Origin of the sequence: Escherichia sp. MOD1-EC6300 (assembly GCF_002965045.1) — a bacterium.
GTDB lineage: Bacteria > Pseudomonadota > Gammaproteobacteria > Enterobacterales > Enterobacteriaceae > Escherichia > Escherichia coli_F.
Map to the genome: position 1 here is coordinate 1 of NZ_PTRH01000017.1, position 91,379 is coordinate 91,379.

Genomic DNA, 91,379 nt, shown 5'->3' on the forward strand with positions numbered 1-91,379 from the left:
CCCCGGCTGAACCCTGAACAATGCTACCGCCATACTGCGTCATGTCGCCCTGACGCGCCGCCGGTTTTCCGCTCATCGTAAAATCCTTTTAAAATAAATAAGAACCAGAAGCCTAGCGCCAGTCAACAACAGGAAATGATAATGAGTTAACACCCCGGAATTTTTCAGAATTTATAAAAGGCAAATTACAGGCACAAAAAAAGCGCCGTGCGGCGCTTTTTTCGGAAATCCGGTCTTATTTGCTGCCCGGGATGTTGAAACGCTTGTTGAAGCGGTCAACACGGCCACCGGTAGCAACATCACGCTGTTTGCCAGTGAAGAACGGGTGGCACTTGCTGCACACGTCGAGGTTCAGATCATGACCAACGGTGGAGCGGATTTTCATTACGTTACCGCAAGAGCAGCTAGCAGTAATTTCTTCGTATTTCGGGTGAATATCTTTTTTCATGGGAAAACCTCGGTTTAAGGCCGCGTCGCTCTTCCAGCCCTAACGCCAGACACCACGCGATGTTAAAAGTATAGCTTCAATACGATCATTTCGTACGAAGGCGCGAAATCATACAGAAATTAACCAGCGTATGCAAACTGATCCGCACTCTTCTACGGCAATGTGTATACTAACCCACCGAATTTCAAGTCAGGATGATGCTATGCCCGTTGCCCACGTTGCCTTGCCCGTTCCGCTTCCTCGTACCTTTGACTATCTGCTGCCAGAAGGCATGACGGTTAAAGCCGGGTGTCGCGTGCGCGTGCCGTTTGGCAAACAGCAGGAGCGCATCGGGGTTGTGGTGTCAGTTAGCGATGTCAGCGAGCTGCCGCTTAACGAGCTGAAAGCGGTAGTTGAAGTGCTGGACGTTGAGCCGGTATTTGCTCACTCCGTCTGGCGATTACTGCTATGGGCCGCGGATTACTATCATCATCCGATTGGCGATGTGCTGTTTCATGCCTTGCCGATTTTACTACGCCAGGGGCGGCCTGCGGCGAACGCGCCGATGTGGTACTGGTTTGCCACTGAACAAGGTCAGGCGGTGGATCTGAACAGCCTGAAACGCTCACCCAAGCAACAACAGGCGCTGGCAGCGTTACGGCAAGGCAAAATCTGGCGTGATCAGGTTGCCACGCTCGAATTTAATGATGCCGCGTTGCAGGCGCTGCGCAAAAAAGGTCTGTGTGATTTAGCAAGTGAAACACCAGAGTTTAGCGACTGGCGCACGAACTATGCCGTTTCTGGTGAACGGTTGCGATTGAATACCGAACAGGCCACCGCCGTTGGCGCAATTCATAGCGCGGCAGATACTTTTTCTGCCTGGCTGCTGGCGGGTGTTACCGGTTCCGGTAAAACGGAAGTCTATTTAAGCGTGCTGGAAAACGTGCTCGCTCAGGGCAAACAGGCGCTGGTGATGGTGCCGGAAATCGGCCTGACACCGCAAACTATTGCCCGTTTTCGTGAGCGGTTTAATGCGCCAGTGGAAGTTCTGCATTCCGGCCTGAACGACAGCGAGCGTCTTTCGGCGTGGTTGAAAGCGAAAAATGGTGAGGCGGCGATTGTGATCGGCACTCGCTCCGCACTGTTTACGCCGTTTAAAAATCTCGGTGTGATTGTCATTGATGAAGAGCACGACAGTTCCTATAAACAGCAGGAAGGCTGGCGCTACCATGCCCGCGACCTGGCGGTGTACCGTGCGCACAGCGAGCAAATCCCGATTATTCTTGGTTCCGCAACGCCCGCGCTGGAAACGTTGTGCAACGTGCAGCAGAAAAAATACCGCCTGCTGCGCCTGACCCGTCGGGCAGGCAATGCGCGCCCCGCAATTCAACATGTGCTGGATTTAAAAGGTCAGAAGGTGCAGGCGGGGCTGGCTCCGGCATTGATCACCCGAATGCGCCAACATTTACAGGCCGACAATCAGGTTATCCTCTTCCTTAACCGCCGGGGTTTTGCACCTGCCCTGCTGTGCCATGACTGCGGCTGGATAGCCGAATGCCCGCGTTGCGATCACTACTACACGCTACATCAGGCGCAACAGCATCTGCGCTGTCACCACTGTGACAGTCAGCGTCCGGTACCGCGCCAGTGCCCTTCCTGCGGCTCCACGCACCTGGTACCCGTGGGGCTGGGCACCGAACAGCTTGAGCAGACGCTCGCGCCCATGTTCCCTGGTGTGCCCATTTCTCGTATCGACCGCGATACCACCAGCCGCAAAGGCGCGCTGGAACAACAACTGGCGGAAGTGCATCGCGGCGGCGCGAGGATTTTGATCGGCACGCAAATGCTGGCGAAAGGTCACCACTTTCCGGATGTGACGCTGGTGGCGTTACTGGATGTGGACGGCGCGCTGTTTTCTGCCGATTTTCGTTCGGCGGAGCGTTTCGCCCAGCTTTACACCCAGGTCGCCGGTCGTGCAGGGCGTGCGGGTAAACAGGGCGAAGTGGTGCTGCAAACGCACCATCCGGAACATCCGCTATTGCAAACGTTGCTCTATAAAGGCTACGACGCTTTTGCCGAACAGGCGCTGGCTGAGCGGCGAATGATGCAACTGCCGCCATGGACCAGCCATGTGATTGTGCGTGCGGAAGATCATAACAATCAGCACGCGCCATTGTTCCTGCAACAACTGCGTAATCTCATCCTCTCCAGCCCGCTGGCAGACGAGAAACTCTGGGTTCTCGGCCCGGTTCCGGCGCTGGCCCCTAAACGTGGTGGCCGCTGGCGCTGGCAGATATTGTTGCAGCACCCTTCCCGCGTGCGCTTGCAACACATCATTAGTGGTACGCTGGCGCTCATCAATACAATACCGGATTCCCGTAAGGTGAAATGGGTGCTGGATGTCGATCCCATCGAGGGCTAATGCGCAAACGATGCGAGGCGGATCGAAAAATTCAATATTCATCACACTTTTCATGAAAATTCTGTAACCGTTTTCACGCGCTATCTGCTAAAAATGTTGCCGATGTGAAGTAAACATGGAAGTAGTACGCCTGCCGTGCCGGGCGAGGAGTGAGTGTGAAAGCGAAGAAGCAGGAAACTGCCGCGACCATGAAAGACGTTGCCCTGAAGGCAAAAGTCTCTACAGCGACCGTCTCCCGAGCATTAATGAATCCCGATAAAGTCTCCCAGGCCACCCGTAATCGGGTTGAAAAAGCGGCCCGGGAAGTAGGTTATTTGCCGCAGCCTATGGGGCGCAACGTCAAGCGTAATGAATCCCGTACCATTCTGGTGATTGTCCCGGATATCTGCGATCCCTTCTTTAGCGAAATTATTCGCGGTATCGAAGTTACGGCGGCAAATCACGGATATCTGGTGCTGATTGGCGACTGTGCGCATCAAAATCAGCAGGAAAAAACCTTTATCGATTTGATTATCACCAAGCAAATTGATGGCATGTTGCTGCTGGGTTCAAGGCTGCCGTTTGATGCCAGCATTGAGGAACAGCGTAATCTGCCGCCGATGGTGATGGCGAACGAATTTGCGCCGGAACTGGAGCTGCCTACAGTTCATATCGACAATTTGACCGCGGCATTTGATGCAGTAAATTATTTATATGAGCAAGGTCATAAACGGATTGGCTGTATAGCCGGTCCCGAAGAGATGCCGCTGTGTCACTACCGCCTGCAAGGCTACGTTCAGGCGCTGCGTCGCTGCGGCATTATGGTTGATCCGCAATACATCGCCCGGGGCGACTTCTCCTTTGAAGCCGGAAGCAACGCGATGCAACAGCTGCTTGCTCTTCCGCAACCGCCTACTGCTGTCTTCTGCCATAGCGATGTAATGGCGCTCGGCGCACTTTCTCAGGCAAAACGCCAGGGGCTGAAAGTCCCGGATGATCTGTCCATAATCGGTTTTGATAACATCGACCTGACGCAATTTTGTGATCCGCCGCTGACAACCATCGCGCAGCCGCGTTACGAAATCGGTCGGGAAGCTATGCTGTTATTGCTTGATCAAATGCAGGGGCAACACGTTGGCAGTGGCTCTCGTTTAATGGACTGCGAACTTATCATCCGGGGATCAACGCGCGCGTTACCTTAAAGTAAACCTTTAAGACTGCCGTGACTGGTCAAAGGCCCGCCGCTTAAGTAACATGGCGGGCTGACGAACGAATAAATACAGCGAAACGATAGTGGCACAACGAGATTATGTACGCCGCAGCCAACCGGCACCTTCGCGGCGAAAAAAAAGCACCTCACGGAAAAAGCAACGAAATCTGCCTGCGGTTTCTCCCGCAATGGTCGCTATTGCTGCCGCCGTTCTTGTGACCTTTATCGGTGGTCTGTACTTCATTACGCATCACAAGAAAGAAGAGTCCGAGACGCTGCAAAGCCAGAAAGTGACCGGAAACGGATTACCACCGAAACCAGAAGAACGCTGGCGCTACATTAAAGAGCTGGAAAGTCGCCAGCCGGGTGTGCGTGCACCAACAGAACCTTCTGCCGGTGGTGAAGTGAAAACGCCGGAGCAACTGACACCAGAACAACGTCAGCTTCTTGAACAAATGCAGGCTGATATGCGCCAGCAGCCAACGCAGCTGGTTGAAGTTCCGTGGAATGAACAGACGCCGGAACAGCGTCAGCAAACGCTTCAACGTCAGGCACAACAGCGTCAGATTCAGGCGGCTCAACAGCAGCAGCGTCAGGCTGAGCAGGCATATCAACAACCGCGTACCGCGCAAGCGCAGCAACCACCGCGCCAGACGCAGCAGACTCGCCAGGCGGCTCAGCAGCCGTACCAGGATCTCCTGCAAACGCCAGCACACACTGCCGCGGCGCAGCCGAAGTCACAGCAAGTCGCGCCTGTTAGCCGGGCCGCTGACGCGCCAAAACCGACGGCGGAGAAAAAAGACGAACGCCGCTGGATGGTGCAGTGCGGTTCGTTCAGAGGCGCGGAACAGGCAGAGACGGTACGTGCTCAGCTGGCGTTTGAAGGCTTTGACTCGAAAATTACCACCAACAATGGCTGGAATCGTGTGGTGATTGGCCCGATTAAAGGGAAAGAAAATGCCGACGGCACCCTGAATCGCCTGAAGATGGCGGGTCATACAAACTGTATTCGACTCGCTACCGGGGGTTGAAACCCTCAAAATCCCCCCCATCTATAATTGCATTATGCCCCGTACTTTTGTACGGGGTTTGTACTCTGTATTCGTAACCAAGGGGTCAGCTCGTGACAACTATAGTAAGCGTACGCCGTAACGGCCATGTGGTCATCGCTGGTGATGGTCAGGCCACGTTGGGCAATACCGTAATGAAAGGTAACGTGAAAAAGGTCCGCCGTCTGTACAACGACAAAGTCATCGCGGGCTTTGCGGGCGGTACTGCGGATGCTTTTACGCTGTTCGAACTGTTTGAACGTAAACTGGAAATGCATCAGGGCCATCTGGTCAAAGCCGCCGTTGAGCTGGCAAAAGACTGGCGTACCGATCGCATGTTACGCAAACTTGAAGCACTGCTGGCAGTCGCGGATGAAACCGCTTCACTGATCATCACCGGTAACGGTGACGTGGTGCAGCCAGAAAACGATCTTATTGCTATCGGCTCCGGCGGCCCTTACGCCCAGGCTGCGGCGCGCGCGCTGTTAGAAAACACTGAACTAAGCGCCCGTGAAATTGCTGAAAAGGCGTTGGATATTGCAGGCGACATTTGCATCTATACCAACCATTTCCACACCATCGAAGAATTAAGCTACAAAGCGTAAGGATCTCCCATGTCTGAAATGACCCCACGCGAAATCGTCAGCGAACTGGATAAACACATCATCGGCCAGGATAACGCCAAGCGTTCCGTGGCGATTGCACTGCGTAACCGCTGGCGTCGCATGCAGCTTAACGAAGAGCTGCGCCATGAAGTGACCCCGAAAAATATCCTGATGATCGGCCCGACCGGTGTCGGTAAAACTGAAATCGCTCGTCGTCTGGCTAAGCTGGCGAATGCGCCGTTCATTAAAGTTGAAGCGACCAAATTCACCGAAGTGGGCTATGTAGGTAAGGAAGTGGATTCTATTATCCGCGATCTGACCGATGCCGCCGTGAAAATGGTACGCGTCCAGGCTATTGAGAAAAACCGTTATCGCGCTGAAGAACTGGCAGAAGAACGTATTCTCGACGTGCTGATCCCACCGGCTAAAAACAACTGGGGACAGACCGAACAACAGCAGGAACCGTCCGCTGCTCGTCAGGCATTCCGCAAAAAACTGCGTGAAGGCCAGCTCGATGACAAAGAAATCGAGATCGATCTTGCCGCAGCACCGATGGGCGTTGAAATTATGGCGCCTCCGGGAATGGAAGAGATGACCAGCCAGCTGCAGTCCATGTTCCAGAACCTGGGTGGTCAGAAACAAAAAGCGCGTAAGCTGAAAATCAAAGACGCCATGAAGCTGCTGATTGAAGAAGAAGCGGCGAAACTGGTGAATCCGGAAGAGCTGAAGCAAGACGCTATCGACGCCGTTGAACAGCACGGGATCGTGTTTATCGACGAAATCGACAAAATCTGTAAGCGCGGCGAGTCTTCCGGTCCGGATGTTTCTCGTGAAGGTGTTCAGCGTGACCTGCTGCCGCTGGTAGAAGGTTGCACCGTTTCCACCAAACACGGGATGGTCAAAACTGACCACATTCTGTTTATCGCTTCTGGCGCGTTCCAGATTGCGAAACCGTCTGACCTGATCCCGGAACTGCAAGGTCGTCTGCCAATCCGCGTTGAACTGCAGGCACTGACCACCAGCGACTTCGAGCGTATTCTGACCGAGCCGAATGCCTCTATCACCGTGCAGTACAAAGCACTGATGGCAACTGAGGGCGTAAATATTGAGTTTACCGACTCCGGTATTAAGCGCATCGCGGAAGCAGCATGGCAGGTGAACGAATCTACCGAAAACATCGGTGCTCGTCGTTTACATACTGTTCTGGAGCGTTTAATGGAAGAGATTTCCTACGACGCCAGCGATTTAAGCGGTCAAACTATCACTATTGACGCAGATTATGTGAGCAAACATCTGGATGCGTTGGTGGCAGATGAAGATCTGAGCCGTTTTATCCTATAATCGCGTTCAATCATTTTCATCATTGTTTGATGGGGCTGAAAGGCCCCATTTTTATTGGCGCGTATTATGACTGAACAACAAATTAGCCGAACTCAGGCGTGGCTGGAAAGTTTACGACCTAAAACCCTTCCCCTCGCCTTTGCTGCAATTATCGTCGGGACGGCGCTGGCATGGTGGCAAGGTCACTTCGATCCGCTGGTCGCCCTGCTGGCACTGATTACCGCCGGACTGCTTCAAATTCTCTCTAACCTCGCTAATGATTACGGCGATGCAGTAAAAGGCAGCGATAAACCTGACCGCATTGGCCCGCTACGTGGCATGCAAAAAGGGGTCATTACCCAGCAAGAGATGAAACGGGCGCTCATTATTACCGTCGTGCTCATCTGTCTCTCCGGACTAGCACTGGTTGCAGTGGCGTGCCATACGCTGGCCGATTTTGTCGGTTTCCTGATTCTTGGCGGGTTGTCGATCATTGCCGCTATCACCTACACCGTGGGCAATCGTCCTTATGGTTATATCGGTCTGGGTGATATTTCCGTACTGGTTTTCTTTGGCTGGTTAAGCGTCATGGGCAGCTGGTATTTACAGGCTCATACGTTGATTCCGGCGTTGATCCTTCCGGCGACCGCATGCGGCCTGCTGGCAACGGCAGTACTGAACATTAATAACCTGCGTGATATCAATAGCGACCGCGAAAATGGCAAAAACACGCTGGTGGTGCGCTTAGGTGAAGTGAACGCGCGTCGTTATCATGCCTGCCTGCTGATGGGCTCTCTGGTGTGTCTGGCGCTGTTTAATCTCTTTTCACTGCATAGCCTGTGGGGCTGGCTGTTCCTGCTGGCGGCACCATTACTGGTGAAGCAAGCCCGTTATGTGATGCGGGAAATGGACCCGGTGGCGATGCGACCGATGCTGGAACGCACTGTCAAGGGAGCGTTACTGACTAACCTGCTGTTTGTTTTAGGGATATTCCTAAGCCAGTGGGCAGCATAACTGACAAATATCAATTAACAATTGATGATTTTGCCAACAGCCCACATAGCGCGATATACTGAAAATTCTCGCAGCAACTGAATGTTAAGCCTATGAAATACGATACTTCCGAGCTTTGTGACATCTATCAAGAAGATGTTAACGTCGTGGAACCGCTGTTCTCCAACTTTGGCGGACGGGCGTCGTTTGGCGGACAAATAATCACGGTAAAATGTTTCGAGGACAACGGGTTGCTGTACGATCTGCTCGAACAGAATGGCCGTGGTCGTGTTCTCGTCGTTGATGGCGGTGGTTCTGTTCGTCGCGCACTGGTCGATGCTGAGCTGGCGCGTCTGGCAGTACAAAATGAATGGGAAGGCCTGGTCATTTACGGCGCGGTGCGTCAGGTAGATGACCTGGAAGAGCTGGATATCGGCATCCAGGCGATGGCAGCAATTCCAGTCGGTGCCGCTGGCGAAGGCATTGGCGAAAGCGATGTCCGCGTTAATTTTGGCGGCGTCACCTTCTTCTCCGGTGACCATCTTTATGCCGACAATACCGGAATTATTCTTTCAGAAGATCCGCTGGATATTGAATAAGTACCTGCCATGCGTTAAAAGGGGAATTAAATTCCCCTTTTTTATATGCAAAATATTCATAAAGACTATCGTTTGTTTTTATTTAATTCATTTTAAATATCAATAGTTCACATCTGACAATATAAATTAATTATCGATAAATCATTTCATAAAAATATGCAGCATTAAAAATTAATGCTATATGGTAAATTAACTATTCTGGGAATAGGGATATGAATCATCGTTAGTAGCGAACGTATTATATAATAAGGGATTGATATGAGATACGTTATCTTATTAATACTATGGATAATAACTACTTTTCTTAGTCATCTTCAGCACAGCAACCTACTGTCTGGAGATCCTGGCATGGTTGGCGAGTATATCGGTTCAGTATTTCTGGGGCCGTTGTTACTTCCCGTGCTTGTGTCAGGTATTCTGTGCGCATTTATTAAAAAAAAACGTAACTTCGCCAGTTTTACTCGCGGGTGCTGTTGGGTATTGGGAATCCTGCTTTTATCCAAAGTCGGCAATACGTTTCGTATGTTTACCCCGTGGCAATATACCTTTGAGAATGCTGCGATAACCGTGACTATCCCGAACCGACACTGGAATACGGTTTCCATCAGTACTAATAAAACCATTGATATAAGAAGTGAGGATAATAGCGTCTTCATTTCTGCTTTCCGCCTGCCCGCAGGACGTAGCGCCGATGACCCGCTGGAAGCGTTAAAGAAGAAGCAGCGAGACAATCTCAAGGATCAATACAATGAGGAAGCCTTCCAGTTTCATGATTGTAATGCCAAACATTTCACCTGTAAGTATCAGGATGTGTTGATAAATTTTGATGGTCAGCAGAAAAGAACCATCAGTGTTTATCTTGAAGACACCCCCAGGGCTGTGGGGATCATTGCATTAATGGCGCCAGATACGGCAGATAAATATCGCCAACAGGCGATGGAGATTATGCTTTCCGCTAAAAATGCAGTGAAGTAAAAAATAAGGCGCCTTGCGGCGCCTCTGCGTGGAAGAGATTAAACCTCTTCCATGCGACCCAGCAGGGCCTGCAGACGTTCCTGCCAGCCGTTCTGCTGTTCTTTCAGATGGTTGTTCTCACGCTCCAGCTCTTCGCGCTGATGCTGGGCATTTTGAACTTCCTGCGACAGTGAGTTGTTTTTTTCTTTCAGCTCTTCGATTTCCATCTGCAACAGAGTGATGGTATCAATCGCCTGCTGTACTTTTGCTTCCAGTTTCTCAAACACTTCTAATGACATTGTCATACCTCTCCTGAATTGCAAGGCGTTGATGGATAAAAAATCCTCGTCCCGATTACCGGTGACGCCTTAATAAATACGAGCGCACTTTAGTTAGCTCCGATTGTATGAAGCCGCGCCATCGCTGTCCAGCGGCACGCCTTGCAGATTACGGTTTGCCACACTTTTCATCCTTCTCCTGGAGACATAATCCACGCAAATCGAAAATGTTAATAAATTTGTTGCGCGAATGATCTAACAAACATGCATCATGTACAATCAGATGGAATAAATGGCGCGATAACGCTCATTTTATGACGAAGCACACACATTTTAAGTTCGATATTTCTCGTTTTTGCTCGTTAACGATAAGTTTACAGCATGCCTACAAGCATCGTGGAGGTCCGTGACTTTCACGCATACAACAAACATTAACTCTTCAGGATCCGATTATGAGTCAAACATCAACCTTGAAAGGCCAGTGCATTGCTGAATTCCTCGGTACCGGGTTGTTGATTTTTTTCGGTGTGGGTTGCGTTGCAGCACTAAAAGTCGCTGGTGCGTCTTTTGGTCAGTGGGAAATCAGTGTCATTTGGGGACTGGGGGTGGCAATGGCCATCTACCTGACCGCAGGGGTTTCCGGCGCGCATCTTAACCCCGCTGTTACCATTGCATTGTGGCTGTTTGCCTGTTTCGACAAGCGCAAAGTTATTCCTTTTATCGTTTCACAAGTTGCCGGCGCTTTCTGCGCTGCGGCTTTAGTTTACGGGCTTTACTACAATTTATTTTTCGACTTCGAGCAGACTCATCACATTGTTCGCGGCAGCGTTGAAAGTGTTGATCTGGCTGGCACTTTCTCTACTTACCCGAATCCTCATATCAATTTTGTGCAGGCTTTCGCAGTTGAGATGGTGATTACCGCTATTCTGATGGGGCTGATCCTGGCGTTAACGGACGATGGCAACGGTGTACCACGCGGCCCTTTGGCTCCCTTGCTGATTGGTCTACTGATTGCGGTCATTGGCGCATCTATGGGCCCATTGACGGGCTTTGCCATGAACCCAGCGCGTGACTTCGGTCCGAAAGTCTTTGCCTGGCTGGCGGGCTGGGGCAATGTCGCCTTTACCGGCGGCAGAGACATTCCTTACTTCCTGGTGCCGCTTTTTGGCCCTATCGTTGGCGCGATTGTAGGTGCATTTGCCTATCGCAAACTGATTGGTCGCCATTTGCCTTGCGATATCTGTGTTGTGGAAGAAAAGGAGACCACAACTCCTTCAGAACAAAAAGCTTCGCTGTAATATGACTACGGGACAATTAAACATGACTGAAAAAAAATATATCGTTGCGCTCGACCAGGGCACCACCAGCTCCCGCGCGGTCGTAATGGATCACGATGCCAATATCATTAGCGTGTCACAGCGCGAATTTGAGCAAATCTACCCAAAACCAGGCTGGGTAGAACACGACCCAATGGAAATCTGGGCCACCCAAAGCTCCACGCTGGTAGAAGTGCTGGCGAAAGCCGATATCAGTTCCGATCAAATTGCAGCTATCGGTATTACGAATCAGCGTGAAACCACTATTGTCTGGGAAAAAGAAACCGGCAAGCCTATCTATAACGCCATTGTCTGGCAGTGCCGTCGTACCGCAGAAATCTGCGAGCATTTAAAACGTGACGGTTTAGAAGATTATATCCGCAGCAATACCGGTCTGGTGATTGACCCGTACTTCTCTGGCACCAAAGTGAAGTGGATCCTCGACCATGTGGAAGGCTCTCGCGAGCGTGCACGTCGTGGTGAATTGCTGTTTGGTACGGTTGATACGTGGCTTATCTGGAAAATGACTCAGGGCCGTGTCCATGTGACCGATTACACCAACGCCTCTCGTACCATGTTGTTCAACATCCATACCCTGGACTGGGACGACAAAATGCTGGAAGTGCTGGATATTCCGCGCGAGATGCTGCCAGAAGTGCGTCGTTCTTCCGAAGTGTACGGTCAGACTAACATTGGTGGTAAAGGCGGCACGCGTATTCCAATCTCCGGGATCGCCGGTGACCAGCAGGCGGCGCTGTTTGGTCAGTTGTGCGTGAAAGAAGGGATGGCGAAGAATACCTACGGCACTGGCTGCTTTATGCTGATGAACACCGGCGAGAAAGCGGTGAAATCAGAAAACGGCCTGCTGACCACCATCGCCTGTGGCCCAACTGGCGAAGTAAACTATGCGCTGGAAGGTGCGGTGTTTATGGCGGGCGCATCCATTCAGTGGCTGCGTGATGAGATGAAGCTGATTAATGACGCCTACGATTCCGAATATTTCGCCACCAAAGTACAAAATACCAACGGTGTGTATGTGGTTCCGGCGTTTACCGGGCTGGGTGCGCCGTACTGGGATCCGTATGCGCGCGGGGCGATTTTCGGTCTGACTCGTGGAGTGAACGCTAACCACATTATACGCGCGACGCTGGAGTCTATTGCTTATCAGACGCGTGACGTGCTGGAAGCGATGCAGGCCGATTCTGGTATTCGTCTGCACGCCCTGCGCGTGGATGGCGGCGCAGTGGCGAACAATTTCCTGATGCAGTTCCAGTCCGATATTCTCGGCACGCGCGTTGAGCGCCCGGAAGTGCGCGAAGTCACCGCATTGGGTGCGGCCTATCTTGCTGGTCTGGCGGTAGGCTTCTGGCAGAACCTCGACGAGCTGCAAGAGAAAGCGGTGATTGAGCGCGAGTTCCGTCCTGGCATCGAAACCACCGAGCGTAATTACCGTTACGCTGGCTGGAAAAAAGCGGTCAAACGCGCGATGGCGTGGGAAGAACACGACGAGTAATATCAGGCATCTGAACCAATTGCCTGATACTGATCGCCTGATGCGACGCTTACGCGTCTTATCAGGCCTACGAGCCGATGCCATTTTGTGTAGGCCGGATAAGGCGTTCACGCCGCATCCGGCATGTCGTAGACTCTGAAATCGTGCGGGGGCAACCCCCGCACACATCAATAATCCTGCCCTTCCCCTGTGCTACACTTCGCGCCATTCCTTACTGCTTAGAGTTTGCTATGAGACGAGAACTTGCCATCGAATTTTCCCGCGTCACCGAATCTGCGGCGCTGGCTGGCTACAAATGGTTAGGACGCGGCGATAAAAACACCGCGGACGGCGCGGCGGTTAACGCCATGCGTATTATGCTCAACCAGGTCAACATTGACGGCACCATCGTCATTGGTGAAGGTGAAATCGACGAAGCACCGATGCTCTACATTGGTGAAAAAGTCGGTACCGGTCGCGGTGATGCGGTAGATATTGCTGTTGATCCGATTGAAGGCACGCGCATGACGGCGATGGGCCAGGCTAACGCGCTGGCGGTGCTGGCAGTAGGCGATAAAGGCTGCTTCCTCAACGCGCCGGATATGTATATGGAAAAGCTGATCGTCGGGCCGGGAGCGAAAGGCGTCATTGACCTGAATCTGCCGCTGGCGGATAACCTGCGCAATGTTGCGGCGGCGCTCGGCAAACCGTTGAGCGAACTGACGGTAACGATTCTGGCAAAACCGCGCCACGATGCCGTTATCGCAGAAATGCAGCAACTCGGCGTGCGCGTATTTGCTATTCCGGATGGCGATGTGGCAGCCTCAATTCTCACCTGTATGCCAGACAGCGAAGTTGACGTGCTGTACGGTATTGGTGGCGCGCCGGAAGGCGTGGTTTCTGCGGCGGTGATCCGCGCATTAGATGGCGACATGAATGGTCGTCTGCTGGCACGTCATGACGTCAAAGGCGACAACGAAGAAAATCGCCGCATTGGCGAGCAGGAGCTGGCTCGCTGCAAAGCGATGGGCATCGAAGCGGGTAAAGTGTTGCGTCTGGGCGATATGGCGCGCAGCGACAACGTCATCTTTTCTGCCACTGGCATCACCAAAGGTGATCTGCTGGAAGGTATTAGCCGCAAAGGCAATATCGCCACCACCGAAACACTGCTGATCCGCGGTAAATCACGCACCATTCGTCGCATTCAATCCATCCACTATCTGGATCGTAAAGACCCGGAAATGCAGGTGCACATTCTCTGAGTGATTTGATCGATTGAGCCTTCCAGTCCTTCGGGACTGGAATTTTTTTGTTCGGAGAACGAAGATAAGGCAAGTCAATCAAAACAGGAGAAAAACATGGCTGATTGGGTAACAGGCAAAGTCACTAAAGTGCAGAACTGGACCGACGCCCTGTTTAGTCTCACCGTTCACGCTCCCGTGCTTCCATTTACTGCCGGGCAATTCACCAAACTAGGCCTTGAAATTGACGGCGAACGCGTCCAGCGTGCCTATTCCTACGTTAACTCTCCTGATAATCCCGATCTGGAGTTTTACCTGGTGACCGTCCCCGATGGAAAATTAAGCCCACGATTAGCGGCACTGAAACCGGGCGATGAAGTACAGGTGGTTAGCGAAGCAGCTGGCTTCTTTGTGCTGGATGAGGTCCCTGACTGCGAAACACTGTGGATGCTGGCAACCGGTACAGCGATTGGCCCTTATTTATCAATTCTGCAACTGGGCAAAGATTTAGATCGCTTCAAAAATCTGGTTCTGGTTCACGCCGCACGTTATGCCGCCGACTTAAGTTATCTGCCACTGATGCAAGAACTGGAAAAACGCTACGAAGGGAAACTGCGCATTCAGACGGTGGTCAGTCGGGAAACGGCGGCGGGTTCGCTCACCGGGCGAATACCGGCGTTAATTGAAAGTGGTGAACTGGAAAGTGAGGTGGGCTTGCCGATGGATAAAGAAACCAGCCATGTGATGCTGTGCGGCAATCCACAGATGGTTCGCGATACGCAACAGTTGCTAAAAGAAACCCGGCAGATGACGAAACATTTACGTCGTCGACCGGGCCATATGACAGCGGAGCATTACTGGTAAGCGGTTACTTATCGATAAACGGCACGATGAGCAGATCCGCTTTCAACTTATTGATCATCCCGCGGTATGCCGGCATCAAACGGTTGATAAATGAGTGGTGATGACCACAGACAAGGAGGTCGCACTGCTCTTGTTGCATAATATCCAGCAGTGTTTCCGGCATTTCCCCACGTTCAATACGCAGTTTTGTCTTCGGCCATTGAATATTTTTCGTCAGTTTATACAGCTTGTTATCCGACTTATTCTTCAACAATTGAAGAATATCCTCTGTTGCAGGGAAGTAGATACCCGGATACAACTCGCTTAAGCCATCATCAATATGAATTAACGTCAGGTGAGCGTCATTATGTCTGGCGAGCTCCAGGGCTTTATTCACCAGTAAGGCATCTTCTTCATTCCCGGAAATTGCCACGCCAATGTGTTTATAAGCCATGTTTAACTCCTTCTAAAGCAACTCCATCAAGCTAACGAACGCAGTGATAACTCAAAAATAATCATCTCGGCCTGGCATGAGAAGGTGAAGGCCGCATCAAGCTCAACTTGCCCCTCCAGATCCTTAATCTTATAGGCCACGCTGGCCCCTTCATCCGCAGAGGATGCAGCGGCGGCAAGCTCTTTCAGTTTAGTCATAAAGGACTCTGCTTCTTCGCGGGTGGCAAAAAAGCGCGAAAACTTACTGGTACAGTTGTCGTTATCAATCACCGTACCGATATCAATCGCACATCCTTTAGTACTGCATTTATCTACGACATCTTTCATAGGGCACCTCTGTATATTCGCCTCTCTGTCGATTACGACTTAAGAATAATGCGCCGTTAAGGGAAGAACAAACAAGTAATGATCTTATGGATTACCATTTTTTTTGATATTGCTTAAGGTGAAGAGATCAGAAGGATTTTCCGGGCATTGTCATTTTCAACGTGGAAATAACAAACCCGGAAAAAAATAGCAGTAAGAGATATATTAAAGGTTAATTACTTGATTTATTGTCGGCTTTATACTTCACATCCTGAGTATCTTTACCATATTTATTTTCGCCTTGTGTGCCAACAAACGCCCCAAGATCGATAAGCATCATCACCAGAATCAACGTCGGGACAAAACGCCCCACCGCCCATTGCCAGACACCAGGTAAAATCGCCCAGTTACCCGCCAGCAGCATCCACGCCACAATCATCAGAAATGCCCATGCGCCGGAACGCCCGCGATCATGCAAGCGCTTAACGGTTACTGCCGCTGTTGGCCAAAGCAAGCACACAAGGCAAAACGCCGCGGTCTGAATATCGAGTAAATTTTTACCCGCCAGTGAGAAAAGCACCAGCATGCCTGCGAACCACAGGCCTATCCAAATCCAGAAATCACGGCGTCCAATACGCCCTTTAAATGAAAATAACCATTGCTGTATGGTCATGTAAGTTCCTTGATGGTTGTCTTTTCCAGGATTCTACCCTTTTGACAAGGGCGACAGATATCGTTTTAATCGGAGCCAGTCATAACAAAAGGTACTGTCAATGAAGCCAGGGTGTACGCTGTTTTTTCTCTTATGTTCTGCATTAACCGTTACAACAGCGGCGCATGCACAAACACCAGATACGGCAACGACCGCGCCTTATCTGCTGGCTGGAGCCCCTACTTTCGATCTCTCCATCAGCCAGTTTCGAGAAGACTTTAACAGCCAGAACCCCAGCCTGCCACTGAACGAATTTCGTGCCATCGACAGCAGTCCCGACAAAGCCAATCTCACTCGTGCTGCAAGTAAAATTAATGAGAACTTGTATGCTTCTACAGCGCTGGAGCGCGGTACCTTAAAAATCAAAAGCATTCAAATGACCTGGCTACCCATCCAGGGGCCAGAGCAAAAAGCCGCGAAAGCGAAAGCTCAGGAATACATGGCAGCGGTGATCCGCACACTCACCCCATTAATGACCAAAACACAAAGCCAGAAAAAACTGCAGTCGCTACTAACGGCGGGGAAAAACAAACGTTATTACACCGAGACCGAAGGTGCACTGCGTTATGTTGTCGCGGACAACGGCGAAAAGGGGCTGACCTTCGCTGTTGAACCGATTAAGCTGGCGCTATCTGAATCGCTTGAAGGTTTGAATAAATGACAAAAAGCAAAGCCTTTGTGCCGATGAATCTCTATACTGTTTCACAGACCTGCTGCCCTGCGGGGCGGCCATCTTCCTTTATTCGCTTATAAGCGTGGAGAATTAAAATGCGACATCCTTTAGTGATGGGTAACTGGAAACTGAACGGCAGCCGCCACATGGTTCACGAGCTGGTTTCTAACCTGCGTAAAGAGCTGGCAGGTGTTGCTGGCTGTGCGGTTGCAATCGCACCACCGGAAATGTACATCGATATGGCGAAGCGCGAAGCTGAAGGCAGCCACATCATGCTGGGTGCGCAAAACGTGGACCTGAACCTGTCCGGCGCATTCACCGGTGAAACCTCTGCTGCTATGCTGAAAGACATCGGCGCACAGTACATCATCATCGGCCACTCTGAACGTCGTACTTACCACAAAGAGTCTGACGAACTGATCGCGAAAAAATTCGCGGTGCTGAAAGAGCAGGGTCTGACTCCGGTTCTGTGCATCGGTGAAACCGAAGCTGAAAACGAAGCGGGCAAAACTGAAGAAGTTTGTGCACGTCAGATCGACGCGGTACTGAAAACTCAGGGTGCTGCAGCATTCGAAGGTGCGGTAATCGCTTACGAACCAGTATGGGCAATCGGTACTGGCAAATCGGCAACTCCGGCGCAGGCACAGGCTGTTCACAAATTCATCCGTGACCACATCGCTAAAGTTGACGCTAACATCGCTGAACAAGTGATCATCCAGTACGGCGGCTCTGTAAACGCGTCTAACGCTGCAGAACTGTTTGCTCAGCCAGACATCGACGGCGCGCTGGTTGGCGGTGCTTCTCTGAAAGCTGACGCTTTCGCAGTGATCGTTAAAGCTGCAGAAGCGGCTAAACAGGCTTAAGTCTGACAGGTGCCGGATTTCATATCCGGCACTTACTTTCCTTAACTCCTCGCCTTAACGCAAAATCTCACACTGATGATCCTGGATTTCCTCGGCTGAAGCACGGTTCAGCGTCAGTAGATTTCGTTGTGTCGCCAGCAACACAAACGAATTATCACTCTGCCGCACCATCGCCAGCCCGTAGCTTCCCATATGTTCCCGCGCTTCAGGCACTTCTTCTGCAAGCATCATAAATGGGCTGCGTTGTACCAGTTCGCTTTCCGTTACCCGACGCGCCAGGTATTCATGCCCGTGCAAACCACCTGGCAGTGGCAACCAGCGGCTGCTGATGTTCGCCAGATTGTTATCCAGCTGTTCGCGCACATCAGGACGAATACAAGAGATATGAATATGAAAATGGTTTTGCGTACGCCCGGTGCGAGAGTTGATCGCCAAAGAAACCGCGCGATCGGGAACCGGCTGGCCGTATTTTTTGCTCATAAAATCACGCGCCTGCCAGGCCAACCAAAAGAAGTTCGGCGTTGAAGGATCGGTCAACAAAGGACTTTCAGTACCGTTAATACGATACGTTGGCATCAACAGATATTGCAGTGGGCCATTAAGATCTTTTAAAACCACGTATCCGGCATTAGGTTTGACTTCCGCACATGGCGAAGGATTTTGATTTTGCTGCTGATTGGGCAAACATTCCTCAAGGACAATCTTACGTAATGTATCCGACTCTTCACCGGTTAATTTCCAGTAACCAATACCGGCAGCCACAACGGCGATAACTATCATCACCAAAAAAAGAAGACCCGCTTTTTTCATCTTTTTTTCCCTGTACCTCAAAGAGATGCAAGGGTAACGCAAAATCGTGACAAATAAAAAACCCGGTCGCGAGAAACCACCGGGTTTGATAATTATCCTGTGGAAATCAGCGTTTGCTGATCTGATCGAACGTACCGCCGTTAGCAAAATGCTCTTTTTGCGCTTTCGTCCAGCCGCCGAACTCTTCATCAATGGTGAATAACTTCAATTTTGGAAACGCATTTTCGTACTTTTTCGCTACCTCAGCGTCGCGCGGACGGTAGTAGTTTTTCGCGGCAATTTCCTGACCTTCTGGCGAGTAGAGATATTTCAGGTAGGCTTCCGCCACCTCTTTAGTACCTTTTTTCTCAACCACTTTATCGACCACCGACACGGTTGGCTCTGCGAGGATAGACTCACTCGGCGTGACGATTTCGAATTTATCTTTCCCCAGTTCATTCGCTGCCAGCAGAGCTTCGTTTTCCCAGGCAATCAGTACATCGCCAATTCCGCGCTCGACAAAAGTGTTAGTGGAGCCGCGCGCGCCAGAATCCAGAACTTCGACGTTTTTATACAGTGCCCGAACAAAATCCTGCGCTTTTGCCTGATCGTTGTTGTTGTGGTGCAGCGCGTAGCCCCAGGCAGCCAGGTAGTTCCAGCGCGCGCCACCAGAGCTTTTCGGATTAGGCGTGATCACCGAAACACCCGGTTTAATCAGATCGTTCCAGTCATGGATCTGCTTCGGATTGCCCTTACGTACCAGGAAAACAATGGTGGAAGTGTACGGTGCGGAGTTATCCGGCAGACGTTTGATCCACTCTTTATCAATCCGCCCGCGTTCCGCAATTGCGTCCACGTCATAGGCCAGAGCCAGAGTGACAACATCAGCTTCAATACCATTGATTACCGACGTCGCTTGTTTGCCTGAACCACCGTGTGACTGACGAATCACCACGTTATCGCCAGTTTGCTGTTTCCAGTGGGCGCTGAATGCCTTGTTGTACTGTTCGTACAATTCGCGCGTTGGATCATATGAAACGTTAAGAAGCTGAATATCCTTTGCCATAACGCTGGTTGCCGCCAGCAAAAATGTTAACCCTACGCCCCACTTGTTCATCGCCCGACTCTCTTATGTTGTGTTGTGATGAGCAAAGCGTGCCAGAAGGTTAACCAAACATTAAAGAATAAAAAAAGATTGGCTATAACTTGCGGGTATATGTTGGGGGATTAAAAAGGCGGAAGAAATCCGCCTTAGATTGCTGACAAAGTGCGCTTTGTCCATGCCATATGCGGCGCGAACGCCTTATACGGCCTACAAAAGTTTGCAAATTCAATAAATTGCAGAATTCATGTAGGCCTGATAAGCGAAGCGCATCAGGCATTTTTGCTTCTGTCATCGGTTTCAGGCTAAAGGAATCTGCCTTTTTCCGAAATCATTAATACAGTTTTTTCGCGCAGTCCAGCCAGTCGCCTTTGAACGGACGCTTCATGTTTTCGATAGCGTCGATGATGTCGTGGTGAACCAGCTGTTCGTTCTGGATACCTACACAACGACCGCCGTAACCTGCCAGCAGCAGTTCAATGGCGTAAGCACCCATACGGGAAGCCAGAATACGGTCGTAAGGCACCGGAGAACCACCACGCTGAATGTGGCCCAACACAGTTGCACGGGTTTCACGACCAGTTTCTTTCTCGATGAAATGCGCCAGTTCGTCAACATCACACATGTGTTCGGTAATCGCCACAATGGCGTGTTTCTTACCTTTCGCGATACCCGCTTTGATTTCATTTACCAGGTCATCACGGCTGAATTCAACTTCCGGAACCACAACGAATTCACAACCACCGGCGATGGCCGCAGCCAGGGTCAGATCGCCACAGTAACGCCCCATCACTTCCACCACGGAAATACGCTGGTGAGAAGAAGAGGTGTCACGCAGGCGGTCGATCGCTTCTACAACGGTGCTCAGCGCAGTGAAGAAACCGATAGTGTAGTCAGTGCCTTTGATGTCGTTGTCGATAGTGCCCGGCAGGCCGATGCACGGGAAGCCCATTTCGGTCAGACGCATTGCACCCATGTAGGAACCGTCACCGCCGATAACCACCAGCGCGTCGATACCACGTTTTTTCAGGTTTTCGATAGCCACGGCGCGGATGTTCTCGTCGCGGAATTCCGGGAAACGCGCAGAACCGAGGAACGTACCGCCACGGTTGATCATGTCAGACACGCTGTAACGGTCTAGCTGTACCATACGGTCTTCATACAGACCCAGATAGCCGTCATAAATACCCATTACTTCCAGACCTTCTGTCAGCGCAGAACGAACAACCCCGCGAATTGCGGCGTTCATGCCTGGCGCATCACCGCCGCTTGTCAACACACCGATTTTCTTAATCATGACTACCTCTGAACTTTGGAATGCAAAATGAAATCTGTTGCCGGAAGTCTTCTTGCACATCGAAGTGATCCAACGAATGTGCAAATAGTATAACAATCACTTCCTGCTGAATTGATTCAGGTCAGGCCAAATGGCGGTATTTTATACACAAAATGCGGGTCTGGCTCTCTTTTATACTGATTATGAAAGCATAGACCGTTTACCCTCCCTGGGTACGACGGAACAGGGGTCCTGATGGATAATCACATCCGATCCCGGAAAACGCCGTAAAATAGCCTGCTCTACCTGATCCGCCACCATATGTGCCTGAACCAAAGGCAGAGAGTCTTCCATTTCCAAATGAATCTGAATAAAGCGGGTCGGCCCTGACTGCCGCGTGCGAAGATCGTGAGCGCCGCTAACACCCGGCCAGGAAATCACGATATCAATAATTTCTTGCCGTTCCTCATCAGGTAATGCGCGATCCAGTAATGACTGTACCGCCTCATATCCCATGCGTAACGCGCTATATAAAATATAGATGCCGATTCCCAATGCAAACAGAGCATCGGCGCGATGCCAGCCGTACCAGGACAACCCCAGCGCCAGCAGAATTGCGCCGTTCATCATAACATCAGACTGGTAATGTAGCATATCAGCCCGCACCGCCTGGCTTTGCGTCCGGCGCACCACCCACCGCTGAAACGAGACAAGGATAATCGTACAAATTAGCGCCACAATTGTCACGATAACCCCGACGCCTGGATCTGTCATCGGTGTTGGAGATACCAGATGTTGAATACCCGTCAAAAACAGGAATAGTGCCGAACCGGAGATAAACATACTTTGCGCCAGCGCCGCGAGGGACTCAGCTTTACCGTGACCAAACGAGTGATTATCGTCGGCAGGTTGCAGGGAATATCGCACCACCAGTAAATTCGTCAACGACGCGCCGATATCCACCAGCGAATCCACCAGCGCGGCGAGAATACTCACCGACCCGGTATACCACCATGCAAAAATTTTAATCAGCAATAACAGCGAAGCCATCGCCGTTGCAGCAATCGCCGCCCGACTGACCAGCCGTCCATAAGATTGATTCATAAATACTCCCGCTATCAACTGACGGTAGTATAACGGAAGCAAATCATCTGCAATGCATTAAGCAGTAGGCAAATTGAGGATAAAAAAAACCCCCACATCATGTGGGGGAAGACAGGGATGGTGTCTATGGCAAGGAAAACAGGGTTTACTACTGGGAACGTGAGTTGCTACTACTCAATAGCTTCAACGATGAACTTTTTTGCCATTGCGTCACGTCGCGCAACTGCTCCATTCGTTGTTGATGTTTCTCGTTTAAAACCGCTTGCTGCTCCGGCGTTAACAGGCGATACATTTGGTTGCGGACTTTTGCCATCTCAACCTGACGAGCAATTTGCTCATTCGCCATTTTTTCTGCCTGTGCGCGCACAGCGTTTTCATCAAAATTTTCTGCGGTGACAAGGCGATGCATTGTCTCCAGTTCGCTAACATTAACAGGAGGCTGTTCGTGCCGGGCCTGTTGCATAAGATCTCGCATCTGCTGACGCTGATGTTCGGTTAAACTTATGCCGTCGAACATATGGCTCTGCGTACTGCGCTGCGTAAGTTCTTCACCCGGATGCCAGTTATCGCCTGAACCGACTTCAGCAGCGTGGCTTAATGAACTGACTGCCAGCGTTGAGGCCATGACGGCAGCGGTAACTATGCGCATCATTTGCTCCCAAAATCTTTCTGTCGCGATTCAACGATAGAGAGTTTACGATTCAGGCTGCAAACATGCGTCAGGGGGTGTAAAACAACGTAAAGTCATGGATTAGCGACGTCTGATGACGTAATTTCTGCCTCGGAGGTATTTAAACAATGAATAAAATCCTGTTAGTTGATGATGACCGAGAGCTGACTTCCCTGTTAAAGGAGCTGCTCGAGATGGAAGGCTTCAACGTGATTGTTGCCCACGATGGGGAGCAGGCGCTTGATCTTCTGGACGACAGCATTGATTTACTTTTGCTTGATGTCATGATGCCGAAGAAAAATGGTATCGACACATTAAAAGCACTTCGCCAGACACACCAGACGCCTGTCATTATGTTGACGGCGCGCGGCAGTGAACTTGATCGCGTTCTCGGCCTTGAGCTGGGCGCAGATGACTATCTCCCGAAACCGTTTAATGATCGTGAGCTGGTGGCACGTATTCGCGCGATCCTGCGCCGTTCGCACTGGAGCGAGCAACAGCAAAACAACGACAACGGTTCACCGACACTGGAAGTTGATGCCTTAGTGCTGAATCCAGGCCGTCAGGAAGCCAGCTTCGACGGGCAAACGCTGGAGTTAACCGGCACTGAGTTTACCCTGCTCTATTTGCTGGCACAGCATCTGGGTCAGGTGGTTTCCCGTGAGCATTTAAGCCAGGAAGTGCTGGGCAAACGCCTGACGCCTTTCGACCGCGCTATCGATATGCACATTTCCAACCTGCGTCGTAAACTGCCGGATCGTAAAGATGGTCACCCGTGGTTTAAAACCTTGCGTGGTCGCGGCTATCTGATGGTTTCTGCTTCATGATAGGCAGCTTAACCGCGCGCATCTTCGCCATCTTCTGGCTGACGCTGGCGCTGGTGTTGATGTTGGTTTTGATGTTACCCAAGCTCGATTCACGCCAGATGACCGAGCTTCTGGATAGCGAACAGCGTCAGGGGCTGATGATTGAGCAGCATGTCGAAGCGGAACTGGCGAACGATCCGCCCAACGATTTAATGTGGTGGCGGCGTCTGTTCCGGGCGATTGATAAGTGGGCACCGCCAGGACAGCGTTTGTTATTGGTGACCACCGAGGGCCGCGTGATCGGCGCTGAACGCAGCGAAATGCAGATCATTCGTAACTTTATTGGTCAGGCCGATAACGCCGATCATCCGCAAAAGAAAAAGTATGGCCGCGTGGAACTGGTCGGTCCGTTCTCCGTGCGTGATGGCGAAGATAATTACCAACTGTATCTGATTCGTCCAGCCAGCAGTTCTCAATCCGATTTCATTAACTTACTGTTTGACCGCCCGCTATTACTGCTGATTGTCACCATGCTGGTCAGTACGCCGCTGCTGTTGTGGTTGGCCTGGAGTCTGGCAAAACCGGCGCGTAAGCTGAAAAACGCGGCCGATGAAGTTGCCCAGGGAAACTTACGCCAGCACCCGGAACTTGAAGCGGGGCCACAGGAATTCCTTGCCGCTGGTGCCAGTTTTAACCAGATGGTCACCGCGCTGGAGCGCATGATGACCTCTCAGCAGCGTCTGCTTTCTGATATCTCTCACGAACTGCGCACGCCACTGACGCGCCTGCAACTGGGTACGGCGTTATTGCGCCGTCGTAGTGGTGAAAGCAAGGAACTGGAGCGTATTGAAACCGAAGCCCAGCGTCTGGACAGCATGATCAACGACCTGTTGGTGATGTCACGTAATCAGCAGAAAAACGCGCTGGTGAGCGAGACATTGAAAGCTAACCAGTTGTGGGGTGAAGTGCTGGATAACGCGGCGTTCGAAGCGGAACAAATGGGCAAGTCGTTTACGGTTAACTTCCCGCCTGGGCCGTGGCCTCTGTATGGCAACCCGAACGCTCTGGAAAGTGCGCTGGAAAACATTGTTCGTAATGCTCTGCGTTATTCCCATACGAAGATTGAGGTGGGCTTTGCGGTAGATAAAGATGGTATCACCATTACGGTGGACGACGATGGTCCTGGCGTTAGCCCGGAAGATCGCGAGCAGATTTTCCGTCCGTTCTATCGCACCGATGAAGCGCGCGATCGTGAATCTGGCGGTACGGGCTTAGGGCTGGCGATTGTCGAAACAGCTATCCAGCAGCACCGTGGTTGGGTGAAGGCAGAAGACAGCCCGCTGGGCGGTTTGCGGCTGGTGATTTGGCTGCCGCTGTATAAGCGGAGTTAAACTCCGCATTTGTAGGCCAGATAAGGCGTTACGCCGCATCCGGCGTTTGAGCAGAATGCCTGATGCGACGCTGATAGCGTCTTATCAGGCCTACTCTCCGGGGGTTATTTTCCCCACAACCGCCGTGAAAAATCTTCGATTTTGCCGCTCAGTCGGCGTTTCTGCATCGTCCGCGTCCAGCTTTTCGATAACCCGGCAGCGGAGAGTAAACGGTGATACTGCTCGTCATCAAACGGCATATGCCATGCGATGGCAGCAGCCTCCTGCACGGTCAAATCGCTGACACGGGAAACCAACTCCAGCGGCGCATCAGCAGATACCAACCCTGGCGCAATCACGCTATACAACCACCCCACTTTACCCGTGTTTTGCATCAACTGCGCTATATCGTTGATATCAAAATGGTAATTGAGTTTATAGCAAGGGGAGCGTGGCTGGCTGACCTGAATTAATGCCTCTCCCCAGCGGAAAATATCGCCAATATAAACATTACTTTCCGTCAGACCGTCGGTTGAGAGATTTTCGCCAAACGCAGGCGCAACAAACAACTCCGCCTGTTCCGGAAATTCCCGCGCCCAGTAGAGATAGTGCTCACGAGGATAATGACACAGCGCTCTGTCTGGCCCGCCGTGAACCTTCTTCTCCGCCTGCTCGTCACCTTCCAGCCCCAGCTCCGTCAGCATCAACTCACCATCAACCTGGATTTTGGCAATTGCGCTGGGTTTGCCTTCGGGATAAGCCTGAATCTTGCCTGTGTATACATCAACCGGATATCGCATCTGTTCCCTCTCCACGAGAAATTTCCCCATTAGACCATATTTATTTTATGTCAGGCGTGCTGTTTTCGCGGTATGTATCCAGGCAGGAGCTCAATCGCAAACCGGACGAACGTTAGTTCATCCGGCTGTGGGGATTAAGGAAGCAGGTTTATTTTACCGTGCCTAAAATTTCGATTTTCGCCACTCTGGCTTTGACTTTACGTGACCAGATAGAGGTAAGAATTGGCACCAGAATCGAAGTCACAATGACCGCCGTCGCGACCAGCGAAGTTGCTGCCGGAGCCATCGGTTTAAACGCAGGCACCATTTCTGCAATCAGCACAGGTGTCGCTACCGCGGCCCCTGCGGAACTGGAAGCGGCAATTCCGGCAGTACCATCGCCACCGCCAATCAATTTATCGGCGATAATCAACGGAATACCGGTCACGATAATTACTGCCACACCCAACAGGATCCCCAGCAAACCTGTCTGGGCAATTACAGTCAAATCAATGGTATTGCCCAGCGCGAAGGCAAAGAATGGAATCAGCGTCTGCACCGCTTTGCTGAAAAATTCTCGTAATTCAGGGTCAAGGTTCCCAAGGGCAAAGCCCACCAGGAACGGTAATACTGCACCGACGAAAACATGCGGTTCAAACGAGGCAATCCCGGCAGTGCCCAGAATAATCATCGTCATGAGCGGCCCGGACTCCAATGACATCAACACAAATGCCCCAGCTTCTTCTTTCGTGCCGTACTGCTGCATGATGGAAGCGTAAAGTCCGCCGTTGGTCATATCCATCGCCGCCACCAGCGCCAACGTTGAAAGTCCGGCAAAAAATCCAACTTCAATACCATGTTCCGGAATAATGCGCGAGGCAATTGTCGCAACCACCCACGCGACGGCAATTTTTGTTACCACCAGCGTACCGGATTTACGCAATACCGTTCCCGTCGCGCTTAATTTTATTGACGCCCCCATGCAAAAAAACCACACCGCCAGAATGGGCACCGTACCGGTAATCATCCCGTTGGTGAATGATCCAAAATATTTCCCCGCCCCCGGCGAGAAGGTGTGGCACAGTGCGCCAAGGAATAGCGGGACGAGCATCATCCCCCCCGGGATTTTCTCAATCGAGCGTTTTATCTGCATTTCCATCACCTGTCGGCATATTTTTAAGGGCTGATGCGTAATTCCTCAACGGAGCATCAGTGTTGATGAAAACGAAGATAGACATTCATTTAATCAATAAAAGTGATCAAAACCACATCAATTGAAACACTGTTTTATTTTTATCGGATCATTGTTTTTATTTTGAAATTGATCACAAAAAAACCACCGCCGTTGGCGATGGTTCATTTTTTAAGCTGATATGCGGCGTAAACGCCTCATATCAGCAGGCGGCAAATGATTATTTTTTCGCCGCGAAACGTGCCGCTGCTTCATCCCAGTTCACCACGTTCCAGAACTCTTTGATGTAGTCAGGACGGCGGTTCTGGAATTTCAGGTAGTAAGCATGTTCCCACACATCCAGGCCCAGAATCGGGAAGCCGGAAGCGCCAGAAATAGCTTCGCCCATCAGCGGGGAGTCCTGGTTAGCAGTAGAAACCACCGCCAGTTTATCGCCTTTCAGCACCAGCCATGCCCAGCCGGAACCAAAGCGGGAAGCTGCCGCTTTTTCAAATTCTGCTTTGAAGTTATCTACGGAACCGAAATCACGTTCGATAGCCGCTTTCAGGTCACCCTGTAAGGTGGTGCCTTTTTTCAGACCTTTCCAGAACAGGCTGTGGTTAGCGTGACCGCCAGCGTTGTTGCGCAGTACGGTTTTCTTGTCTGCTGGCAGCTGGTCCAGTTTGGTGATCAGCTCTTCAACCGGCAGGTTGGCAAATTCTGGCAGGCTTTCCAGCGCCGCGTTGGCGTTGTTGACGTAGGTCTGATGGTGTTTGGTGTGGTGGATTTCCATGGTCTGCTTATCGAAGTGCGGTTCCAGGGCATCGTAAGCATACGGCAGGGATGGCAGGGTATAGCTCATATTCATCTCCAGTATTGTCGGGCGGCCGATTGTTAATGCCGCGTAAGCAGTTGGTTCATTATAGTTAATTAAATGATATTGAAAATGATTATCAATGCCGTACTTTTCGTAAGGGTATGGTTTTGCAGGAAAATGCCCGAGATGTGAAGCAAATCACCCACTTAATGCCGTGATTGCCAGTAAATCGACAACGGCGGCAACAGGCGAAAGGTTAATCGACAGCACGATTTTTACACTCATCTCGTCGGAGAAGTGACGCGACGAAAAATGATGAGGATAAGAAGATGAGTAACGCGATTACGATGGGGATATTTTGGCATTTGATCGGCGCGGCCAGTGCAGCCTGTTTTTACGCGCCGTTCAAAAAAGTAAAAAAATGGTCATGGGAAACCATGTGGTCAGTCGGTGGGATTGTTTCGTGGATTATTCTGCCGTGGGCCATCAGCGCCCTGTTACTACCGAATTTCTGGGCGTATTACAGCTCGTTTAGTCTCTCTACGCTGCTGCCTGTTTTTCTGTTCGGCGCTATGTGGGGGATCGGTAATATCAACTACGGCCTGACCATGCGTTATCTCGGCATGTCGATGGGAATTGGCATCGCCATTGGCATTACGTTGATTGTCGGTACGCTGATGACGCCAATTATCAACGGCAATTTCGATGTTCTGATTAATACCGAAGGCGGACGCATGACGTTGCTCGGCGTTCTGGTGGCGCTGATTGGCGTAGGGATTGTAACCCGCGCCGGGCAGTTGAAAGAGCGCAAGATGGGCATAAAAGCCGAAGAGTTCAACCTGAAAAAAGGGCTGGTGCTGGCGGTGATGTGCGGCATTTTCTCTGCCGGGATGTCCTTTGCGATGAACGCCGCAAAACCGATGCATGAAGCAGCTGCCGCACTGGGCGTCGATCCACTGTATGTCGCTCTGCCAAGCTATGTTGTCATCATGGGAGGCGGCGCGATCATCAACCTCGGTTTCTGCTTCATTCGTCTGGCAAAAGTGAAGGATTTGTCGCTAAAAGCCGACTTTTCGCTGGCAAAACCGCTGATCATTCACAACGTGTTACTCTCGGCACTGGGCGGTTTGATGTGGTATCTGCAATTCTTTTTCTATGCCTGGGGCCACGCCCGCATTCCGGCGCAGTATGACTACATCAGCTGGATGCTGCATATGAGCTTCTATGTATTGTGCGGCGGTATCGTCGGGCTGTTGCTGAAAGAGTGGAACAATGCAGGTCGCCGTCCGGTAACGGTGTTGAGCCTCGGTTGTGTGGTGATTATTGTCGCCGCCAACATCGTCGGCATGGGCATGGCGAATTAATCTTTCTGCGAATTGAGATGACGCCACTGGCTGGGCGTCATCCCGGTTTCCCGGGTAAACACCACCGAAAAATAGTTACTATCTTCAAAGCCACATTCGGTTGAAATATCACTGATTAACAGGCGGCTATGCTGGAGAAGATATTGCGCATGACACACTCTGACCTGCCGCAGATATTGATTGATGGTCATTCCAGTCTGCTGGCGAAATTGCTGACGCAAAACGCGCTCACTGCACGATGCCTCATCACAAAATTCATCCAGCGCAAAGGGACTTTTCAGGCTGGCCGCCAGCCGGGTAATCAGCTTATCCAGCAACGTTTCGCTGGATGTTGGCGGCAACGAATCACTGGTGTAACGATGGCGATTCAGCAACATCACCAACTGCCCGAACAGCAACTCTGCCATTTCGTTAGCAAACGGCACATGCTGACTACTTTCATGCTCAAGCTGACCGATAACCTGCCGCGCCTGTGCCATCCCCATGCTACCTAAGCGCCAGTGTGGTTGCCCTGCGCTGGCGCTAAATCCCGGAATCGCCCCCTGCCAGTCAAGATTCAGCTTCAGCCGCTCCGGGCAATAAATAATATTCTGCAAAACCAGATCGTTAACGGAAGCGTAGGAGTGTTTATCGTCAGCATGAATGTAAAAGAGATCGCCACGGGTAATGCGATAAGGGCGATCGTTGAGTACATGCAGACCATTACCGCGCCAGACAATTACCAGCTCACAAAAATCATGTGTATGTTCAGCAAAGACATCTTGCGGATAACGGTCAGCCACAGCGACTGCCTGCTGGTCGCTGGCAAAAAAATCATCTTTGAGAAGTTTTAACTGATGCGCCACCGTGGCTACCTCGGCCAGAGAACGAAGTTGATTATTCGCAATATGGCGTACAAATACGTTGAGAAGATTCGCGTTATTGCAGAAAGCCATCCCGTCCCTGGCGAATATCACGCGGTGACCAGTTAAACTCTCGGCGAAAAAGCGTCGAAAAGTGGTTACTGTCACTAAATCCGCAACGATAGGCGATGTCAGTAACGCTGGCCTCGCTGTGGCGTAGCAGATGTCGGGCTTTCATCAGTCGCAGGCGGTTCAGGTAACGCTGAGGCGTCAGTCCCGTTTTCTGCTTAAGCTGCCGATGTAGCGTACGCAGCGAAAGAGAAAATTGATCCGCCACGGCATCCCAATTTACCTCATCGGCAAAATGGTCCTCCAGCCAGGCCAGAAGCAAGTTGAGACGTGATGCGCTGTTTTCCAGGTTCTCCTGCAAACTGCTTTTACGCAGCAAGAGCAGTAATTGCATAAACAAGATCTCGCGACTGGCGGTCGAGGGTAAATCATTTTCCCCTTCCTGCTGTTCCATCTGTGCAACCAGCTGTCGCACCTGCTGCAACACGCTGTGGTTAACGCGCCAGTGAGACGGATACTGCCCATCCTGCTCTTGTGGCAGCAACTGATTCAGCCCGGCGAGAAACTGAAATCGATCCGGCGAGCGATACAGCACATTGGTCAGACACAGATTATCGGTATGTTCATACAGATGCCGATCATGATCGCGTACGAAACAGACAGTCCCACCGGTGATGGTATAGGGCTGCCCATTAAACACATGAATACCCGTGCCATGTTCGACAATCACAATTTCATGAAAATCATGATGATGTTCAGGAAAATCCGCCTGCGGGAGCCGGGGTTCTATCGCCACGGACGCGTTACCAGACGGAAAAAAATCCACACTATGTAATACGGTCATACTGGCCTCCTGATGTCGTCAACACGGCGAAATAGTAATCACGAGGTCAGGTTCTTACCTTAAATTTTCGACGGAAAACCACGTAAAAAACGTCGATTTTTCAAGATACAGCGTGAATTTTCAGGAAATGCGGTAAGCATCACATCACCACAATTCAGCAAATTGTGAACATCATCACGTTCATCTTTCCCTGGTTGCCAATGGCCCATTTTCCTGTCAGTAACGAGAAGGTCGCGAATTCAGGCGCTTTTTAGACTGGTCGTAATGAAATTCAGCAGGATCACATTATGACCTTTCGCAATTGTGTCGCCGTCGATCTCGGCGCATCCAGTGGGCGCGTGATGCTGGCGCGTTACGAGCGTGAATGCCGCAGCCTGACGCTGCGCGAAATCCATCGTTTTAACAATGGCCTGCATAGCCAGAACGGTTATGTCACCTGGGATGTGGATAGCCTGGAAAGTGCCATTCGCCTTGGATTAAACAAGGTGTGCGAGCAAGGGATTCGTATCGATAGCATTGGGATTGATACCTGGGGCGTGGACTTTGTGCTGCTCGACCTACAGGGTAAGCGTGTGGGTCTGCCCGTTGCTTATCGCGATAGCCGCACCCATGGTCTGATGACGCAGGCACAACAGCAACTCGGCAAACGCGATATTTATCAGCGTAGCGGCATACAATTTCTACCCTTCAATACGCTTTATCAGTTGCGTGCGCTGACGGAGCAACAACCTGAGCTTATTCCACACATTGCTCATGCTCTGCTGATGCCGGATTACTTCAGTTATCGCCTGACCGGCAAGATGAACTGGGAATATACCAACGCCACCACCACGCAACTGGTCAATATCAATAGCGACGACTGGGACGAGTCGCTACTGGCGTGGAGCGGTGCCAACAAAGCTTGGTTTGGTTGCCCGACGCATCCGGGTAATGTCATTGGGCACTGGATTTGCCCGCAGGGTAATGAGATTCCGGTGGTCGCCGTTGCCAGCCATGATACCGCCAGCGCGGTTATCGCCTCGCCGTTAAACGGTTCCCGCGCTGCGTATCTCTCTTCTGGCACCTGGTCATTGATGGGCTTCGAAAGCCAGACACCATTCACCAATGACACGGCGCTGGCAGCCAACATCACCAATGAAGGCGGGGCGGAAGGTCGCTATCGGGTGCTGAAAAATATTATGGGCTTATGGCTGCTTCAGCGGGTGCTTCAGGAGCGGAAAATCAACGATCTTCCGGCGCTTATCGCCGCGACACAGGCACTGCCGGCTTGCCGCTTCACCATCAATCCCAATGACGATCGCTTTATTAATCCTGACGAGATGTGCAGCGAAATTCAGGCTGCGTGTCGGGAAACGGCGCAACCAATCCCGGAAAGTGATGCTGAACTGGCGCGCTGTATTTTCGACAGTCTGGCGCTGCTGTATGCCGATGTGTTGCATGAGCTGGCGCAACTGCGCGGTGAAGATTTCTCACAACTGCATATTGTCGGCGGTGGCTGCCAGAACGCGCTGCTCAACCAGTTATGTGCTGATGCCTGCGGTATTCGGGTGATCGCCGGGCCTGTTGAAGCCTCGACGCTCGGCAATATCGGCATCCAGTTAATGACGCTGGATGAACTCAACAATGTGGATGATTTCCGTCAGGTCGTCAGCACCACCGCGAATCTGACCACCTTTACCCCTAATCCTGACAGTGAAATTGCCCACTATGTGGCGCAGATTCACTCTACACGACAGACAAAGGAGCTTTGCGCATGACCACTCAACTGGAACAGGCCTGGGAGCTGGCGAAACAGCGTTTCGCGGCGGTGGGGATTGATGTCGAGGAGGCGCTGCGCCAACTTGACCGTTTACCCGTTTCAATGCACTGCTGGCAAGGCGATGATGTTTCCGGTTTTGAAAACCCGGAAGGTTCGCTGACCGGTGGGATTCAGGCTACTGGCAATTATCCGGGCAAAGCGCGTAATGCCAGCGAGCTACGTGCCGATCTGGAACAAGCTATGCGGCTGATTCCGGGTCCGAAACGGCTTAATTTACATGCCATCTATCTGGAATCAGATACGCCAGTCGCGCGCGACCAAATCAAACCAGAGCACTTCAAAAACTGGGTTGAATGGGCGAAAACCAATCAGCTCGGTCTGGATTTTAACCCCTCCTGTTTTTCGCATCCGCTAAGCGCCGATGGCTTTACGCTTTCCCATGCCGACGACAACATTCGCCAGTTCTGGATTGATCACTGCAAAGCCAGCCGCCGTGTTTCAGCCTATTTTGGCGAGCAACTTGGCACACCGTCGGTGATGAACATCTGGATCCCGGATGGCATGAAAGATATCACCGTTGACCGTCTCGCCCCGCGCCAGCGTTTACTGGCAGCACTGGATGAAGTGATCAGCGAGAAGCTGGATCCTGCGCACCATATCGACGCCGTTGAGAGCAAATTGTTTGGTATTGGCGCGGAGAGCTACACGGTTGGCTCCAATGAGTTTTACATGGGGTATGCCACCAGCCGCCAGACGGCGCTGTGCCTGGATGCCGGACATTTCCACCCAACTGAAGTGATTTCCGACAAGATTTCCGCCGCCATGCTGTATGTGCCGCAGTTGCTGCTGCACGTCAGCCGTCCGGTTCGCTGGGACAGCGATCACGTAGTGCTACTGGATGATGAAACTCAGGCGATTGCCAGTGAGATTGTTCGTCACGATCTGTTCGACCGGGTACATATCGGTCTCGATTTCTTTGATGCCTCTATCAACCGCATTGCCGCATGGGTCATTGGTACGCGCAATATGAAAAAAGCCCTGCTACGTGCGTTGCTGGAACCTACCACTGAACTGCGCAAGCTGGAAGCAGCGGGCGATTACACCGCACGACTGGCACTGCTGGAAGAACAAAAATCGTTGCCGTGGCAGGCGGTGTGGGAAATGTATTGTCAGCGTCACGATACCCCAGCAGGTAGCGAATGGCTGGAGAGCGTGCGGGCTTATGAAAAAGAAATTTTGAGCCAGCGTGGGTAAACACTGCCGGATGCGGCGCGAGCGCCTTATCCGGCCTACGGGTCGTGCATCCGACAACACCGAATTTACAGGAACACAGAACATGCAAAACATTACCCAGTCCTGGTTTGTCCAGGGAATGATCAAAGCCACCACCGACGCCTGGCTGAAAGGCTGGGACGAGCGCAATGGTGGTAACCTGACGCTGCGCCTGGATGACGCCGATATCGCACCGTATCACGACAACTTTCATGCACAACCGCGCTATATCCCGCTCAGCCAGCCCATGCCTTTACTGGCAAATACACCGTTTATTGTCACCGGCTCCGGCAAATTCTTTCGTAACGTCCAGCTTGATCCTGCGGCTAACTTAGGCGTCGTAAAAGTCGACAGCGACGGCGCGGGCTACCACATTCTCTGGGGGCTAACTCACGAAGCCGTTCCAACCTCTGAACTTCCGGCTCACTTCCTTTCCCACTGCGAGCGCATTAAAGCCACCAACGGTAAAGATCGGGTGATCATGCACTGCCACGCCACCAACCTGATCGCCCTTACCTACGTACTGGAAAACGACACCGCGCTCTTCACTCGCCAGCTTTGGGAAGGCAGCACCGAGTGTCTGGTAGTGTTCCCGGATGGCGTCGGCATTTTGCCGTGGATGGTGCCCGGCACGGACGAAATCGGCCAGGCGACCGCACAGGAAATGCAAAAACATTCGCTGGTGTTGTGGCCCTTCCACGGCGTCTTCGGCAGCGGTCCGACACTGGATGAAACATTCGGTTTAATCGACACCGCAGAAAAATCAGCACAAGTATTAGTGAAGGTTTATTCGATGGGCGGCATGAAACAGACCATCAGTCGTGAAGAGCTGATAGCACTCGGCCAGCGTTTCGGCGTTACACCACTTGCCAGTGCGCTGGCGCTGTAAGGAGCAAATATGATCCGCAAAGCCTTTGTCATGCAGGTTAACCCCGACGCCCACGAAGAGTATCAGCGTCGGCATAATCCAATCTGGCCGGAACTGGAAGCAGTGTTGAAATCTCACGGTGCGCATAACTACGCCATTTACCTCGACAAAGCGCGTAATCTGCTGTTTGCCACGGTAGAGATTGAATCTGAAGAACGGTGGAATGCGGTAGCCAGTACTGATGTTTGCCAACGTTGGTGGAAGTATATGACCGACGTTATGCCAGCTAACCCGGATAACAGCCCAGTCAGTAGCGAGCTGCAAGAAGTGTTTTACCTGCCTTAATGAGTTGCGGTGCCGGAAAATATCCAGCACCGCGCCTTCATCAGAAGAAGTATTTAAAGCGAACGCGTGCGCCGTAACGGTCATCATTATCATCACCGTGTTTTTTATCACCGTCGCTATCCAGAATGGAGTAATAAGTACCAAGGTAAATATTAAAGTTCTCCATATCCATCACATTAGCGAACTGATAAGACGCATGAATGGTGTGAATGGTGTACGTCCCTTCATCATCAATCCAGCAGTCGTTATCACAAACTACACCGCTGAATTCATCAATCTTATTGTGCGCGTAGATATAACCCAGCTCGAAACGTTTCCACAGCGCGTTAATCCCGGCAGTGAAATCTTTCTCATTATTAGCATCTAAATAGGCGGTATTAAGATTAACCACGACGCCATTTTCCGGATCCGTTTTCAGGCCATTCCAGGTCATGCTCATACCATAGCCGGTACGATCGGACTGATCGACAAAATTACCCTTGCTATCGGTATAACCATAAGCATTATTTACTACGTTCGCTTCCATCGCTGCGGAAACGGTGAATTCTTCCGTCGGCGACCAGGCAATTACCGGACGCAGATAAGCAACATTTTTCTGCTGCTCCATATCGCGTCCATGATAATTACCGTCATTATATAAAGATGTTCCGTCTTCAAGTAACGTGTTTAATTCAAAATACCAGTTATCGAGTTGTTTGCTGACGAGGAAATTACCGCCAGCGTTAGAGCGCCCGCGGCCCTCTTTCATCATATAGATATAACCGCTGCCATCGTCATAAAGATCGTTCGCAGTATTACCGGAATGTTCAACAAAGGTATCCTGATTCAGCGGGAACATATCGTAGGCTTCAAAACGGCCTACTTTGACCTTCCAGTCGTTTTCTTTGCCAAAGAAGAATACCGCATCATCGATATTTACTGAACCGTGCATATCCCCCAGCGGTTGTGCGGAGAACCCGGCGAAATAACCATTATCCAGTTTTCGCATACCATCAAAACCTAACAGAATACGACCATTGAGATTCCACTGTTCATTAGTGGGATCGCTATTCACATCAGCGTTGGTCATTGCCAGCAGGCCATGATTACTTTCCGCATCCATATTAAATTCTACGTCGCCGTAGATTTTTAAATCGCCATAACCTGAAAGCAAAAGATTAGGTGAGGTGGCATTTTTCTTTGCAGATTCCGCCGTTGTCTGTCCATTTACCGGCGTATTGCCCTGGGCAGCCTTAATTTCGCGGATCTCAGCGGCTTGTTGTGTCTGCAGCTGTTTTACCTGCCCCTCTGCTTTTGCTGCCCGCATTTCTGCCGCTTCCAGGCGTTCTTCCAGCAATGCCATGCGTTGTTCCAGCGTTAAATGCTGTGTTTTTGCCATTCCGGTACTACATGCCAATAATAAACCGATGGCTAAAGATAATGTCGATTTTTTCATTATTTACGTTCCCTGAAATAAAGGAGACCCTACGCTTTCCAAAAGGAATACGTATATAGAGAAATATAAGGTGTGCACTTTCGAATTTTTAATCCAACTTCAGCAGGCCGATGGATAGTATCCCGCCACATAATATGAGTAAATCCGCTGATTTCCTGGAACGTGAGGAATATAACAATAGTGCCGTTTTTAACTAAATATCGTAAAATATTAGATATAATTCACGCTGACTCATAAGCCACAAATATAAATAGCCTTGCTGCAAAATATGTGCGGCAGTTAAACATTCACAACATCATTAAATAATGATTTCTTATTCACTGCATTTATTTTGCCCATCAATATGTGCCTTACACCGCAAAATTTATCCTTCACTCTGCCTTATATTGTCACGACTTCACGACATATCCGCGCTCATCACAAAACCGCCCCGCCGTTACAATTAACTATAATATTTTTTCATGGAGTCCAATAATGGCAGCCCTTACTGCAAGCTGTATTGACCTGAATATTCAGGGCAATGGCACTTATTCCGTTCTGAAGCAGTTGGCGACAATGGCGTTACAAAACGGTTTTATCACCGACTCACATCAATTCCTGCAAACCCTGCTGGTGCGCGAAAAAATGCACTCCACCGGTTTTGGTTCTGGTGTCGCCGTGCCGCACGGTAAAAGCGCCTGTGTTAAACAACCGTTCGTATTATTCGCTCGCAAAGCGCAGGCCATTGACTGGAAAGCCAGCGATGGCGAAGACGTCAATTGCTGGATCTGCCTCGGCGTGCCGCAAAGTGGCGAAGAGGATCAGGTCAAAATCATCGGCACGCTGTGTCGCAAAATTATCCACCAGGATTTTATCAACCAACTGCGACAAGGCGACGCCGTCCAGGTGCTTGCTTTGTTAAATCAAACCCTCAGCTCATAAGGACGTGGCGATGGAGTCATCCTTACGTATTGTCGCGATCACCAACTGCCCCGCCGGGATCGCTCACACCTACATGGTGGCGGAAGCCCTGGAACAGAAAGCCCGTTCTCTCGGTCATACCATTAAAGTTGAAACTCAAGGATCAAGCGGCGTCGAAAACCGCTTATCCAGCGAAGAGATTGCCGCTGCCGATTACGTGATTCTCGCTACCGGGCGTGGCCTGAGCGGTGATGATCGCGCGCGATTTGCCGGGAAAAAGGTTTATGAGATTGCCATCTCCCAGGCGCTGAAAAATATCGACCAGATTTTCAGTGAATTACCGACAAACTCACAACTTTTTGCCGCAGATAGCGGCGTGAAGCTCGGCAAACAGGAAGTGCAAAGTGGCAGCGTAATGAGCCATCTGATGGCGGGCGTCTCTGCGGCGCTGCCGTTTGTCATCGGTGGCGGTATCCTGGTGGCGCTTGCCAACATGCTGGTGCAGTTCGGTTTGCCGTATACCGATATGTCGAAAGGTGCGCCGTCGTTTACCTGGGTGGTTGAATCCATCGGTTATCTCGGTTTCACCTTTATGATCCCCATCATGGGCGCTTATATTGCCTCGTCGATAGCCGATAAACCCGCTTTCGCTCCGGCGTTTCTGGTTTGCTATCTGGCGAACGACAAAGCCATGCTCGGCACCCAGTCTGGCGCGGGCTTCCTCGGTGCGGTGGTGCTGGGGCTGGCGATTGGCTATTTCGTCTTCTGGTTCCGTAAAGTCCGTCTCGGCAAAGCGTTACAACCGCTGCTCGGTTCCATGCTTATCCCGTTCGTTACTCTGCTGGTTTTTGGCGTACTGACTTACTACGTTATCGGACCGGTGATGTCCGACCTCATGGGCGGGTTGCTGCACTTCCTGAACACCATTCCTCCGTCAATGAAGTTTGCGGCGGCGTTTCTGGTTGGTGCGATGCTGGCATTCGATATGGGCGGCCCCATCAACAAAACCGCCTGGTTCTTCTGCTTCTCTCTGCTGGAAAAACACATTTACGACTGGTACGCCATCGTCGGCGTTGTCGCGCTAATGCCGCCTGTCGCGGCGGGTCTTGCGACGTTCATTGCGCCCAAACTGTTTACTCAACAGGAAAAAGAAGCCGCCAGTAGCGCCATAGTGGTCGGTGCCACAGTCGCAACCGAACCGGCTATTCCTTACGCTCTGGCCGCTCCGTTACCGATGATTACCGCCAACACGCTGGCGGGCGGTATTACCGGCGTGCTGGTGATCGCTTTCGGAATCAAACGGCTGGCACCGGGTTTGGGTATCTTTGACCCGCTGATCGGCCTGATGTCGCCGGTAGGTTCATTTTATCTGGTGCTGGCGATTGGCCTCGCGCTGAACATTTCATTCATTATCGTCCTGAAAGGATTATGGTTACGCCGCAAAGCCAAAGCTGCGCAACAGGAGCTTGTCCATGAACATTGAGTTACTGCAACAGTTGTGCGAAGCCAGCGCCGTCAGCGGCGATGAACAGGAAGTTCGCGACATTCTGATAAACACGCTGGAACCCTGCGTGAATGAGATCACCTTCGATGGTCTGGGCAGCTTTGTTGCCCGTAAGGGGAATAAAGGTCCAAAAGTTGTTGTTGTCGGGCATATGGATGAAGTCGGCTTTATGGTCACCCACATCGATGAGAGCGGTTTTCTGCGCTTCACCACCATTGGCGGCTGGTGGAATCAGTCGATGCTCAACCACCGGGTAACCATACGCACACACAAGGGATTTAAAATCCCTGGTGTAATTGGCTCCGTCGCGCCACATGCGTTAACCGAAAAGCAAAAGCAACAACCGCTGTCATTTGATGAGATGTTCATTGATATTGGCGCAAACAGTCGCGAAGAAGCGGAAAAACGTGGCGTGGAAATTGGCGATTTTATTAGCCCGGAAGCCAATTTTGCCTGCTGGGGCGAAGATAAAGTGGTCGGCAAGGCGTTGGATAACCGCATCGGCTGCGCAATGATGGCTGAACTATTGCAGACGGTGAATAACCCCGAAATTACGCTTTATGGCGTTGGCAGTGTGGAAGAAGAAGTTGGGCTACGCGGGGCACAAACCTCGGCTGAACACATTAAACCGGATGTGGTGATCGTGCTGGATACCGCTGTCGCGGGCGATGTTCCAGGCATTGATAACATTAAATATCCGCTGAAACTGGGCAACGGGCCGGGGCTGATGCTGTTTGACAAGCGCTACTTCCCCAACCAGAAACTGGTAGCAGCGTTAAAAAGCTGTGCCACGCAGAATGATTTACCGCTGCAATTTTCCACTATGAAAACCGGTGCGACGGATGGCGGGCGCTACAACGTGATGGGCGGCGGACGTCCGGTTGTCGCGCTGTGCCTGCCAACGCGTTATCTGCACGCCAATAGCGGTATGATTTCAAAAGCCGATTACGATGCTCTGCTCACGTTGATAAGGGATTTTCTGACCACTTTAACCGCGGAGAAAGTCAACGCGTTTAGCCAGTTCCGTCAGGTGGATTAATGCTAAACGAACGCCAGTTAAAGATTGTCGATCTGCTGGAGCAACAGCCACGCACGCCTGGCGAGCTGGCGCAACAGACTGGCGTTTCTGGCAGGACCATCCTGCGTGATATTGACTATCTCAACTTTACCCTTAACGGCAAAGCCCGCATTTCCGCCAGTGGCAACGCGGGCTATCAGCTGGAAATCTTCGAGCGCCGCAGCTTTTTTCAGTTGCTGCAAAAGCACGATAACGACGATCGGCTGCTGGCGCTGTTATTACTGAATACCTTCACTCCCCGTGCGCAACTCGCCTCGGCGCTTAATTTGCCAGAAACGTGGGTAGCAGAGCGCCTGCCCCGCCTGAAACAGCGCTATGAACGCGGTTTTTGTCTCGCTAGTCGCCCTGGTTTGGGCCATTTCATTGATGAGACAGAAGAGAAACGCATTATTTTGCTGGCGAATCTTTTACGCAAAGATCCGTTTTTAATTCCGCTGTCGGGAGTAACACGAGACAATTTTCAACAATTAACCACCGCCTGCGAAAAGCAACGTCGCTGGCCGCTGATGCAAGGCGACTATCTCTCAAGCCTGATTCTGGCTATTTACGCGTTGCGTAATCAGCTTACTGACATATGGCCTGAATATCCCGGTAGCGAGATAAAACAGATCGTTGAATATAGCGGCCTGTTTCTTGGTGATAATGCTGTAAGAACGTTGACGGGGTTGATAGAAAAACAGCATCAACAGGCGCAGGTTATTTGTGTCGATAATGTGCTGGCATTGCTGCAAAGGGTGCCGGGCATTGCGTCATTGAATATTATTGATACGCAACTGGTTGAGAATATTACCGGGCATTTATTACGTTGCCTTGCCGCGCCGGTGTGGATTGGAGAGCACCGCCAAAGCAGCATGAATAACCTGAAAGCCGCCTGGCCTGCGGCCTTTGATATGAGTCTGCACTTTATTACGCTACTGCGTGAACAACTCGATATTCCCCTTTTCGACAGCGATCTGATTGGTTTGTATTTTGCCTGTGCGCTGGAACGGCATCAAAACGAACGCCAGCCGATCATTTTGCTCTCTGATCAAAACGCGATTGCCACTATTAATCAGCTCGCCATTGAGCGCGACGTCCTGAATTGTCGGGTGATTATTGCCCGCTGCTTTAGCGAACTGGTTGCCATTCGCGAAGAGATTGAGCCGTTATTGATCATTAATAACAGCCATTATTTACTGGATGACGCGGTCAATAATTGCATCATCGTAAAAAATATCATTACGGCTGCCGGTATCGAACAAATAAAACATTTTCTGGCGACGGCATTTATTCGCCAGCAACCGGAGCGTTTTTTTTCTGCCCCCGGAAGTTTTCATTATTCGAATGTACGTGGTGAAAGCTGGCAACATATTACCCGGCAAATATGTGCGCAATTAGTGACGCAACACCACATTACCGCCGATGAAGCACAACGGATCATCGCCCGCGAAAGCGAAGGCGAAAACCTGATTGTTAATCGTCTCGCCATCCCACATTGCTGGAGCGAACAGGAACGCCGTTTTCGTGGATTTTTTATTACCCTCGCCCAACCGGTTGAGGTGAATAACGAAGTAGTTAACCATGTGCTGATCGCCTGTGCCGCCGCCGATGCGCGTCATGAGCTAAAAATATTTAGCTATCTTGCCAGCGTATTGTGTCAGCATCCGGCAGAGGTTATTGCCGGGTTAACAGGATATGAGGCATTTATGGAGTTACTTCACAAGGGGTGAACTGTGTCGGATGCGCCGCATCCGACACTGCATTTATCACCAAAATCAAAAACATTTAACGCAGGCGATTATAGTCATCGACCATTTCGTTGTACTCGCGTAACGCTCGCGGAAATGAGTCGTCGACCATCCAGCTGGTGTTTGCATCCTGAAGTTGCTCTTTATCCCAGTCAGAGTACGGAACTTTATCTCTGACGCGGCGAACGTATTTTTTAGCCTCGAGTTGATACTGGTCTGCCGAATTAATGAACGAGAAATTCATACCGCCTTTATCCGCTTCTTTGGCCTGCGCCACCAGCGTTTCCAGTTCAGAGACTTTCTTCATTGCCGCATCAACATCAAACTTCTCTTGCGAAATCAGGTTATTAATTTGTTTCGCTGAAATCATGACTGCCAGGGAGTAGTAGTGGAATGTTTTTCCTTCTGTTTCTTCAATATTTTTCAGTTCCGCAAGCTGACGCTTATCGTTAATTTCCTGAATCGCCGCATGATAAGATTCTGCTACAGGTTCAAAGGCTTCAAGATTTTTTAAGAATGTCTGGTGCAGCGTTTTCCCTTTCGCAAACGCATCGTCTTTATAATTTTCCTGGGTGTAATATTTATCCATTTCGTTAATGGTATTACCCAACGCCACGGCAGCATCAATATAACTCACCGCCACGCCATCAATAGGTTGCAGCGCAGGCGTTAACGCCACAGCACTTTTTACGCCTTTTTCACACTCAGCGAGGTTGGATTCACTAATACCGTAGATACCATAAACAGTACGCTCTTCACCGGTAGGGCCCTGTTTAAAATCTTTCAGCCAGTCAGCATAACGCGCCAGACTGCTCTGTACCGGGATCTGTAACTTGTTGTAGCACTTGATATAGACATCCATTTTTTCGTCGAAAACCGCTTGTTCATCGACCACCGGTTGCGCAGGTGTTTCAGGTTTAGCTTCTGCTTTTGCAACGGGAGCTTCAGTAGGTTTCGCTTCAGGAGTTGGTGCGGCAGGTTGACTATTGGCGGGCGGGGGCGTTTCTGTTTCGGATTTTTTATCGTCACAACCCGTGAGACCGAGAGCCATTATGGCGACTATAATAGCGGAAGATAATAAATTCCTTTTCATTTAATTGCCTTATAAATAGATAAATAAGAGAGTGAATATAATAAATGAAAAAAGAAAATGTCACTACACGCGTTTTGTTTATAAATAAGTCGATAATATTCATAAAATGAATAAGTCCTGTAATTTAATTTCTAAATCACAGGACTTATTTTAATTAATTACTCAAACGCTGCGGATGGGTATAAACCGTTGCCCGACCCGGCTTACAAAAGCCCACCAGCGTCAAATTACAGCGCTCAGCCACTTCTACGGCAAGCGTGGTCGCGGCAGACACCGCAAACAAAATTTCTACGCCGCACATCGCTGACTTTTGCACCATTTCATAACTGGCACGACTGGAAACCAGCACCGCACCTTGCTGCCAGCTTTCCCCTTCTTGTGACCGGCGGCCTAACAGTTTATCCAGCGCCACATGGCGACCCACGTCTTCATGCCCGCCTACCAGTTCGCCAGATGGCAACATCCAGGCAGCGGCGTGAGTACAACCAGTCAGTTGCCCCACTGGCTGGAAATCATTGAGATGGCGTAATGCATCATCCAGTTTGTTGAGATCAAATGTCTGAGTGAACGGCAGCGGCTGCACCGGTTTACCGATGTCATTAAGTTGCTCCACGCCGCACACACCACATCCCGTACGTCCCGCCAGTGCCCGACGACGCTCCTTCAACCCCATAAAGCGGCGGCTGGAAAGCTCAATTTGCACTTCCAGACCATTACAGGAAGGAACGACATCCATACCGAAGATATCGCGCGGACTTTCGATAATCCCCTCGGAAAGCGAAAAACCGAGCGCAAAGTATTCAAGGTCTTTGGGCGACGCCATCATCACCACATGCGAAATGCCGTTGTAGACCAGCGCAACGGGAACCTCTTCCGCCACCTCATCTAACCGTGGGTGTTGTAAATCGTCACGCCGCCATAACTCAATTTGACGAACACCTGTGACATTTGTCACATTTTTGATTTCTTTTTGCTGTGTTTTTTTCACTTTCTATTAACCGGATAAGAACACACACACCAACATTATGGTATTCTGTTACAAACCCTTCCTGGATGGAGGGAAATTGAGCCAATTCTGGACCTTTGCGGCCCCTTCCGCAAAGAAAAATAACTCCCACTCCCTGCACACGCAGCAAGCGAATGTAAATGGGACGTGACAATGTCGAAACAAGGAGCAATCCATGCAGGTCAGCAGAAGGCAGTTCTTTAAGATCTGCGCTGGCGGTATGGCAGGCACCACGGCAGCGGCACTGGGTTTTGCACCCAGCGTAGCACTCGCGGAAACCCGGCAGTATAAACTGCTGCGCACCCGCGAAACCCGTAATACCTGCACCTATTGTTCCGTAGGCTGTGGGCTGTTGATGTACAGCCTCGGTGACGGAGCAAAAAACGCCAAAGCATCTATCTTCCATATCGAAGGTGACCCGGATCACCCGGTCAACCGCGGTGCACTTTGTCCGAAAGGCGCTGGCCTGGTGGATTTCATCCACTCCGAAAGCCGTCTGAAGTTTCCGGAATACCGTGCGCCAGGTTCTGATAAATGGCAGCAAATCAGTTGGGAAGAGGCGTTTGATCGCATTGCCAAACTGATGAAAGAAGACCGCGATGCTAACTACATTGCGCAAAACGCCGAAGGCGTGACTGTTAACCGCTGGCTCTCCACCGGGATGCTGTGTGCTTCCGCGTCGAGTAACGAAACCGGCTATTTAACGCAAAAATTCTCCCGCGCGCTGGGTATGCTCGCGGTCGACAACCAGGCGCGTGTCTGACACGGACCAACGGTAGCAAGTCTTGCTCCAACATTTGGTCGCGGTGCGATGACCAACCACTGGGTCGACATCAAGAACGCCAACCTCGTCGTGGTGATGGGCGGTAACGCCGCTGAAGCACACCCGGTCGGGTTCCGCTGGGCGATGGAAGCCAAAATTCACAACGGCGCGAAGCTGATTGTGATCGATCCTCGCTTTACGCGTACGGCGGCGGTGGCTGACTACTATGCCCCTATTCGTTCCGGTACTGACATTGCTTTCCTGTCAGGCGTATTGCTGTACCTGCTGAACAATGAAAAATTCAACCGCGAATACACCGAAGCCTATACCAACGCCAGCCTGATCGTGCGTGAGGATTACGGCTTTGAAGATGGCCTGTTCACCGGCTACGACGCAGAAAAACGCAAGTACGATAAATCCTCCTGGACTTACGAACTGGACGAAAACGGCTTCGCCAAACGCGATACCACGCTGCAACATCCGCGCTGCGTGTGGAACTTGCTGAAACAGCACGTTTCCCGTTATACGCCAGATGTGGTTGAAAACATCTGTGGTACGCCGAAAGACGCGTTCCTGAAAGTCTGCGAATACATCGCAGAGACCAGTGCTCACGATAAAACTGCCTCGTTCCTTTACGCGCTCGGCTGGACGCAACACTCCGTTGGTGCGCAGAACATTCGTACGATGGCGATGATCCAGCTACTGCTCGGCAATATGGGGATGGCAGGCGGCGGCGTTAACGCCCTGCGCGGTCACTCCAACATTCAGGGGCTGACGGACCTGGGGCTGCTGTCGCAGAGCCTGCCAGGTTACATGACGCTGCCAAGCGAGAAGCAGACCGATCTGCAAACCTACCTTGCCGCCAATACGCCGAAACCGCTGCTGGAAGGCCAGGTTAACTACTGGGGCAATTACCCGAAATTCTTCGTCTCCATGATGAAGGCCTTCTTTGGTGATAAAGCGACGGCAGAAAACAGCTGGGGCTTTGACTGGTTGCCGAAGTGGGATAAAGGCTACGACGTCCTGCAATACTTCGAGATGATGAAAGAGGGCAAGGTCAATGGCTATATCTGCCAGGGCTTTAACCCTGTTGCCTCATTCCCGAACAAAAACAAAGTGATCGGTTGTCTGTCGAAACTGAAGTTCCTCGTCACTATCGACCCGCTGAACACTGAAACCTCTAACTTCTGGCAGAACCACGGTGAGCTGAACGAAGTGGACTCGTCGAAGATCCAGACCGAAGTGTTCCGTCTGCCATCGACCTGCTTCGCGGAAGAGAACGGTTCAATCGTTAACTCCGGTCGCTGGTTGCAGTGGCACTGGAAAGGTGCGGACGCCCCGGGGATTGCGCTGACTGATGGCGAGATCCTCTCCGGTATCTTCCTGCGCTTGCGCAAGATGTACGCCGAACAGGGTGGCGCGAACCCGGACCAGGTGCTGAACATGACCTGGAACTACGCCATCCCGCATGAGCCGAAGTCGGAAGAAGTGGCGATGGAGAGCAACGGTAAGGCGCTGGCCGATATTACCGATCCGGCAACCGGGGCGGTTATCGTCAAGAAAGGCCAACAACTCAGCTCGTTCGCTCAACTGCGCGATGACGGCACCACCTCCTGTGGCTGCTGGATTTTCGCCGGTAGCTGGACGCCGGAAGGCAACCAGATGGCGCGCCGTGATAACGCCGATCCGTCTGGCCTCGGTAACACGCTGGGCTGGGCATGGGCATGGCCGCTTAACCGCCGCATTCTGTATAACCGCGCCTCCGCAGATCCGCAGGGTAACCCGTGGGATCCGAAGCGTCAGTTGCTGAAATGGGACGGCACCAAATGGACCGGCTGGGATATTCCGGACTACAGCGCAGCGCCTCCGGGCAGTGGCGTCGGGCCGTTTATCATGCAGCAGGAAGGCATGGGGCGTCTGTTTGCCCTCGATAAGATGGCGGAAGGTCCGTTCCCGGAACACTACGAGCCGTTTGAAACGCCGCTGGGAACTAACCCACTGCATCCAAACGTTATCTCGAACCCGGCTGCGCGAATCTTTAAAGACGATGCCGAAGCATTGGGTAAAGCCGATAAGTTCCCGTATGTCGGAACCACCTATCGTCTGACCGAGCACTTCCACTACTGGACCAAACACGCGCTGTTGAATGCGATTTTGCAGCCAGAGCAGTTTGTGGAAATCGGGGAGTCGCTGGCGAATAAACTTGGCATTGCCCAGGGCGATACCGTGAAAGTCTCCTCCAACCGTGGCTATATCAAAGCCAAAGCGGTGGTGACCAAACGTATTCGCACGCTGAAAGCGAACGGCAAAGATATCGATACCATCGGTATTCCGATTCACTGGGGCTATGAAGGTGTTGCGAAAAAAGGCTTTATTGCCAACACGTTAACGCCATTCGTCGGTGATGCGAACACGCAGACGCCGGAGTTTAAGTCCTTCCTTGTGAATGTGGAAAAGGTGTAACGGAGACGACATATGGCTTATCAATCTCAAGATATCATTCGTCGTTCCGCGACTAACGGTCTGACCCCCGCGCCTCAGGCGCGGGACTTCCAGGAAGAAGTGGCGAAACTCATCGACGTCACCACCTGTATCGGCTGTAAAGCCTGTCAGGTGGCGTGTTCAGAGTGGAACGACATTCGCGATACCGTCGGCAATAACATTGGGGTGTACGACAACCCCAATGATTTAAGCGCCAAATCGTGGACGGTGATGCGCTTCTCGGAAGTGGAGCAGAACGACAAACTGGAATGGCTGATCCGTAAAGACGGCTGTATGCACTGTTCCGATCCAGGCTGCCTGAAAGCGTGTCCGGCGGAAGGGGCAATTATTCAGTATGCCAACGGTATCGTCGACTTCCAGTCCGAGCAGTGCATTGGTTGCGGTTATTGCATTGCGGGCTGTCCGTTCGACATTCCGCGCCTCAACCCGGAAGACAACCGCGTTTATAAATGTACGCTGTGCGTTGACCGCGTGGTGGTTGGGCAAGAACCGGCCTGCGTGAAGACCTGCCCAACGGGCGCGATTCACTTCGGTACGAAAGAGTCGATGAAAACGCTGGCGAGCGAGCGCGTGGCGGAGCTGAAAACTCGCGGTTACGACAATGCGGGTCTGTACGATCCGGCAGGCGTGGGTGGTACACACGTTATGTACGTGCTGCACCATGCTGACAAGCCAAATCTGTATCATGGCTTGCCGGAGAACCCGGAAATCAGCGAAACCGTGAAATTCTGGAAAGGCATCTGGAAACCGCTCGCAGCTGTTGGCTTTGCGGCTACCTTCGCAGCCAGTATCTTCCACTACGTGGGTGTCGGTCCGAACCGTGCGGATGAGGAAGAGAATAATCTGCACGAAGAGAAAGACGAGGAGCGCAAATGAAACGACGTGACACCATCGTGCGCTACACCGCGCCGGAACGTATCAACCACTGGATCACCGCCTTCTGCTTCATCCTGGCGGCGGTGAGCGGGCTGGGCTTTTTGTTCCCTTCCTTCAACTGGTTGATGCAAATCATGGGCACACCGCAGCTGGCGCGCATTCTGCACCCGTTTGTCGGCGTGGTTATGTTTGCCTCGTTCATCATCATGTTTTTCCGTTACTGGCATCACAACCTAATCAATCGGGATGATATCTTTTGGGCGAAGAATATTCGTAAGATCGTCGTCAACGAGGAAGTAGGTGATACCGGGCGTTATAACTTCGGTCAGAAATGCGTTTTCTGGGCGGCGATTATTTTCCTGGTTCTGCTGCTGGTGAGCGGCGTGATTATCTGGCGTCCTTATTTTGCGCCTGCTTTCTCAATCCCGGTGATCCGATTCGCGTTAATGCTGCATTCATTTGCCGCAGTGGCGTTAATTGTGGTTATCATGGTGCATATCTACGCCGCCCTTTGGGTGAAAGGCACGATTACCGCCATGGTGGAAGGATGGGTTACTAGCGCATGGGCGAAGAAACATCACCCACGCTGGTACCGTGAGGTCCGCAAGACAACGGAAAAGAAAGCTGAATGAGTATTCGCATAATCCCGCAAGATGAGCTGGGTTCGAGCGAGAAACGTACGGCGGATATGATTCCGCCGTTATTGTTCCCTCGGCTCAAAAATTTATACAACCGCCGCGCCGAGCGTCTGCGCGAGCTGGCAGAAAATAATCCGCTGGGTGATTACCTGCGTTTTGCTGCGCTTATCGCCCACGCCCAGGAAGTGGTGCTGTACGACCATCCGCTGGAGATGGATCTGACCGCGCGCATTAAAGAAGCCAGCGCACAGGGCAAGCCACCGCTGGATATTCACGTTTTGCCGCGTGATAAGCACTGGCAAAAGCTGCTGATGGCAATGATTGCTGAGCTGAAACCTGAAATGAGCGGCCCCGCGCTGGCAGTGATTGAGAATCTGGAGAAGGCATCAAGCCAGGAGCTGGAAGATATGGCCAGCGCGCTGTTCGCCTCTGATTTCTCGTCCGTCAGCAGCGATAAAGCGCCGTTTATCTGGGCCGCACTGTCGCTCTACTGGGCGCAGATGGCCAATCTGATCCCCGGCAAAGCCCGCGCTGAATATGGCGAACAACGTCAATATTGCCCGGTTTGTGGTTCTATGCCGGTGTCCAGCATGGTGCAAATTGGCACCACTCAGGGGCTGCGTTATCTGCACTGCAACCTGTGTGAAACCGAATGGCACGTAGTGCGCGTAAAATGCAGCAATTGTGAACAGAGCGGCAAACTGCATTACTGGTCGCTGGATGACGAACAGGCCGCGATTAAAGCCGAAAGCTGCGATGACTGCGGCACTTACCTGAAGATTCTTTATCAGGAAAAAGAGCCGAAAGTTGAAGCCGTGGCAGATGACCTCGCCTCTCTGGTACTGGATGCGCGAATGGAGCAAGAAGGCTACGCCCGCAGTTCCATCAACCCGTTCCTGTTTCCGGGTGAAGGGGAGTAATCTCTGACGTTTTCCGGGTGGCGCAGGTCGCCCGGATTACAGCTCATAGGGTGTGACGATACCTGCTATTCCCGCAAAATCTCTCGTATTTTGCGAGGCGTTTTCCAGATACGATGTAACAATTGCAGTTATTATAAGTTCAAGTAAAACAACCTTGTATTAATACCAGAATAAGGACATCTGGTTTTTTATATTCAAGAATAAAAAATTTTTTGTCATTCCTTATGCTCCTTACACTGATCATCGACACCCACTGTCTCCCCCTTTTGCCTGCCTCCCTTTGCTTTACGCACCGGGAATTGCTGACGTTCCAGATATTGCTCTACCGCTTCGCGTAAAATTGCAGATCGTGAAACCTTACGCCAGCCCCTAAGCTTGTTCAGCCGTTTAATTGCCTCTTCTGATAAATGAAGAAAAACCGTATTCATCACCATTACCAATACCTTACATATATTACTCATTAATGTATGTGCGAAAATTACGCCGAAAAATCATTTAAAAAAAGCGGATTTTTGCATGCTGTTTTGTTTTTGCGAGACGTTTTCCAGAAATAATAAGAACGTTGCAGTTGTTTCATTTGTTAATCAAAAATGGTTTGGTTATCGCCCAGGATGAGATATGGGTGCTATAAATATATTATATTCAGGGATATTTATTTTTTGATTGGGTCTTCATTTGCATAATCTGAATGGTGTACCCGAAAAACGTCAGCATCCTAACAGCACCAGGATTTAAGGTGAAATTTAACATCCATCACAGACCGGTCAATGCTGCCACCAACCGGTCTTTACTTGCTCGTCGTTATAATTTTGTGGGTAACAGTTCGGGAAACAAGGAATTCCTTCCGGAACACCCCGGTATCATCCGATAGCATTGACGTCAATCATCAGCGCGACGGTGAGTTTTTTTAATCGAATCATAGGATGGTAACGTTAAGCACGATTACGGGTCATAGTAAAACTCCTGAGCAGGCGGCACTATGCCGCTTTCACAGGAGTTCTGAATGCTGGTGCTTTCTGTATGGCATAACCATGCCCCTCGCGGCTAAGTGCCTGCACACTTCTCTCTTTGTATGTCATTTTTGCAATGCATTGGCCGAATTCTGGTAATTCAAATGAGTTTTACTCTTCAGACTCCCATCCCTACGGTATACGAGTTAGATTCATGAATGAAATCGACATTTTTAAAAAACGAATCTTGTAAAACATCCGTGTTGATATTACCTTGCAACCCAACATTAAATTTGTTAGAGAGATGAAGAACTCGAATATCAAAAAGGTCTTTTAACATCATTAATTCTTCAGCTGTTAATGACTCGCAACTAAAATATCCCTGTTGATCAAAAAGGTTTTCAATTTCTCCACCATAGGCGAGGCGTTTTTCAATGAGTGTTTGCAACATCGAGTTGCCAAGAACAATGGATATCGTGCGATCTTTCGCAGATTTACACCCCATCACAACGGCAACATTCGTATCCCCCTCAGGGGTTTCATTTAACGCTGTTGCTAAAATGGTGGTCAAACACGCAAACGGTACTGTATTTCTTTCGTGGTTTAATTTATCTACCAATTCATTCCATTTATTAAAAACCGGCCGATATTTTGTTTGTACAGAATTACCCATGTGGTTAAATAATCCAGCCATACGATTTTTTATCATCTCGATATCCGGAGAGTCAGAAATACTTTGCGCATAATACGGGCCTGATGATGTTGCATACATTAAAGCAGCGCCCACACCTGTCACCATGATAGGTGCAACCACGGTTTTGGCAAAGGCGACGCTGCGATGACTATGCGCTTCACAGTCTAAAGGAATATATTCCACTGGCTGCGGTAAATCCTGGCATGCCTCCCTCATCATTGCGGTATGTTTTACAAACAACGGTTTTTCATTGCCAAAAAAAACTTTCTGCTTAATTGCACTAAGAAAACGCAAATCAAAAATGATTGTTTTTGGTTTATTATTTTTTGGCACATTTCCTATTATCCCGCTAAGAACCTTCCTTGCTGCATGGAGATTTTTTTGCACAGCACATAACACAATTGACGAAGCCTTCTCTACTTCGTTATTGATTTTAATTTTAAAATCTGCCCGATATACGTTGACGGGTAATGCAAGTATATCTGGCCCTACATCTTTGGCTGAGTATTTATTTGTGATCGACGGCCGTGAATCCACGAGAAAACTTAGCCGCAAATTATGCTCTATATTACCAGCTGTTTTTGTGTTGTGATTAAACATAGAGATGTCACCTCTCATTCTTTCACACATATCCTCAACTTTTTCACTTCGTTCTTGTGGCAATTTGGCTTTAACGTTAATTTGATGATTTTTACCGGTGCATTCCTTTACTACAAGAGGAACGTTATCTAAAGTGCCATATAGGCTAATAACGTCACCAGGGTTTTTATCATGTAAGTAAGTTTGATTAATACTCGAGGCATTCACAAAGAGGTCAATATTATAACTGTTTATAACTTCACCTACATCAAATGTGTAGTGCTTACTCTGGAGGCTGCCATCCTTATTTAATTGTATATCAATCAATATATCCCCTGACTTTGTCACCATATCTTTGCCATAAACCATTTGCATAGCCATTTCGAGGAGGTTTTTATCTAACTGATTGCGGGCGTTGAGTAAGCGACTACCAAATAATTTATATACTGTTCCCGTCATTGCCAGCGCTGCGCTTTCTGGTACTTTGCGTTTCCACAGTGAGGTTTCTCTATTTTTGAACAGGTCATATTCATTATTACTCGACAACCCGAGTTTCAGTTCGTTAACACAATCGCACAGTTGCTCCTCACCTTCCATTTTAAGGCAAAGTGAAAAATGATTTAATAGCGTTTGCTTCGGTGATTCATTACTCGTTAGTTGTTTTTCTAAATTAACAATAGAATAACTTTCTTGTTTAATGAGATTAATATTGGCAACCATTACAGCCTCCTTCCCACGGTTTAAGAGCAAACATGCCACATAATTATTTACAACATCCAGAAGCAGTAAATGAATGATACTGACAATGACGCCAGTCCATTATCTTTGCATAATGTTTGTTAGCTATAGATTTTAAAAATATTTATGAGAAAAGTATGGCACCAGAGGGGGTTTTGACTATCAAAAATCGCTCAAACCTGAACTAAGATGATGAATTAAGCATTATCGGCGATAATTGCCACTCGGCTCTACAAATAATATTTAAATGCTCCTGAACAGTGATGTAGCAAGACACGTATGGAGCCAACGAAGAATAAAAATTTATGGAGTTCTTATTCAATATAACCGGAATAGTCAGGGGCTGATGTAAATGACCTGAAAGAATGAGAGAGGCAGCACCGCCCCTCTCCATCAGCTACTCTTCTTCGTTCCCGCCCTCTTCATACGGGCCAAATGGCTTCGCGGGCAGAACGATATACGTGCCTTCAAACACCGCCCCCGGCGTCTCGTCGCCAAAGATTTCGACCTGCATCTGCACCCGTGCTTTACGTCCGCGCGCCAGACGGTCGAGATCGCCGCTTAAGGCACCGAGGTCGGCTACCGCGTGTGGTTTACCGCTGATTGGTTTGCTGTAACGGATATGCGCATCAGCGAGAATAATGGTTCCGCCGAGGTGGCGTTCGCGCAGCATTAGCCAGATAAGCCCCCAACCGGTGAGCGTAGCCAGCGAGAATAAACTCCCGGCAAACAGCGTGTGGTGCGGATTCTGATTGCCGGTTTCCGGCATGGTGGTGATAAATTTTTGCCCGGTATATTGCTGAATGCGCACGCCCATTTTTTCGCTTAGCGGGATATGTTCGTACCACGCCTGTTGCAGCTGCGCGCACCAGTCGCCGCGATGCAGAATGTCATCCAGAGTGGCGACAGGTTTTATCATCAAAAAATGGCGAATCGGCGTAGTGGTTGGCGTGGTGATTTCTCCCTGATTAACAAACCCCAGCTTGGCGAAAAACTCCACCGCGTCTTCGCGGGCGCTACAGGTCACGCGCTTAACACCTTCCTGACGCGCCACCGACTCCAGAGTCATCGCCATCAGCGTTCCTAACCCTTTGTCCTGCACGTCGGGATGAACGGCCATAAAGCGAATGGACGCTTCATTGTCGGCATTAATATACAGTCGGCCTACCGCCACCAGATTACCCTGCTCGTCGACGACCATCTGGTGATGCGCCATCGCATCCCACGCGTCGCGTTCCGAACCTTTCGGTTGATGCAGGGGCTTACGCAACATTTCCCAGCGAAACTGATAGTAACGCTCTAATTCTTCTTCTGTTTGTGGAACCCGAAGGTGATACATAGCGATACTCTCTCTTGTTTCCCGTGACAACCCTGGAAGCTGGCTCATACCTGCAACCAGAATGTTACGGGGCCATCATTGACCAGCGATACCTGCATATCCGCAGCGAAGCGTCCTGTTTGCGTGTTCATCTCTTGCTGACGGCAGCGTTCGACGAAATAGTCATATAACGCCTCTGCGCGATCCGGTGATGCGCCTTTGGAGAAACTTGGGCGCATCCCCCGTTCGGTATCTGCGGCGAGGGTAAACTGGGAAACCACCAGCACACTGCCGCCCGCCTGTTGCACGTTGAGATTCATCTTGCCTTCGGCATCGCTGAAGATGCGATAGCCAAGCACGCGCTCGCACAGACGGTTTGCTTTCTGTTCGTCGTCATCCTTTTCGACACCCAATAACACCAAAAGTCCCGCGCCAATTTCGCCCGTCACTTCTCCCTCCACGGTGACGCTGGCACGGGTTACGCGTTGAATTAATGCAATCATGGTTCGTCGTCTTCTTCTTGTTCAGCTGCTTGTTTTAGTTTGCGGTATTCCCCGAGAGTGACAGTAATTTCCGCGCCAAGCAAGACGATACACCATGTCCAGTAGACCCAGACAAAGAGAATGGGGATCACCGCCAGCACGCCGTAAATGAGCTGGTATGACGGGAACATGGTGATATAAAGCGCGAAACCTTTCTTTCCTGCTTCGAACAGGAGTGCGGCGACAAACGCACCGACAATCGCGTCGCGGTTAGGTACGCGAATGGTAGGAACAATGCTGTAGAGCAACCAAAAGGAGATCCACGACAACAACAGCGGAAAAATACGCAGCACATTGTCAATGACAGTATTGAGATCGCTTGCCCAACGCAGAGAGAGCAGATAGGAGCTGATCGCCAGACTGGCCCCTGCCAGCAGCGGCCCCAGCGTTAAAATCATCCAGTACACGGCAAACGAGTAAATTTTTGGTCGCGCTCGTTTACTGCGCCAGATGGTATTCAATGCGCTATCGATGGAGTACATCAGCAATAATGCTGTGACGATCAGCCCGCACGCCCCGACGGCGGTCATTTTGTTGGAATTGGCGACAAACTGTTCGATATATCGCTGGATAACATCGCCAGTAGCAGGCAGAAAGTTGGCAAAAATAAAGTGACGCAACTGAATGCTGACGTCCGAAAACATGGGAAACGCGGCGAAAAGCGCAAAAACAACGGCAACCAGCGGCACTAATGAGAGCAACGACACATAGGCAAGATTACCTGCCAGGGTTGTCATATTGTCCTCATCAATGCGTTGCCAGAGTAGTTTTAGCCAGGCCCATAGCGGACGGGTACGGTGCCTGGCTTTGTCCTGAATGTTTTTTAGCATAACACCTTCGCGAAATAGTCCGGGATGGTGGTTTTATCTTTCACCAGAATACTGGTAATACCTAGCTGATTTGCTCCTTCTATATTATCGGCGTTGTCATCGAAAAAGACCGTATCGCTGGCTGAAAAACCTTCCGCCTGCAAAACATGCTGGTAAATTCGTGCTTCAGGTTTGCGCATCCCCAGATCTTGCGACAGATAGATATGGTCAGCAGCATCACGAATTTCCGGGTATTCCTCCGGCCAGAAGGTGGTATGTAGGCGGTTAGTATTGGAAAGCACCACCACACGATGCCCCTGCTCACGCAGTTTATGCATGATGGCGATCACTTCCGGGCGCAGCGCGACAAACACCGCCTGCCAGCCGTGGGAAAACTGCTCATAGCTTAGCGGTAGAGCCATCTCATGACACAGCGCCTCTGCGAACGCTTCGTCGCTAATTTCCCCACGCTCATGCTGATGAAACGCCTCGCCCATGTGGAAACTCTTCTTAAGCGTAGCCAGGGGAACACGCGTTAAATCGCTCCAGGCTCCCAGCACACGGTTAAAGTCGATATCGACAATCACATTACCTAAATCAAAGATATAGAGCATTTTTGCCTCCTTTCGCGCCACAAGAAATTAACTGTAGCGGGAAAGGATGGGTTTGGCTATGTGGTCAGGTATGAAGCAAGGTCAACGGTCACAAAATTCTACGCGTCTTCCTGGGGAAGGATGATTTCAATTTGGCTGTCTTGTAAGCGTGATTTTAGCGCAGCGGGCGGCAGCTCGTCGGTAAAGAGCGCAGTGACCTGTGCCACGTTACCAATTTCAACCGCCGCCGAAGCATGATACTTAGTGTGATCGGCGACCAGCAGAATATTTCTCGCGTGCGCCATCATCGTTTTCACCACGTTAGCTTCGTTTACATCAAACTCCATCAACGCGCCATCGCTCTCAATCGCCCCAACGCTTGTTACCAGATAATCAGCCCGAAAATCGGCCACAAAGGAAGCCGCTGAAGGGCCAATGATCCCGCTATTATGAGAGCGCAACGTACCGCCGGGCACCATCACTTCAAAGCGCGGGTTGTGGTACAGAATATGCGCCACACGCAGGCTGTTCGTGATTATCCGCAAATGATTATGGTTAAGTAACGCCCGGGCGACATGTTCGACAGTCGTACCGATGGTGATAAATATTGTCGATCCATCAGGAATATAGTCTGCCACCGCTTCGGCAATCGCTTTTTTCTCTTCAGTTTGCGAAACCTCACGCTGTTCGAACGCCGTATTAACGACGCTGGAGGCCCGACCCGCGCCACCGTGATGGCGCGTGATCAGCCCTTGCTCGCTTAATTTACGAATATCCCGGCGGACCGTCTGCGTGGAAACATCCAGCAGATTTGCCAGCTCATCAATATTCATATACCCACGCTCGGCGATCAGCATGAGGAGTTGGTCGTGCCGCGGGTTACCGGTCAGTTCGGTAAGGCTCATGAAAATTCCTCGAAAAACCATCACCCTGGCATTTTATACAAAAAGTGACAAAAAAGATCGGGTTTGATCACAGTCAGGGATCCCGGCACGCCCACCGGGACGCGTGCATTTTAACGCCGCCACACCGCTGGCAAAGCGGACGGAATCCGCTAAATCTCCACCTGTTGCCAGCGCCACCGCCAATGCGCCGTGAAAAACATCGCCCGCACCGGTAGTATCTACCACATCAACTTTGAAAGCTGGCTGATGCTGTCGCCCGCCATTCTCCAGCCAGTCACAGCCTGCACTGCCCTGAGTAACATAGACATGTCCATTTGTGATCGTTTGTGCCTGTTTTAGGGCACTCGCCATCTCTTTCACGCCCGTTAGCCGCGCCAGACCCGGTTCTGAAAAAGCGGCATGATCGCTTAACGCCACCAGCTCACTGATATCCTGCGGCGTAATATCACCGTCCAGCACGGTCATCACGCCCACCTGCCGGGCCAGGGTGAAGGCTTTTTTCGCGCCGTCGTGCCAGCGTACATCTGCCAGCACCACGTCCCACTGAGAGAAATCAATTTCCTCCAACCACTCTGCGTCAGGCAGCAGGTCCGGGCTGGGATAGTTAATGATGATTCGCTCGCCTTTGGCATCCACCATGATGGCGGATTGCGAAGATTTCGCCTGGTTATACCGTTTGGTGTAACGGGTGTTAACGCCCCAGGATTCCAGCTCTGCCAGCAGGCTGTTGCCCGTGTCGTCGTCACCGACGCGACCAATAAAATCGACCTGCGCACCCAGTCTGGCCGCCGCAACTGCTGCTGTAGCCGCTGGCCCGCCGCCAACTTCCGTATAATTTTTTGCCACGTACTTACCGCTCTCCGTCGGCAACCCTTCCACGTAATAGATGCGATCCATCACGGTAATTCCTACACAAGCAACACGAATCATGGTCATTCCTTAAGCATTTTGGGATGCGTTCATTTTAATTTCACCAATTGTTTAAAAAGTGACGGCTGTCAATTTTTTGACGATAAATTACAAATACGATCAAAAACAGACAAGCAAGGCATGTCATAAATGACAAAAAGTGACATCACTGTATTCAGGAGAGGGTTATGGCAGCAATCGCGTTTATCGGTTTAGGACAAATGGGTTCGCCAATGGCGAGCAATTTATTGCAGCAAGGGCATCAACTTTGCGTCTTCGATGTGAATGCCGAAGCCGTACAGCATCTGGTAGACAAAGGGGCGACTCCCGCTGCTAACCCAGCGCAGGCCGCTAAAGGTGCCGAATTTATCATTACCATGTTGCCGAATGGCGATCTGGTGCGTCACGTGTTGTTCGGTGAAAACGGTGTCTGTGAGAGCTTATCTTCCGATGCGCTGGTCATTGATATGTCGACCATCCACCCGCTGCAAACCGATAAATTGATTGCTGATATGCAGGCCAGAGGCTTCAGCATGATGGATGTTCCGGTTGGCCGTACTTCCGCAAATGCCATTACCGGTACTCTGCTACTGCTGGCTGGCGGCACTGCTGAACAAGTTGAACGCGCCACGCCGATCCTGATGGCGATGGGCAGCGAGTTGATCAACGCGGGCGGTCCGGGCATGGGGATCCGCGTTAAGCTCATCAACAACTATATGAGTATCGCGCTCAATGCGCTTTCGGCAGAAGCTGCCGTTTTGTGCGAAGCCCTCAATCTTCCCTTCGATGTTGCCGTCAAGGTAATGAGCGGTACTGCCGCCGGTAAAGGCCACTTCACCACTTCCTGGCCGAACAAAGTCCTCAGCGGAGATCTTTCTCCCGCCTTCATGATCGATCTTGCCCATAAGGATCTTGGCATCGCCCTTGATGTCGCCAACCAGTTGCATGTGCCGATGCCACTGGGGGCCGCCTCACGGGAGGTTTATAGCCAGGCGCGCGCAGCGGGTCGCGGTCGCCAGGACTGGTCCGCCATTCTGGAGCAGGTCCGTGTCAGTGCCGGGATGACTGCCAAAGTAAAAATGTAACGACTGGATAAAGGAATAAATGAATGAATAAGTACACCATCAACGACATTACGCGCGCATCGGGCGGTTTTGCCATGCTGGCAGTCGATCAGCGCGAAGCCATGCGCATGATGTTTGCCGCGGCTGGCGCACCCGCTCCAGTAGCCGATAGCGTTTTAACTGATTTCAAAGTTAACGCCGCGAAGACGCTTTCACCTTATGCATCGGCGATTCTGGTAGATCAACAATTCTGCTACCGCCAGGTGGTTGAGCAAAACGCGATTGCCAAAAGTTGCGCCATGATTGTCGCCGCCGATGAGTTCATCCCTGGCAACGGTATTCCGGTAGATAGCGTAGTCATTGACCGCAAAATCAACCCGCTACAAATCAAACAAGACGGTGGCAAAGCCCTGAAACTACTGGTGCTGTGGCGTAGTGATGAAGATGCGCAGCAACGCCTGGATATGGTGAAAGAGTTCAACGAACTGTGCCACTCACACGGTCTGGTAAGCATTATTGAGCCAGTCGTCCGCCCACCGCGTCGTGGCGATAAATTCGATCGCGAACAAGCGATCATCGATGCCGCCAAAGAGCTGGGCGACAGTGGCGCTGACCTCTACAAAGTTGAAATGCCGCTTTACGGAAAAGGTCCGCAACAAGAGCTTCTCAGTGCTTCACAACGTCTGAATGACCATATCAATATGCCGTGGGTGATCCTCTCTTCCGGCGTTGACGAAAAACTGTTCCCGCGTGCCGTGCGCGTGGCGATGACGGCGGGCGCATCGGGCTTCCTGGCCGGTCGGGCCGTCTGGGCATCGGTGGTCGGTTTACCAGACAACGAACTGATGCTGCGTGACGTTTGCGCACCGAAATTACAACAACTTGGCGATATCGTCGACGAAATGATGGCTAAACGCCGTTAAGATGAGGATACAAAAATGAAATGGTTTAACACCTTAAGTCACAACCGTTGGCTGGAACAGGAAACCGATCGCATCTTTGATTTTGGTAAAAATTCCGTAGTACCGACTGGCTTTGGCTGGTTAGGCAATAAAGGGCAAATCAAAGAAGAGATGGGCACCCATCTGTGGATCACCGCCCGTATGTTGCACGTTTATTCCGTTGCTGCGGCGATGGGTCGACCTGGCGCTTACTCGTTGGTTGATCATGGTATCAAAGCCATGAACGGCGCACTGCGCGATAAAAAATATGGCGGCTGGTATGCCTGTGTCAATGACGAGGGCGTGGTGGATGCCTCCAAACAGGGCTATCAACATTTCTTTGCCCTGCTGGGTGCCGCCAGTGCTGTCACAACGGGTCACCCGGAAGCGCGTAAGCTGCTCGATTACACCATTGAAATTATCGAGAAATACTTCTGGAGCGAAGAAGAGCAGATGTGCCTGGAATCCTGGGACGAAGCCTTCAGCAAAACCGAAGAGTACCGCGGCGGCAATGCCAATATGCACGCGGTGGAAGCTTTCTTGATTGTTTATGACGTAACGCATGACAAAAAATGGCTGGATCGCGCGATTCGCGTGGCTTCCGTCATTATCCACGACGTCGCCAGAAATAATCATTATCGCGTTAACGAGCACTTCGATACCCAGTGGAATCCGCTGCCGGATTACAACAAAGATAACCCGGCGCACCGCTTCCGCGCATTCGGAGGCACGCCGGGCCACTGGATCGAATGGGGCCGTTTAATGCTGCATATCCACGCTGCCCTGGAAGCCCGTTGCGAACAACCTCCAGCATGGCTGCTAGAAGATGCCAAAGGTCTGTTCAACGCTACCGTGCGCGATGCCTGGGCGCCCGATGGTGCCGACGGGATTGTTTATACCGTTGACTGGGAAGGCAAACCGGTGGTCCGCGAACGTGTGCGTTGGCCTATCGTCGAAGCGATGGGTACGGCTTACGCGCTCTACACCGTTACCGGCGATCGCCAGTACGAAACCTGGTATCAGACATGGTGGGACTACTGCATTAAGTACCTGATGGACTATGAAAATGGTTCCTGGTGGCAGGAGCTGGATGCGGACAATAAGGTCACCACCAAAGTCTGGGACGGTAAACAGGATATTTATCACCTGCTGCATTGCCTGGTGATCCCGCGTATCCCGTTAGCGCCAGGCCTGGCTCCGGCAGTTGCGGCGGGTCTGCTGGACGTGAATGCCAAATAACTGACTGAAAACCCTAACCCTCTCCCCAAAGGGGAGAGGGGACCGCCCGGCGCAGTTTTTTGGTTTGACATCAGCCTCATGGGAGGCTGTATGCCGTTTTTTAATTAAGGTGCCTCGTATGCAAATCACCAACATGCATTGCAGTGGACAAACCGTTTCACTTGCCGCGGGGGATTATCACGCGACTATCGTGACGGTTGGTGCTGGTCTGGCTGAATTAACTTTTCAGGGTTGTCATTTAGTCATCCCGCACAAACCCGAAGAGATGCCGCTGGCGCATCTGGGTAAAGTGCTTATTCCGTGGCCGAACCGGATCGCCAACGGCTGTTACCGCTATCAGGGACAGGAATATCAGTTACCCATTAATGAACATAGTTCAAAAGCCGCTATTCACGGGCTGCTTGCCTGGCGAGACTGGCAAATTAGCGAATTAACCGCCACCAGCGTTACCCTGACAGCTTTTCTACCGCCCAGTTACGGCTATCCGTTTATGCTGGCTTCGCAGGTTGTTTATTCGCTCAATGCTCGCACGGGCCTTTCCGTTGAGATCGCAAGCCAGAATATTGGTACTGTGACCGCACCTTATGGTGTGGGTATTCATCCTTATTTAACCTGCAACTTAACATCTGTTGATGACTATCTTTTCCAGCTTCCGGCAGAACAGGTTTATGCCGTCGATGAGCACGCAAATCCGACAACGCTTCACCACGTTGATGAGCTGAATTTAAATTTCACGCGGGCGACAAAAATAGCCGCGACAAAAATAGACCATACCTTTAAAACCGCTAATGATCTGTGGGAAATGACCATTACCCATCCACAGCAGGCACTTTCGGTGAGTCTTTGTTCCGATCAACCCTGGGTGCAGGTTTATAGCGGCGAAAAATCACAGCGTCAGGGACTGGCAGTTGAACCTATGAGTTGCCCGCCTAACGCCTTTAATTCAGGTATCGACTTATTATTACTGGAACCAGGAAAAACGCACCGCCTGTTTTTTAATATTCACGGGCAGCACAATTAATTTTATTAAGAAAAGAACGGGATCATTGTTTAGGGTTGTATTTACACAACAGGAAATATTATGGACTTTTTTACGTTATTTTCGCCGGATGGGGCCATGGTGGAAACAAGCGTGGTATGTATCGTTATCGCGTTAATGTTTCTTTATACCTTTGTGGGGATATGCGCGGGATTTGGCGGTGGTTTAACCACCATGCCGCTCGTCACGTTAATGCTCCCCGTAAAAATGGCAACACCACTTTCGGTAATTGTCGGCACCGCAACCGCCTTGTACGCCACCTGGCTGTCACGTAAAGAAACGGATTGGCGATCGGCAATGGTACTGATTATTTTCTCGTTTCTGGGAATACCCGTCGGTTTATATGCGCTGTCGTATTTACCCGACCATTTTATGAAAGTGGGCTTAGGCGGATTCCTTATCCTTTACTCGTTTTACAGCATGTTTATTCCTCGCCTGCCGATTTATGACCGTAACTGGATCGCCGCACCTATCGGCGCAGTAGCTGGTGCATTAGGCGCGGCGTTCTCAACCAACGGGCCGCCGATGGTTATCTACGGGATGCTGCGTAACTTAGGTCCGGCGGCATTTCGCGGCACACTGAACGCCTTCTTCACCGCAAACAACATCGCGGTGATCGGCGGGCTGGCGACCAGCGGAATTTTGACTGTTTCTATCTTTAAACTGGTGCTGTTTTGTATTCCCACCATGATCCTCGGTTCACTGATTGGACAATATGTGCATAAACGCATTTCGGTCAAAGTGTTTCGTGTGATGGTCTTTTTATTGTTGATTGCCTCCGGTTCTATGTTGATAAAAGGTGCGTTGGGAATTCCCGCCGCTGCCGCACTTCTGCCTCCGTTTACCTTGTTAGTTATACTGCAACTGGCATTTGGTAAAAAAGTGGCTGCAATCCGCCGAGCTGAAGAAAGTAAATAATCACTTGCGCGGGTTTTAATTTATACCCGCACACATTCTTTGATTAATGAAACCTGTAATAACAGGATGGCATGAAATATTAGTTTTATACTCTATGGAGATTATTTATGGATACGCCACGCCCACAGTTATTAGATTTTCAATTTCATCAGAATAACGACAGTTTTACTCTACGTTTTCAAGACCGTCTTATTTTAATCCATAGCAAAGATAATCCTTGCTTATCGATTGGCTCAGGTATAGCGGATATCGATATGTTCCGCGGTAATTTCAGCATTAAAGATAAATTGCAGGAGAAGATTGCGCTCACCGACGCCATCGTCAGCCAGTCACCGGATGGCTGGTTAATCCATTTCAGCCGTGGTTCTGACATTAGCGCCACGCTGCGTATCTCTGCCGACGATCAGGGCCGTTTATTGCTGGAACTACAAAACGACAACCATCACCACAACCGCATCTGGCTGCGTCTTGCCGCACAACCAGAGGACCATATCTACGGCTGCGGCGAACAATTCTCCTACTTTGATCTGCGCGGCAAACCGTTCCCGCTATGGACCAGTGAACAAGGCGTTGGTCGCAACAAACAAACCTATGTCACCTGGCAGGCCGACTGCAAAGAGAACGCGGGCGGCGACTATTACTGGACTTTCTTCCCGCAGCCTACTTTTGTCAGCACGCAGAAGTATTACTGCCATGTTGATAACAGTTGCTATATGAACTTCGACTTTAGTGCCCCGGAATACCATGAACTGGCGCTGTGGGAAGACAAAGCAACGCTGCGTTTTGAATGTGCTGATACATACATCTCCCTGCTGGAAAAATTAACTGCCCTGCTGGGACGTCAGCCAGAACTGCCCGACTGGATTTATGACGGGGTAACGCTCGGCATTCAGGGTGGGACGGAAGTGTGTCAGAAGAAACTGGACACCATGCGTAACGCGGGCGTGAAGGTCAACGGCATCTGGGCGCAGGACTGGTCCGGGATCCGTATGACCTCTTTTGGCAAACGTGTGATGTGGAACTGGAAGTGGAACAGTGAAAACTACCCACAGTTAGATTCCCGCATCAAGCAATGGAAAGAAGAAGGCGTGCAGTTCCTCGCCTACATCAACCCGTATGTTGCCAGCGATAAAGATCTCTGCGAAGAAGCGGCGCAACATGGCTATCTGGCAAAAGATGCCTCTGGCGGTGACTATCTGGTGGAATTTGGGGAGTTTTACGGCGGCGTTGTCGATTTGACCAATCCTGAAGCCTATTCCTGGTTTAAAGAGGTCATCAAGAAAAACATGATCGAATTGGGCTGCGGCGGCTGGATGGCAGATTTTGGCGAATATTTGCCGACCGATACGTATCTGCATAACGGCGTTAGCGCCGAAATTATGCATAACGCCTGGCCCGCACTGTGGGCGAAATGTAACTACGAAGCCCTTGAAGAAACGGGCAAGCTTGGCGAGATCCTTTTCTTTATGCGCGCCGGTTCTACCGGTAGCCAGAAATACTCCACCATGATGTGGGCGGGCGACCAGAACGTCGACTGGAGTCTGGACGATGGCCTGGCGTCGGTTGTTCCGGCGGCGCTCTCGCTGGCGATGACCGGGCATGGCCTGCATCACAGTGACATTGGCGGTTACACCACCCTGTTTGAGATGAAGCGCAGCAAAGAGCTGCTGCTGCGCTGGTGCGATTTCAGCGCCTTCACGTCGATGATGCGCACCCACGAAGGCAACCGTCCGGGCGACAACTGGCAGTTTGACGGCGACGCGGAAACTATTGCCCATTTTGCCCGTATGACCACCGTCTTCACCACCCTGAAACCTTACCTGAAAGAGGCCGTCGCGCTGAATGCGAAGTCCGGCCTGCCGGTTATGCGCCCGCTGTTCCTGCATTACGAAGACGATGCGCAGACCTACACCCTGAAATATCAGTACCTGTTAGGCCGCGACATTCTGGTCGCTCCGGTGCATGAACAAGGCCGTAGCGACTGGACGCTCTATCTGCCGGAGGATAACTGGGTCCACGCCTGGACAGGTGAAGCGTTCCAGGGCGAGGAAGTTACCGTTAATGCGCCCATCGGTAAACCGCCGGTCTTTTATCGCGCCGATAGCGAATGGGCGGTACTGTTCGCGTCGTTAAAAAGCATCTAATCACGTCCGCCCGTGGGGAAACTCACGGGCAAAGGGAGAACAACGATGAGTCACATCACAACGGAAGATCCTGCTACTTTACGTCTGCCCTTTAAAGAGAAACTCTCTTACGGTATCGGAGATCTGGCCTCTAACATCCTGCTGGATATCGGCACGCTTTATCTTTTGAAGTTTTATACCGACGTTCTGGGGCTGCCCGGCACCTATGGCGGTATTATCTTTTTGATCTCGAAATTCTTTACCGCCTTTACCGACATGGGTACCGGCATCATGCTCGATTCCCGGCGTAAGATCGGTCCAAAAGGTAAGTTCCGTCCTTTTATTCTGTATGCGTCATTCCCGGTCACCTTACTGGCGATCGCCAACTTTGTCGGCACACCGTTTGATGTCACCGGTAAAACGGTGATGGCCACTATCCTGTTTATGCTCTACGGGCTGTTTTTCAGCATGATGAACTGCTCTTATGGCGCAATGGTCCCCGCTATTACCAAAAACCCCAACGAACGCGCATCACTGGCGGCATGGCGTCAGGGTGGCGCTACATTGGGCCTGCTGCTTTGTACGGTGGGATTCGTGCCGGTTATGAATCTTATCGAGGGTAATCAGCAACTTGGCTATATCTTCGCCGCCACGCTATTTTCACTGTTCGGCCTGCTGTTTATGTGGATCTGCTACTCGGGCGTGAAAGAGCGTTATGTCGAAACCCAACCTGCAAATCCGGCGCAAAAGCCAGGCTTGTTGCAATCTTTCCGTGCGATTGCCGGTAACCGCCCGCTGTTCATTTTGTGCATTGCTAACCTCTGTACCTTAGGGGCATTTAACGTCAAGCTCGCCATTCAGGTCTATTACACCCAGTACGTGCTTAACGATCCCATCCTGTTGTCATATATGGGATTTTTCAGCATGGGCTGTATTTTCATCGGCGTGTTCCTGATGCCTGGTGCAGTCAGACGTTTTGGTAAGAAGAAAGTCTATATCGGCGGTCTGCTGATCTGGGTGCTGGGCGATCTGCTCAACTATTTCTTCGGCGGCGGCTCGGTCAGCTTTGTGGCGTTCTCCTGCCTGGCGTTCTTCGGCTCAGCGTTTGTTAACAGCCTGAACTGGGCGCTGGTTTCTGACACCGTCGAGTACGGCGAGTGGCGCACCGGCGTTCGTTCGGAAGGTGCGGTCTACACCGGCTTCACCTTCTTTCGCAAAGTATCTCAGGCGCTGGCAGGTTTCTTCCCAGGCTGGATGCTGACGCAAATCGGCTATGTGCCAAACGTGGCGCAGGCTGACCATACCATCGAAGGTTTACGCCAGCTGATCTTCATCTACCCAAGCGCACTGGCGGTAGTCACCATTGTGGCGATGGGTTGCTTCTACAGTCTGAACGAGAAAATGTACGTCCGCATTGTTGAAGAAATAGAAGCCCGTAAACGCACGGCATAAATAATAAACAACGCCCTGCGGGGCGTTATAAGGAGTGATTATGTCTGACCATAATCCACTGACATTAAAACTGAATCTGCGGGAAAAAATCGCTTATGGCATGGGCGACGTCGGTTCGAATTTAATGCTTAGCATCGGCACTCTGTATCTCCTCAAATTTTATACCGATGAATTAGGGATGCCTGCTTACTATGGCGGGATTATCTTTCTGGTGGCGAAATTCTTTACCGCGTTTACCGATATGCTCACCGGATTTTTACTCGACTCGCGGAAAAATATTGGGCCTAAAGGCAAATTTCGTCCCTTTATTTTATATGCAGCGGTTCCGGCGGCGTTAATTGCAACGCTCCAGTTTATCGCCACCACCTTTAGTTTGCCGGTTAAAACGACGATTGCCACCGCGCTGTTTATGATGTTTGGACTTTCATACAGTCTGATGAACTGCTCGTATGGCGCGATGATCCCGGCCATTACCAAAAACCCCAATGAGCGCGCGCAGCTCGCAGCTTATCGACAAGGAGGAGCCACCATAGGGCTATTGATTTGTACCGTGGCGTTTATTCCGTTGCAGTCGCTATTTTCTGACCCCACCGTCGGTTACGCCTGCGCGGCACTGATGTTCTCCATTGGCGGCTTTATTTTTATGATGCTGTGCTACAGAGGCGTCAAAGAGCATTATGTGGACGCAACGCCAACCGGACATAAAGCCAGTATTCTCAAATCATTTTGCGCGATATTTCGTAATCCGCCATTGCTGGTTTTATGCATTGCTAACCTGTGTACCCTGGCGGCATTTAATATCAAACTGGCAATTCAGGTCTATTACACCCAGTATGTGCTGAATGATATTAATTTATTGTCGTGGATGGGATTCTTCAGTATGGGATGCATCCTCATCGGCGTATTGCTGGTGCCATTAACTGTAAAATGTTTTGGTAAAAAACAGGTTTATTTAGCTGGCATGGTGCTGTGGGCGGTGGGGGATATCCTGAATTATTTCTGGGGCAGTAACTCTTTCACTTTCGTCATGTTCTCTTGTGTCGCCTTTTTTGGTACGGCCTTTGTAAACAGCCTGAACTGGGCGCTGGTACCGGATACCGTAGATTATGGTGAATGGAAAACCGGTATTCGTGCCGAAGGTTCTGTTTATACCGGTTATACCTTCTTTCGTAAAATTTCAGCCGCACTTGCTGGCTTCTTGCCAGGCATTATGCTGACGCAAATCGGTTATGTTCCCAACATCGCGCAAAGCGATGCAACATTACAGGGTTTGCGTCAGCTCATTTTTATTTGGCCTTGTGCGCTGGCGATAATTGCTGCATTGACGATGGGATTCTTTTACACGCTCAATGAAAAACGTTTTGCGTTAATTATTGAGGACATCAACCAACGTAAAAATAAAGAGATTGAGACAAAAGAAAAAACTGCTTCCGTAACGTTATAAATGTCAATAGCCGCTATTTCCATCCTGATGGGTGGCGGCCCCCCTACGTTAAAAAAATGGACTTATTATGAAAAAGATTAATGCAATAATTTTATTATCTTCTCTGACCTCTGCCTCGGTATTTGCTGGCGCATACGTCGAAAACAGGGAGGCATATAATCTCGCCTCCGATCAGGCAGAAATTATGCTACGTGTAGGTTATAACTTCGATATGGGCGCGGGTATCATGTTAACCAATACCTATAATTTTCAGAGAGAAGATGAGCTTAAACATGGCTACAATGAAATTGAAGGTTGGTATCCTTTATTCAAACCAACCGATAAATTAACCATCCAACCCGGTGGCTTAATTAATGATAAAAGCACCGGTTCCGGTGGTGCAGTATATCTGGACGTCAACTATAAATTTGTACCATGGTTTAATCTGACAGTGCGAAATCGCTATAACCATAATAACTATAGTTCAACAGATTTGAACGGGGAGCTGGATAATAATGACACCTATGAAATTGGTACCTACTGGAATTTTAAAATCACCGAGAAATTCTCCTATACATTTGAGCCACATTATTTCATACGCGTAAATGACTTTAATAGCAGCAATGGAAAAGATCATCATTGGGAAATCACTAATACCTTCCGTTACCGTATTAATGAACACTGGCTGCCTTATTTCGAATTACGCTGGTTAGATCGTAATATAGAACCATACCACCGCGAGCAAAACCAGATTCGTATCGGGACGAAGTATTTCTTCTGATGTGAAACTGCCGGATGCGGCGTAAACGCCTTATCCGGCCTACGGTTGATACGGTTTTCATTGGCCGGATTAAACACATCCGGCCATTAATCAAGCTTCAGCCGCCAGCATCTCTTTCTTACGTTGGCTAATACGCTTAACCAGCATTACGGAAACCACCGCACCACAGAATGCGAAGCAGGCCATAATGCCAAACACGATTTTGTAGCCAATAATCCCCGGATTTAAATCCAGAATGTAACCATACAGACTGAAGCAGAACATCGCCGGGGCGTAACCGATAAAGCTACCCAACGCCATCGCCGCGCCTGTTTTATTTTCAGCAATTTTTGCTTCGCCGATAGGTGCAAAAAATACGGCTCGCTGTGTAAAGACTATCGCGCCAAAGCCTAATGTACAGGCCATCCCTAAATAGACCGGCATACTTTCGTGCGGCAGCATAATCAACAGTACGAGCGCAGCGGTACTGATGATAAAGGTGTAGCATAGATATTTACTCGGCGATTTCAGGATCTTATCTGAAATCATGCCACCAATCGGTCCACCGATCATTTTCAGACAGTATTGGTTAATGATGCCGTAAGCACCCACCAGCGCAACGGGCAGCAGATAGATGTTTTTCAGGAATGGAATGAAGAATGTCAGGCCACAGTAAACCGCGTAAACGAAGAAGACGTTGAAAGCGATAAGCCAGATGGTTTTATCTCTCAGCACCGAAGTCATACTGGTGTTTTGCGATGCTTCGTCTTCTTTTTTCACCTCCACGGACGGTGCCTCTTCTTTGTCATTGAGTACAAAGAAAATGATAACGCCCACGGCAATCACAATAAGGGAATAGAACCAGATACCCGCTTTAAAGCCCAACAAGCCACTGCCAAACCAGGTAAATACTGCCAACGCAGAAAATGCCACCACAGTATCGACAATTCCACGCCCTGTTTCGAAGAAGCCAAACAAACGACCTTGTTGTTCGCTATTGCCCAGTCGACTTACCGACTTGAGCAAGACAGGCCAGTTCATCATGTCGCAGGTAACGCCAAATAGCGCCCAGACAAAGAGGATGCCCCAATACCCCGGCATTGTCGTCAAATAAACACCCAGTAATCCCGTCGCAATGAGGGAGAATGACATGGTGTATCTGCGCGGTAGTTTATCGGCAAAATAAATAGACAGAAAAAAGCCCACTGTGGTGACAAATGAGTTTACCGACATAGCATTACCAATTTGACCATTGGTCAAATGGAAATATTCCTGCATCGGGATATAAAACGCATCTTTCAACGACGGTAATTTATAAATTGTACCGCCACACAGTGTTAATAGACTAAATAACGCCCATTTCTTTTTCGTGAGCATAACATCCCCTAAGCGATTTTGAAAATCACTGTTCTAAAGGCAATAAGATACCGGCCATTCTTATGGAATGGTTTTTATTAACAGCGGATGAGTTAAAGCTTATGAGTGGTTCAGAAGATGGCTTGCCTCTTGTTTGATTTGTTGTAGTACGTTACGCACATGATTTATCTGATTAATTGCATCTTCTTTTTCTTTACGTAACCGCGCATCCAGTAAATGATTTTCTGGCAGTGGTGTTTCACTCATCTGGCGATAAGGGATCCACGGATTATCATCTTCGTCTTCAAAGCGGAACGCCGGAGCATAATAATCAACCTCTTCTTCCAGGCCATACGCTGTCACCTGCGGTTCTTCATCGCCAAGGCAGATAAGGTGTGTTAATAACTCTTTGAATGGCATATCACCCTGACCTGAAATACAGGCTTTATGGCCCAGGCCACCTTGTTCTTTAACAATCAAGGCATCTTTGATATGGACCTGGGTAATATGTGGTGCCATCGTTTTTAAAGCGTCTATGGGATGCTCATTCGCATTGATCATATTCGCAAAATCAAACAGTAAGGAAAGTGATTTCATCTCACTGTCTTTGACCAGCGACACCAGTTCATGGCTTTTTAAATCTTCATGCTGTTCGATCGTAAAGGTCAGGCCGCTGTCCTGATACGTTTCCCGAACATAGGCAATATCGTTAGCAATGATCGATAATACGTCGCGTAAATTACCTTCATAACGCGGATAAAAACGCACGGACGATGCCCCGGTTTTCAACGCAATGGCGACGGCTTCGTCAATAGATGCCTTATCTGAAGCGCTGGTTTCAATATGAATATCAAGGTTCAGATGGCGGGCTTTATCGCCAAAGGCAGAGAGTTCTTTATCTGCCATATTGCCCAAAGAAAAACGTTCGCCATCCAGAACATGAATTTTTACGCCTCGCAGATTATTTTCACTCGCAATATCAAGTAAATCAGCTGGCAATACTCTTTCCAGCCGCATATTTAAATGAAAAGCGTAGGCATGCAAATAAAGAGGAAGAGTATCGACACGTTGTAGAATCTTTCTTGCGTTATTTATTGTCACCATAAAACACCTACAGATTAATGATGAGATCCACGGCCTCAAATCGCCAATATTCAATATCTATCTGGACAATATTGCCTTGCTGGTCAGCGCGATGTTTTTCAATTAAGATCGCAGGCATGCCCGCTGAACCGCCAAGAAATTTACTGATATCACCCGGCATTCTTACGGGTTTGAAAACCAGTTTTTTTACTACCGTCTCTTTTTGGTAGCATTTTTCCCAGACTGAAGAAAATGAGTGGTTTTCAAGTTGCTCTATAAAACCTGGGGCAACTTCAGGATTAATATATGTTTCGTGATAGAAAACTTTATGTCCTTCCAGCGCCCCCCAGCCGGTAATGCGATAGAGTTCAGTTGATGGCGTCACTGCAACCAGTGGCGCGAGCGTCTCGGGAATGTCGCTGGTACGGCTTTTCTCAGTAAAGCCCCAGGAAGGTTCCCGCCCTTGCTCAATTGCGGCCCGCTGAAAGCTCGCCGACAGCTCCGGACTGTAATTAAATCGCGGCTGAGTCACGAACCACCCTTTACGATCCTTACGGAAAATTTTGGATTCTGCCTCAAGGTTCAGCAACGCCTGGCGTAACGTCATACGTTTAATGCCCAGCAACTCTCCCAGCTCTCTTTCTGAAGGGAGTTTTCCACCCGGCGTGGTGATGCCATCTTTCAACCACCGATCCAGTTTCTCTTTTGCATTTTCTACGGTGGATTGATTCTCCGCCATTGTTTAATCCTTTTGGTTTAAACCAGATGAGGCATCTTACGCTTACGCCAAAAAAGAAAGCAATTAACAGCGTATGACTTTGCAGATAATTGTGACAAAGCTCTCTATTGACGTAACCACAAACTTATAAGGGAGATACTCGCACTGGTGAGAACTTACGACAGGCAAAAAAAAACCTGCCATCACTGGCAGGTTTTTTATGACTAAAAAACGAAATTAATCGTCTTTCGGTGCGCGGTTGGCGCGACGACGATCGTTTTCCGTCAGGTGACGTTTACGAATACGGATAGAGGTCGGAGTCACTTCTACCAGTTCGTCATCATCGATGAACTCCAGAGCTTGTTCCAGAGTCATGCGGATAGGCGGAACCAGAACAACGGCTTCGTCAGTACCGGAAGCACGCATGTTGGTCAGTTTCTTACCGGTCAGACAGTTTACAGTCAGGTCGTTAGAACGGCTGTGAATACCGATAATCTGACCTTCGTAAACTTCTGCACCGTGACCGAGGAACAGCTTACCGCGATCCTGCAGACCGAACAGCGCGAACGCGACCGCTTTACCCTGACCGTTAGAGATCAGTACGCCATTCTGACGCTGACCCACTTCGCCCGGACGTACGTCGTCGTAGTGGCTGAAGGTGGAGTACAGCAGACCAGTACCGGAAGTCATGGTCATGAACTCAGAACGGAAGCCAATCAGACCACGGCTTGGGATCACGTAGTCGAGACGTACGCGGCCTTTACCGTCTGGATTCATGTTTTTCAGGTCGCCTTTACGTTCGCCCAGCGCCTGCATTACAGAACCCTGATGCTGTTCTTCAACGTCCAGAGTCACGTTTTCATACGGCTCTTGTTTACGACCGTCAATTTCACGGAAGATAACTTTCGGACGGGATACCGCCAGTTCGAAACCTTCACGACGCATGTTTTCGATCAGAACAGACAAGTGCAGTTCGCCACGGCCAGAAACGCGGAACGCATCGGCATCTTCGGTTTCTTCTACGCGCAGCGCAACGTTGTGTACCAGTTCTTTGTTCAGACGATCCAGGATCTGACGAGACGTTACGAACTTACCTTCTTTACCGCAGAACGGTGAGGTGTTAACGCAGAAGAACATAGAAACGGTCGGCTCATCAACGGAGAGTGCCGGCAGCGCTTCAACGTTTTGCGTGTCGCAAACGGTGTCAGAAATGTTCAGTTCGCCCAGGCCCGTGATCGCCACGATATCGCCAGCTTCCGCCAGATCGGTTTCGATACGTTCCAGACCGAGGTGGCCCAGCACTTTACCGACTTTCGCGTTGCGGGTTTTGCCTTCGCTATCGATGATAGTAACTTGCTGGTTCGGCTTCACTTTACCGCGCTTGATGCGGCCAATGCCGATAACGCCAACATAGCTGTTGTAATCGAGCTGAGAAATCTGCATCTGGAACGGACCGTCAAGGTCAACGTCCGGCGCAGGAACGTGGTCAACAATTGCCTGATACAGCGGGGTCATGTCTTCTGCCATATCTTCGTGGTCCAGACCCGCGATACCGTTCAGCGCAGAAGCGTAAACGATCGGGAAGTCCAGCTGCTCGTCAGTCGCGTCGAGGTTAACGAACAGGTCGAATACCTGATCCACAACCCAGTCAGGACGCGCGCCAGGGCGGTCAACTTTGTTGATAACAACAATTGGCTTCAGGCCGTAAGCAAACGCTTTTTTGGTTACGAAGCGCGTTTGCGGCATCGGGCCGTCAAATGCGTCAACCACCAGCAGCACTGAGTCTACCATGGACATTACACGTTCAACTTCACCACCGAAGTCGGCGTGCCCCGGGGTATCAACGATGTTGATACGGTAATCATTCCATTTGATAGCGGTGTTTTTCGCGAGGATGGTAATCCCACGCTCTTTCTCCAAATCGTTGGAGTCCATCACGCGCTCTTGGGTTTCGGCACGAGAGTCGAACGTACCGGATTGTTGGAGCAGCTTGTCTACCAGGGTGGTTTTACCATGGTCTACGTGCGCGATGATGGCGATATTACGCAATTTTTCGATCACAACTTTGCCTCAGGCATTAGAAATAGCGCGTTATTGTACACGGATTAATCGCACTACAAAACAGGATCACAAACATCCTCCGCAAACAAGTATTGCAGAGTCCCTTTGTGATCGCTTTCACGGAGCATAAAAAGGGTTATCCAAAGGTCATTGCACCAATATGGTGCTTAATGTTTCCATTGAAGCACTATATTGGTGCAACATTAACATCGTGGTGCAGCCCTTTTGCACGATGGTGCGCATGATAACGCCTTTTAGGGGCAATTTAAAAGTTGGCACAGATTTCGCTTTATCTTTTTTACGGCGACACGGCCAAAATAATTGCAGATTTCGTTACCACGACGACCATGACCAATCCAGGAGAGTTAAAGTATGTCCGCTGAACACGTACTGACGATGCTGAACGAGCACGAAGTGAAGTTTGTTGATTTGCGCTTCACCGACACCAAAGGTAAAGAACAGCACGTCACTATCCCTGCTCATCAGGTGAATGCTGAATTCTTCGAAGAAGGCAAAATGTTTGACGGCTCCTCGATTGGCGGCTGGAAAGGCATTAACGAATCCGACATGGTGCTGATGCCAGACGCATCCACCGCAGTGATTGACCCGTTCTTCGCGGACTCTACCCTGATTATCCGTTGCGATATCCTTGAACCAGGCACCCTGCAAGGCTATGACCGTGACCCGCGTTCCATCGCGAAGCGCGCTGAAGATTACCTGCGTTCTACTGGCATTGCCGACACCGTACTGTTCGGGCCAGAACCTGAATTCTTCCTGTTCGATGACATCCGTTTCGGCGCGTCTATCTCCGGTTCTCATGTTGCCATCGACGATATCGAAGGTGCATGGAACTCCTCCACCAAATATGAAGGTGGTAACAAAGGTCACCGTCCGGCAGTGAAAGGCGGTTACTTCCCGGTTCCGCCGGTAGACTCTGCTCAGGATATCCGTTCTGAAATGTGTCTGGTGATGGAACAGATGGGTCTGGTTGTTGAAGCCCATCACCACGAAGTAGCGACTGCTGGTCAGAACGAAGTGGCTACCCGCTTCAATACCATGACCAAAAAAGCTGACGAAATTCAGATCTACAAATATGTTGTGCACAACGTTGCACACCGCTTCGGTAAAACCGCGACCTTTATGCCAAAACCGATGTTCGGTGATAACGGCTCCGGTATGCACTGCCACATGTCACTGTCTAAAAACGGCGTCAACCTGTTCGCTGGCGACAAATATGCAGGTCTGTCTGAGCAGGCGTTGTACTACATTGGCGGCGTAATCAAACACGCTAAAGCAATTAACGCCCTGGCAAACCCGACCACCAACTCTTACAAGCGTCTGGTCCCGGGCTACGAAGCACCGGTAATGCTGGCTTACTCTGCACGCAACCGTTCTGCGTCTATCCGTATTCCAGTGGTTTCTTCTCCGAAAGCACGTCGTATCGAAGTCCGTTTCCCGGACCCAGCGGCTAACCCGTACCTGTGCTTTGCTGCCCTGCTGATGGCCGGTCTTGATGGTATCAAGAACAAGATCCACCCAGGCGAAGCCATGGACAAAAACCTGTATGACCTGCCGCCAGAAGAAGCGAAAGAGATCCCACAGGTTGCAGGCTCTCTGGAAGAAGCACTGAACGAACTGGATCTGGACCGCGAGTTCCTGAAAGCCGGTGGCGTGTTCACTGACGAAGCCATTGATGCGTACATCGCTCTGCGTCGCGAAGAAAATGACCGCGTGCGTATGACTCCGCATCCGGTAGAGTTTGAGCTGTACTACAGCGTCTAATAGTTGAAGTTGTACTACCCGGTGCAAAGAAGGCCGGGATTTAGTTGCCGTGGAAACTTTCAGCCCATCTCTGCATGGGCTTTTTTCTCCGTAACTTCTTTGATGCTTCGCGCTTTTTATCCGTAAAAAGCTATAATGCACTAAAATGGTGCAACCTGTTCAGGAGACTGCTTTATGGCAACAGGCACGCAGCCCGATGCTGGGCAGATCCTCAACTCACTGATTAACAGTATTTTGTTAATTGATGACAACCTGGCAATCCATTACGCCAACCCCGCCGCGCAACAACTACTCGCCCAAAGCTCCCGCAAATTGTTTGGTACGCCGTTACCGGAACTGTTGAGCTACTTCTCATTAAATATCGAGCTGATGCAAGAAAGTCTGGAGGCGGGGCAAGGTTTTACCGATAACGAAGTGACGCTGGTGATCGACGGTCGCTCGCATATCCTTTCTGTGACGGCCCAGCGTATGCCGGACGGCATGATCCTGCTGGAGATGGCACCGATGGATAACCAGCGCCGCTTAAGTCAGGAACAGCTACAGCACGCCCAGCAGGTTGCTGCCCGTGATTTAGTGCGCGGCCTGGCGCATGAGATTAAAAATCCGCTTGGCGGTTTACGTGGCGCGGCCCAGTTGCTCAGCAAAGCATTACCTGACCCGTCACTGCTGGAATATACCAAAGTGATTATTGAACAGGCGGATCGGTTGCGAAATCTGGTCGACCGTCTGTTGGGGCCGCAACTGCCCGGTACGCGCGTTACCGAAAGTATTCACAAAGTGGCTGAACGCGTGGTGACGCTGGTGTCGATGGAACTGCCGGACAACGTGCGGTTGATTCGTGATTACGACCCCAGCCTGCCGGAACTGGCGCACGACCCGGATCAAATTGAACAGGTATTGCTGAATATTGTGCGCAATGCGCTACAGGCACTGGGGCCGGAAGGTGGTGAAATCATTCTGCGTACCCGCACCGCGTTTCAACTGACCTTACACGGCGAGCGCTATCGGCTGGCGGCGCGGATTGATGTGGAAGATAACGGGCCAGGCATTCCGCCTCATTTGCAGGATACGCTGTTTTACCCGATGGTCAGCGGCCGCGAAGGTGGCACCGGGCTTGGCTTATCCATCGCCCGTAATTTGATTGATCAGCATTCAGGCAAAATTGAATTTACCAGTTGGCCAGGTCATACCGAGTTCTCGGTTTACCTGCCTATCAGGAAATAAAGGTGACGTTTATGCAACGAGGGATAGTCTGGGTAGTCGATGACGATAGTTCCATCCGTTGGGTGCTTGAACGTGCGCTCGCTGGAGCAGGTTTAACCTGTACGACGTTTGAGAACGGCGCGGAAGTGCTGGAGGCGCTGGCGAGCAAAACACCGGATGTACTGCTTTCAGATATCCGTATGCCGGGAATGGACGGGCTTGCGCTGCTCAAGCAGATTAAACAGCGCCATCCGATGCTTCCGGTCATCATTATGACCGCACATTCCGATCTGGATGCTGCCGTCAGCGCCTATCAACAAGGGGCGTTTGATTATCTGCCCAAACCGTTTGATATCGACGAAGCCGTGGCGCTGGTTGAGCGCGCCATCAGCCATTATCAGGAACAGCAGCAACCGCGTAATGTTCAGCTTAACGGCCCGACGACCGATATCATCGGCGAAGCGCCAGCCATGCAGGACGTGTTCCGGATTATCGGTCGGCTTTCACGTTCTTCTATTAGCGTGCTGATTAACGGCGAATCCGGCACCGGTAAAGAACTGGTCGCTCATGCCCTGCATCGCCACAGTCCTCGAGCCAAAGCGCCGTTTATCGCGCTGAATATGGCGGCTATCCCGAAGGATTTGATCGAATCAGAACTGTTCGGTCACGAGAAAGGCGCGTTTACCGGCGCGAATACCATTCGTCAGGGGCGTTTTGAACAGGCCGATGGCGGCACGTTATTCCTCGATGAAATTGGCGATATGCCGCTCGATGTACAGACGCGTTTGCTGCGCGTGCTGGCAGACGGTCAGTTTTATCGCGTTGGCGGCTATGCGCCGGTGAAAGTGGATGTGCGGATTATCGCTGCGACCCATCAGAATCTCGAACAGCGGGTACAGGAAGGCAAGTTCCGTGAGGATTTGTTCCACCGCCTGAACGTTATCCGCGTTCATCTGCCGCCGCTGCGTGAGCGTCGGGAAGATATTCCCCGTCTGGCACGCCATTTTTTACAGGTTGCCGCGCGCGAACTGGGCGTAGAAGCGAAGTTGCTGCATCCGGAAACCGAAGCCGCGCTGACGCGTCTGGCATGGCCGGGTAACGTGCGCCAGCTGGAAAACACCTGCCGTTGGTTAACGGTGATGGCCGCCGGGCAGGAAGTGTTGATTCAGGATTTGCCTGGCGAACTGTTTGAATCAACGGTTGCGGAGAGTACTCCGCAAATGCAACCGGACAGTTGGGCAACGCTGTTAGCGCAGTGGGCAGACAGAGCGCTGCGTTCCGGTCATCAAAATTTGCTTTCCGAAGCGCAGCCTGAGCTTGAGCGGACGTTACTGACGACCGCGTTGCGACATACGCAGGGGCATAAACAGGAAGCTGCGCGGCTACTTGGCTGGGGGCGTAACACCCTGACGCGGAAGTTAAAAGAGCTGGGGATGGAGTGATTCACAGCTTGTGTGTAAAGATTGATTATTGAGCGCAAATTGCTGGTATTTTGCGCTTTACTGTTCCGATAAGTTCAGTATGATCTTGCCCGGAAAACGGGGAGAGTCATTATGCTGGAATCAATAATTAATCTGGTATCGAGTGGCGCAGTTGACAGCCACACACCGCAAACTGCCGTTGCTGCCGTGCTGTGTGCTGCGATGATTGGGCTGTTTAGCTGAAGCTCGTTGTTTATGCCGGATGCGGAGAAAGTCGTAGGCCTGATAAGACGCGACCAGCGTCGCATCAGGCATCATGCTCAGATGCCGGATGCCGGATGCCGGATGCCGGATGCAGCGTAAACGCCTTATCCGGCCTACAAAAGCAATAATTTCAACAGGTTTTCTTAACCAGCGCATCAGGCAATCTTGTTCTCAGCACATTGATGGCGCTTTCGTTTTCTACTTTGTAAACGAAGCGCCATTCACCATTTAAATCACTCGTGAGAACTGCTGCATCCGCGCTTTCTGGCGCAGATAGGTATCAAAGCACATGCAAATGTTGCGGATCAGCAGGCGACCTTTCGCCGTTACCTGAATCCCCTTCTCATCCACATCCACCAGCCCATCTTTTGCTAACGGGGCAAGCAGCTTGAGATCTTCTGCAAAGTAGTCAGCGAAGTGCAAATCCCACTGTTGCTCAATGGGGGCATAATCCAGACGGAAGTTGCAGATGAGCGACTTAATCACATCGCGACGAATACAGTCATCACGCGTTAGCGCAATACCACGCCACAGCGCATTGCCTTGTTCATCCACTTGCTGATAGTACTGCTTCAACTCTTTCTGATTCTGCGCGTAGCAGTCGCCAATCATGCTAATGGCTGAAACGCCCATCCCCAGCAGATCGGTATCGCCCTGAGTGGTGTAGCCCTGGAAGTTACGATGAAGCACGCCTTCACGTTGGGCCACCGCCAGCTCATCATCCGGGCGAGCAAAGTGATCCATACCGATAAACTGATAGCCCGATTGTGTCAGGAAGGCGATGGTTTCCTGCAGGATATCGAGTTTTTGCTGCGGACTCGGCAGGTCAGCATCTTTGATTTTACGCTGAGCAGCAAAAATGGTCGGCAAATGCGCGTAGTTAAAGACACTCAGGCGATCGGGGTTAAGTTCCGCCACGCGTTTCAGGGTAAAGGCGAAACTCTCCGGCGTCTGTTTCGGCAGGCCGTAAATCAGGTCGATGTTGGTGGAAGTAAAGCCAATCTCACGCGCATGGTTAAGCAGTGCAAAGATGAACTCTTCATCCTGCTCGCGGTTAACCAGACGTTGCACTTCTTTGTTGAAGTCCTGCACGCCCATGCTCAGGCGATTAAAGCCTTCGGCGCGTAAATGATCGAGTACATCCAGTTCGATTTCCCGCGGATCGACTTCGATCGAAATCTCCGCATCGGCATTGAACTGGAAGTTTTCGCGCAGCAACTTCATCAGTCGGCTGATTTGCGCTTTGTTCAGATACGTCGGCGTACCACCGCCCCAGTGCAATTGGCTGACGTGACGCCCGGCGAACAGCGGTGCACGATGGACGATTTCTTGCTCCAGCGCGTCCAGATACTGATCGGCCTTGTGCTGCTGGCGAGTAACAATCTTATTGCAACCGCAGAAGTAACAAAGCTTATGGCAGAACGGGATATGTACGTAGAGAGATAATGGACGCTCAGGATAGCGCGCCACGGCTTGTAAAAACGCCTGTTCGCCGAAGTCTTCTGAAAACTCCAGCGCGGTCGGGTACGAGGTGTATCGTGGCCCGGAATAGTTATATTTCTGGATCAGGGCCAGATCCCAGTCGATTTGCTGTACAGACATGCTCACTCCTTCCGATGGCGTCTCTGGCGGCTACGGCGTACCGGCGAATGCCCGTTTCGGGTCATCAGCCGGTTGCGCAGCCACTTTTGTCGCCGCGACAACCGCTGTAGTTTAACGAATAACCACACCAGATAACATATAACCGGAAGGGTTATCAGCAGAACGGGAAGGCCCACGGCGGCAATCCGTTAGTTGCCCCGCAGCAGACGCATCATGTCTTCTTGCTTCTCGTCTTCTTCCTCTTCTTCGTCATCGTCATAAGAGAGGCCGAGTTTCTGCATCAACTCATCAATACGATCCAGTTTGGCATCCACCCAGGATTGCTCTTCGGCGCTCAGGGTTTCGCCTGCCTCCAGACGTTCCAGCAGCGCATCCAGACGCTCATCCGTTTCCAGTAACTCCAACTCCGCCTGCGGTGAAAGCATAGGTTTCTCACTCTTCGGTTTGTGCTGTTTGGTGACTTTTTCAGTCACGCCCAATGGAATAGGGGTTTTACTGCCAATACGTGGATCTTTCGGTGCGTTCTGGCCTTTGCTGCCTGACGTGGTGTTACCGCCCGCTGCGCGGCTGCCCGGCGCATGACCACGACGTTTTTTCTGACGCTTACGGTCACGAGCTTCCTGATCCAGCTCCTCGCGTGTTTTTCGACGCGCTTTTGCATGACCTTTGCTGCGTGAGTTTGAAGATGATGGTTTCATAATGGTTCGTCTTTTAGCCGTTTTATTCAGTATAGATTTGCGGCGGAATCTAACAGAAAGCAAGCAAAGAAAAAAGGCGACAGATTACTCTGTCGCCTTTTTTCCTGACTCATAACCCTTAACGGGTCTTTCAATCCCTGCAGGCCGCCAACACACCCTGTTTTTCCATTAGCCGGAACAATCCGTGTTGATTCCATTTCCGTTTAATTACGTCTCCGGACGTTTGTCTTCCTGACAATCCTCTGTCTTCGCCTCCTGGCGCTCCTGACCCTCATCCTGAGTCATTGTTCCTGTTAGCGTCCTCGCTCTATGGGTGCTACTTTACGCCTTTGCTTTAAACAAACAATCAACCGCCATCAGTATTTGCACATTTTCAGAGTTTTATATAAAAGCAATTAACTGATTTATATAGCTTATTTGACATGCATCGCAGAATTTTCTCTGCTATTTCGCATAAAGACTATCGGCAATGTCTCACAAAGCGTATGGCTTTTACTTACAACGCTCACGCCGAAAAATCCGCCTTTTATTATGGTTCAGGTATAATCGCCGCAAAGCTTTGACTGACGGAGACGACCGCTTTGACTAATTTGAATTATCAACAGACGCATTTTGTGATGAGTGCGCCTGATATTCGCCACCTACCTTCCGATACCGGAATTGAAGTGGCTTTTGCAGGCCGTTCCAACGCAGGTAAATCCAGCGCGCTGAACACGCTGACTAACCAGAAAAGCCTGGCGCGGACCTCAAAAACCCCAGGGCGCACCCAGCTTATCAACCTGTTTGAAGTGGCTGACGGCAAGCGTCTGGTTGACCTGCCCGGCTATGGCTACGCGGAAGTCCCGGAAGAGATGAAGCGCAAATGGCAGCGCGCGCTCGGCGAGTACCTCGAAAAACGTCAGAGCCTGCAAGGCCTGGTGGTACTCATGGATATTCGCCATCCGCTGAAAGATTTGGATCAGCAGATGATTGAGTGGGCGGTAGACAGCAATATCGCCGTGCTGGTGCTGCTGACCAAAGCGGACAAACTGGCAAGCGGCGCACGTAAAGCGCAATTGAATATGGTGCGTGAAGCGGTGCTGGCGTTTAACGGTGATGTGCAGGTTGAAACGTTCTCTTCGCTGAAGAAGCAAGGCGTGGACAAGCTGCGGCAGAAACTGGATACCTGGTTTAGCGAGATGCAGCCTGTAGAAGAAACGCAGGACGGCGAATAATTTTCTTGCCTTAATGCTTGTGCCGGATGTGGCGTATCCGGCTCTGGCATAGGCCTGAGAAGCATCAGGCATTACGATCTTTTCTTTCGCCCAATAAAAAACGCCCCAGTCATTACTGACTGGGGCGGCTAAAATATTCAGCCAAATCCGATTACGTGAAGTAAAAGGTCTGAAAGATAGAACATCTTACCTCTGTACCCTACGCGACTAACTTTACTCTTTTTTGTTCAGTTCAGAAAGCATTTTTTGTAATTTTTTTTCAGTTGTTGCATAGGAATTTCTAATAGCCATCACAAAACGTGACAGCTTATGTTGCTTACTTACGAAAAAAGGGCATGTTCAGGCGAATCTTAGTGCGCCTGATCCCAGTTTTCGCCACTCCCCACTTCCACCAGCAGCGGCACATCCAGACGGGTACAGTTTTCCATCAGTTGATGAATCTGTTTCGCGACGGCATCGACATCATCTTTATGAACTTCAAATACCAGTTCATCGTGTACCTGCATAATCATACGCACACGCGGTTGCTCAGCTTGTAACCACGCATCAACGGCAATCATCGCTCGTTTGATAATGTCGGCGGCGGTTCCCTGCATTGGCGCGTTAATGGCTGCACGTTCAGCCGCTGCACGACGAGCACCATTGCTGGATTTGATATCCGGCAGATACAGACGGCGTCCGTCCAGCGTTTCAACGTAGCCCTGTTCTTTCGCCTGCGCACGGGTGCGCTCCATATACTCCAGCACGCCTGGGTAGCGTTCGAAGTAAAGGTCCATGTACTTCTGCGCTTCTTTACGTGGAATGTTCAATTGTCGCGCCAGACCGAAAGCACTCATGCCATAAATCAGACCAAAGTTGATCGCTTTCGCGCTACGACGTTGCTCGCTGGTGACGGTTTCCAGTGGCAAACCAAACACTTCTGCCGCCGTAGCCCGGTGGATATCTTTTCCTTCCGCGAATGCGGTCAGCAAGCCTTTGTCACGCGAGAGATGCGCCATAATGCGCAGTTCAATCTGCGAGTAGTCCGCCGAGACAATCACATAATCCTCTGGCGCAATAAACGCCTGGCGGATACGACGACCTTCTTCGTTACGCACCGGAATGTTTTGCAGGTTAGGATCGGTTGACGATAAACGTCCCGTAGCGGTTACTGCCTGGTGATAAGAGGTATGTACACGCCCGGTTTTCGGGTTGATCATCAGCGGCAGCTTGTCGGTGTAGGTCGATTTCAGCTTCGCCAGACCACGATACTCCAGAATCACTTTTGGCAACGGATAGTCCAGCGCCAGTTCTTCCAGTACCTCTTCCGACGTTGACGGCGCACCACCCGGCGTTTTCTTCAGCGGTTTAATGCCCTGTTTTTCAAACAGAATGGTTTGTAACTGCTTGGTGGAAGAAAGGTTAAATTCTTCACCTGCAATTTCATGCGCTTTCTTTTCCAGCTCAGCCAGACGTAGAGTGAGCTCTTCAGAATGATTATGAAGCACTTTCGGATCGATCTTCACACCGTTACGTTCAATGCGTGAAAGCACCGGCACCAGCGGCATTTCGATGTTCTCGAAGACGTTCAACGGCCCTTTGTGTTTTTGCAGATCCGGCCACATTTTCAGATGCAACTGCAAGGTGACATCTGCATCTTCGGCGGCGTAACGTCCGGCCTCTTCGAGGGCAATCTGGTTAAAGGTCAGTTGATTTTTGCCTTTACCCGCAATCTCTTCAAAAGTGATGGTTTTGTGCTTCAACCAACGTTCCGCGAGGCTGTCCATATCGTGACGCCCGGCAACGCTATTGAGAATGTAGGACTCCAGCATGGTATCAAACGCAATCCCACGCAGCTCAATGCCGTAGTTCGCCAGAATACCGCGATCGTATTTCAGGTTTTGCCCGACCTTCAGCGCCTTTTCATCTTCCAGCAGCGGTTTTAGCAACTCGAGTGCACGCTCGCGAGAGATTTGATCGGGCGCATCAAGATAATCATGAGCAACCGGAATATATGCCGCTACGCCTGGCTCGATAGCAAAAGAAAGCCCGACCAGGTTAGCAGAGATGTTATCAAGGCTGTCGGTTTCGGTATCAAATGCAAATACCGGCGATTTTTCCAGCTTCGCAATCCACGCTTTCAGTGTTTCTTCATCAAGGATGGTGACGTAGTTGTCATAAGAAATCACCGTTGCCGTCACTTCTGGCGCTTCGTCTGCAACACTGGTTTCCTGCGGCTTCGCGGCTGGTTTTGCCCCTTTGGCCTGTAACCATTTGCCCGCTTCGACATCAGCAGTCCAGCGTTTGAACTCATACTTTTTGAACAGCCCCAACAACTCTTCCGCCGCCGGTTGCTGCACTTCTAGTTGTTCACAGGTAAGCTCCAGTTCAACGTCGGTTTTAATCGTCGCCAGCTGGTAAGAGAGATAAGCCACTTCTTTGTTTTGCTCGAGCTTCGCCGCCATTGTTTTCGCGCCACGGAAGCTCAACCCAGCAATTTTTTCTGGCTCGGCATACAGCGTATCCAGTCCGCCAAGACCTTGTAGCAATGCTTGCGCGGTTTTTTCACCGACGCCCGGTACGCCAGGGATGTTATCAGAGGAGTCACCCATCAGCGCCAGGAAGTCGATGATCAGTTCTGGCGGCACGCCGTACTTATTCACCACCTCTTCCGGTCCGAGGATGGTATTCGTCATGGTATTGATAAGCGTAATATTTGGCGTCACCAGCTGCGCCATATCTTTATCGCCTGTGCTTATCAGCACCGGACGCCCGGCTTTTTCGGCTTCGCGCGCCAGAGTACCGATAACGTCGTCCGCTTCTACGCCAGAAACCGCCAGCAGCGGCAGTCCCATCGCTTTAACCATCGCGTGCAGAGGTTCGATTTGTGCTCGCAGATCGTCCGGCATTGGCGGACGATGTGATTTGTAATGTTCAAACAGTTCATCACGAAAGGTTTTTCCCTTGGCGTCAAAGACCACCGCTGCATGCGTCGGTTTATATTGCATGATTAGACTGCGCAGCATGTTGAGGACACCATACATCGCACCGGTCGGCTCGCCTGCGCTGTTAGTCAGCGGGGGAAACGCGTGATAGGCGCGATAAAGATAAGATGAACCATCTACAAGGATAAGTGGATTTTGGGGGATCTGAACCATAATGTCCGTGCCTGTTTATCAGATTATGGGTAAAGGATGCCACAGACAGGATGAAAACATGAGTTTTTCACCGCTTTTCGTGAAAATCTTTTGTAGATCTTCTGGATCGCTCGCAAATCGTCATGTGGATAACTTTGTGCATAAATTATTTACATCGCTTTTAATTTATTATCATGCTTTTTACAGCATGATGTTTGTCTTTGCTTTTCATACAGTTAAATATAAAGCCATCCCTAATAATTGTGATAATGGGATTTTTTCTAATGTGGATAGATATGAATTATTTTTCTCCTTAAGGATCATCCGTTATTTGGGGCGTTTTCTGCTAAAATCGGCGCCTTGCGCTTCTTTAGCGCACTGTCTATGGCTAACCTTTTGAATAAATTCATTATGACGAGAATACTCGCTGCGATAACCCTTTTGCTGAGTATCGTATTGACCATTTTGGTCACTATTTTTTGCTCCGTCCCGATCATCATTGCCGGGATTGTAAAACTATTGCTACCTGTGCCAGTCATTTGGCGAAAGGTTTCGCGTTTTTGTGATTTTATGATGTATTGCTGGTGTGAAAGTCTGGCGGTATTACTGCATCTGAACCCACACCTGCAATGGGAAGTTCACGGGCTGGAAGGGTTAAGTAAGAAGAACTGGTATCTGCTTATTTGTAACCACCGTAGTTGGGCAGATATTGTCGTACTGTGCGTGCTGTTTCGTAAGCACATTCCGATGAATAAATATTTCCTCAAGCAGCAGCTTGCCTGGGTGCCATTTCTTGGCCTGGCATGCTGGGCGCTGGATATGCCGTTTATGAAGCGTTATTCCCGCGCTTATTTATTACGTCATCCGGAGAGACGTGGTAAAGATGTTGAAACCACACGGCGTTCTTGTGAAAAGTTTCGCCTGCACCCCACCACCATTGTCAATTTCGTTGAAGGCTCCCGTTTCACGCAAGAAAAACATCAGCAAACCCACTCCACTTTTCAAAACTTGTTGCCACCAAAGGCGGCAGGCATTGCGATGGCGCTAAATGTACTGGGTAAACAATTCGATAAACTGCTTAATGTTACGCTGTGTTATCCCGACAATAACCGTCAGCCGTTCTTCGATATGTTAAGCGGTAAACTGACGCGAATTGTCGTACATGTGGATTTACAGCCTATTGCCGATGAGTTACATGGCGACTACATCAATGACAAAAGCTTTAAGCGCCATTTTCAGCAATGGCTGAACTCACTGTGGCAGGAAAAAGACCGACTTCTGACGTCGTTGATGTCATCACAGCGTCAGAATAAGTAAGTTTTACTCGCCTCTGAATGAGCAGAGGCGAGTGAGTATTTTAATGAACAAAACGTCCGGCACGAGACATAAATTCTTCTTCGCTCATTTCCTGTCCGTTAAAAACAACTTTACCCGGTGTATAACGCAGTTGCAGCGAGGCGGTATTGTTGTCAATCGTGATTAACTGAAACATCTGACCTAATGTCATCATCCCGCTGATTTGTTTATCAGCCTGCTTTTGCGCTTTTTCAGCATCCATTCCTTCAGATAAATTAAGCTGTTTTGCGGTTTCTGTGACGACATTAAGCGGTAACTTCACATCAAAAATGAGCGATTTAATATCTTTGTTTGTGGATGATGAGGATTTGGCTGGGTCGGCAATACTGATATCCAGATTGGCATTTAGTTCGCCGAGTGCGTTCTTCCATCTTACCGGTTGTTTAATGGTCGGCTCACTTTTTTGTAATAACGGTAAATACTCTTTGAACAATGCAGCATTCACTTCTTGCAGAGCAACTTCATCGTTTGCTAACTCAGGGTGTGCAGCAAGCTGCTTCTGCATCGCAATGTTATACTGAATGATAAATTGGCGCACCGCTGAGGGATCAATAGATTCCGCAATCAAGGACCACTCACCACTACCGAGTTGCTGATTTCCTTTTGTTAACTTATCAAGTTCGTAGGTCAGATTGACATTGATATAATCTTTGTCTTTAACGCGATCCAGCCTGGTTTTTGCAACGAAAGCATCGATTTGGGCAACGTCTTCTCCCTGATTGATAATGTTAATCTGATTGAATTTCGACTCGCTTTCGCCAACCGGAAATTTCTTTTCTTCTAATCGCGTTAGAGAATCAATGGTAAAACTTTTCGCCGTTACTTTATTCAATGGCGATAATTCCAGAACAAGATCTTCGACTTTGCCTTCAATATCCAGATTAGACAATGAACTACCATCACCATTAAAAGTAAACTGGCCCTCACCAAAAGAAAACTTTCCATATTTTGCAGGGGCAACATCTAATGTCGTGGAGAATGAGCCACCAAACGCGAATCGCAATGTCGCTTCCACGGGCGATTTATTTTTTGCGGCGATAAATAGCGGTTGTGTCAGTTCATTATTCACTAAGTTCACTTTTGCCGCTGCCAGTGCGGGGATGACATTACCACGCATTAACATTGTGATGGGCAACGGACCGTGCTCAACATCCACATCAAATGCAACTTTCTGGCCTGGCTTGATATTGAGATCGGGTGCACCGTTATCAAATGTCATTTGCATTTGAAAATGAGAATTAAAAAAGCCTTTGTCAAAGTTTTTATAACTTAACGTCATATCGTAGGCATGTTCACCTTTCTCTTTAGCATCGTTAAAATCTTTAATGAACTTTTCGACACCAGGCTGAATTTGCGTACCTGTGTACCATGTGCCACCACCCCAGATTACGGCTAACGCAACAATAACACCTGTAGCTGACTTACGTATCATATAAATATTCCCTGATAAAACAGCAAAACTTTGAATATCCACTTATGCTGAAATAATGTCCAGCGGCAGGACGCATTATCAGAATGTATTTATATTTATTAAATAATAAAAAAAGCCCGTGAATATTCACGGGCTTTATGTAATTTACATTGAATTATTTTTTCTCGGACAGATATTTCACAGTATCAGCATACTGCTGAACAAAAACATCCATATTGCTGGTATCCATACCCTGCGGATTCAGCTGATATTTACCGTTAACAAACATCGCCGGAACGCCACGCAATTGCACGTCGGCTGCGGCTTTTTCCTGCTGAGCCACCAGAGATTTCACCACGAAGCTGTTCCAGGCCGCGTCGTACTCTTCACCTTTAATACCTGCGTTGATAAATACATCGCGGATATCAGATGCAGAACGAATGGTCTGGGTTTTCTGTACGCCTTCAAACAGCGGAACAGTCACTTTGTCTTCCACGCCCAGCGCCATCGCCACTGCCCATGCCTGAGTCAGTTCTTTGCCCAGATCCCCACCCATGAAGTTGACGTGGTATTTAGTCATTTTCACGCCTTCCGGCAGTTTTTTCTTCACGTTCTCAGAAATATGCAGAACTTCTTCAAACTGATAGCAGTGCGGGCAGAAGAAAGAGAAAAACTCCAGCACTTGCGGCGCGCCAGCAACCGGTTTTTCCAGGGTGGTGTACTGTTTACCATCTTCATACTGCGCCGCCGATGCGCTAAACGCTAAAACTAAACCAGCCAGCGCCAGCCAAATCTTTTTCATGATCTACTCTCTCCGATTAATACATAGGTGTTAATTGCAAAGGGGGTTCTTGTAGAACTTTTGCCTGTTCTATAAAAGTCGCCGTCTGTCGCAGCCAGTAATCTTCCCCGGTTAACCACGGGAAATTTTTCGGGAACGCGGGATCAGCCCAACGCCGCATTAGCCAGGCAAGATAATAAACCAAACGCATGGCGCGTAAAGGTTCAATCAGTCCGATTTCAGCGATATCGAACTCGCTAAATTCTTCATAAGCCTCAATAATAGTTTCCAGTTGCATCCGCTGCTCAGCTTTATCGCCATTGAGCAACATCCACAAATCCTGAATAGCCGGACCATTACGTGCATCATCCAGATCAACAAACATTGGACCATCGCGCCAGAGGATATTCCCGGCGTGGCAGTCTCCATGTAGCCGCAGAACGGTGAAATCTTCCCGCCAGTGTGCTGTAACGGCGGCGATCAGCTCATCTGTCGCTTTCAGGAATGCCGCTTTCAACCCGGAAGGTATCAGTGTGGCGTCCTCAAACAGCTTGCGTGGCTCAATGAGATATTCATTCAGACCGATGGTCGGGCGATGGATAAAAAGCTGTTTGCGCCCCGTCTGGTGCATACGCCCTAAATAACGCCCAACAGCTTCCATCTGATCGATATTATCAGCTTCGAACTGGCGACCACCGACGCTTGGAAAAACAGCGAAATAAAATCCCTGATGATTCAATAAAGTCTGACCGTTAAAGGCCACAGGCGCTGCGACCGGAACTTCATCGTTAACCAGCTGCAACGCAAATTGATGTTCTTCGAAGATTTGATCGGCTGTCCAACGTTCAGGGCGATAAAATTTGACGACAAAACGTCGACGATCTTCGTCCTGAAATTGATAGACACGGTTTTCATAGCTGTTAAGCGGGGTAAGACCGGAATCCACCCGGATCCCATGCTCAAACAGAGCGTCCATGATGGTATCCGGGTGTAGTGTCTGGAAAGTAAAAGCGCTGTTGTTCATCCCATCATCCGGAAAACATTACGAATGATGAAGGATATCATTTCACGATGATTTTGGTTGCGCCGCTTACAAGCTTTTACTCTTTAATTACGCCACGTGCGCGTAATAGCGCCGTTTTGAAATCTTCTTCATAATCTTTCTGCAAACCCGGGATCACCGCATCTTTCGCGGAATCACGCATTTTCAGGTGATAGATCAGAATGTCATCCGTCAAATCCGCCAGTTCGCCGTCAAAACCTGACTCTTTCGCCAGTTTCTGCAAAAATTGCAGCAGGTTAAGGTCTGGTTCTTTTTGCCAGGCTGGCTGGAGGAGTTCAATAACTTCATTCAGACGTTTACATTTCATAGTGATGCTCCTTACTCTTGAGACAGACACGTTAGCAGGGTCAATCCCACAATAAAAGAGGCGATATCGGTGAATCTGATGACGACGATAACAGGCGTTGTGCTGGCGGGCGGTAAAGCCAGACGAATGGGCGGCGTAGATAAAGGATTGCTTGAATTAAACGGCAAACCATTATGGCAACATGTCGCTGACGCGCTTATGACGCAGCTCTCTCACGTCGTGGTTAATGCTAATCGTCATCAGGAAATCTATCAGGCAAGCGGTCTGAAAGTGATTGAAGATACACTGGCGGATTACCCAGGCCCTCTGGCAGGAATGCTTTCAGTAATGCAGCAGGAAGCGGGGGAGTGGTTTTTGTTTTGCCCATGCGATACGCCTTACATTCCCCCTGATTTAGCTGCCCGGCTTAATCATCAGCGCAAAGATGCGCCTGTCGTGTGGGTCCACGACGGTGAACGCGATCACCCGACTATTGCTCTGGTAAACCGCGCAATTGAGCCTTTATTACTGGAATATCTGCAAGCAGGAGAACGCCGGGTAATGGCATTTATGCGTCTGGCTGGCGGTCATGCGGTTGATTTCAGCGATAATAAAAATGCATTTATTAACGTGAATACGCCAGAGGAGCTTGCCCGATGGCAGGAAAAACGATGATACCGTTACTCGCCTTTGCCGCGTGGAGTGGCACTGGAAAAACTACGCTGCTGAAAAAACTGATCCCGGCATTATGCGCCAGAGGGATCCGTCCAGGGCTGATTAAGCATACGCACCATGATATGGATGTTGATAAACCGGGCAAAGATAGCTATGAGCTGCGCAAGGCTGGCGCGGCACAAACCATCGTTGCCAGCCAGCAGCGATGGGCCTTGATGACGGAAACACCAGACGAAGAAGAGCTGGATCTACATTTTCTCGCAAGTCGAATGGATACCTCAAAGCTGGATTTGATTCTGGTCGAAGGGTTTAAGCATGAAGAGATCGCAAAGATTGTGCTGTTTCGCGATGGAGCCGGACATCGACCGGAAGAATTAGTGATAGACAGACATGTTATTGCTGTAGCCAGTGATGTGCCGCTTAATCTTGATGTCGCGTTACTGGATATTAATGATGTTGAGGGGCTGGCTGATTTTGTGGTGGAGTGGATGCAAAAGTAGGCTGGATAAGATGCGCCAGCGTCGCATCCGGCATGATTTTCTGCACCAATGCAAAAAGGCCATCCGTCAGGATGGCCTTTCGCTTAATTTGATGCCTGGCAGTTCCCTACTCTCGCATGGGGAGACCCCACACTACCATCGGCGCTACGGCGTTTCACTTCTGAGTTCGGCATGGGGTCAGGTGGGACCACCGCGCTAAGGCCGCCAGGCAAATTCTGTTTCATCAGACCGCTTCTGCGTTCTGATTTAATCTGTATCAGGCTGAAAATCTTCTCTCAATCCGCCAAAACATCTTCGGCGTTGTAAGGTTAAGCCTCACGGTTCATTAGTACCGGTTAGCTCAACGCATCGCTGCGCTTACACACCCGG

At 50.3% G+C, this 91,379-nt stretch carries 85 protein-coding genes, 1 rRNA gene and 2 pseudogenes; 46 read left to right on the forward strand and 42 right to left on the reverse strand.

The window, feature by feature from the left end; translation table 11 throughout:
• Nucleotides 1-76, reverse strand: a 76-nt coding sequence (locus tag BGE37_RS26030) for a hypothetical protein (RefSeq protein WP_369758995.1), incomplete at its 3' end; no start/stop codon positions are given.
• 159 nt (nucleotides 77-235) lie between these two features.
• A complete protein-coding gene (rpmE, locus tag BGE37_RS20310; RefSeq protein WP_000710769.1) occupies nucleotides 236-448 on the reverse strand; it encodes a 50S ribosomal protein L31 in 213 nt (70 codons plus the stop codon).
• A 202-nt stretch (nucleotides 449-650) separates the two neighbouring features.
• Between rpmE and priA the strand changes: the two genes are divergently transcribed.
• The 8 genes from priA (at nucleotide 651) to BGE37_RS20350 (ending at nucleotide 9,579) form a co-directional block, all read left to right on the forward strand.
• Nucleotides 651-2,849 (forward strand): primosomal protein N', encoded by a 2,199-nt coding sequence (priA, locus tag BGE37_RS20315; protein WP_105288376.1) that lies wholly within the window; start codon nucleotides 651-653, stop codon nucleotides 2,847-2,849.
• Between the two features lie 155 nt (nucleotides 2,850-3,004).
• On the forward strand, nucleotides 3,005-4,030 hold the full coding sequence (gene cytR / locus BGE37_RS20320; RefSeq protein WP_000644901.1) for a DNA-binding transcriptional regulator CytR: 1,026 nt from the start codon (nucleotides 3,005-3,007) through the stop codon (nucleotides 4,028-4,030).
• A gap of 91 nt (nucleotides 4,031-4,121) precedes the next feature.
• Complete coding sequence (ftsN, locus tag BGE37_RS20325) at nucleotides 4,122-5,069, forward strand: cell division protein FtsN (protein ID WP_039021498.1); 948 nt, start codon at nucleotides 4,122-4,124, stop codon at nucleotides 5,067-5,069.
• Nucleotides 5,070-5,161: 92 nt separating this feature from the next.
• Nucleotides 5,162-5,692: an ATP-dependent protease subunit HslV gene (hslV, locus tag BGE37_RS20330; RefSeq protein WP_000208242.1), complete on the forward strand. Its 531-nt coding sequence runs from the start codon at nucleotides 5,162-5,164 to the stop codon at nucleotides 5,690-5,692.
• Nucleotides 5,693-5,701: 9 nt separating this feature from the next.
• The gene (gene hslU, locus BGE37_RS20335) at nucleotides 5,702-7,033 is read left to right on the forward strand and encodes an HslU--HslV peptidase ATPase subunit (RefSeq protein WP_001293344.1); all 1,332 of its coding nucleotides are present in this window, start codon (nucleotides 5,702-5,704) and stop codon (nucleotides 7,031-7,033) included.
• 66 nt (nucleotides 7,034-7,099) lie between these two features.
• Nucleotides 7,100-8,026 carry a 1,4-dihydroxy-2-naphthoate polyprenyltransferase gene (menA, locus tag BGE37_RS20340; RefSeq protein WP_000139496.1) on the forward strand — a complete coding sequence of 309 codons (927 nt, stop codon included), beginning with the start codon at nucleotides 7,100-7,102 and terminating at the stop codon, nucleotides 8,024-8,026.
• A 92-nt stretch (nucleotides 8,027-8,118) separates the two neighbouring features.
• The gene (rraA, locus tag BGE37_RS20345) at nucleotides 8,119-8,604 is read left to right on the forward strand and encodes a ribonuclease E activity regulator RraA (RefSeq protein ID WP_000872908.1); all 486 of its coding nucleotides are present in this window, start codon (nucleotides 8,119-8,121) and stop codon (nucleotides 8,602-8,604) included.
• 348 nt (nucleotides 8,605-8,952) lie between these two features.
• Nucleotides 8,953-9,579, forward strand: coding sequence for a hypothetical protein (locus tag BGE37_RS20350; RefSeq protein ID WP_123057342.1), 627 nt, complete (start codon nucleotides 8,953-8,955; stop codon nucleotides 9,577-9,579).
• Nucleotides 9,580-9,617: 38 nt separating this feature from the next.
• On the opposite strand, the gene zapB is transcribed toward BGE37_RS20350, so the two are convergent.
• Nucleotides 9,618-9,863 (reverse strand): septal ring assembly protein ZapB, encoded by a 246-nt coding sequence (gene zapB / locus BGE37_RS20355; RefSeq protein ID WP_001296623.1) that lies wholly within the window; start codon nucleotides 9,861-9,863, stop codon nucleotides 9,618-9,620.
• 425 nt (nucleotides 9,864-10,288) lie between these two features.
• Here zapB and glpF point away from each other — a divergent pair, with 425 nt between their 5' ends.
• The 4 genes from glpF to fpr all read left to right on the forward strand — a co-directional run bounded on the left by glpF (nucleotide 10,289) and on the right by fpr (nucleotide 14,749).
• Nucleotides 10,289-11,134 carry a glycerol uptake facilitator protein GlpF gene (gene glpF, locus BGE37_RS20360; RefSeq protein WP_000084268.1) on the forward strand — a complete coding sequence of 282 codons (846 nt, stop codon included), beginning with the start codon at nucleotides 10,289-10,291 and terminating at the stop codon, nucleotides 11,132-11,134.
• Nucleotides 11,135-11,156: 22 nt separating this feature from the next.
• Nucleotides 11,157-12,665: a glycerol kinase GlpK gene (gene glpK, locus BGE37_RS20365; RefSeq protein WP_000136788.1), complete on the forward strand. Its 1,509-nt coding sequence runs from the start codon at nucleotides 11,157-11,159 to the stop codon at nucleotides 12,663-12,665.
• A 230-nt stretch (nucleotides 12,666-12,895) separates the two neighbouring features.
• The gene (glpX, locus tag BGE37_RS20370) at nucleotides 12,896-13,906 is read left to right on the forward strand and encodes a class II fructose-bisphosphatase (RefSeq protein WP_001250655.1); all 1,011 of its coding nucleotides are present in this window, start codon (nucleotides 12,896-12,898) and stop codon (nucleotides 13,904-13,906) included.
• A 96-nt stretch (nucleotides 13,907-14,002) separates the two neighbouring features.
• The gene (gene fpr / locus BGE37_RS20375) at nucleotides 14,003-14,749 is read left to right on the forward strand and encodes a ferredoxin--NADP(+) reductase (RefSeq protein WP_105288377.1); all 747 of its coding nucleotides are present in this window, start codon (nucleotides 14,003-14,005) and stop codon (nucleotides 14,747-14,749) included.
• 4 nt (nucleotides 14,750-14,753) lie between these two features.
• Here the strand turns inward: fpr and uspD are convergent, their stop codons facing one another.
• The 3 genes from uspD to BGE37_RS20390 form a co-directional block, all read right to left on the reverse strand.
• Nucleotides 14,754-15,182: a universal stress protein UspD gene (gene uspD / locus BGE37_RS20380; RefSeq protein ID WP_000323553.1), complete on the reverse strand. Its 429-nt coding sequence runs from the start codon at nucleotides 15,180-15,182 to the stop codon at nucleotides 14,754-14,756.
• 26 nt (nucleotides 15,183-15,208) lie between these two features.
• On the reverse strand, nucleotides 15,209-15,508 hold the full coding sequence (locus tag BGE37_RS20385; RefSeq protein ID WP_000655986.1) for a DUF406 domain-containing protein: 300 nt from the start codon (nucleotides 15,506-15,508) through the stop codon (nucleotides 15,209-15,211).
• 211 nt (nucleotides 15,509-15,719) lie between these two features.
• Nucleotides 15,720-16,160: a DUF805 domain-containing protein gene (locus BGE37_RS20390; protein ID WP_000155257.1), complete on the reverse strand. Its 441-nt coding sequence runs from the start codon at nucleotides 16,158-16,160 to the stop codon at nucleotides 15,720-15,722.
• Between the two features lie 100 nt (nucleotides 16,161-16,260).
• Between BGE37_RS20390 and BGE37_RS20395 the strand changes: the two genes are divergently transcribed.
• Nucleotides 16,261-16,860, forward strand: coding sequence for a YiiQ family protein (locus BGE37_RS20395; protein WP_000802214.1), 600 nt, complete (start codon nucleotides 16,261-16,263; stop codon nucleotides 16,858-16,860).
• Between the two features lie 107 nt (nucleotides 16,861-16,967).
• On the forward strand, nucleotides 16,968-17,735 hold the full coding sequence (gene tpiA, locus BGE37_RS20400; protein WP_001216325.1) for a triose-phosphate isomerase: 768 nt from the start codon (nucleotides 16,968-16,970) through the stop codon (nucleotides 17,733-17,735).
• A 54-nt stretch (nucleotides 17,736-17,789) separates the two neighbouring features.
• On the opposite strand, the gene cdh is transcribed toward tpiA, so the two are convergent.
• The 5 genes from cdh to cpxP form a co-directional block, all read right to left on the reverse strand.
• Nucleotides 17,790-18,545, reverse strand: a complete 756-nt coding sequence (cdh, locus tag BGE37_RS20405) for a CDP-diacylglycerol diphosphatase (protein ID WP_001355351.1) — start codon at nucleotides 18,543-18,545, stop codon at nucleotides 17,790-17,792.
• 106 nt (nucleotides 18,546-18,651) lie between these two features.
• Complete coding sequence (gene sbp / locus BGE37_RS20410; protein ID WP_001045689.1) at nucleotides 18,652-19,641, reverse strand: sulfate/thiosulfate ABC transporter substrate-binding protein Sbp; 990 nt, start codon at nucleotides 19,639-19,641, stop codon at nucleotides 18,652-18,654.
• A 319-nt stretch (nucleotides 19,642-19,960) separates the two neighbouring features.
• Entirely contained in the window at nucleotides 19,961-20,923 is a 963-nt protein-coding gene (gene pfkA / locus BGE37_RS20415) for a 6-phosphofructokinase (protein WP_001355350.1), read from the reverse strand.
• Between the two features lie 180 nt (nucleotides 20,924-21,103).
• Nucleotides 21,104-22,006 carry a CDF family cation-efflux transporter FieF gene (gene fieF, locus BGE37_RS20420; RefSeq protein WP_088542126.1) on the reverse strand — a complete coding sequence of 301 codons (903 nt, stop codon included), beginning with the start codon at nucleotides 22,004-22,006 and terminating at the stop codon, nucleotides 21,104-21,106.
• 148 nt (nucleotides 22,007-22,154) lie between these two features.
• Complete coding sequence (gene cpxP / locus BGE37_RS20425) at nucleotides 22,155-22,655, reverse strand: cell-envelope stress modulator CpxP (protein WP_001223800.1); 501 nt, start codon at nucleotides 22,653-22,655, stop codon at nucleotides 22,155-22,157.
• A gap of 149 nt (nucleotides 22,656-22,804) precedes the next feature.
• Here cpxP and cpxR point away from each other — a divergent pair, with 149 nt between their 5' ends.
• The gene (cpxR, locus tag BGE37_RS20430; protein ID WP_001033722.1) at nucleotides 22,805-23,503 is read left to right on the forward strand and encodes an envelope stress response regulator transcription factor CpxR; all 699 of its coding nucleotides are present in this window, start codon (nucleotides 22,805-22,807) and stop codon (nucleotides 23,501-23,503) included.
• Nucleotides 23,500-24,873: an envelope stress sensor histidine kinase CpxA gene (cpxA, locus tag BGE37_RS20435; protein WP_000580426.1), complete on the forward strand. Its 1,374-nt coding sequence runs from the start codon at nucleotides 23,500-23,502 to the stop codon at nucleotides 24,871-24,873. Before cpxR ends, cpxA begins: the two co-directional genes overlap by 4 nt.
• A 104-nt stretch (nucleotides 24,874-24,977) precedes the next feature.
• Here cpxA and yiiM read toward each other — a convergent pair whose 3' ends face one another.
• The 3 genes from yiiM to sodA all read right to left on the reverse strand — a co-directional run bounded on the left by yiiM (nucleotide 24,978) and on the right by sodA (nucleotide 27,664).
• Entirely contained in the window at nucleotides 24,978-25,652 is a 675-nt protein-coding gene (gene yiiM / locus BGE37_RS20440) for a 6-hydroxyaminopurine reductase (protein ID WP_105288378.1), read from the reverse strand.
• 148 nt (nucleotides 25,653-25,800) lie between these two features.
• On the reverse strand, nucleotides 25,801-26,784 hold the full coding sequence (kdgT, locus tag BGE37_RS20445; RefSeq protein ID WP_105288379.1) for a 2-keto-3-deoxygluconate transporter: 984 nt from the start codon (nucleotides 26,782-26,784) through the stop codon (nucleotides 25,801-25,803).
• A 259-nt stretch (nucleotides 26,785-27,043) separates the two neighbouring features.
• Nucleotides 27,044-27,664: a superoxide dismutase [Mn] gene (gene sodA, locus BGE37_RS20455; protein WP_001297064.1), complete on the reverse strand. Its 621-nt coding sequence runs from the start codon at nucleotides 27,662-27,664 to the stop codon at nucleotides 27,044-27,046.
• 284 nt (nucleotides 27,665-27,948) lie between these two features.
• Here sodA and rhaT point away from each other — a divergent pair, with 284 nt between their 5' ends.
• Nucleotides 27,949-28,983 carry an L-rhamnose/proton symporter RhaT gene (gene rhaT, locus BGE37_RS20460; RefSeq protein ID WP_105288380.1) on the forward strand — a complete coding sequence of 345 codons (1,035 nt, stop codon included), beginning with the start codon at nucleotides 27,949-27,951 and terminating at the stop codon, nucleotides 28,981-28,983.
• Here the strand turns inward: rhaT and rhaR are convergent.
• A complete protein-coding gene (gene rhaR, locus BGE37_RS20465) occupies nucleotides 28,980-29,828 on the reverse strand; it encodes an HTH-type transcriptional activator RhaR (RefSeq protein ID WP_001361122.1) in 849 nt (282 codons plus the stop codon). The two genes, rhaT and rhaR, sit on opposite strands and share 4 nt — an antisense overlap.
• Nucleotides 29,829-29,901: 73 nt before the next feature.
• Nucleotides 29,902-30,738: an HTH-type transcriptional activator RhaS gene (gene rhaS / locus BGE37_RS20470; RefSeq protein WP_000217153.1), complete on the reverse strand. Its 837-nt coding sequence runs from the start codon at nucleotides 30,736-30,738 to the stop codon at nucleotides 29,902-29,904.
• Between the two features lie 287 nt (nucleotides 30,739-31,025).
• On the opposite strand from rhaS, the gene rhaB reads away from it, so the two are divergent.
• From rhaB to rhaM, 4 genes are all read left to right on the forward strand, one after another.
• Complete coding sequence (rhaB, locus tag BGE37_RS20475; RefSeq protein ID WP_105288381.1) at nucleotides 31,026-32,495, forward strand: rhamnulokinase; 1,470 nt, start codon at nucleotides 31,026-31,028, stop codon at nucleotides 32,493-32,495.
• A complete protein-coding gene (rhaA, locus tag BGE37_RS20480) occupies nucleotides 32,492-33,751 on the forward strand; it encodes an L-rhamnose isomerase (RefSeq protein ID WP_105288382.1) in 1,260 nt (419 codons plus the stop codon). The genes rhaB and rhaA overlap by 4 nt, the downstream gene beginning before the upstream one ends.
• A gap of 82 nt (nucleotides 33,752-33,833) precedes the next feature.
• Nucleotides 33,834-34,658, forward strand: coding sequence for a rhamnulose-1-phosphate aldolase (gene rhaD, locus BGE37_RS20485; RefSeq protein ID WP_032304219.1), 825 nt, complete (start codon nucleotides 33,834-33,836; stop codon nucleotides 34,656-34,658).
• Nucleotides 34,659-34,667: 9 nt separating this feature from the next.
• The gene (gene rhaM, locus BGE37_RS20490) at nucleotides 34,668-34,982 is read left to right on the forward strand and encodes an L-rhamnose mutarotase (protein ID WP_000619503.1); all 315 of its coding nucleotides are present in this window, start codon (nucleotides 34,668-34,670) and stop codon (nucleotides 34,980-34,982) included.
• A 40-nt stretch (nucleotides 34,983-35,022) separates the two neighbouring features.
• On the opposite strand, the gene BGE37_RS20495 is transcribed toward rhaM, so the two are convergent.
• Nucleotides 35,023-36,417, reverse strand: coding sequence for a carbohydrate porin (locus BGE37_RS20495; RefSeq protein ID WP_105288383.1), 1,395 nt, complete (start codon nucleotides 36,415-36,417; stop codon nucleotides 35,023-35,025).
• A gap of 474 nt (nucleotides 36,418-36,891) precedes the next feature.
• On the opposite strand from BGE37_RS20495, the gene BGE37_RS20500 reads away from it, so the two are divergent.
• Genes BGE37_RS20500 through BGE37_RS20515 form a run of 4 tightly spaced genes read left to right on the forward strand, consistent with a single transcriptional unit; the run spans nucleotide 36,892 to nucleotide 41,608 of the window.
• Entirely contained in the window at nucleotides 36,892-37,338 is a 447-nt protein-coding gene (locus BGE37_RS20500) for a PTS fructose transporter subunit IIA (protein WP_032304217.1), read from the forward strand.
• Between the two features lie 10 nt (nucleotides 37,339-37,348).
• Nucleotides 37,349-38,800: a PTS fructose-like transporter subunit IIBC gene (locus BGE37_RS20505; protein ID WP_105288384.1), complete on the forward strand. Its 1,452-nt coding sequence runs from the start codon at nucleotides 37,349-37,351 to the stop codon at nucleotides 38,798-38,800.
• Nucleotides 38,790-39,860, forward strand: coding sequence for an aminopeptidase (locus tag BGE37_RS20510; RefSeq protein WP_105277524.1), 1,071 nt, complete (start codon nucleotides 38,790-38,792; stop codon nucleotides 39,858-39,860). Before BGE37_RS20505 ends, BGE37_RS20510 begins: the two co-directional genes overlap by 11 nt.
• Nucleotides 39,860-41,608 carry a putative frv operon regulatory protein gene (locus BGE37_RS20515; RefSeq protein ID WP_105288385.1) on the forward strand — a complete coding sequence of 583 codons (1,749 nt, stop codon included), beginning with the start codon at nucleotides 39,860-39,862 and terminating at the stop codon, nucleotides 41,606-41,608. Before BGE37_RS20510 ends, BGE37_RS20515 begins: the two co-directional genes overlap by 1 nt.
• A 55-nt stretch (nucleotides 41,609-41,663) precedes the next feature.
• On the opposite strand, the gene BGE37_RS20520 is transcribed toward BGE37_RS20515, so the two are convergent.
• Nucleotides 41,664-42,719, reverse strand: a complete 1,056-nt coding sequence (locus tag BGE37_RS20520; protein ID WP_105277526.1) for a YiiG family protein — start codon at nucleotides 42,717-42,719, stop codon at nucleotides 41,664-41,666.
• A gap of 154 nt (nucleotides 42,720-42,873) precedes the next feature.
• Nucleotides 42,874-43,707 carry a formate dehydrogenase accessory sulfurtransferase FdhD gene (gene fdhD, locus BGE37_RS20525; RefSeq protein WP_000753612.1) on the reverse strand — a complete coding sequence of 278 codons (834 nt, stop codon included), beginning with the start codon at nucleotides 43,705-43,707 and terminating at the stop codon, nucleotides 42,874-42,876.
• Nucleotides 43,708-43,900: 193 nt separating this feature from the next.
• Between fdhD and fdnG the strand changes: the two genes are divergently transcribed.
• The 4 genes from fdnG to fdhE are packed head-to-tail and all read left to right on the forward strand — an operon-like array spanning nucleotide 43,901 to nucleotide 49,424.
• Nucleotides 43,901-46,951 (forward strand): formate dehydrogenase-N subunit alpha, encoded by a 3,051-nt coding sequence (gene fdnG / locus BGE37_RS20540; RefSeq protein WP_015953878.1) that lies wholly within the window; start codon nucleotides 43,901-43,903, stop codon nucleotides 46,949-46,951.
• Between the two features lie 12 nt (nucleotides 46,952-46,963).
• Nucleotides 46,964-47,866, forward strand: coding sequence for a formate dehydrogenase O subunit beta (gene fdoH / locus BGE37_RS20545; protein WP_000331377.1), 903 nt, complete (start codon nucleotides 46,964-46,966; stop codon nucleotides 47,864-47,866).
• Nucleotides 47,863-48,498, forward strand: coding sequence for a formate dehydrogenase cytochrome b556 subunit (gene fdoI / locus BGE37_RS20550; protein ID WP_000829013.1), 636 nt, complete (start codon nucleotides 47,863-47,865; stop codon nucleotides 48,496-48,498). Before fdoH ends, fdoI begins: the two co-directional genes overlap by 4 nt.
• A complete protein-coding gene (fdhE, locus tag BGE37_RS20555) occupies nucleotides 48,495-49,424 on the forward strand; it encodes a formate dehydrogenase accessory protein FdhE (RefSeq protein WP_000027715.1) in 930 nt (309 codons plus the stop codon). The genes fdoI and fdhE overlap by 4 nt, the downstream gene beginning before the upstream one ends.
• Before the next feature lie 215 nt (nucleotides 49,425-49,639).
• On the opposite strand, the gene BGE37_RS20560 is transcribed toward fdhE, so the two are convergent.
• From BGE37_RS20560 to yihV, 9 genes and pseudogenes are all read right to left on the reverse strand, one after another.
• Nucleotides 49,640-49,858, reverse strand: coding sequence for a ribbon-helix-helix domain-containing protein (locus BGE37_RS20560; protein WP_032185613.1), 219 nt, complete (start codon nucleotides 49,856-49,858; stop codon nucleotides 49,640-49,642).
• A gap of 694 nt (nucleotides 49,859-50,552) precedes the next feature.
• Nucleotides 50,553-51,467, reverse strand: coding sequence for a transposase (locus tag BGE37_RS25680; protein WP_231347623.1), 915 nt, complete (start codon nucleotides 51,465-51,467; stop codon nucleotides 50,553-50,555).
• Nucleotides 51,468-51,479: 12 nt separating this feature from the next.
• Nucleotides 51,480-52,367 (reverse strand): annotated as a pseudogene (locus BGE37_RS25685) (hypothetical protein); the annotation flags it as partial.
• A gap of 415 nt (nucleotides 52,368-52,782) precedes the next feature.
• The gene (gene fabY / locus BGE37_RS20580; protein WP_001297068.1) at nucleotides 52,783-53,724 is read right to left on the reverse strand and encodes a fatty acid biosynthesis protein FabY; all 942 of its coding nucleotides are present in this window, start codon (nucleotides 53,722-53,724) and stop codon (nucleotides 52,783-52,785) included.
• Between the two features lie 44 nt (nucleotides 53,725-53,768).
• The gene (gene dtd / locus BGE37_RS20585; RefSeq protein WP_000560983.1) at nucleotides 53,769-54,206 is read right to left on the reverse strand and encodes a D-aminoacyl-tRNA deacylase; all 438 of its coding nucleotides are present in this window, start codon (nucleotides 54,204-54,206) and stop codon (nucleotides 53,769-53,771) included.
• Nucleotides 54,203-55,075 carry a virulence factor BrkB family protein gene (locus tag BGE37_RS20590; RefSeq protein WP_032185608.1) on the reverse strand — a complete coding sequence of 291 codons (873 nt, stop codon included), beginning with the start codon at nucleotides 55,073-55,075 and terminating at the stop codon, nucleotides 54,203-54,205. Before BGE37_RS20590 ends, dtd begins: the two co-directional genes overlap by 4 nt.
• Nucleotides 55,069-55,668: a glucose-1-phosphatase gene (yihX, locus tag BGE37_RS20595; protein ID WP_032304198.1), complete on the reverse strand. Its 600-nt coding sequence runs from the start codon at nucleotides 55,666-55,668 to the stop codon at nucleotides 55,069-55,071. The genes BGE37_RS20590 and yihX overlap by 7 nt, the downstream gene beginning before the upstream one ends.
• A gap of 98 nt (nucleotides 55,669-55,766) precedes the next feature.
• Entirely contained in the window at nucleotides 55,767-56,552 is a 786-nt protein-coding gene (locus BGE37_RS20600) for a DeoR/GlpR family DNA-binding transcription regulator (RefSeq protein ID WP_000059678.1), read from the reverse strand.
• 33 nt (nucleotides 56,553-56,585) lie between these two features.
• Nucleotides 56,586-57,482, reverse strand: a complete 897-nt coding sequence (gene yihV, locus BGE37_RS20605) for a sulfofructose kinase (RefSeq protein WP_105288387.1) — start codon at nucleotides 57,480-57,482, stop codon at nucleotides 56,586-56,588.
• 167 nt (nucleotides 57,483-57,649) lie between these two features.
• Here yihV and yihU point away from each other — a divergent pair, with 167 nt between their 5' ends.
• From yihU to ompL, 9 genes are all read left to right on the forward strand, one after another.
• A complete protein-coding gene (yihU, locus tag BGE37_RS20610; RefSeq protein ID WP_105277529.1) occupies nucleotides 57,650-58,546 on the forward strand; it encodes a sulfolactaldehyde 3-reductase in 897 nt (298 codons plus the stop codon).
• 23 nt (nucleotides 58,547-58,569) lie between these two features.
• Nucleotides 58,570-59,448 carry a sulfofructosephosphate aldolase gene (gene yihT, locus BGE37_RS20615; protein WP_001046461.1) on the forward strand — a complete coding sequence of 293 codons (879 nt, stop codon included), beginning with the start codon at nucleotides 58,570-58,572 and terminating at the stop codon, nucleotides 59,446-59,448.
• Between the two features lie 15 nt (nucleotides 59,449-59,463).
• A complete protein-coding gene (gene yihS / locus BGE37_RS20620) occupies nucleotides 59,464-60,705 on the forward strand; it encodes a sulfoquinovose isomerase (protein WP_000870914.1) in 1,242 nt (413 codons plus the stop codon).
• Between the two features lie 118 nt (nucleotides 60,706-60,823).
• Nucleotides 60,824-61,726: an aldose-1-epimerase gene (locus BGE37_RS20625; protein ID WP_123057341.1), complete on the forward strand. Its 903-nt coding sequence runs from the start codon at nucleotides 60,824-60,826 to the stop codon at nucleotides 61,724-61,726.
• 60 nt (nucleotides 61,727-61,786) lie between these two features.
• Nucleotides 61,787-62,662 (forward strand): sulfite exporter TauE/SafE family protein, encoded by an 876-nt coding sequence (locus BGE37_RS20630; RefSeq protein WP_105288389.1) that lies wholly within the window; start codon nucleotides 61,787-61,789, stop codon nucleotides 62,660-62,662.
• A 107-nt stretch (nucleotides 62,663-62,769) separates the two neighbouring features.
• The gene (yihQ, locus tag BGE37_RS20635; RefSeq protein WP_105288390.1) at nucleotides 62,770-64,806 is read left to right on the forward strand and encodes a sulfoquinovosidase; all 2,037 of its coding nucleotides are present in this window, start codon (nucleotides 62,770-62,772) and stop codon (nucleotides 64,804-64,806) included.
• A 45-nt stretch (nucleotides 64,807-64,851) separates the two neighbouring features.
• Nucleotides 64,852-66,237, forward strand: coding sequence for an MFS transporter (locus BGE37_RS20640; RefSeq protein ID WP_105288391.1), 1,386 nt, complete (start codon nucleotides 64,852-64,854; stop codon nucleotides 66,235-66,237).
• Between the two features lie 40 nt (nucleotides 66,238-66,277).
• Nucleotides 66,278-67,681: an MFS transporter gene (locus BGE37_RS20645; protein ID WP_105277532.1), complete on the forward strand. Its 1,404-nt coding sequence runs from the start codon at nucleotides 66,278-66,280 to the stop codon at nucleotides 67,679-67,681.
• Between the two features lie 67 nt (nucleotides 67,682-67,748).
• Entirely contained in the window at nucleotides 67,749-68,441 is a 693-nt protein-coding gene (ompL, locus tag BGE37_RS20650; protein ID WP_105277533.1) for a porin OmpL, read from the forward strand.
• A 90-nt stretch (nucleotides 68,442-68,531) separates the two neighbouring features.
• Here ompL and BGE37_RS20655 read toward each other — a convergent pair whose 3' ends face one another.
• The 4 genes from BGE37_RS20655 to typA all read right to left on the reverse strand — a co-directional run bounded on the left by BGE37_RS20655 (nucleotide 68,532) and on the right by typA (nucleotide 73,638).
• Complete coding sequence (locus BGE37_RS20655; RefSeq protein WP_000956330.1) at nucleotides 68,532-69,797, reverse strand: MFS transporter; 1,266 nt, start codon at nucleotides 69,795-69,797, stop codon at nucleotides 68,532-68,534.
• A 99-nt stretch (nucleotides 69,798-69,896) separates the two neighbouring features.
• Nucleotides 69,897-70,880: a sugar phosphate isomerase/epimerase family protein gene (locus BGE37_RS20660; protein WP_105277534.1), complete on the reverse strand. Its 984-nt coding sequence runs from the start codon at nucleotides 70,878-70,880 to the stop codon at nucleotides 69,897-69,899.
• A gap of 7 nt (nucleotides 70,881-70,887) precedes the next feature.
• Entirely contained in the window at nucleotides 70,888-71,598 is a 711-nt protein-coding gene (locus tag BGE37_RS20665) for a GntR family transcriptional regulator (protein WP_000829805.1), read from the reverse strand.
• 216 nt (nucleotides 71,599-71,814) lie between these two features.
• Complete coding sequence (gene typA / locus BGE37_RS20670; RefSeq protein WP_000570668.1) at nucleotides 71,815-73,638, reverse strand: ribosome-dependent GTPase TypA; 1,824 nt, start codon at nucleotides 73,636-73,638, stop codon at nucleotides 71,815-71,817.
• A 372-nt stretch (nucleotides 73,639-74,010) separates the two neighbouring features.
• Here typA and glnA point away from each other — a divergent pair, with 372 nt between their 5' ends.
• From glnA to BGE37_RS20695, 4 genes are all read left to right on the forward strand, one after another.
• Nucleotides 74,011-75,420, forward strand: coding sequence for a glutamate--ammonia ligase (glnA, locus tag BGE37_RS20680; protein WP_001271704.1), 1,410 nt, complete (start codon nucleotides 74,011-74,013; stop codon nucleotides 75,418-75,420).
• Nucleotides 75,421-75,594: 174 nt separating this feature from the next.
• Nucleotides 75,595-76,644 (forward strand): nitrogen regulation protein NR(II), encoded by a 1,050-nt coding sequence (gene glnL / locus BGE37_RS20685; protein WP_000190577.1) that lies wholly within the window; start codon nucleotides 75,595-75,597, stop codon nucleotides 76,642-76,644.
• An 11-nt stretch (nucleotides 76,645-76,655) separates the two neighbouring features.
• Nucleotides 76,656-78,065, forward strand: a complete 1,410-nt coding sequence (gene glnG / locus BGE37_RS20690) for a nitrogen regulation protein NR(I) (protein ID WP_105277538.1) — start codon at nucleotides 76,656-76,658, stop codon at nucleotides 78,063-78,065.
• Nucleotides 78,066-78,176: 111 nt separating this feature from the next.
• On the forward strand, nucleotides 78,177-78,287 hold the full coding sequence (locus tag BGE37_RS20695) for a YshB family small membrane protein (RefSeq protein ID WP_000893994.1): 111 nt from the start codon (nucleotides 78,177-78,179) through the stop codon (nucleotides 78,285-78,287).
• A gap of 249 nt (nucleotides 78,288-78,536) precedes the next feature.
• Here BGE37_RS20695 and hemN read toward each other — a convergent pair whose 3' ends face one another.
• From hemN to BGE37_RS20710, 3 genes and pseudogenes are all read right to left on the reverse strand, one after another.
• The gene (gene hemN, locus BGE37_RS20700; protein ID WP_000116093.1) at nucleotides 78,537-79,910 is read right to left on the reverse strand and encodes an oxygen-independent coproporphyrinogen III oxidase; all 1,374 of its coding nucleotides are present in this window, start codon (nucleotides 79,908-79,910) and stop codon (nucleotides 78,537-78,539) included.
• A 188-nt stretch (nucleotides 79,911-80,098) separates the two neighbouring features.
• The gene (gene yihI, locus BGE37_RS20705) at nucleotides 80,099-80,608 is read right to left on the reverse strand and encodes a Der GTPase-activating protein YihI (protein ID WP_001295266.1); all 510 of its coding nucleotides are present in this window, start codon (nucleotides 80,606-80,608) and stop codon (nucleotides 80,099-80,101) included.
• A 130-nt stretch (nucleotides 80,609-80,738) separates the two neighbouring features.
• A pseudogene (locus tag BGE37_RS20710) lies at nucleotides 80,739-80,893 on the reverse strand (hypothetical protein).
• Nucleotides 80,894-81,189: 296 nt separating this feature from the next.
• On the opposite strand from BGE37_RS20710, the gene yihA reads away from it, so the two are divergent.
• Nucleotides 81,190-81,822: a ribosome biogenesis GTP-binding protein YihA/YsxC gene (gene yihA / locus BGE37_RS20715; RefSeq protein WP_000183349.1), complete on the forward strand. Its 633-nt coding sequence runs from the start codon at nucleotides 81,190-81,192 to the stop codon at nucleotides 81,820-81,822.
• A gap of 137 nt (nucleotides 81,823-81,959) precedes the next feature.
• On the opposite strand, the gene BGE37_RS26035 is transcribed toward yihA, so the two are convergent.
• Nucleotides 81,960-82,007 (reverse strand): spot 42 RNA, inhibition of DNA synthesis, encoded by a 48-nt coding sequence (locus BGE37_RS26035; RefSeq protein WP_071892919.1) that lies wholly within the window; start codon nucleotides 82,005-82,007, stop codon nucleotides 81,960-81,962.
• A gap of 165 nt (nucleotides 82,008-82,172) precedes the next feature.
• Nucleotides 82,173-84,959 (reverse strand): DNA polymerase I, encoded by a 2,787-nt coding sequence (polA, locus tag BGE37_RS20725; RefSeq protein ID WP_105288392.1) that lies wholly within the window; start codon nucleotides 84,957-84,959, stop codon nucleotides 82,173-82,175.
• 363 nt (nucleotides 84,960-85,322) lie between these two features.
• Between polA and BGE37_RS20735 the strand changes: the two genes are divergently transcribed.
• Entirely contained in the window at nucleotides 85,323-86,255 is a 933-nt protein-coding gene (locus BGE37_RS20735; RefSeq protein WP_024212204.1) for an acyltransferase, read from the forward strand.
• A gap of 40 nt (nucleotides 86,256-86,295) precedes the next feature.
• On the opposite strand, the gene BGE37_RS20740 is transcribed toward BGE37_RS20735, so the two are convergent.
• From BGE37_RS20740 to BGE37_RS20755, 4 genes are all read right to left on the reverse strand, one after another.
• Nucleotides 86,296-87,726, reverse strand: coding sequence for a DUF945 family protein (locus tag BGE37_RS20740; protein ID WP_105288393.1), 1,431 nt, complete (start codon nucleotides 87,724-87,726; stop codon nucleotides 86,296-86,298).
• Between the two features lie 154 nt (nucleotides 87,727-87,880).
• The gene (gene dsbA, locus BGE37_RS20745) at nucleotides 87,881-88,507 is read right to left on the reverse strand and encodes a thiol:disulfide interchange protein DsbA (RefSeq protein WP_000725353.1); all 627 of its coding nucleotides are present in this window, start codon (nucleotides 88,505-88,507) and stop codon (nucleotides 87,881-87,883) included.
• A gap of 16 nt (nucleotides 88,508-88,523) precedes the next feature.
• Nucleotides 88,524-89,510, reverse strand: coding sequence for a stress response kinase SrkA (gene srkA / locus BGE37_RS20750; protein ID WP_105288394.1), 987 nt, complete (start codon nucleotides 89,508-89,510; stop codon nucleotides 88,524-88,526).
• 76 nt (nucleotides 89,511-89,586) lie between these two features.
• Nucleotides 89,587-89,856: a YihD family protein gene (locus BGE37_RS20755; protein WP_001295263.1), complete on the reverse strand. Its 270-nt coding sequence runs from the start codon at nucleotides 89,854-89,856 to the stop codon at nucleotides 89,587-89,589.
• A 69-nt stretch (nucleotides 89,857-89,925) separates the two neighbouring features.
• Between BGE37_RS20755 and mobA the strand changes: the two genes are divergently transcribed.
• Together mobA and mobB are read left to right on the forward strand one after the other, a co-directional pair.
• The gene (gene mobA, locus BGE37_RS20760; RefSeq protein WP_105288395.1) at nucleotides 89,926-90,510 is read left to right on the forward strand and encodes a molybdenum cofactor guanylyltransferase MobA; all 585 of its coding nucleotides are present in this window, start codon (nucleotides 89,926-89,928) and stop codon (nucleotides 90,508-90,510) included.
• Complete coding sequence (mobB, locus tag BGE37_RS20765; RefSeq protein WP_001620772.1) at nucleotides 90,492-91,010, forward strand: molybdopterin-guanine dinucleotide biosynthesis protein MobB; 519 nt, start codon at nucleotides 90,492-90,494, stop codon at nucleotides 91,008-91,010. The genes mobA and mobB overlap by 19 nt, the downstream gene beginning before the upstream one ends.
• Before the next feature lie 93 nt (nucleotides 91,011-91,103).
• Here mobB and rrf read toward each other — a convergent pair.
• Nucleotides 91,104-91,219 (reverse strand): 5S ribosomal RNA (rrf, locus tag BGE37_RS20770).
• Nucleotides 91,220-91,379: the final 160 nt, after the last annotated feature.

Excerpts from the sequence above, each read along its gene's own strand:
- dsbA (WP_000725353.1), bottom strand. The coding sequence starts at position 88,507 with ATGAAAAAGATTTGGCTGGCGCTGGCTGGTTTAGTTTTAGCGTTTAGC.
- uspD (WP_000323553.1), bottom strand. The coding sequence starts at position 15,182 with ATGGCTTATAAACACATTGGCGTGGCAATTTCCGGGAATGAAGAAGAT.
- BGE37_RS20655 (WP_000956330.1), bottom strand. The coding sequence starts at position 69,797 with ATGCTCACGAAAAAGAAATGGGCGTTATTTAGTCTATTAACACTGTGT.
- BGE37_RS20640 (WP_105288391.1), top strand. The coding sequence starts at position 64,852 with ATGAGTCACATCACAACGGAAGATCCTGCTACTTTACGTCTGCCCTTT.
- fdhE (WP_000027715.1), top strand. The coding sequence starts at position 48,495 with ATGAGTATTCGCATAATCCCGCAAGATGAGCTGGGTTCGAGCGAGAAA.
- yihX (WP_032304198.1), bottom strand. The coding sequence starts at position 55,668 with ATGCTCTATATCTTTGATTTAGGTAATGTGATTGTCGATATCGACTTT.
- BGE37_RS20510 (WP_105277524.1), top strand. The coding sequence starts at position 38,790 with ATGAACATTGAGTTACTGCAACAGTTGTGCGAAGCCAGCGCCGTCAGC.
- fabY (WP_001297068.1), bottom strand. The coding sequence starts at position 53,724 with ATGTATCACCTTCGGGTTCCACAAACAGAAGAAGAATTAGAGCGTTAC.
- BGE37_RS20520 (WP_105277526.1), bottom strand. The coding sequence starts at position 42,719 with ATGAAAAGGAATTTATTATCTTCCGCTATTATAGTCGCCATAATGGCT.
- hemN (WP_000116093.1), bottom strand. The coding sequence starts at position 79,910 with ATGTCTGTACAGCAAATCGACTGGGATCTGGCCCTGATCCAGAAATAT.
- BGE37_RS20350 (WP_123057342.1), top strand. The coding sequence starts at position 8,953 with ATGGTTGGCGAGTATATCGGTTCAGTATTTCTGGGGCCGTTGTTACTT.
- yihS (WP_000870914.1), top strand. The coding sequence starts at position 59,464 with ATGAAATGGTTTAACACCTTAAGTCACAACCGTTGGCTGGAACAGGAA.
- polA (WP_105288392.1), bottom strand. The coding sequence starts at position 84,959 with ATGGTTCAGATCCCCCAAAATCCACTTATCCTTGTAGATGGTTCATCT.
- rhaT (WP_105288380.1), top strand. The coding sequence starts at position 27,949 with ATGAGTAACGCGATTACGATGGGGATATTTTGGCATTTGATCGGCGCG.
- cdh (WP_001355351.1), bottom strand. The coding sequence starts at position 18,545 with ATGAAAAAAGCGGGTCTTCTTTTTTTGGTGATGATAGTTATCGCCGTT.
- rhaA (WP_105288382.1), top strand. The coding sequence starts at position 32,492 with ATGACCACTCAACTGGAACAGGCCTGGGAGCTGGCGAAACAGCGTTTC.
- cpxP (WP_001223800.1), bottom strand. The coding sequence starts at position 22,655 with ATGCGCATAGTTACCGCTGCCGTCATGGCCTCAACGCTGGCAGTCAGT.
- fieF (WP_088542126.1), bottom strand. The coding sequence starts at position 22,006 with ATGAATCAATCTTATGGACGGCTGGTCAGTCGGGCGGCGATTGCTGCA.
- BGE37_RS20630 (WP_105288389.1), top strand. The coding sequence starts at position 61,787 with ATGGACTTTTTTACGTTATTTTCGCCGGATGGGGCCATGGTGGAAACA.
- rhaS (WP_000217153.1), bottom strand. The coding sequence starts at position 30,738 with ATGACCGTATTACATAGTGTGGATTTTTTTCCGTCTGGTAACGCGTCC.
- pfkA (WP_001355350.1), bottom strand. The coding sequence starts at position 20,923 with ATGATTAAGAAAATCGGTGTGTTGACAAGCGGCGGTGATGCGCCAGGC.
- rhaD (WP_032304219.1), top strand. The coding sequence starts at position 33,834 with ATGCAAAACATTACCCAGTCCTGGTTTGTCCAGGGAATGATCAAAGCC.
- menA (WP_000139496.1), top strand. The coding sequence starts at position 7,100 with ATGACTGAACAACAAATTAGCCGAACTCAGGCGTGGCTGGAAAGTTTA.
- yihI (WP_001295266.1), bottom strand. The coding sequence starts at position 80,608 with ATGAAACCATCATCTTCAAACTCACGCAGCAAAGGTCATGCAAAAGCG.
- glnG (WP_105277538.1), top strand. The coding sequence starts at position 76,656 with ATGCAACGAGGGATAGTCTGGGTAGTCGATGACGATAGTTCCATCCGT.
- fpr (WP_105288377.1), top strand. The coding sequence starts at position 14,003 with ATGGCTGATTGGGTAACAGGCAAAGTCACTAAAGTGCAGAACTGGACC.
- BGE37_RS20390 (WP_000155257.1), bottom strand. The coding sequence starts at position 16,160 with ATGACCATACAGCAATGGTTATTTTCATTTAAAGGGCGTATTGGACGC.
- glpF (WP_000084268.1), top strand. The coding sequence starts at position 10,289 with ATGAGTCAAACATCAACCTTGAAAGGCCAGTGCATTGCTGAATTCCTC.
- BGE37_RS20740 (WP_105288393.1), bottom strand. The coding sequence starts at position 87,726 with ATGATACGTAAGTCAGCTACAGGTGTTATTGTTGCGTTAGCCGTAATC.
- ompL (WP_105277533.1), top strand. The coding sequence starts at position 67,749 with ATGAAAAAGATTAATGCAATAATTTTATTATCTTCTCTGACCTCTGCC.
- sodA (WP_001297064.1), bottom strand. The coding sequence starts at position 27,664 with ATGAGCTATACCCTGCCATCCCTGCCGTATGCTTACGATGCCCTGGAA.
- BGE37_RS20695 (WP_000893994.1), top strand. The coding sequence starts at position 78,177 with ATGCTGGAATCAATAATTAATCTGGTATCGAGTGGCGCAGTTGACAGC.
- BGE37_RS20660 (WP_105277534.1), bottom strand. The coding sequence starts at position 70,880 with ATGGTGACAATAAATAACGCAAGAAAGATTCTACAACGTGTCGATACT.
- srkA (WP_105288394.1), bottom strand. The coding sequence starts at position 89,510 with ATGAACAACAGCGCTTTTACTTTCCAGACACTACACCCGGATACCATC.
- rhaB (WP_105288381.1), top strand. The coding sequence starts at position 31,026 with ATGACCTTTCGCAATTGTGTCGCCGTCGATCTCGGCGCATCCAGTGGG.
- rpmE (WP_000710769.1), bottom strand. The coding sequence starts at position 448 with ATGAAAAAAGATATTCACCCGAAATACGAAGAAATTACTGCTAGCTGC.
- BGE37_RS20515 (WP_105288385.1), top strand. The coding sequence starts at position 39,860 with ATGCTAAACGAACGCCAGTTAAAGATTGTCGATCTGCTGGAGCAACAG.
- BGE37_RS20395 (WP_000802214.1), top strand. The coding sequence starts at position 16,261 with ATGAAGCCAGGGTGTACGCTGTTTTTTCTCTTATGTTCTGCATTAACC.
- yihU (WP_105277529.1), top strand. The coding sequence starts at position 57,650 with ATGGCAGCAATCGCGTTTATCGGTTTAGGACAAATGGGTTCGCCAATG.
- cpxA (WP_000580426.1), top strand. The coding sequence starts at position 23,500 with ATGATAGGCAGCTTAACCGCGCGCATCTTCGCCATCTTCTGGCTGACG.
- rraA (WP_000872908.1), top strand. The coding sequence starts at position 8,119 with ATGAAATACGATACTTCCGAGCTTTGTGACATCTATCAAGAAGATGTT.
- BGE37_RS20560 (WP_032185613.1), bottom strand. The coding sequence starts at position 49,858 with ATGGTGATGAATACGGTTTTTCTTCATTTATCAGAAGAGGCAATTAAA.
- BGE37_RS20625 (WP_123057341.1), top strand. The coding sequence starts at position 60,824 with ATGCAAATCACCAACATGCATTGCAGTGGACAAACCGTTTCACTTGCC.
- BGE37_RS20385 (WP_000655986.1), bottom strand. The coding sequence starts at position 15,508 with ATGAAAGATGTCGTAGATAAATGCAGTACTAAAGGATGTGCGATTGAT.
- yihT (WP_001046461.1), top strand. The coding sequence starts at position 58,570 with ATGAATAAGTACACCATCAACGACATTACGCGCGCATCGGGCGGTTTT.
- hslU (WP_001293344.1), top strand. The coding sequence starts at position 5,702 with ATGTCTGAAATGACCCCACGCGAAATCGTCAGCGAACTGGATAAACAC.
- tpiA (WP_001216325.1), top strand. The coding sequence starts at position 16,968 with ATGCGACATCCTTTAGTGATGGGTAACTGGAAACTGAACGGCAGCCGC.
- BGE37_RS20645 (WP_105277532.1), top strand. The coding sequence starts at position 66,278 with ATGTCTGACCATAATCCACTGACATTAAAACTGAATCTGCGGGAAAAA.
- sbp (WP_001045689.1), bottom strand. The coding sequence starts at position 19,641 with ATGAACAAGTGGGGCGTAGGGTTAACATTTTTGCTGGCGGCAACCAGC.
- cpxR (WP_001033722.1), top strand. The coding sequence starts at position 22,805 with ATGAATAAAATCCTGTTAGTTGATGATGACCGAGAGCTGACTTCCCTG.
- fdoI (WP_000829013.1), top strand. The coding sequence starts at position 47,863 with ATGAAACGACGTGACACCATCGTGCGCTACACCGCGCCGGAACGTATC.
- BGE37_RS20755 (WP_001295263.1), bottom strand. The coding sequence starts at position 89,856 with ATGAAATGTAAACGTCTGAATGAAGTTATTGAACTCCTCCAGCCAGCC.
- BGE37_RS20590 (WP_032185608.1), bottom strand. The coding sequence starts at position 55,075 with ATGCTAAAAAACATTCAGGACAAAGCCAGGCACCGTACCCGTCCGCTA.
- yihQ (WP_105288390.1), top strand. The coding sequence starts at position 62,770 with ATGGATACGCCACGCCCACAGTTATTAGATTTTCAATTTCATCAGAAT.
- priA (WP_105288376.1), top strand. The coding sequence starts at position 651 with ATGCCCGTTGCCCACGTTGCCTTGCCCGTTCCGCTTCCTCGTACCTTT.
- yiiM (WP_105288378.1), bottom strand. The coding sequence starts at position 25,652 with ATGCGATATCCGGTTGATGTATACACAGGCAAGATTCAGGCTTATCCC.
- BGE37_RS20505 (WP_105288384.1), top strand. The coding sequence starts at position 37,349 with ATGGAGTCATCCTTACGTATTGTCGCGATCACCAACTGCCCCGCCGGG.
- glnA (WP_001271704.1), top strand. The coding sequence starts at position 74,011 with ATGTCCGCTGAACACGTACTGACGATGCTGAACGAGCACGAAGTGAAG.
- dtd (WP_000560983.1), bottom strand. The coding sequence starts at position 54,206 with ATGATTGCATTAATTCAACGCGTAACCCGTGCCAGCGTCACCGTGGAG.
- kdgT (WP_105288379.1), bottom strand. The coding sequence starts at position 26,784 with ATGCAGATAAAACGCTCGATTGAGAAAATCCCGGGGGGGATGATGCTC.
- BGE37_RS20495 (WP_105288383.1), bottom strand. The coding sequence starts at position 36,417 with ATGAAAAAATCGACATTATCTTTAGCCATCGGTTTATTATTGGCATGT.
- yihV (WP_105288387.1), bottom strand. The coding sequence starts at position 57,482 with ATGATTCGTGTTGCTTGTGTAGGAATTACCGTGATGGATCGCATCTAT.
- mobB (WP_001620772.1), top strand. The coding sequence starts at position 90,492 with ATGGCAGGAAAAACGATGATACCGTTACTCGCCTTTGCCGCGTGGAGT.
- BGE37_RS20665 (WP_000829805.1), bottom strand. The coding sequence starts at position 71,598 with ATGGCGGAGAATCAATCCACCGTAGAAAATGCAAAAGAGAAACTGGAT.
- rhaM (WP_000619503.1), top strand. The coding sequence starts at position 34,668 with ATGATCCGCAAAGCCTTTGTCATGCAGGTTAACCCCGACGCCCACGAA.
- glnL (WP_000190577.1), top strand. The coding sequence starts at position 75,595 with ATGGCAACAGGCACGCAGCCCGATGCTGGGCAGATCCTCAACTCACTG.
- zapB (WP_001296623.1), bottom strand. The coding sequence starts at position 9,863 with ATGACAATGTCATTAGAAGTGTTTGAGAAACTGGAAGCAAAAGTACAG.
- BGE37_RS20600 (WP_000059678.1), bottom strand. The coding sequence starts at position 56,552 with ATGAGCCTTACCGAACTGACCGGTAACCCGCGGCACGACCAACTCCTC.
- BGE37_RS20500 (WP_032304217.1), top strand. The coding sequence starts at position 36,892 with ATGGCAGCCCTTACTGCAAGCTGTATTGACCTGAATATTCAGGGCAAT.
- BGE37_RS20735 (WP_024212204.1), top strand. The coding sequence starts at position 85,323 with ATGGCTAACCTTTTGAATAAATTCATTATGACGAGAATACTCGCTGCG.
- fdoH (WP_000331377.1), top strand. The coding sequence starts at position 46,964 with ATGGCTTATCAATCTCAAGATATCATTCGTCGTTCCGCGACTAACGGT.
- glpK (WP_000136788.1), top strand. The coding sequence starts at position 11,157 with ATGACTGAAAAAAAATATATCGTTGCGCTCGACCAGGGCACCACCAGC.
- glpX (WP_001250655.1), top strand. The coding sequence starts at position 12,896 with ATGAGACGAGAACTTGCCATCGAATTTTCCCGCGTCACCGAATCTGCG.